Source organism: Granulicella sp. WH15 (assembly GCF_009914315.1).
Taxonomy (GTDB): domain Bacteria; phylum Acidobacteriota; class Terriglobia; order Terriglobales; family Acidobacteriaceae; genus Edaphobacter.
Genome location: NZ_CP042596.1, coordinates 2,643,664 through 2,758,227, shown reverse-complemented (window position 1 = coordinate 2,758,227; position 114,564 = coordinate 2,643,664). Strand labels below are relative to the sequence as shown.

The window sequence follows — 114,564 nt, the reverse complement described above, 5'->3', positions numbered from 1 at the left end:
GTTGCCGTGGGGGGTGATCCGGCGGCCCTTGCGCACGGCCTGCTTCGGAATCGACTCGGTGTTGATATTCACCACCGCCGGTCCGACCCGCTTCACGATCTCCGAGAATCCGTTCGAGAGCACCGTCGGGCTGGGGATAACGATGGGACGCGCGTCCGTCGAATCGACCTTCTGCTCCTTGCCGCTGACGCTCGACGTCAGAACCGATCCAGCCAGTACCCCGACGGTCAAGGTGGCGAGCAGAGTGAAGGTGGTTGTCAGGCGGTTGCTGCGGATGCGGGTGAAAAAGCTCTGCTTCAAAGATTCCTGCTTCAAAGATTCCATGTTGAATCCAACCTCATCGTCAGTTTGTGCGCCAAGCCTTGGCGGCGGTCAGCGCGTCAGTTCGTTTCCGGCTGTTAGAGCCGAGTATAGTCCGGTGTTATCGTCGTCCGCACCGCAGGGGAGAAGGACGGCGATCGCCGTGCGCCGTGCAACTGGGGTCGCCGTGCCGACTGTCGGTTGTTTAGACGCGATCTACCGTTAAAGGTAGTAAGTCTTTTCCTCTGAACTGAAGGTTGCCTCACGCCGGAATCTCCGTCGCCTGCCCCAGCAGCTCGATGGTCGCGATCCCCGCCAGAATCAATCCAGCCCCGAGAGCCGACCGCATCCCCATCCGTTCTCCCAGAACCACCATCGAGGTCACCCATGCGAAGACCGGCTCGAGCGTCAGCAGCAGAGCCGTCTGGGTTGGCGGCAGGTGGGCCTGCGCGTAGCTCTGGACGGTAAACGCCGCCGCCGTCCCCAGCAGGCTGGTCACGCCCAGCGCCACGACCAGCCGAGGCGTCCAAACCAGGTGGTGCGCGCCCTCGAGCGGCAACGTCAGCAGCATCGCCACCGTGGCCGCGCCGATCTGTAATGTGGCCAGCACGCCGCTTTCTGTTTGGGGACCATCGGCAAACCCTCTCGAAACATGCGCCAACATCAGCAGATGTCCGGCAAAGGCCAGAGCGCAGCCCAGCGTCAGCAGGTCGCCTAAGCCTATGCTGGAGAAGATGTTCGCAGCCACGGTTCCCGGCGGAGTCGTCAGCAGCACCAGCCCCACGAACGCCAGCACCACCCCTGCCGCAGTGAACGCTCCGGGCCGCGCCGTACCCGCAGGCCGCAGCGTCGGCACCGTCGTCAGGATGGGTACAAAGATCACCACCAGCCCGGTCAGCAGAGCCGACTTTGCCGCCGTCGTCCGCGCCAGCCCCAACGTCTGCAGTTGGTATCCTGCCGCCAGAAACGAACCTACCGCCGCGCCCTTCAGCACCTGTCCCACGGAGACGCGCCGCAGCGCCCGCCGGTGCATGGCCACCAGCGCGGCAGTCGCCAGCCCCATCCGGATTACGTTGAAGACCAGCGGCGAAGCATCCCGCAACGCGTCCTTCACCACCACGAAGGTGGCTCCCCAGACCGCCACCACGCCCAGTAGCAGAACCTGCGCCAGACGCTCTGAGCTCAACCTACGCATCATGTTTTCCTGGCGGCGTTACCGCGTACTGAACACCGTCTTGCCTTGAACCACAGTCCTCAGCACCTTCGTCGCCAGAATCTCCTCGGGCTTTACCTTGGTCACGTCGCGGTCCAGCACGACCATATCTGCCAGATACCCCGGCTCCAGCCGCCCCTTGCGCTCATCCCGAAACTCCGCGAACGCCGACCCCTGCGTGTAGGCAAAGATCGCCTCCTCGATCGAGATCTTCTGCTCCGGATGAAACGTCATTGTGCCCGCCTCGTTCTTGCGGGTCACCGCCGCATATAGCCCTCGAAAGGGGCTGATCGGCTCCACCGGATAGTCGGTCCCGAAGGCCAGCGTCACATGATGATCGAGCATCGACCGCCACGCATAGGCATACTTCGAGCGCTCCGGCCCCAGCCTTGCCCCGGCCCAGCTCATATCTGTCAACAGGTGCGAGGGCTGCATCGACGCGATCACGCCCAGGCTATGAAACCGCTCGAAGTCCTCGGGCAGCAGCACCTGCGCGTGCTCGATGCGAAACCGCAGGTCGGAGGGCCGTATGCTGGCCATCCGCTCCGTCACAATCTCCGCATCCGGATCGCGTGGCAGCGCCTTCCCATTGGCCGGAGTTGCCACCTGCTCGGCCGCGTCGAAGGCGTTCAGAGCCATCGAGTTGGCCTCGTCGCCGATGGCGTGGAAGCCCAGTTGAAACCCCGCCGCCGCCCGCTCGGTAGCCATCGTGTTCAGCTTCGTCTGCATGTAGCGCGGCAGTCCGTAGTTGTTCGGATCGTCGGCATAGGTGTCGGCCAGCGCCGCCGTCCGCGACCCCAGCGAGCCGTCCATGTATGCCTTCAGCATCCCCAGGTGGAGCAGGGGATCGTCCGCCGGATGGCTCACCCGGCGCGACGCCAGCACCTCCAGCGGTGTATCGAAGGGCATCCACTCCGAGACTCGCAGCTTCAGCCTGTCTGTGTGCTCCATAGACTCGAGCATCAGCCAGTCATCCCAGTCGGAGTTGTCCTGAACGCTGGTGACGCCGTGCACCAGCGCGTCCACAATCGCTACCTCCAGCGCCTTCTGCCGGACCTCGGTCGTCGGCGGTGGAATCCTGCGCATCACCAGTCCCACAGCTGGGGTCTCACGTACGATACCCGTCGGCGTCCCGCTGGCGTCCTTGTCGATCTTGCCGCCGCCCGGATCAATCGTCGCCGACGAGATACCCGCCGCCAGCAGCGCCGCCGAGTTCGCCACGGCAATATGCCCATCCGTCCGCGTGAAGACCGCCGGATGCCCGCCCGTTACTGCGTCCAGATCCTGCCGCGTGGGCAGCGTCTTGGTCGGCCACAGCGTGTGGTCCCAGCCGCCGCCGACCACCCATCCACCGGGCGGCACCGTCGTCGCGTAAGCCTTGATGCGGTCGAGCATCTCGCCCAGCGAGCGCACGCCGTCCAGGTTCACCGTCAGCCGCTGCAACCCGGCCTGCGCCATGTGGGTGTGGGCGTCGTTGAACCCCGGCATCACGAACGCCCCGTTCAGATCGACGACCTCGGTCCGCGGCCCCTTCAGCCGCAACACCTCGGCGTCCGTGCCCACGGCCACGATGGTGCTGTTGGTCACGGCCACTGCCGTCACTCGCTTCGGTGTCGCCGAGGCATCCGGCTCGCGCAGATGCGAGCCAGTCAGCACGTCGCCGTGCACAAAAATAGTCTGGGGCGAGGTGTCCTGCGCCACCGCCACACCCGCACAGAAAGCCAGAGCAAAAAGAAGTCTCTTCACAACCCAGAGTTTACGCTGCGCTCACTCTACCTAGAAGCAACGGCAACAACGCCCTCGCGCCGGGCGGGCGGCACTTCGTGCTGTCTTGGACGCTTCGCGTGAGAAGCTTTAATCCCCGGCCAGATCCAGCACCGTCAGCAGCACCCTCCGCAGAGCCATCTCCCGCCCTGCCGGGTCGTACCACTCGCCCAGCGTATGAATCCCGCCGCCGGTCCCGCCTGCCGCCATCGCCACCGCCGGGACTCCCAGCGACAGGGGCAGATTCGCATCGGTAGACCCAATCCGCAGCTCCGTCCGGAAGCCCAAATGTCGGTCCACGGCCCGGATCGTCCGCAGCATCGCCGAGTCCATCGCCAGCTCACCGGCAGGCCGGTTGCCGATCATCTCGATCTTCAGCCGCGAACCCGTCGCCCGCGCCACCACGTTCTCGAAGGTCCGATGGATTTCTCTCTCGACAGCCAGCATCTGAGCCGGATCGGTTGAGCGCAGGTCCAGTAGCACGCTGGCCTCGGAGGGGATCGAGTTGATCGACGTTCCTCCAAAGATCTGCCCCGGACTGAGCACCGTCCGCGGCTCGTCGGGAAAGATCAGGTCGCCCAACTCCGCCAGTCCCCGGCTTAGCAGCGTGATGGGGTTCGGCGTGCCCGCGTCGGTCCAGGAGTGGCCGCCGGGGCCGCAGATCGTCACCCGATAGCGGCGGCTGCCCAGCGCCCGCGTCACCACGGCGGAGGTGCCCGCTCCTTCGAGGGCAATCGCCGCGCCGATCCTTCCGCGATGCACCCCGCGCTCGAAGAGAAACCGCATCCCGCGCAGGTCGCCCTCGCCCTCTTCGCCGACGTTCGCCGCGAAGAGAACCGGCGCAGCCGTAACGATTCCCGCATGACGCATCGCCGCCGCGATGGCCAGCAGAGCGGTCAGCCCGGCCGCGTTGTCGCAGGCCCCCGGCCCCAGAATCGGTCCGCCGATCTCCTCCTCACGAGGCACGGTGTCGGTTCCGGCAGGGAAGACCGTGTCCAGGTGCGCCGAAAGCAGCACGCTCTTCCTCGCCGAAGAATCCCCCAGGCTTCCGAGCGCGTTGCCCTCCGCATCGACGCCGACGTCGGCCAGCCCCAGTTCGCGGAACTTATCGGCGAACCACGCGGCCCGCTCGCCTTCGCCGAAGGGCGGAGCCGGGATCGCCAGCATCTCCATCTGCCACGCCCGCAGTTGCGGCTGGTGCAGGTGCAGCCACTGGAAGGCGCGATGCACCGCAAGCTGCGTCGCCAGCCGGGTGATGCGGAAGTGAGCCTGTGCGCTCAAGCTGCGTACTCCACGCTGACCAGAAACAGCCCCTTGGCCGGAGCTGTGGCCCCCGCCGCCGACCGCTGCCGCGCCTCCAGAATCTGCCGCACATATTCCGGAGCGATCCTGCCCCGGCCTACATCCACAAACGTCCCCACCAGGTTCCTAACCATGTGGTGCAGAAACCCCGACCCCGTCACCCGGTAGACCATCAGCCCGTCCTCCTCGGCCCATTCTGAGCTGAAGATCGTCCGCACGTTGTCGGGGGCTTCTTCGGTATCCGCGTCGCGCGTCGCCCGGTCCGGGTCCGAGGCCGCGAACGAGGTAAAGTCGTGGCTCCCAAGGACGCACCGCGCCGCCTCCTGCATGGCCCCCAGCACCAGCGGCCAGCGGCACTCCCACACCCACGGGGCCAGCATCGGCGAGCAGATGCGGTCCTGTCCGACCGCCAGCCGGGGAAAGATCCGGTACTCGTACGTCTTGCGGACCGAGCTGTGCCGGGCGTGGAAGCCGTCGTCCATCGCCTCGACCGAGAGCACCCGAATGCTCGCGGGCAGCGCCCGGTTCAGCGCCCGCAGCAGGTTCGCCGCGGGGATCGCCGTCGCCAGCGAGAAGCTGACCACCTGCCCCAGCGCGTGCACGCCGGTGTCGGTGCGGCCCGAGCCCTGCGGCAGCACGGACTCGCCGGTTACATGCTCCAGCGCTTCGGCCAGCGTGCCTTGCACGGTCGCCAGCCCCGGCTGCACCTGCCAGCCGTGATACGGCCCGCCGTCATAGGTCAGGATGGATTTCCACGTCGTCATCGTTCTGGTTCGTCTCTTCAGGGTCTCACGGAAGTCAACGTCTCCATGCCGGGTAGGACAATTCGGGACTCTATCTCCGCCGGATTGGTTGATATAGTAATCAGAACGACCTCAGCACTTTACATCCCAACCGCAGGGGCTTACTGCGTCCTGCGCGAGCCAGATTGATCTCTGAGAGTCTTACGGGATACTCCGCACGTCTATCAAGAACCGAGAGAGCAGACGCGCAAGAACCGGGACAGCGGACGCGGGTTCGCGAACAGGCGTTCGAGGGTGTGTCCTGCGAACTCGTAACCGTCCTCGCACCGTGCGCGGGCCGCTGTAACGCGAAGCAGTAAAGACTGGGAACAAAGCTGGTCGCAGGCATGGACCGGCAGCTGGAGAGAGCGACGTGAGATTGAACGATTTAAAGGCAGCGGCAACCGTTGCCATGCTGCTGATGAGCAACCTTGGCCAGGGACTGACGCCGCAAGTGCTGGCGCAACAGGCTGTAAGCCAGACTGGAGGCCAGACCGACGCCCAGCGCGCCGCCGCAGGTCCCCAGGCCGCCGGCCAGCAGGTTAGTCCCATCGCGCCGGCCGAGCCGCAGGCCATCGCCAACGATACTACCGGCCAGCCCGGCCTTCCTCAGGCCCCCGCGCCCAAACTCACCGAGCCGCTCTTCCTGCGCGACACCCTGAAGGACTACTCCAAGCTGAAGCGGTACACCCTCCGCAACCCGCTGCTGCCCTATACCCCCACCTACGTCCCCTCGCCCACGCTCAACAACTCGCCGCGCCTCGGCGACCTGCTCCGCGACGGCAAGATCTACCTCTCGCTCGCCGACGCCGTCACGCTCGCGCTCGAGAACAACTACGACATCGCCATTGCGCGTATCAACCTGGACATCGCCGACACGGACCTGCTCCGCGCCCAGGCTGGCTCCACGCTGCGCGGCGTCTCGACCGGACTGGTCACCGGCACGCTCGGCGGCACCACGACGACCATCACCTCGGGCGGCGGTCCCGGCGGCACCTCGACCTCGACCGGAGGCTCCGGCACCGGCAGCTCGGGTCTCGTTCTCAGCACCAACGGCGGCGGCCCCACGCCGTACAATCTGGACCCCACGCTTACCGCCAACCTCCAGTACGAGGCGCAGGTCGCGCAGCAGTCCAGCTCCTTCCTCACCGGTTCCAGCCAGATCAACACCAACACCGGCACCTTCGACTTTGGTTACACCCAGGGTTTTCTGACCGGCACGCAGCTCGGCGTCACCTTCAACAACACGCGTCAGACCACGACCAGCGCCCGCTCCGGCTATAGCCCGGAGCTTACGAGCGGATTCCGCATCACCGGTACCCAGCACCTGCTGCAGGGCTTCGGACCCGGCATCAACGGCCGCTTCATCCTGCAGGCCAAAAATGACCGCCGCATTACCGACTCGGCCTTCCGCCAGCAACTGCTCTATACCATCAACCAGGTGGAGAATATCTACTGGGCGCTGGTCAGCGGCTACGAGGACGAGCAGGCCAAGGAGCGTGCGCTGGCGCAGAGCACCCAGCTCGCCGCCGATAACCGCAAGCAGCTTGAGCTGGGCACGCTGGCTCCGCTCGACGTCGTCAACTCCGATAGCTCGGTCGCGACCGATAAGCAGGCCCTTATCGCCTCGCGCTCCAACCTCGAGTACCAGGATCTGCTGATGAAGCAGGCCATCGCCCGCAACCTGAACGACCCGCAGCTTGCCAAGGCTCCCGTCATTCCGACCGACCGCGTCGGTCTCGACCGGCTGCCCGAAGAGGATACGGATGTCGAGGACCTCGTCCGCCAGGCCTATGTGAATAACCCGCAGATCGAGCAGGCCATCCTGACGATGAAGAACAACCAGATCACCATTCGTGGTGAGAGGAACGGTCTGCTGCCGGTCGTCGATGCCTACGCCTTCTACGGGGCCAACACCATCGGCGGAGCCCAGAACCCGTTGCAGAACTGCGGCACCACGCTTTCGACGGCGACCTTCGTGCCTTGCACCCCGACTAACGGCGGCGTCAACCCCACAGGCTACGGCACCACTTTCGGCAACCTCTTCAACAGCACCGCGCCGGATAAGGGCGTCGGCGTCAACGTCAGCATCCCCATCCGCAACCGCGCGGCCCAGGCCGATCAGGCGCGCTCGCAGATGGAGTACCGCCAGACCCAGATGCGGATTCAGCAGCTCTACACGCAGATTCGGATTCAGGTCATCAACGGTCAGTACGCCCTGACCAACGACCGCGCGCAGGTGACGGCGGCTCAGGCTGCTCGCGACTACGCGGCGCAGGCTCTCGACGCCGAGCAGAAGAAGTACCGGCTGGGTGCTTCGACGACGGCGCTGGTCTTGCAGCAGGCGAGGAACCTGGCCACGGCGGAGAACAACCTGATCTCGGCCACGGCTGCTTATGCCAAGGACCGCGCGGCGCTCGAGCAACTGGTCTCCTCGACGCTCGACCGTTACGGCATCTCGCTGGGCGATGCGGCCTCCGGCACGGTGACGCAGAAGCCGCTGATCCCGGGGCTTACGGCTCCCAAGGCTCCGGAGCCGCCGAAGCCGTTGACGGCGACTCCACAGCCTCCTCCGCAGCAGCAGTAAGACACTTCACTCGTCACCCGTGGTCCTCCCGTTGGCTGGAATCAAATCTTCGATTCCGACCAGCGGGAGGACCATTGTTGTTAATTCGCCCGGACAAGGTATAGGCAAGGTATAAAAGTCACGGAGTGGATCATGCGCATAGCCATCGTCTCCGACATCCACGGCAACCTCACCGCTCTTGAGGCGGTCATCGCCGACCTCCGCCAGACCGCACCCGACCTCATCCTGCACGGTGGCGACCTGGTCCAGAACGGCGCGATTCCTGCCGAGGTCATCGACCGCATCCGCGATCTGGGCTGGCCCGGCATCCTCGGCAATACGGACGAGATGCTCTTCCGTCCCGAGGCGCTGACGGAGTTCGCCAGCCACTCGCCGCAACTGGAGCACCTGTTTGCGATGATCGCCGAGATTGCGGAGTTTACGCGGCAGGCGCTGGGGGAGGAGCGTCTGGAGTGGCTTCGTAGCCTGCCGCTCACGCAGATCGTGGCTCCCGTAGCTCTCGTCCATGCCAGCCCCGGAGACCTGTGGCGCGCGCCCATGCCGGATGCTTCCGACGCCGACCTCGAGCGCGTTTACCGGCCGCTCGGCCAGCCCGTCGCCGTCTATGCCCACATCCATCGCCCGTACATCCGGCGGCTTCCGGGCCTCACGGTGGCCAATACCGGCAGCGTCAGCCTCTCGCACGACGGCGATCCCCGCGCCTCCTATCTCCTGATTGATGAAGGTGTTCCGTCGATCCGCCGCGTCGCCTACGACCTTGACCGGGAGGCGGCGCTGCTCGATGCCAGCGGCATCCCGCACGCAGGCTGGCTGATCGAGAACCTGAAAAGCGGCAGCTTCCAGATGCCCCGACCCTGACCCGCGAGACGCCGAGACGGTAGACTCGATCTATGAGTTCTGAAGGACACAACCCTCTCGCGCACTCCCGTTCCGCCTACCTCCGCACCGCCATGCACCAGCCCGTCCAGTGGAATGAGTGGGGCCACGCGGCCTTCGCGAAGGCCGCCGCAGAAGACAAGCCCATCCTGCTCGATATCGGGGCCGTCTGGTGCCACTGGTGCCACGTCATGGATCGCGAGTCCTACGAGAACCCCGAAGTCGCCGAGATCATCAACGAGTACTTCATCCCCATCAAGGTCGACCGCGACGAGCGCCCCGACGTGGACACGCGCTACCAGGCTGCCGTCTCGGCCATCTCCGGCCAGGGCGGCTGGCCGCTCACGGCCTTCCTGACGCCCGACGGCAAGCCCTACTTCGGCGGCACCTACTTTCCGCCAGACGACCGCCACGGACGCCCCGGAATGCGCCGCGTCCTGATGACGATGGCCGAGGCCTTCCGCGATAAGCGCGACGAAGTGGACGACTCCGCCGCTAGCGTCATCGCAGCGATTGAGCACAACGAGTCCTTCGACGGCCACAGCCCCAACCCCGGAGCCGAGCTGGTTTCGAAGCTCATCGCTTCGGCGCTGCAACAGTTCGACAGCCGCTTTGGCGGCTTCGGCTCGCAGCCCAAGTTCCCCCACTCGGAGCCATAGACCTGCTCCTCGACGCAGCCACTCGTGCGGGAGCGGAGGAGGGAATCGCGAAGGCCGCCGCCTTCACGCTGGAGAAGATGAGCAAGGGGGGCATCTACGACCATCTCGCAGGCGGCTTCCACCGCTACTCGGTCGACGAGCGCTGGGTGGTTCCGCACTTCGAGAAGATGTCCTACGACAACTCCGAGCTGTTGAAGAACTACGTCCACGGCCTCCAGACCTTCGGGGAGCCGGAGTGCGCCCGCATCGCCCGCGAGATGATCGTCTGGATCGACGAGTGGCTCTCGGACCGCGTCAACGGCGGCTTTTACGCTTCGCAGGACGCCGACTTCTCGCTCGACGACGACGGCGACTACTTTACCTGGACGCTCACCGAGGCTCGCGCCGCGCTCACCCCGAAGGAGCTGGCCGTTGCCGCGCCGTACTTCGACATCGGCGAGATCGGCGACATGCACCACAACCACGAGAAGAACGTCCTCCACATCGACATCTCGCTGGAGACCGTCGCTAAGCAGGCGGGCGTCTCGCCGGAGGAGGCCCGGTCGCTGCTTGCCACGGCCAAGGCCAAGCTCTACGCCGTGCGCAAGACGCGCCCCACGCCCTATGTCGATAAGACGATCTACGTCGCGTGGAACGCCATGATGATCTCGGCCTATCTTGAAGCGGGCCGTGTGCTGGCGATGCCCGAGGTGACTGCCTTCGCGCTCAAGTCGCTCGACCGGGTGCTGGCCGCAGCGTGGGATGGGGCTTCGATGGCCCACGTCGTCGCTTACGGAGAGGGTGTCAACACGGGCGAGCGCATCGCTGGGGTGCTTGAGGACTATGTCTTCACTGGCCACGCCGCGCTGGATGCCTGGGAGTCCACCGGCGATATCCGTTACTTCAACACCGCTCTCGCCATTGCTGAGATTGCTATCGGCAAGTTCTACGACTCCGCTCAGGGAGCCTTCTTCGACACAGAGACTCCTGCTGAGGGCGAGGTTCGCCTGGGCGCGCTCACCACGCGCCGCAAGCCGTTGCAGGACTCGCCGACACCCGCCGCAAACCCCGTTGCCGCCGCGCTGCTGCTGCGTCTCGAGGCGCTGACGGGCAGGGAAGAGTTCGCCGCCAAGGCCCAGTCCACTCTGGAGTGCTTTGCCGGTGTGGTCGAGCACCTCGGCCTCTACGCCGCGAGCTATGGGCTGGCGCTGCAGCGGCTGATCCTGCCGCCGGTGCAGGTCTGCATCGTCGGTTCGGACGCTCTGGCCACAGAGCTGGAGCGTGCGGCGCTGGTGCGTTATGCGGTCAACAAGTCGGTGATCCGGCTGTCTTCTTTGGAACAGCTTCCGCCCTCGCTGGCCGAGACGCTGTCGCATCTTCCGAAGGTCGAGGAGAGCTTTGCGGTGCTATGCAGCGGCTTCTCCTGCCAGCCGCCGATCACTTCTCCCGATGTGTTGGTGGAGGCATTGGGTAAGGTGCTTTAGAGGAGTGGACCGTCCAACCGCCTGCCAGCGCGACATACTTTTTAGGCTAGGAGTCTGTTGGTGGGCGTCTGTACGCCAAATCGACAAAGCCATTCCTGTAAGCGACTACATTCTTCAGAAGCCACTTCTGCTCCATACCGGAGTTGCCGAATAGGTGTAGCCCGTTACCCAGTGTGACCGGCGCTATCATCAATCTGATTTCATCCACCAGGCCGAGCTTGAGAAAACTCTGGCCTAGCGCGGCCCCTCCCACCAGCCAGATGTTTTTGTATCGGGGGGCGAGCACCTCATCCACCAATCTCTTGAGGTCGCCTGAGTAGAACTCCACGCTCTTCCGCGTGGACGGCAGCTCTCTTTTCGTTATCACGACCGTCGGGGTATCGCCGTAGGGCCAGCCGAGTTGCAGCGCGTGCTCATAAGTGCGAGAACCCAGCACGTAGCAGTCTATCGACTGGATAACCTCCGCGCCGTCGTCGGTGACTCCTTTGGGATAGATGTCGCCAGGACTATCCATCCAGGAAACACTGTTGTCCGTCCTGGCGATGAAGCCATCAAGGCTTGAAACTACGTGCAGCGTAACCGTCGATCTCATTCCACTCGACATATTTCCTCCTGATGAGGCCGACATTGATAGCGTCCAGGCTGTTTCGTAATCGGAATTGGATCGACAATGAATAGTTGGCCGGAGTTAGGGAGTCTCGCTTCCAGTTAGAGTGTGGACCGCAGTACTGTCAGCCGTCGTCTTCATCACCAGCATCGTGGCGTCGGTCCCCAGCGGGATGCCTTTCTTCTCGAAGACCAGCACGATCCGCTTCCTCAGCTCGCGTAGGATCGGATCCTTCTGGTTCGGCCGCACGCGCAGGTTGATCGGATAAACAATCGAGCGCCCGTCGATCTTATCCACCCCCAGGATCACCGGATCGGCGATCAGCACATTCTGGAAGGCCGTATCTCCACGCAGGGTGGCCGCAATCTCGCTCAGCACCTGCATCACCACATCCGGGTTGGTGCTCGCATCCACCGAGACCGGCAGCGTTGCGATCGAGTAATCGCGGGTCAGGTTCGAGACTGTGGCGATCTGAGAGTTGGGAATGATGTGCAGGGTGCCGTCACTGTCGCGCAGCCGCGTCAGCCGCAGGGTCAGGTCTTCGACCGTGCCCGTGAGCGAGGCGGCGCGGATGACGTCGCCCACGTTGTACTGGTCCTCGACCAGGATGAAGACGCCGTTGATGATGTCCTTGAAGAGCGACTGCGCGGCCAGGCCGACGCCCACGCCGATGATGCCCGCCGAGGCCAGCAGCGGCTTGTAGTCGATGTTGAAGAGGTTGAGAACCTGAAGAAATCCCAGAAATCCCAGCACGCTGTAGGCTGTGCCGCGGATGATCGCCGCCATGGTGCGGAGCTGAGAGGCCCGCTGGACGTTGACCACCGTGAGCTTGCTGGCCGCGTCGTTCAGGCGCTTGACGAAGAAGCGCACCACTCGCTCGAGGATAAGCAGCATGATGACGACGAGCAGGATCTTGGGCAGGCGCTCACGCACCATCACCATGATGTCGTTGTGCCAGTCGTGCTCGATGATGCGAAGGGTGCTCTCTTCGGGTGCGGGGGCGAAGAGGGTGGCAAGCAGGGTGTGCATCGCAGGCAGCATAATCCAACCTTCAGAGACTGAAAGAACACCTCCAGCTTATCGGAAGAAGATTCATTGCAAGTGTCCTTGCTTTCGCTCACAATGAGACGCAAATGGGCGAGGGGAGCCGGACCATGAGAGACCGGAAGAACTGGTGGAGGTTTCGTACAGGCCACATCGTCGTCGCGGTGGCTTTGGCATGTGGAGCGGCAGCAAATGCGCAATCCCCGGGACAGCCCTATTCTTATCCGGGGGCTACTCCGGCTCGGCCCGGTCAGGCGGGGACGGGGGGACCTCCTCAACTGGGTGGCGATCTGCCCCGGCCTCCCGGCCCGATTATCGAGAGCCAGGCCGCGGGCCGCAACCTGGATCGGCAGCGCCGTCTGGTAGCCGATACGCAACGGCTGCTGCAACTGGCGATCGAGCTGAAGACCGAGGTGGATAAGACTAATCAGAACATCCTGTCGGTCGATGTAGTCAAGAAGGCCGAAGAGATTGAAAAGCTGGCCAAAAGCGTTAAGGATCGGATGAAGGGATAAAAGAGCGGCGTGGAGTGCCCAACCACGCCGCAAACCTAAACTTGTGGGGCTGTTTCTATGGCAGTGCGACTGCCGCTGCCGCGTTGACGAGCGCCTGCGCCACTCCGGGCAGTGCGGTCGCTGTGGACTGCATCGCGGCGACCACTGCCGCGGCTGTCCAGCCGGGGTGCGCGGCGCGGATGAGGGCTGCGACTCCCGCCGCCAGTGGGGCGGAGGCGCTGGTGCCCATCGCCTGCACGTAGGACAGGTGGCCCAGGCCGAAGCACCCGAAGGAGTGGCTGCTATCGATGGGAGCGCCATCGGCGGTGCCCGGCTTGCCGGAGCTGCACGCTCCTTCGATCCAGCCTCCGGCTTCAGTTGTGGAGGACGATGGGGGATAGCTGCCGCCGGGGGCGGCGAGGGCGTTCAAGGTCGTACCGTGGTTGCTGTAGTAGGGCAGGGTGGCCGGGCCGGTGGAGCAGGTGGCCCCTGTGGTCAGGTCTTCGGCGCACTCCGGGTTGGTGGAGGCGACGACGGCCAGCACCCCTAACGATTGCGCCGGGATCTCAAGGTATCGCCGGTTGCTCAGGTCGAAGCCTTCGTTACCGGCAGCCGCGATGAGGATCGTCCCGGCCTGTGCGGCTGTGGATGCCGCCTGGTCGAAGAGCGCCTTGGCGTCCGCGCCGTCGCTGCTTTCGAGGTCGATCAGGGTTCCCAGAGACAGAGAGACGATGTCGGCGTGCTGGGCTACAGCGTCGTCCAGCCCCGCGATGACCCACGAGAGCAGCCCGCTGGCCTGTCCCGACGCGCAGGTGGAGGCGTCGCCAGCGGTGGCGGGCATTCGTTGCAGCACCTTAATGTTGAGCAGCGTTGCCGACGGGGCCACGCCGACGACCAGCCCGGTGGCCGAGCCCATCGCTCCTGCCGCCAGTGACGCGGCCCAGGTGCCGTGGCCCTGCTGGTCTTGCGGGGAGCCGTCGTCGCAAGGGCTGGGGACAGCGCTCTGGTCGATCTCGCTGAGGTTCAGCGTGAGGTTAGGCGCGATGTCCGGGTGGGCGGCGTCGACGCCGCTGTCAAGGATGGCGATGCTTACGCCCTTGCCTTGGGTGGTGTCCCATGGCCCGGTGACCTGCCCGGTGGCCGGGCCTCCGGGTATCTGGAGCCCGTAGCCGCCCACTTGGCGCACTGCCCAGCCTTTTGGGGAGGTGTAATCGGCGTCGGCGGTGGTGAGCGGCTTGAAGCCCGTGGGGGCGCTGGTGCCGATGGGGAGCATCGTGACGGCCTGGGCCGAAACAACCCGGTCGGCGGTGACGGCGGCTACGCCGGGCAGAGCACGCAGGGTCGAGAGGACGTCAGGCAGGGCGCTGGTGACGACGACTATTCCGAAGCGATCATTGCGATGGAAGAGCGTGGCTCCAACCGCTTGAACGTCAGTTTCGGCGTCGGCGGGGATGGCGGCGTTACGATATGCGACCAGATACCGGCCGGGAACGGAGGTTCCGAATGGGGACGGCTGGCTGAACGACGTCCGAGGATGAAGTAGCAGTACAGGTGTAAGTATTAGTTGTAAAGTTATGATCCGTAATGGTTTCAATTTGTAGTCCTCTTTCGGGATCTGGGCGTCCCGACATGGGATTGATCGGCGGCGGGGACTCCGGCAGGCGCGACAAGGAGGACACCGTGGGGTACGGCGGTCAGATTACCTTCGGGAGAAAGAACGGAGGAATGGGTCTCTTGTCCGGATGGAAGGTTGCGGGGAGGACAACAGGAGGTTGCAGGTGATAGAAATTGGCTGAGGGGAATCGGAATGGCGCGTCACTCGGGCAGTGCAGTTGCGAACGCCGGTACGGCAGCAGGCAGCCGTGCAGTCGCAACAAAAAAGACAGTGGGATCGACCGATGAGACGGCGGCGTGGGGTGGACTCTCGCGGGAGAAGCTGGTTGAGTTCTACCGGTTGATGTACCTTTCGCGCCGCACGGACGATCGCGAGATCGTGCTGAAGCGGCAGCAGAAGATCTTCTTCCAGATCTCGTGTGCGGGGCACGAAGCCCTGCTGGTAGCGGCGGGCATGGCGCTCAAGCCGGGGTACGACTGGTTCTTCCCGTACTACCGCGACCGCGCCCTGTGCCTGGCGCTGGGCAATACGGTCGAGGAGCAGTTGCTGCAATCGGTGGGCGCGGCGGCGGACATCGCCAGCGGCGGGCGGCAGATGCCCTCGCACTGGTCCAGCAGCAAGCTGAACATCGTTACGCCCAGCTCGTCGACGGCGACGCAGTGCCTGCACGCGGTGGGCTGCGCGGAGGCGGGACGCTACTTCAACCGCCATCCCGAGGCCGCGCTGAAGACCGCGGCGGGCGCGGCGGACTACCGCTCGTATAAAAATGTGAAGTTTAATGGCGACGAGGTCGTCTATGTCTCGATCGGCGAAGGCTCGACCAGCCAGGGTGAGTTCTGGGAGTCGCTGAACACGGCCTCGAACGGCAAGCTGCCGGTGGTGTACGTGGTCGAGGACAACGGATACGCCATCTCGACGCCGGTGGAGGCCAATACGCCGGGCGGTAATATCTCGAAGCTGGTGGCGAACTTCCCCAACTTCCACTTCGCCGAGGTGGACGGCACCGACCCCATCGCGAGCTACAAGGCGATGGTGGAGGCGGTGGCATACTGCCGGGCAGGGCATGGTCCGGCGCTGGTGCACGGCCATGTGATTCGGCCCTACTCGCACTCGCTGAGCGAGGATGAGCGCGACTACCGCTCGGCCGAGGAACTGGAGGCCGATGCGCTGCGCGACCCCATCGCCCGGATGCAGATGTGGCTGCTGCGCGAGGGGATTCTCGACGAGGACGGGATCGACCAGCTTGAGAAGAAGGCCGATCTCGAGGTGCAAAAGGCTGCGGATCAGGCGGTAAGCGCCGCGTTTCCTGAGCCTGCGTCGATCCTGAAGCACGTCTACTCGGAGAACCTGAGCTGCGCGGACCCGCGCTTTGCGACCGAGCCTGTGGTGACGAATCCCGCTGAGCGGACGATGGCCGACCTCATCAACACCTGCCTGAAGGACGAGATGCGGCGTGACCCGCGGATCGTCGTCTTCGGCGAGGACGTGGCCGATGCGACCCGCGCGGAGATCCTGAAGGACGGCAAGGTCAAGGGCAAGGGCGGCGTCTTCAAGCTGACCTCGGGGCTACAGATGGAGTTCGGCTCGGACCGCGTGTGGAACAGCCCGCTGGCCGAGGCCAACATCACCGGACGCGCCATCGGCATGGCCGTGCGCGGGCTGAAGCCGGTGGTGGAGATCCAGTTCTTCGACTACATCTGGCCCGCGATGCACCAGATGCGCAACGAACTGGCGTTGATCCGCTGGCGCTCGAACGGCGATTTCTCCTGCCCGCTGGTGATGCGCGTACCCATTGGCGGCTACCTGACGGGCGGCTCGATCTACCACTCGCAGTCGGGCGAGAGCATCTTTACCCATACGCCGGGCGTGCGGATCGTGATGCCGTCGAACGCGCTCGACGCGCTGGGGCTGCTGCGGACGGCGATCCGCTGCGACGACCCGGTACTCTTTCTGGAGCACAAGCGGCTGTATCGGGAGCCTATCGGCAAGGCCGCCTACCCGGGGCCGGAGTATTCCATTCCGTTCGGCAAGGCGAAGATCGTGCGGCCGGGCAAGGACTTGACCGTGGTGACGTATGGGGCCGTGGTGCCGCGTGCGTTGCAGGCGGCGGAGAAGCTCTTTCGCGAGAAGAAGATCGACGTTGAGTTGATCGACCTGCGCTCGCTCTCGCCGTACGACTGGGAGGCGATTGCCGAGTCGGTGCGGAAGACGAACAAGGTGATCGTCGCGCACGAGGATATGAAGAGCTGGGGCTATGGGGCGGAGATCGCCGCAAGGATTGGCGAGGAGCTGTTCCACGATCTCGACGCGCCGGTGCGGCGTGTGGCGGCGATGGACACGTTCGTGGCCTATCAGCCGCTGCTCGAAGACGTAATCCTGCCGCAGCCGGACGACCTCTACAAAGCAATGATCGACCTGGCCGCCTTCTAGTATTTCGTACCGTTCTTGGGGCGTATAGGTGGGATGATCCGTTGAAGTCCTCCCGTTGGTCGGAAGCGAGCATCGCTCGTTTGGGCCGGCGGGAGGACTTTTTGCTTTTTTCCTGGCCCGGATCGCTGGGCTAAGGGGGAATCTCGCCTCGGTGAACCTGCATCACAACCCGGATTCTGTAGCTTCGGAAGGAGACCCTCCGTTTTCTGGAAGGAGGCAGTGATTAAGTTGCCAATAGCTTCTATATCATCTCCTCCGGTTTCGGGCTTTCGGCGAGAAAAAATTATTGCGGGGTAGGGAACTTCTCTAAAGGTGGCCCAATACCCTCTCTGAGAGGCCGGGGAGACGGGTGGCATAGAGCTTTGAGAGAGGTTGAAATGAGCCGCGAACTGCGAAAGACGCCTTGGATTTCAAGGGGTTGATGAATTTTTTGTAACGTTCGGACGAGAAAATAGAGAGGATTTTGCTAGGCAGGCGACTTGGAAGAGTGTTTTCCTCCAGCAAGGCTACTGACAGATGAATTTATGAGCGTTCTCTCATTTTGGGGCCGAATTTTCCACCGCATGGGCTTGAGATCTGTGTCCCGATGGGATAGAGTAAATCCCGTTGCTTTTTGTAAGGAATCAGATTTGATTCTTCAAATTGTTTTCCATAGAAATATACAAAAAACGCACAACTAATTTCTGGGCCGTGCGTCATAGTATGTGTAGCCCAGAAAGCAGCCGGACTTTCAGTTCCCTCGGTTCCGGCTTCCCCTATCCGCAAGACAAACTCCCCCCTTATACGAAAGGCGCCCCGAACACCGGGCGCCTTCTCTCCTTTAACCGTGTGGTTGGGTTTTCAGTGCAGTCCGAGGCGACGATCCAGCGACGCTGCTCCCGGCCCGGCCAGAAGCAGCATGACCGCGATGGCGGCCAGCGTCAGCGTGTGTTCGGACGCCTCGTAGCCGTGGCGCAGGTTGACCAGCACCAGCGCTACGAGCAGGTCTCCGGCGGTCAGCAGGGACCAGAAGCGGGTGAAGAGGCCGATCAGGATCGAGAATCCGCCCACGAACTCGGTCGCGGTGGAGACGTAGCCGAGCCAGCGCGGCAGCCCCAGATGGACGACGTAGTCGTTGAAGTGCTCGACCGAGCTGAGGAGGTGGCCGTGGTTGAGGCCGCCCGCCGGGTAGACCTTGCTCCAGGAGTGGGAGACCATCGCCGCGCCCAGAACGACGCGGAGCAGAAAGACTCCCCAGGGTTGGAAGCCGTTGAGCCAGCGGACCATTATCTTGCCCCCTGCGGGAGATATTCGTCGAGAAAGCGGTTCAGGGCCTCGGCGTAGGCTTCGTCTTTGACGGGCGGCGTTAAATGGACGATGAGGTTGGGAGATGCGGCTCCGCGTGCGAGCTTGTCTACTTTATCCGCGTCTGGCGCGGGGTTTACAGGAGAAGGGCCAGCCGTGAGGATCAGCTTGGGAGTCGCCAGCGAGGTGAGCGGCGAGAGGTCGAAGTGCTCATGGAAGAGGAACGAGAGCGGCACCAGCTCCGCTCGAGGGTCGCGTCGCAGGATGCCGAGCACGTCGGGCTGGGGCGACTCGATCAGCAGAGCGGGCAGTTCGTGGTGGCGGGCGGCGAGATGGGCGGCCAGGGCCGCGCCGAGGCCCGCGCCGTAGGGCAGGATCGTGGAGGCAGAGAGGTGGCGCGTGGTGATGAGGTAGTCCAGTGCGGCGTCGGCGTCTTCGGTCATGCGCTGCTCGTCGGGGTGCGAGGGATCGCTGGCTCCGAAGCCGCGGTAGTCGAAGGCGAAGACGTTGAGGCCGGTGGCGTGCAGGGCTTCGAGCGTGCGAGTGTTGGCCGCAAGATTGCCAGACCCGTCGTGCAGGACGAGGAGGGTGAAGCGGTCGCGCGGGCCGGGCGCGGCGGGAATCCACCAGCCGGAGAGGCGGGCCTGTCCGCTCTCTTCGGTGGCTCCGAAGCGCAAGGCAGAGACGCCGAGGGTGGCGGGCGGCGCGGTCGCTCCGGCGACGGGGTGCAGCAGGAGCTGCCATTCACCCTGGTAGACCAGCAGGCAGAGCGTGAGGTAACCGCAGAAGAGCGCGCCGAGCAGGGTGGCCGCGATTGCGCCCAGCAGCCATGCGGGGTTGATGACCTCGAGCGGTTGAGTGGAGGCGCTCGGTGCGTTGTGCAGAGGTTTTGCGGAGGTGGCGGACTTGATCTTTTGAGCCATCGGGGTGCTCTTCGAAGGGTAGCATTTAAGCTGAGATAAGAGATGTGGAGGGAGTAGAGATGGCGCAATGGGTAAGGCTGTGCGGAGTCGCCGAAGCTCCGGCCGAGGGCAACGTAATGGAGGCCGAGGCTGGCGAGCGGGCGATCTGCCTGGCCAACGTGGGCGGGATGCTGGCAGCGGTGGATAACCTATGTCCTCACCAGCAGGGGCCGCTGGGGATGGGCTGGCTGGAGGGCGATCACGTGGTCTGCCCGTGGCACTCATGGAGCTTCAGTCTGAAGACCGGGGAGGCGGCGGCTCCGGAGCGGGCGCGCGTGGACGTCTTCCCGGTGAAGATCGAGGGCGATGAGGTGCTTGTGGATATCGAGCCACATGGCAGCAACTAATTTGGGCTATTGTGTTTATCAACACAGACGTACGGATACAGACGTACGAATGTGTTGTGGAGGGTCAATCTATGAAGATGCGCAATATGCTGCTCGGCCTGCTGGGTGTGGTTCTGCTCGCCGGTTCCGCCATCCCGGCTCACGCTGCGGGGTACCCTCATCACCGTCATCATCACCGCCACCACCATCACCTCTAATCCAGAGGGAAATGGCTATCCCGAGGCCCGGCTGCAATCGGCCGGGCCTTTCCACATGCGCTTAACCGACCTGATCCCATAATCCTGATAGAATCACTTGAATCCACTCCTTTTGGATTTGCACCGGTCTGCTCCACTCGCGGGCGAGACGGTCAGGAGAGGCAATGCAGGCAATATTGGCGCTCGAAGACGGGCGCATCTTTCGCGGTAAGGGATACGGCGCGCGGGCTGAGTGCTCGGGTGAAGTGGTCTTCAATACATCGCTCACCGGCTACCAGGAGATCTTTACCGATCCCTCCTATGCTGGTCAGATCGTCGTCCTAACCAATCCTCATATCGGCAACTATGGCACCACGCCCTCTGATGCCGAGGCGACCAAACCCTATATCGAAGGGCTGGTGACACGGGAGTTCTCGCCCATCAGCTCGAACTGGCGCTCGACCGAGGTCGCCGACGAGTACCTGGAGCGCAACGGCGTTCCGGTGATCGCGGAGGTGGACACGCGGGCGGTGGTGCGGCACCTGCGGGCCTTCGGCGTGATGCGCGGCGTGATCGCGTCGGGCGAGTCGCTCGACGAGGCGGCGCTGGTAGCCAAGGCCAGGGCCATTCGCAAGATGGATGGGACCGATCTGGCTTCGGTCGTGAGCACCAAGAAGATTTACGAGTGGTCGGACGCGGAGCCGCGTAACCAGACCGGCGATAAGCTGCTGCCCGCGGCGGAGAACCTTCCGCTGAAGCATGTGGTGGCGTACGACTTCGGCATCAAGGCCAACATCCTGCGGATGCTGACACGCGAGGGCTGCCGCGTGACGGTAGTTCCGGCACGCACCTCGGCGGAAGAGGTGCTGGCGCTGAATCCCGATGGCGTCTTCTTCTCGAACGGCCCCGGTGACCCCGAGCCGCTGGACTACGTCATCGAGAACGTGCGGAAGCTCAAGGGCAAGACGCCGCTCTTTGGCATCTGCCTGGGCCACCAGGTCTTCGGCCTGGCGCTCGGCGGCAAGACCTACAAGCTGAAGTTCGGCCATCACGGCGGCAATCACCCGATCCTGAACCATGCCACGGGCAAGGTCGAGATTACGGCGCAGAACCACAACTACAACGTCGATCCGGCTAGCCTGCCCGACGATGTAGAGCGTACGCACACCAACCTGAACGACCAGACGCTGGCCGGGTTGAAGCACAAGACCGACCCGATGTTCAGCGTGCAGTACCACCCCGAGGCCAGCCCCGGACCGCACGATTCGCACTACCTCTTCCGGGATTTTCGGAAGATGATGGACGAGTGGAAGAAGTAACTCCTAGATAAATAGGACGAGAGGAGCGGCAATGATCGAAGTCCAGCTTGAACCTGAACTGGAAGCACGGTTGGAGCGTCTCGCGGCTGACACGCATGTCAGCAAGAGCTTCTTCGCTCACGAGGCGATCCAGCGATTTGTAGAAGATCGCGAAGATTACCTTGAGGGCATTGCCGCTCTCTCTCAATCCAAGTACGCGATCTCGCAGGAAGAGATGGAGCGGCGATCGAGTGTGGCGGACTGAGTTCACCGATGTTGCGGAGCGGGCGCTGCTCAAGTTGGACAAGCCCGTACGGGAACGCATTCTGGCCTTCTTCCGCGAGCGTGTGAGTTCGTCGGAAGACCCAAAGGCTCTCGCCGAACCGCTTGCAGGGGAGTTTCGCGGACTTTGGAGATTTCGTGTGGGTGACTATCGCGTCATCTGCGACATACGGCAGGATGTCCTCATCGTCCTGGTACTTCAGGTGGGGCATCGCAGGGAAGTTTATCGTTAGATCGGAATAGAGAATGCCACGCAGGAATGACATCGCGAAGATTCTAGTGATCGGCTCCGGCCCGATCGTCATCGGCCAGTCGGCCGAGTTCGACTACTCGGGCACGCAGGCGTGCAAGGCGCTGAAGGCGGAGGGGTATGAGGTGGTGCTGGTGAACTCGAACCCGGCCTCCATCATGACCGACCCGGAGGTTGCTGACCGTACCTACATCGAGCCGTTGACGGCCACCTACCTCGAAGAGATTCTGCGGGTCGAGATGGAGATGCTGACGGCTTCGGGCGCGAAGGGCGTCTTTGCCGTGCTGCCTACCGTCGGCGGACAGACCGCGCTGAACCTCGCGGTCGATCTGGCCGATGCGGGCGTGCTCGACCGGCTCGGCATCGAGCTGATCGGCGCGAAGCTCGACGCGATCAAGAAGGCCGAAGACCGTCTCCTGTTCAAGGACGCGATGAATAAGATCGGACTCGACATGCCGCAGTCGAAGCTGGTCAACAACGTCTCGGACGGACTGGCGTTTGCTGCCAAGATCGGCTTCCCGGCGGTGATCCGTCCCAGCTTCACGCTCGGCGGCTCGGGCGGCGGCATCGCGTACAACCGCGAGGAGATGACGGATATTCTCTCGCGCGGTATCGACCTCTCGCCCGTCTCCGAGTGCCTCATCGAGGAGTCGGTGCTGGGTTGGAAGGAGTACGAGCTGGAGGTCGTGCGCGACCTGAACGACAACGTCATCATCATCTGCTCGATCGAGAACTTCGATCCGATGGGCGTGCACACGGGCGACTCCATTACCGTGGCCCCGGCGCAGACCCTGACCGACCGCGAGTATCAGGCCATGCGTAACGCCGCCATCGCCGTCATTCGCGAGATCGGCGTCGAGACCGGCGGATCGAATGTGCAGTTCGCCGTGAATCCGCAGAACGGCCGTATGACCGTCATCGAGATGAACCCGCGTGTCTCGCGCTCGTCGGCGCTGGCCAGCAAGGCCACCGGGTTCCCGATTGCGAAGATCGCGGCGCGGCTGGCGGTTGGTTATAGTCTCGATGAGTTGCAGAACGACATCACCAAGGCCACTCCGGCCTGCTTCGAGCCGACCATCGACTATGTGGTGGTCAAGATTCCAAAGTGGCAGTTCGAGAAGTTCCCCGGCGCGGACGAGGGTCTTGGACCGCAGATGAAGTCGGTGGGCGAGGTCATGGCCATCGGCCGGACCTTCAAGGAAGCGATGATGAAGGCCGTGCGCTCGCTCGAGACCGGCAAGAAAGCTACCGCCGACGATATCGAGCCGCGCCGCCTGACGCAGCGTCTGGTAACGCCGCATCCGGATCGCCTGAGCTACATCCGCTACGCCTTCGAGCGCAACATGACGGTGCGCGAGGTCGCGCGCATGACCGGCATGGACCCGTGGTTCCTGCATCAGATCAAGCAGATCACCGACGAGATCAAGGCCATCGCCGGGAAGCCGATGAACGAGGTTACCGCCGAAGAGCTGCGGACGGCCAAGCGTATGGGAATTTCAGACGAGCGGCTGGCCGCGGGCTGGGGGCTTACCGGCGCCGAGGGCACCGCTGCGGTGCGGGCGCTGCGCAAGCAGCTCAACGTGTTGCCGGTCTACAAGCTGGTCGATACTTGCGCGGCGGAGTTTGAGAGCTACACGCCCTACCTCTATAGCTGCTACGACGAAGAGGACGAGGCAGCGCCGACCACGAAGAAGAAGATCCTGATTCTCGGCTCGGGGCCGAACCGTATTGGGCAGGGAATCGAGTTCGATTACTGCTGCTGCCACGCGGCCTTCGCGCTGCGCGAGGACGGCTACGAGACCATCATGGTCAACTGCAACCCGGAGACCGTCTCGACCGACTACGATACCAGCGACCGCCTTTACTTCGAGCCGCTGACGCTCGAAGATGTGCTCGGCGTCTACGAGCACGAGGCCGCGGCTGGCGCGGAGATCGGCATGATCGTGCAGTTCGGCGGGCAGACGCCGCTGAACCTCTCGCTGCCGCTGAAGAAGGCGGGCGTGCCCATCATCGGCACGTCGCCGGAGTCGATTGACCTTGCTGAAGATCGCAAGCGCTTCGGCAAACTGATCGAGCAGCTCGAGATTCCGCAGCCTGCGGGCGCTCTGGCTACGTCGGTCGAAGAGGCTCTGGCGGGTGCGAACCGTGTGGGTTACCCGGTGCTGGTGCGGCCGTCGTACGTGCTGGGCGGGCGCGCGATGGTGATCGCGTACGACGACGAGGCGATCATCAAGTACATGGGCTCGGCCATCGAGTACTCGCAGGAGCGGCCGGTGCTGATCGACCACTTCCTCGAAGACGCGACCGAGTGCGACGTGGATGCGCTCTGCGACGGCGACGATGTCGTGATCGCGGGCATCATGCAGCACATTGAAGAAGCCGGGATTCACTCGGGCGATTCGTCCTGCGTGCTGCCGTCGGTGGACCTGACCGATGAGGTCAAGGAGACCATCCGCGACTACACCCGCAAGCTGGCGCGGTCGCTCGATGTGATGGGTCTGGTCAACATCCAGTTCGCCATCCAGCGCGGCAAGGTCTACGTGATTGAGGTGAACCCACGCGCGTCGCGTACGGTGCCGTATGTCTCGAAGGCAACGGGCGTGCCGCTGGCCAAGATCGCCTCGCGCATCATGGTCGGGCGCAAGCTGAAGGATCTGCTGCCGGAGTATGTGGCCAGCGGGCGTGACCTGGATACGGGCTCGAACTTCTTCGTCAAGTCGCCGGTCTTCCCGTGGGGCAAGTTCCCCGGCGTGGACACGGTGCTGGGACCGGAGATGAAGTCCACCGGCGAGGTGATGGGCGTGGCCGATAACTTCGGCGAGGCCTTCGCCAAGGCGCAAATCGCGGCGGGGCAGGTGCTGCCGATGCGTGGGACGATCTTCCTCTCGGTCAACGACCACGACAAGGAAGGTGTGGTCGAGCTGGCGCGGAGCTTCCAGGATATGGGCTTCCATCTGGTTGCCACTCATGGCACGGCGCTGGTGCTCGAGGCCGCAGGGCTTCAACCGGAGCGCGTCTACAAGGTGAAGGAAGGCCGCCCGAACGTGGTCGATTACATCAAGGGCGAGCGCATCCAGATGATTATCAATACGCCGCGCGGACAGGATACGTTCTTCGATGAGAAGGCGATCCGCCGGGCTGCTGTGCTGGCTCGCATCCCGACGATCACGACGCTGGCTGCCGCTCGGGCTGCCGCTGAGGGGATCGCCGCGTTGCAGAAGGGCGAGCTGAGCGTTGTGGCGCTCCAGACGCTTCATGCGGAGCACGCGCCCGTCACTGCCTAAGCACTTCGTGCCGTTCTCGGGGCGGTATGGGGGAGTTGTCTTCTGCGGTCCTCCCGTTGGTCGGAAGCGAGCATTCTTCGTTTCCGACCAGCGGGAGGACCTTTGCTTTTAAATTACCCAGACAAGTATGAAAGTCACGAAGTGACCGCCCCGCGCGTAGCGGGCCCGTCCGGCAGGACAGGTTTGTGGCAGGGATAGATCGGGCCTTCAGCCCTCTTCTGTTGCTCCATTCGGTTACCTAGGGCTTCGCCCTAGGCTGGTATAGGGCGCGCCTTCAGCGCTTTCCTAGGGTAGGATTGTGGCTGAGTTGAGGAAAGCATACCTCGGGGGCTAAAGCCCGCGTCTGGGGTTGGTCTTGGATGTCCGGGCTAAAGCCCGGACCTACCCCAGAAGCAACGGCAAAGACAACAACAGAAGCAGATTCCTCCGCTTCGCTCCTGAATGACAACCAAGAAAACAAGCAACAGCAAGGCCGCCCTCGCTCCGATATATTTCGTGTTGTATTCGAAAGACCGGTACTTCGTGCGGCTTTGGACGCTTCGCGTGCTGAGCTTAGCCACAAATTCGGAATAGGGGAATGCTATCGTCCTGCCTTAGCGGCTATACGGGCTTCGAGGATCAGGGCGTACTCGGCCTGGACGAGGGCCGGGGTGTACTTGCGCTCGAGGGCACGGACGGCGAAGTGGCCTTCGGCGAGCTGCTGGTAGTGCTGCATGAACATGATGTTCAGGGCCAGCCCGCCGACGGCTCCGGCGACCGGGACCATCTGGGCGGCGGCCTTCTCGCTGACCTCGAGGCCGAAGCGCGCGGCGATCTTGGTGAGGAAGGAGACCAGTGCTGGTGCTCCCTCTTTTGCTACGCCCTTCTGGGCGACGTAGGAGGCCGCGTCGCGGGTGACCTGCGCGAGAGCGGCGCGGGTGGCGTAGTAGGCGCTGTCGACGACGTCGCCCTTCTGACCGTCGGCTCCGAGGGCCAGTACCTCAAGGCACGAGAGCGAGGCCTCGGGGTTGCTGAGGTCTTCGCCGTGGGAGCGGGCGATCTCGGCGATGGAGTGGAGCATGACTGTGGTGGTGACGGGCAGCTCGACGGCCAGCCCGGCGAGGCCGAAGAAGCCTCCGGCGGCTCCGGTGACGGCGGTGGCCAGGGTGTGGGCACGCTTCCACGGCGTGGCCGAGCTGCTGACCAGGGCTACCCGCAGACAGTGGCGGAGAGCCTTGTCCACGGCCAGCGAGACCTGGTCGCGGGCCGTGGCGGGCAGCATACGGAGCAGAGCCTCGACCGGCATCCCGACCTTGGCGGCGACGGCCATGGCAAAGCTCTGACCCTCGAGTTCTTCGACGGCGATGCGAAGGCGGGCCTTGTCCTGTGCGGTTAGGGCTGGGGGAGTGAGAACTTCCATACGTTCAGATTACGCCGGTTATGGGTAAAGCGATTCCTTGGCCCAGCCATTGCCCTCTCGCAGGAAGACGCAGCGGCTGTGCAAGCGGAAGTCGCCCTCCTGCCAGAACTCGATGCGCTCGGGCCAGACGACGAAGCCGGTCCAGTGCGGCGGGCGCGGCACCACGTCGGGGAAGCGCGCTTCAAACTCGGCGGTGCGTCGGTCCAGCTCGGCGCGGCTGGAGAGTGGCTGGCTCTGCTTCGAGGCCCATGCGCCGATCTGGCTCATGCGCTGGCGTTGGCGGAAGTAGGCATCGACGTCGGTTCCGGGCAGCTCGGTGACCGTGCCCTCGATGCGGACCTGGCGGCGGCGCGACTTCCAGTGGAAGCAGAGCGCGACGTGGCTATTGTGGCGCAGCTCCTGGCCCTTGCGGCTCTCGCCGTTGGTGTAGAAGGAGAAGCCGCGCTCGTCGAGACGCTTCATCAGGACGATGCGCACCGAGGGCCTGCCGTCAGGCGTGGCCGTGGCCAGCGACATGGCGTTCGGGTCGTTCAACTCCGAGTGCTTGGCGTCGTCCATCCAGCGGCGGAACAGGGCAAAGGGATCGAGCGCCTGGTCCAGCGGAACGCCGCAACGTCCTTCGATAACTTCCATCGTCATACTCCAACTGTAGTCTTCTAGATCAGCAAGTCTACAGCGTAAGCAGGCTTGATGGCAGTGAAAGTGTTTTACAGCCCGTCGAACATGTCTGTGCTGAACTGGGCGGCCCGCAGATCGCACGTGGCCATCAGGGTGTAGACCTCGGTGTCGCCGTGCTTTTCGAAGATGTGCCGGGTCTTCTCCATCAGGGGAGCCTGCGAGACGTGCTGGGCGAAGGCCTCCTGCTTGAGCGCCAGGACGCTGGATATATCGAGCGTGAGCGTCCACGGGGCGGGCATGGGGGCGGCGCGCTCTTCCATAAAGAAGTTCGTGGTGACGTGGAAGAGGCGGCTGGCGTGGTGCGTGGGGCCAGCCTCGTGGAAGCGTTTGGCGCTGGCGGCCCAGTGGTAGGCGGCGGTGGTGATGGCCGAGACCATCGTGTGATCGGGATGCGTGTTCATGCCGCCGTCGGCCCCGAAGGTGACGACGACGTCGGGCCGGAACTCGCGGATGCGCTCGACGATGCGACCGGCGGCGACCGAGAACTCGGCGAACTCGAGCTGGGCGTCCTGATAGTCGAGCAGCTCGTGCCGGGCCACGCCGAGCACCTTGCAGGAGTTGGCAAACTCTTCGCGGCGCATACGGCCCAGCTCCTCGCAGCTAGAGGAGCAGCCGCGATTGGTGGCGGCCTGTCCGTCGGTCAGGCAGACGACATAGGTCTCGACTCCCTGCGAGGCGGCCAGAGCGAGTGCTCCGCCGAAGGCATAGCACTCATCATCCGGGTGGGCTACGACACACATCAGCTTCAATCCCAAACTGCGGCCTCCAGATTATTAAAGTTTTCAAACAGAAGTTCACTGCTGGCTTGAGGCTCAAGCTCGGGGCAGACGGCGCGGACCGGCGCGAAGCTGCGGCGGTGGAGCGGCGTCGCGCCGTGGGCGATAAGGGCGCGGCGGTGCTCCGGCGTGCCGTAACCCTTGTGCGAGCTGAGGCCGTACTCGGGGTGCCGCTCATGCAGCTCGCACATACGAGCGTCGCGGTGAACTTTGGCTACGACGGAGGCGGCGGCGATGGAGAGGCTGAGCGAATCGCCGTAGATGAGCCGGGTCTGGGCGCAGGGGTGGTCGAGCCGCATGGCGTCGATCAGCAGATGGTCCGGCTGCACAGAGAGCCCGGCGACGGCGGCCAGCATGGCCAGCCGGGTGGCCTGGTAGATGTTGACGCGGTCGATGGTCTCGGCGTCGATCTCGGCCACGCTGATGGCGATGGCCATGCCGCGAATCGTCTGGTCGAGCGACTCGCGCTGCTCCTGCGTGAGCTGTTTGGAGTCGGTGAGCCCGGCATCGGCGAGTATGGAGATGCTCTCCGGCAGGATGACGGCGGCGGCGACCACCGGGCCGAAGAGGGCTCCGCGTCCCACCTCGTCCACCCCGGCGATAGAGCGTGCCCCGCGATAGCGCAGCGCCTGCTCAGGGGCGTCGCTGCACACCAGCTGCTTCAGCATCTTCTGCTTGTCGGCGGCCTTGGCGAACGTCTTTTTGCGGGTTTGGCCGGGATTGGCGGTGGATGCCATTCTTAGAGTTTACAGCGCGCCATCTGGCACCCGGCAGAGTCGCGATTAATTCGGCAGTTCCGAGGGGCAACTGCGTTCGAGCCGGGCGGAGACGCGGCTGTCGACGACTACCGCCGTAGCCTCCCACACTGGGCCTCCCGGAGGAGCGGCGAAGCGGAAGGGCGTGGCTCGGGCGAGATTGGATTTGAGGATCTGGCCGGGCTGCAACTGTGTGATAGCTGACGCCAGCACGCGGAAGGGAGGGAGCCGCAGCGTCACCGGCTGGACTACCTCGCTAAGGCGGCGCTCGAGGATCTCGCGGGTGGCGGGTGGCTGGATTCGCTGGCTGTCATGGCGGTCGATCTCGCGGAGCACCACATCCGAGACCGCCGTGGCGAAGGCCATCTGGAAGGTGCCCTGGATGTTGCCGATCTGCACCTCGTAGATAAAGGAGAGAACGTTCTCCGAGTGCGTAAAGAAGCGGGCGGCGTTGGCGCGCGGCACCTCGGACTCGAAGTCGGCGACGAGCTTGCAGGTGATCCACATGTGGTTCATCTCGGCGCAGATCATGGAGAAGAGGATGTTCACGAGGGCAATGTCGATCTGGGTGATATCGCGCTTGGCTCCGGTGCCGGTGATGTCGGTCAGGCCGCCGAGGCCCAGGTTGACGACCGGCTCTACCAGCGCGAGGTCGAGCGCGAAGAGCACGCGGGAGTCGGGTGAGCGGAAGCGGCACTGGCCGAAGTGCGAGGACTCGATGGCGATGGTCTCGAGCAGGTTCTGGTAGAGGCAGCGCTCGGCCGCGGTCATGGAGATTCGGATCGAGGCCCCGAGCCAGGCCGAGAGCTTGAGGCTGAGCGAGCGCGAGAACGCCTGGTTCAGGCCGAAGAGCATGGCCATCTGCTCGGCGTTGATGGACTTGCGATCGGCGAAGTTGACGGGCTCGGCGGCTTCGGCTGCACTGGCCGGGCTGAAGGGAGCGTCGAGGGGCTGACCGGGCTGCTGATCTTGTTGAGCTTGTTGATCCATGCCGGGAGTCAGTGCAAGTTATCGGCCTTGCGCGGCGGGGAGAGATTAGATCCGTCTAACGGCCCGTCGAACGAGAAGGTCTTTGGATTGCTCTCAAGTCTGTAAACAGTGGAGGCAGTGGGGGATGAACGGGATCGCTGGCGCGGTGGATTCAGCAGCAAATGGGGCGGCTCTGGTGGGTGTCGAGCCAAGCAGCGCGCTGGCGTCGTTCAGCGGGGGCACGGAGGGAGCGGAGCAGCCTCAGGAGCAGGTGCCTGCGCGCCCTGTTGAAGAGCAGCGCTGGCAGGTCTGTTCGCGGCTGCCGGTGCAGTTGGTGGTTACGATTCCGCTGCCGCCGCTCTCTCTGAAGGAACTGGTCGAGCTGCGGGAGGGTCAGGTAATGCTCTCTTCGTGGCTGTCGCGGGACGACGTGCCTCTGCTGGCTGAGGAGGTCTTTCTGGCCAACGTCTCGTTCGAGCCGGCGGGGAGTTATCTGGGCGTGCGCATCAGCGGCTTCCAGAGGAAGTCGGCAGGCGCGGCGGAGATGGTGCAACTATACGGGAAGACGCGAGGGGTGCTGGCCGAGGGAGACACCGATGCGGATCACACCTTGAACGACATACGTCTGCCCGCGTCGCTCTGCTTCGGTTCGAAGACCATGCTGCTGCACCAGATCATGGACCTTACCGCGGGGGATGCGATCGTGCTGGAGCGGGCGGTCCACGCGCCGGTCAATATTCTGGTGGGCCGCAGGATTGTGGCCTTCGGGGAGCTGATCTCGGTGCGAGGCTACTACGGGGTGAAGCTGACGAAGCTGGCCGAGCCGGCCCGGAGGCTGAGGGAGTCGCAGGCGCAGTTCTAAATCGGAGTCTTTTTGTCGGAGATATCGCCTAAAGGGCAGCAAATCGCTTAATATGGACGAATGAGCGAAACGTTAGAGACCGCGCCCGCGGGTGCGGGTCATGCGCAGAAATATACCAGGAACAACCCCTTTATCGCCGATGTGCGAGTGAACGAGCTGCTGACGGCGGAGGGCTCCGAGAAGGAGACCCGGCACATTGAACTGTCTCTGGAAGAGGGCATGGAGTACACGCCCGGAGACGCGGTCGGCATCATCCCGACCAACCGCGAAGAGGCCGTGGCCGAGGTGCTGAAGGCGCTGGGCGCGAAGGGCGACGAGCGCGTTCTGGATCATTACAAGGTCGAGATTTCGCTGCTCGAGGCGCTGGAGACGCGGCTGGCGATCGGCAAGCTGACGCGCAGCAGTGTGGGCCAGTTGGCGAAGCTCAACCCGACGGTCGAGGGCCTGAAGGCGATGGCCGGTCCGGACAACAAGGCTCGGGCCGAGGAGTACTGCTACGGGCGCGAGTTCATCGACCTGCTGACGGACTTTCCGGGGACGATCACGGCTCCGCAGCAGCTTTTTCAGGTGCTGGCGCGTTTGACGCCGAGGATGTACTCAATCGCCTCCAGCCAGGCGATGCACCCGGATGGGGTGCAGACCACGGTCCGCGTGGTGCGCTACGACGCGCACGGACGCAACCGCCAGGGGCTGGCGAGCGGGCACCTGGGCGAGCGCGCTCCGGTAGGCGGCAGGATGCCGATCTTCCTGCACGCGAACAACCAGTTCCGTTTGCCGGAGGACACGTCGGCTCCGGTGATTATGATCGGGCCGGGAACGGGCATTGCTCCGTTCCGCTCGTTCCTTGAGGAGCGCAAGGCCACCGGGCAGCCGGGCGACAACTGGCTGTTCTTTGGCGAGCAGCGTGCGGCGCTGGACTTCCTGTACAAGGACGAGCTTGAGGCCATGCACAAGGAAGGCGTGCTGACGCGGCTGGATACGGCGTTCTCGCGCGACCAGGCGAAGAAGGTCTACGTGCAGGACCGTATGCAGGAACAGGCTGCGGAGCTGTACAACTGGCTCGAGCGCGGAGCTTACTTCTACGTCTGCGGCGACGCGACCCGGATGGCCAAGGACGTGGAACTGGCTCTGCTGGACGTGATCGCGAAGGGTTCGAACGGCACGCTGGAACACGCCAACGAATACCTGACGGCGATGAAGAAGGACAAGCGGTATCAGCGGGACGTCTACTAACCGGCGTTCAATTTTGTGAAGCGCGGCTCTGGTCTCCGGAGCCGCGTTTTGCTGTTTGAGGGAATCTCTTCCCCAAAGGACATCACTCTAATGGCGATATCGTCGCTGCTCCGTGGCCGGCACCAGTCGGGGCGAGTTCGCGGGCACGTCGACGTGGTTGTGGGGATCGTAGCCGGTCATCTCGGCGCGGTTGGTGACCAGCGGCCCGGTGTCGCGGACGGTGCCGCGGAGGCCCGTGGTATGCGCGAAGTTGGGTAGGTGGGAGCCGTTGCAGCCCGTGGTGGCGGCCAGAAGCAGGAGAAGAGTGGTAGAAGGCTTGAACAGAGACATGGTAATGCTCCAGTCATTTCATTCGAAAAGACAATAAGCCCGCCGCGGCATCGTGTGAGTGTGCCGCGCATGAGTAAAGACGTGTAATTTATAGCGAAAGTTGCGGACTGCTGACAACTTTCGCGCAGAATACCGGCCAACATCCACCTCATCGGCGGACGTGCCGGGACTTGGCGGCGTGTGCGAGTTTTGAGCAACCGCTGTTGTGGATAGCCGGAACCACCGCGACGCATTTAAGCTGGAGGAATGGCGAATGACAAGCGTAAACGGATCGGTGTGCATCTTGGAACGACGGGCGGGGCCTGGACGGCAGTGAACCGGGCGGTGGAGGCTGGGGCGAACACCTTCCAGATCTTCTCCTCGAGCCCGCGGCAGTGGAAGGCGGCTCCCGTGAAGCCGGAGGACGCGGCCAAGATGAAGGCGCTGCGGGCGCAGCATGACATCGGGCCGGTGGCGATCCACGCCAGCTACCTCATCAACCTGTGCAGCCAGACCGAGAGTGTGCGGGTGAACGCGACGGCCGCCTTCCGGGGCGAGGTGGAGCGTGCGCTGGCGCTGGGGGCCGAGTATCTGGTGCTGCATCCGGGAAGCTGGAAGGGGCTGACGCGGGATGAGGGGCTGCGGCTGGCGGCGGAGTCCATCGAACGGGCCATCGACGGGCTGCCGTGGCAGGATCACGACTTTAGAATCCTGATCGAGAACACGGCTGGCGCGGAGTTTTCGCTCGGCGGCAAGCTGGAGCAGGTGGCCGAGTTGGTGGAGTGTCTGAAGGCCTGCGCGCCGGTGGCGGTCTGCCTCGATACCTGCCATGTTCATGTGGCGGGGTACGATATCGTCTCGGCCGACGGCTATATCGAGACGATGAAGCTGGTGGGCGACACGGTGGGCTTCGACGCGGTGAAGGTGTGGCACTGCAACGATGCCAAGGCTCCGTTTGGGTCGAAACTGGACCGGCACGAGCATATCGGCGAGGGGACTATCGGGGCGGAGGCGTTCCGGAGACTGCTGCACGATAAGCGGTTTGCAGGCGCGGCGTTTATCGCGGAGACGCCGGTGGATGCGCCGGGAGATGAGGCTCGGAATGTGGGCGTGCTGAGGACGCTGGCTGCGGGCTGAGAGAACTCTTCCAACCCTGTAGAGCTGCGTGCTAGGATGAGGCCGCCAGATTCGTTGCAGGAAGGGGGCTAAGTTGTCAGAGCGATCAGAAACCCTCGCTGACGATCCATTCGGTGGCCGGAACCCAACCAGCCACGAGCGGATGACGGGAGTGCCCTGGGATGCGTCGTACCACAACGGCCCTGCCCCCTGGGATATTGGTCAGCCTCAGCCGGAGATCGCTCGGCTGGCATCCGAGGGCGGATTTGCCGGAGCGGTGCTCGATGTAGGCTGCGGGACCGGTGAGCACTCTCTTCTTGCCGCCGCGATGGGACTGCCGGTTCTGGGAGTCGACGTAGCCGAGACGGCGCTGGCGATGGCCCGGAAGAAGGCTGTCGACCGTGGGGTCAAGGCGGAGTTTGCTGTGGCGGACGCGCTCCATCTGGAACGTCTGGACCGCAGCTTCAGGACGGTACTGGACTGCGCGCTGTTCCACACCTTCAACGCGGACGAGCGGCCAGAGTATGTGGCAAGTCTGGCATCGGTAGCCGAGCAGGGCGGAACCCTGTATGTATTGTGCTTCAGCGACGAGGGGCCGGGTGTCGGCCCGCACCCCGTCCGCCGGGAAGAGCTGATAGCGGCGTTCCCACCCGGCAGCGGATGGCAGATCGCCTCCATAAAACCGGGCCGGATGCAGACGAGAATCCACGATAACGGAGCGTCGGCCTGGCTGGCGACCATTAAGCGGATCTAAGCCGAAGCAAAGTGCAAGGGTGTTTCAACGCAGGGTGTCCAGGTGAAAGCTCTGTGTGTACGGCTCGACGGGGAAGCCGTTCTCTTTCCATGCGCCCAGTCCGCCGCGCAGCAGCTTGATGCGGGTAAAGTTCAGGCTGAGGGCGCGTCCGATGATCTTGCGGCTGGTCTTGTCGCCGGGGCAGGTGCAGTAGACGATGGCGTCCTTATCCTGTGGCACCAGCTCCGGGTTGGCGAGGATCTCCTGGGGTGCGATGCGTTGCGCGCCGGGGATGATGGTGGAGTCGGCCAGCAGGTCGAGCGGCAAGCGGACGTCCAGCAGGAGAACGTCGGGGTTCGATTTGAGCATACGGGCGAGTTCCTGCGGGGAGACGGTGTAGCGTTCCAGCTCCTCCCGGTCGCGGACACGTTTGCGCCAGACGAGCAGCGCGGCGACGAGGATGAGGGCAAGGATGATGAGGGCGAGGGTCACGGTCTGTGCTCCTTAATTACTGCCTGCATGTGTGATTGTCGCCGAGGCTCTCAGGATTCTTTGATGTAAGCCATGCGTAGCAGGGAAGTTACAGCCGAGCGGTACAATGAAGATGCGATGAGTGAGCAAATTTTAGATGAAAACGGCGGGAAAACCGCTACGACGATTGAAACATCTGCCGAGCAGGGCGGAGCGCAGCGGTATGCACCGGCCGAGATCGAGCCGAGATGGCAGGCTGTTTGGGACGCGGACGAGACGCTCTACGCCGCCGAGCCGCACGACTCGGGCAAGCCGAAGTACTACTGCCTGGAGATGCTGCCGTACCCGAGCGGGCAATTGCACATCGGGCATGTGCGCAACTATGCCATCGGCGACGCGCTGGCGCGATTCATGTGGATGCGTGGCCACAACGTTCTACATCCGATGGGCTGGGATGCGTTCGGGCTTCCTGCCGAAAACGCCGCGCTCAAGAATCATGTGCCGCCGCGGGAGTGGACGCTCTCGAACATCGCGGCCATGCGCAAGCAGTTCCAGCGCCTGGGTATGAGCTTCGACTGGTCGAGCGAGGTGACGACCTGCCTGCCGGATTACTACCGCTGGAACCAGTGGTTCTTCCTGAAGATGTTCGAGGCGGGCCTTGCCTACCGCAAGAAGAGCAAGGTGAACTGGTGCCCGAAGTGCTGCACCGTGCTGGCCAACGAGCAGGTCATCAACGGCCGTTGCTGGCGGCACGAGGACACGCTGGTCGAGCAGCGCGACCTGACCCAGTGGTTCCTGCGCATCACCAAGTATGCGGACCAGTTGCTGGACGGGCTCGATAAGCTCGAGGGCTGGCCCGAGAAGGTGCGGACGATGCAGCGCAACTGGATCGGGCGCAGCGAGGGCACCTTCGTGGACTTCAACGTCGTGGCCTCGGGCGAGACGGTGAAGGTCTTCACGACGCGCGTGGACACGATCTACGGCGCGACCTCGGTACAGCTTGCCCCGGAGCATCCGGTGGCTAAGGCCTTTGCCGCGACTAATCCCGAGCTGGCCGCGCAGATTGAAGAGATGCTGGCGCAGCAGAAGGCTGCCCGCGAGGCCGGGGATATCGGCGCTATCGAAAAGCACGGCGTGGCCACGGGACGGTTCGCGGTGAACCCCTTCAACGGCGAACAAGTACCTGTTTGGGTTGCAAATTACATCCTTGCGGACTACGGCACGGGCGCGATCATGAGCGTTCCGGCGCACGATGAGCGCGACTTCGAGTTTGCTTCGAAGTATGGCCTGCCCATTCGCCGCAGCATTGCTCCGGCTGGAGCAACAGAAGAGCCCGCGTTGCCTTATACCGGCGAAGCAGAGGCTGTGCTGATCGACTCGGGTGAGTGGACCGGCATGGCGTGCCTTGAGGCTCAGGAGAAGATGGCCGCCTTCGCGAAGGCCAGCGAATTTGGCACTCCGACGGTTACATATCGCCTGAAAGATTGGGGCGTAAGCCGCCAACGCTACTGGGGAACGCCGATCCCGATGGTCTACTGCACCAGCGGCAAGTGCGACCCCGAGCAGCCTCAGCCGGCGCCGGAGAATTCGTTACCGATTTTGTTACCTGAACAGATCGCCATCACGCAGGAGGGCGGCTCGCCGCTGGGCCGTGTGCCCGAGTTCGTGAATACGACCTGCCCGACCTGCGGCGGAACGGCCCGGCGCGAGACCGACACGATGGATACCTTCGTGGACTCGAGCTGGTACTTCTACCGCTACACCGACTCGAAGAACACGACGGCTCCGTTCGACTCCGAGAAGGTGGCCTACTGGTTCCCGATCGACCAGTACATCGGCGGCGTCGAACACGCGATCCTGCACCTCATCTACTCGCGCTTCTGGACGAAGGTGATGCGCGACCTCGGCCTGATCGTGAACGATGAGCCTGCCGAACGTCTGTTCACGCAGGGCATGGTCATCAAGGACGGCGCAAAGATGTCTAAGTCGCGCGGCAACGTGATCTCGCCCGACCTGATGATCGAGCGTTACGGCGCGGACGCGACGAGGATGTACGCGCTCTTCGCGGCCCCGCCGGATCGCGACCTGGAGTGGCAGGAGGAAGGCGTCGCGGGCATCTCGCGCTTCCTGAGCCGCGTGTATACGCTGGTGCGGCGTGCTCCCGCTGCTGGCGAGGGCGGCGAACCCGGTGATGCCGCGCGCAGGCTGCAGCGCAAGACGCACCAGACCATCGCCAAGATCACCTGGGACTTCGACGGGCGCTGGCACTTCAACACGACCATCGCGGCCATCATGCAGTTGGTGAACGAGGCGTATCTGGTTGAGGCGGAGGTCGCCTCCACGAGCCCCGAGATATGGGGCGAGACGATGCGGGTGCTGGTCCAGTTGATCGCACCCTTTGCGCCTTATCTCGCGGCGGAGCTGTGGCAGCAGGTCGGTGACGGCGGCGTGGTCTTCCGCTCGCCGTGGCCGGTTGCGAACGAGGAGATGGCTAAGGAGGACGAGATCGAGGTGCCGGTGCAGGTGAACGGCAAGCTCGTCACCGTGGTGCGGCTGGCCGCGGGCAGCGACGAGGCCGCGATCAAGGAAGCCGCGGTCGCGGACGAGAAGGTGACGGGCCGCGTCGTGGGCAAGACCGTCGTGAAGGTGATCGTGGTGCAGGGCAAGCTCGTCAACCTGGTCGTGAAGTAGTGGCGACCTCGCAGGCAAGCCGAGAGGTTCGGGGGACGCAGTCGTTCGTGCGGACGTTGACGCTATGCTGGCAGCATCCGTCGCTGACGGGGCTCGAGATCGCGTGGCGCTGGATCTTCGGCGCGCCTGCGCTGGCTCTGGTGCTTGTGAAGGTCCAGCGGGTGCTGGTGCGGTACACCGGCGACGGCTTCGACCTGACTCGTCTGGGGCTGGACCGCAAACTGATGGGCGATCCGGTCGGTGCGCTGACCGCCGACCCCATGGGCGTGGTCAGCCGGTTTACGGCGGCTGCGGGAGTTGTGCTACCGGATTTGTTACATATTGCCGCGTGGCTCGCGCCGCTGCTGGTGGCGGTGTGGATCGTCGTTTCGTCGCTGGGCCGGACGCTGGTTCTGCGGCGTGCCGATCCGGCTCTCAAAGGGCGTCCCGCGACCCTGATGGTGTTGCAGACGATCCGCATGGTGGCCCTCGTAGCCAGCTTTGGCCTGTGGTTCTGGTGCCTGCGGACGGCGGCGCGGGTGTGCGTGGAAGGTCCCATCGCGGCGGCACAGGAGCCGAATCTGGTGGGTTACTGTGCGCTGGTAATCATCTCGAGCCTGGTGCTGTTCGTCCTGTGGGGCGCGGTGAGCTGGGCTTTCTCCATGGCTCCGCTGCTGGCAATGAAGCGTGGGCTGGGCGTCGCCGGGGCGCTGAAGGCCGCGACCGAGCTGGGGCCGGTGAAGGGCAAGCTGGTCGAGATCAACCTCGTGATGGGGATCGTGAAGATCGCGCTGATCGTGCTGGCGATGGTCTTTTCGGCCTGTCCGCTACCCTTTGAGAGCGTGACGACGCCGGAGTTTCTGTTCTGGTGGTGGGTTGGAGCCGGGGTGTTTTACGTGGTGGCCTCGGACTTCTTCCATGTGGCCCGGCTGGTCGCTTATCTGGAATTATGGCGGGTTTACGAGGTATAAAGGGCACTTCGCACCGGTTACACTAACTAGGTGGATACCTCGACGATTGTCATTCTGGATTTTGGCTCGCAATATACGCAGCTAATTGCGCGGAGGATACGTGAGTTCAACGTCTTCTCCGTGGTTTTGCCGTGCACGGCCTCGCTGGAGCAGATCAAGGCGCTGAACCCGAAGGGAGTCGTGCTCTCGGGTGGCCCCTGCTCGGTGTACGACGCGGACGCCCCGGCGGCGGACCCGAAGGTGCTGGAGCTGGGTGCGCCGGTGCTGGGCATCTGCTATGGATTGCAGTTCATCACGCACCACCTGGGCGGACGGGTGGAGAGTGCGGATCAGCGCGAGTACGGCCATGCGACAGTGTCCGTCGTGGCCGAGACACCGCTCTTCCACGGGCTTCCGGCCGAGCTGGATGTGTGGATGTCGCACGGCGATCACGCGGTGGAGCTGCCTGCGGGCTTTGCCCTGACGGCTAAGACCGCGAGTGCAGTGGCGGGTATCGCCAATGAGGCGAGGAAGATCTACGCCGTGCAGTTTCATCCCGAGGTCGCGCACACACGGCAGGGAATGGAGTTGCTGAAGAACTTCGCCATCGACATCTGCGGCTGCTCGGCTGACTGGACGCCGGAGCACTTTATCCAGAGCACGGTGGCGCGGGTGCAGGAGCAGGTCGGCAATGGGCACGCCATCTGTGGGCTCAGCGGCGGAGTCGATTCGTCGGTGGCAGCGGTGCTGGTGGCCAGGGCTATCGGCGACCGGCTGACGTGCATCTTCGTCAACAACGGCGTGCTGCGCAAGGACGAGTTTGCCAAGGTGCAGTCGACCATGCGAGAGCAGCTCGGGCTGAACGTGGTCGCGGTCGATGCGTCGGAGCGGTTCCTGTCGAAGCTGGCGGGCGTGACCGATCCCGAGCAGAAGCGCAAGGTGATCGGCAACGAGTTTATTGCCGTCTTCGACGACGAGGCCAAGAAGATCTTCGAGGCCGAGAAGAGTTCGGGCGAGGAGATCGCGTGGCTGGTGCAGGGAACCCTGTACCCCGACGTGATCGAAAGCTCGAGCGTGAAGGGGCCGTCGCAGACGATCAAGAGCCACCATAACGTCGGCGGTCTGCCGGCGGATATGAAGCTGAAGCTGATCGAGCCGCTGCGCGACCTCTTCAAGGACGAGGTGCGCCGGATTGGGCGTGACCTGGGGATGCCGGACGAGATCATCGATCGCCAGCCGTTCCCCGGACCGGGGCTTGCGGTGCGGATTCTTGGCGAGGTGACGGCGGAGCGGGTCGCGATTCTTCAGGAAGCCGACCAGATCGTCGTGGACGAGATCAAGAAGGCCGGGCTGTACAAGCAGGTGTGGCAGAGCTTTGCGGTACTGCTTCCGGTCAAGTCGGTGGGCGTGATGGGCGACCAGCGGACGTACGCGAACACCTGCGCAATCCGCGCGGTCGAGAGCGAGGACGGCATGACGGCGGACTGGGCTCCGCTGCCGTATGAGCTGCTGCGGACGATCTCGAGCCGGATCATCAGCGAAGTGCGGGGCATCAACCGCGTGGTCTATGACATTACATCGAAGCCGCCCGGAACGATTGAGTGGGAGTAAGGGAATTCCCCTTACTCTCCACCTCCGGCAGCGGTCGGGCGAGCGGTTCTGATGAAGTTGATGACCAGATCCACGGTGTGGGTGTCGGGGTCCGCGTAGGCCTTGAAGCTGGCGGAGTAGCCCTCGAACGAGCGTAGCGCGGTGTTGTTCTTGATGAAGCCTGCTACGTACTCGGGGTTATAAATCTCACCGGGCTTCAAGAGGAAGTTGCGATCGAAGTCACCGCGAGCGACAGGGTCGAGATTGTTTGGGGTGACCTCGTGGATCCGGTAGGGTTCGCCCGGCTGGACGCTGACGGTGTAGGCGACCTGATGTGCGGTCGTGTCGAAGGTGGGCGTTGCTTCGATGACCACATCCATGTAGCCTTTGCGGCGGTACGCGGCGTCTATGGGCGCGAGAGACGCGATCAGGGCGGTGCGCGAGGCCAGATCACCCGGGTGTATCTTCGTCGCGGCATTAAAGTCAGCGGTGGAGAATAAGGGCATTCCCGCGTAGGTGATGCCGGAGACGTGGAAGACCTCGCCCGCGTCCAGCTTCGCCGATAGGACAATGCCGATCGAGCCGTCGGCCGCCGTCGTGGGAGCCGGGACAACGTCCGTGAGTGTTGCCTGAGCGTAACCCGCATCCAGCAGTGGAGCCAGAATACGATTGGCCGTGGTTACGTCCGCCGGGCCTTCGGTGTAGCGGGTGCGTGCGGTCGAATTGACGGATTTCTGGACGAGAGGCACGAGGTCGGGCGTTACACCGGCGAGTTTGATATTGGCGACCCGGATCGTTGGCCTGTCGATGCTGAAGGTCACGGCGCGCTCGGGGTGGCGGAGAGTCGGCTCGAAGGTGTCGTAGTGGACCTCGGCGTTGATCGACTTGGCAGCGAGAGCCTCTGTGAGAGCGGCTTTGATCTCCTCGTTATGGGGGCTGTTCTCGGGCAAGCGGTCGATGAAGAGCGGTACCTTGGCCTTGACGGCGGCTTCGATTTCGTCGTGGCTGAGCCAGATGAAGTTTTCGAAGCCGACGTGCAGCATATGGTCGAGCGGGGTGGGCTTGACGCTGAACTGGACCGTGATGGCTGAGGTCTTGCCGTCGAGTGTGGCGCCAACATCGTTGAAGTAGCCGGTGTTGGCGAGGCGCTGGGCGGCGGAGTTAAGATCCGCTGCAGTAAAGCTGGTTCCGGCGTGGATGCCGGACGCATCCTCCAACTGCTTCTGGGTAAAGCTACCCATCTCGCTGAACTGGACACGCTGGGCTGTATAAGTCTGGGCGAAAGAAGTGGCGGAGAGGCACAGAAGAGCGAGCGGGACAAGGCGAAAACTTAGCATGAATACAGTTCCTGAATACGGCTCTGAGGGGTTCAGGTTGGAAGGATATTGCTGATTGGAGTGAGCGTGGTGTCAGCTTACCGGAGACGCGGGTAGGCGGCAAGCCCATTGCAGGTTAAATGCCAATGCCGAGGCGATGGCCTCGGCATTGGAGAAGAGCGGATTGGGGTTACAGCTCGGCGAGCGAGGATGCACCGAACTTGGTGTACCAGGGGGTAGCGGCTTCGAGGGCCTTGTTGACGTTGCCGATATTCTCGACGCCGGTCGATTCGAGCCACTCCTTGAAGGCCGCCGCGCCCTGCTTGGCGTAGATCGGGATGCCGTCCTTCCAGGTGGCACGGCCGCAGAGGACGCCGTTGAACTTGGTGCCGGACTCGCCCGCCAGTTCGAGGGTCTCGATGAAGGTGGGGTTCGAGACGCCCGCCGAGAGGTAGATGAAGGGCTTGTGCGTCATGGTCTCGGCATCGCGGAAGTGCTGCAGAGCCTGGGCGCGGGTGTAGGCCTCTTCGCCCTTGAAGCTCTTGGTGCCGGAGACGTAGGCCATCTCGACCGGGACCTCGACCTTGAGCACGTCCACGTTGTAGCGGGCCTTGCCGAACTCGGCCATGGAGCCGGAGACGATCTCGGGCTTCTTCTTGGCGTAGGCCAGGGACTTCTCATCGCCGCCCTCGGCGTCGTAGCCGACGAACTCGAGGAAGAAGGGGATGTCGTGCGCGATGCACTCGTCGCCGATGCGCTCGATCCAGGCGTGCTTCAGGTCGTTGACGGCGGTCTTCTCGAAGGGGGTGTAGTAGAGCAGGATCTTGACGCAGTCCGCGCCCGCTTCCTTCAGGCGGCGGACGGACCAGACGTCGAGCAGGTCGGGCAGGCGGCCGGGAGTGGCGGCGTCGTAGCCGGTCTTCTCATAGGCGAGCAGTAGGCCGGCGGAGTTGCGGTTCTTCGCGGCCTCGAGGCCGAACTCGGGGTCGAGCAGGATGGCCGAGGCGTGGCGGGTGAGGACGTCGGTGACGAGGGTCTTGAACTCGGCCAGGTCGTCGGCGCTGACGGCGCTGCCGCGCTCCTTGGAGAGGGATTTCTGCAGCGAGCCGCGCTGATCCATGGCGGCGGCTGCGATGACGCCGCGGGCGTCCGAGACGGCCTTGAGGCCTGCGATTTTTCCGGGGGTCGGCTTCATAAGCGGAACTTCTCCTGTGTTGAAACAATTCGGTCTTCGGGGAGATTGTATACGGCGGCGGGAGAGTCTTGGAACTTTCGGGCGGTACTCGGACAGGGGGAAAGCCGGGGAGATGAGCGATTTTGACGGTTAATTGACGATCTGAGGGAGCAGCCCCCGAAGGGGCTTACTCTTCCTGCGACAGGGAAAACTTGTGGCGGACGTCGGAGCCGCGAATCCAGAAGATGACGTCCTCGGCGATGTTGGTGGCGTGGTCGGCCGCCCGCTCGAGGTTGCGGCTGATGATGATGGCGTTCAGGCTCTGCTCGGCGACCTGGGGATGCTGCTGCATCACCTCCATCAGCTCGGTCTGGACGCTGCGGTTCATCTCGTCGATCTCGTCGTCCATGGCGATGACGTTTTCGGCTAGCTTGGCGTCGGCCTCGAGCAGCGCCTGGATGGCTCTGCGGATCATGACGCCGACCTTCGAGCCCATCTCCTCGATATCGACGGGCAGGGAGATGGCGGGCTTGTCGTCGAGCGCCATGGCGCGCTGGGCGATGTTTGAGGACTGGTCGCCGATGCGCTCGAGGTCGCCGTTGATCTTGATGACCGAGAGGATGAAGCGCAGGTCGATCGCCATCGGCTGCTCCTTGGCGAGCAGATCGTAGGCCATCTCGTCGACCGAGGTCTCGGCGGCGTTGATGGCGGCCTCGATCTCCTTGACGTGGGCGCAGAGGCCGAGGTCGCGGTTCAGGTAGGCCTCGACGGAGAACTCGAGCGCCTGCTGGGAGAGCGCGGCCATGGCGAGGAGCTTGTCCTTGAGGGCTGCCAGTTGCTGGTGAAAATTAATCCGCGGCATTGTTCTATTGTGATGCAAGAGCCGTTGGGAAGTAATGAATATTTGAGACTTAGGGAGCGGGGAACCTGATTTGGGACTCTATGGCCTCTGTAAATAAGGCAAAGGCAAGAGCAAGGCGAAACGGGGAAAAAGGGATAAAAAGGATAAGAGAGATAAAACAATCCATTTACTCTCGTCCGATTCTCATTCACTTATCCCTATTTGTCTTAATCCGTCTTGATTTGTTTTGCCTTATCCGCCTTTATCTTTTTTATCCCTTTTTCCCCGTTTCGCCTTGCTCTTGTCTCTCGCTTAGGGGTACATCCGGTACGGGCGGGTCTGGGTACGGAAGTTCTGAAGCGCGGGTTGGAAGGTGGCGTTGATGGCGCGGGGATCGTCGCCGCGAGTGAGGGCGGCGAGGGTGGCGGCGTTGGCGATGAGGTTTTTGGCCTGGCCGATGCGGAACTGGGCTGGGTAGAGCTTATGCAGCGCGGCGATGATCTCGAGGCCCAGCTCGCAGGAGTCGAGACGGTTGCGGTCGGTGACGCGGAAGGCGATGCCGGGGATCGTCTGGCCGTGGCTGGGGTAGTGGTTCTGGTCCTCGGCGACGGTGAGGGTGGTGGGGGTGATGGCGATGCCGGGGATCTGGCGGGCGGTCAGGTAGTCGGCGAGCTGGCGGGCGTCGATCCACGGCGCACCCAGGTGCTCGAAGGGGGTGGCGGTGCCGCGGCCTATGGAGATGTTGGTCTGCTCGGCCATGCCGATGCCGGGGTAGAGGACGTTGGCAGCAGGGGATTTGAGGTTGGGGCTGGGGTTGGTCCAGGGGAGGCCGGTCTCGTCCCAGAACATGGCGTGGGTCCAGTGGCGCATGGGGACAACGGTGAGCTGTGCGTGGAGGCCGGGGGCGGGTTTAGTGGCGGGGATCTCGCCGGTGATGGGGAGTTCAGAGGCGTTGGCGTTGAAGTAGCGGGCCAGCTCGCCCAGCGTCAGGCCGTGGCGGACGGGGATGGGCATGAAGTCGGTGTAGATGGACTCGAAGCCATAGTCGGAGATGGGGCCTTCGACCGCGCCCGCGATGGGGTTGGGGCGGTCGAGGAGGATGATCTCGAGGTGGGCGTGGGAGGCGGCTTCGAGGAAGTAGCCGACGAGGGTCTCGTAGGTCCAGAAGCGGACTCCGGCGTCCTGGAGGTCGATGACCACGGCGTCTAATCCGTCTAAGTCATTGGGTTTGGGGTGTTTGTCCGAGGGCTTGGGGCCGTAGAGGCTGATGACGGGCAGGTGGGTGAGGGGGTCCTGCTCGGCGGCGAGGTGCTCGGTGTCCTGGCGGCCGTAGAGGCCGTGCTCGGGCGAGAAGAGGGTTGTGAGCTGGATCTCGGGGAGCGCGTGGGCGAGCACGTCGACGGTGCGGCGCCCCTGGGCATCGAGGCCGGACTGGTTGGTGAGCAGGCCGATGCGGAGTTGGCCGCCGTGGCGGAGGGCGGCTTCGTGGAGGGCGGCGAAGTGGGTCTGCTCGAGCACGTCAATGCCGGTGAGGGTGGTAGGGGCGGGGACCAGGTCGATGAGGTGGTTGAAGCTGCGTTCATCCGGTGGTGCGTTGTTGGGGCCGAGGCCCAGAGCGCGGGCGGCTGCGGTGGCTACCTGGCCGCGCAGGGGGGAGATGCTCGCGCCGACCTTGGGGTGGATGGAGTTGGCCAGTAGGATGACGTAGGTGTTCGAGGCTGGGTCGAGCCAGAGGCTGGTGCCGGTAAAGCCAGTGTGTCCGAAGGAGCCGGGGCTGGCGGTGGTGGAGATGGGGAAGATTTCGCCGCGTGGGCGCGAGAAGGCTGTGTTGATGTCCCAGCCGAGGCCGTGGGAGGCGACGCCCTTGGTGGGCTGGCCGTCGGGGGTGAAGATGGTCGCGCCGGTCTGGGCGGTGGGCGGCTCGTTAGGGATGGTCATCAGTTGCAGGCTGCGCTGGCTGAGGGGGAACGGGCCGGTGTTGTGGAGGAGCCTGTCGAGCAGCGCCTGGGCGAAGAGGCTGGCGTCGTGCGCCGTGGAGAAGACCCCGGCGTGCCCGGCGACTCCGCCCATGCGGCGGGTGGTGGGATCGTGGACCGTGCCGCGGAGCAGGCGACCGAAGTCGGAGTTGGTGGCGGCTGTGCCTTCGTCATCGTGGGCCGTGGGGGCTACGTCGGCGATGGAGATGGCGGGGCGTGCTCTATCGGCGGGGACGGTGCTGGAAGCGATGGCAACGGTGTTCGGGGCAGCTTGCGACGGCGAAACTACGATGGACCCGAAGGGAGGTGAGAGGGGGTGATAGGTGGTGTGAATCATGCCCAGCGGCAGGAAGATCTTCTGCTGCGCGTAGACGTCGAGGTCGAGGCCGGAGGTGACTTCGACCAGTGCGCCGAGGGTGATGAAGTTGATGTCGGAGTACTTGAAGGTGAGGCCGGGAGGGCCGTAGGGGATGGCGGCCATGGCGCGGCGGATGCCCTCGGCCTTGTCGGGCGCGGCGAGGCCCCAGGCGTCCTTCAGGTCCACGTCCTCGGGCAGGCCGGAGTAGTGGGTGAGGAGCTGGCGGATGGTGATGCGGTCCTTGCCGTTCTGGGCGAAGGCGGGCAGGTAACGGGCGACGGGGGTGTCGAGGTCGAGCTTGTGCTGCTCGACCAACTGCATCACCGCTGTTGTTGTGACGAGCACCTTGCTGAGCGAGGCCATGTCGAAGACGGTGTCTTCGGTCATAGGCTCGGCGGGGGAGGGATTGCCGTCGGGGCCGGGTTCGCCCGCTAGTTTACGGACGCCGTAGGCTTGCTCGAAGACGACCTTGCCGTTGTGGCCGATGACGGCGATCGCGCCGGGGAGCTTCTTCTGGGCGATGGCCGTGTTGATGAGGTCGGAGACGGGAGCGAAGTTGTAAGCCTGGGCGCGGGCCAGCGGCGACGCCATCAGCAGCAGGACGACGGCGAGCGCGGTCACGGCTTGGCGGCGGGGTTTGGGCAGGATCAAGCTGGCCGCCGAGCCGATGGCGAAGGTGACGATGGCTCCAAGGAAGACGTACCAGGTGAAGGCAATGTGTGGGATGGCAATAATGGTTGGATGTCCCCAGCCTTCTTGAGCGGTTGGAGTGTAGAAATAGCCTGAGAACAGAATACGGCCGGGATAAAGCCAGAGCACTAAGTTGAAGGCGAAGCCGCAGACCATGCCCACGATGGCTCCCCACTGGGTGGCGTAGCGGGTGAGCGTGCCGAGAAGGAATACTCCCAGCAGCGCGCCGTAGGCCACCGAGGCGATGGAGAGGCCGGTCTCGACGACGTGGCCCTTGCCGCCCGCGTGGACCGAGTAGACGGCGATGGCGAAGAGCACCACGGCCCAGAGGACGGTGGAGACGCGGCTGACGACGGTGCGCTCGCGGTCGGCGGCGTGGGGGCGAAGGTGCATGTAGAAGTCGACGACGGTTGTAGAACTGAGGGAGTTGAGCGCGGCCGATAGGTTGGACATGGCCGCCGCGAGGATGGCGGCGACGAGCAGGCCAGCGATGCCGTGTGGCATCTGGCGGACGATGAAGGTGGGGAAGATGTAGTCGTTGGTGCGGAAGGTGGCCGGGTGCTGGCCGTAGAAGACCCAGAGGCCCGCGCCGATGAGCAGGAAGAGCGTGAACTGGACGAAGATGACTGCTCCCGAGGAGAGCAGGGCGAGGCGCGACTCGCGCAGGCTACGGGCGGCGAGCATCCGCTGCACCATCAATTGATCTGTCCCGTGGCTGGCCATCGTGAGGAAAGTCCCGCCGAGGACGCCCGCCCAGAAGGTGTACGAGCTGGTGAGGTTGAAGGCGAAGTTGAGCATGGTGAACTTGTGGGCGGGCGCGGCCAGGGCGTGGATGGCGCTCCAGCCGCCGGGGACCTGATGGCCCAGCGTGATGAGCGCGACGACGGTGCCGCCGATGTAGAGCGCCATCTGAACGACGTCGGTCCAGATGACTGCGGCCATGCCGCCCTCGAAGGTATAGAGAAGTGTCAGAGCAGAAATTATGGCAATAGACAAAGTATCGCCGGTGCCGATGGCGATGCCGACCACGATGGAGATGGCGAAGACGCGAACGCCCTCGGCTGCGGCGCGGGTGAGCAGAAACAGCCCGGCGGTTACCTTGTGGAGCACGGGGCCGAAGCGCTGGTCAATGAGCTGGTAGGCCGTGAGCATCGCGCCCTGGAAGTAGCGCGGCAGGAAGAGTGCCGCGACAACGATGCGGCCGAGCATGTAGCCGAGTACGACTTGCAGGAAGCCGAAGTTGCCCGCGAAGGCGACGCCGGGGATGGAGACGATGGTAAGGGTGCTGGTCTCGGCAGAGACGATGGAGAGCGCGATGGCCCACCAGGGGATGACGTTGTCGGCGAGGAAGTAGCTCTTCAGGGATTGGCCGGTGGTGGCGCGTTTGCTGAAGCGCAGGCCGAAGATGGTGATGGCCACGAGGTAGAGGGCGACCAGGGTGAGGTCGAATGGGGAGAGATGGGTGGCGGCGAGCGGCACGGGCATGTGGGGGTTAGTTTATAGCGGGGAGGGAGTTGTGGGGCGTTCGGAGTTTGGGAATTGCAAAAACAAAGACAACAGCAGATTCCTGCGCTTCGCTCCTGAATGACAACCCAAAAAACAGACAACGGCAAAGGCTTGTCGGATGGGGGACGCAACAACATTGGTCCTCCCGCTGGTTAGAAACAAAGATGCTTGCTTCCGACCAGCGGGAGGACCTCAGAAGATCATTCACCCATACCGCCCCGAGGACGGCACGAAGTGCTATTGCTTGGGTGTTTCGGTGGGCTGCGCGGGGGGAGCGGGCGGCTGGTCGGAGATGGCGATCAGCTCCACGTCGAAGATCAGCTCGGCCTTCTCGGGGATGGCGGGCGGGTGTCCGGCCTCGCCGTAGGCGAGTTGGTAGGGAACGAAGAGGCGACGCTTGCCGCCGACGTGCATCCCTTCGAAGCCGGTGTCCCAGCCTGCGATGACCTGGTGTGCGCCGTAGGGGAAGGTGAAGGGCTGGCCGCGGTCGACCGAGGAGTCGAACTTGGTGCCGTCGAGCAGGTAGCCGGTGTAGTGGACGGTGTACCACTTGCGCGGTACGGCGGGCTCGCCGGTGCCGATGACGGTGTCGATGTAGCTGAGGGCGTAGAGGGGCTTGGCGCAGCCGGTGACGGCGGGAATCTTATCGGACATGGTTGTGGTGGTGGCGCAGGTGGGGGCCGCTGCGGCTGCGGCGTGGTGGACGGCTGTCGTGGTGTGGTGGACTGGCGGCTTGGTTACGGTTTTGGGAGCGGCCGGGGTCGTGGTCTGGGCGAAGGCTGAGACGGATAGGGTGAGGATGGTAAGGGTGGTTGTCAGCTTCATGGTTTGGACCGATGTTACAGGGTTTTGGGTGACGAGTGGGAGAGGATTGCCGCGCCGGTTTATGCTGCTGGTGTGATCGCGTCTCCTCAACGAAGTGCGATGTGTGCCGCTCGAGGCTGGCTGAATGAAAACTGGCTGTATGCGGGCCTGACGGGAGGCTGCTTTTATCTCGCCATGCTGCCGCTGCTTCGGCCAGCCCATTCGGGAGCCTGGAGTACGCCCGATCTGCTGCTCTACCTTCAGCTTCCTTTGTATATGAGCCATCAGCTTGAGGAGCACTATCATGACCGCTTTCGCCTCTACGTCAATACTCACCTGGGGCATGGTTGTGAGCTTCTGACGAAGGACGCGGTCACGTTCATCAACGTCATCAGCGTCTGGTGCGTCGATCTCCTGGCTCTGTACGGTGCCCGGTTCGGCTGCGTCTCGTGGGCTCTTGCGGCCTTCTATCTGGCGATCGTCAACGGCATCGTTCATCTTCTGGCCGCACTGCGCACGCGCAACTACAATCCGGGCCTGGTTACGGCGCTTGTGTTGCTGCTTCCGGCGGCCTCGAGGGGAGCGGCGGTCTACTCTCGCGCAAATCATCTGGGAGCGGGGGAGAATCTGGGGTACGCCGGGCTGGCCGTCGCTCTGCACGCGGCGATCATTGCTTATGTCGCTCGGCGCAGGGCCATCCTGATTGCGTCGCGCGTCTAGGTGGGAGTGCGGAGGAGGAAGTAGGCTCCGGCGAAGGTGAAGAGTAGGTCCGGGGTCCACGCGGCCAGCGGCGGGGGCAGCGTGTTGACGTTGCCCATCGCCTCAAACAGGCTGCTGACGCCGAGGTAAAGAACCGCCAGCAGGATCGCCACGGCAAACCCAGCCACGCCGCCGCGCTTGCCCGTGCTCAGCGCAAAGGGCACCGCCAGCACCGCCATGACCAGCGTGATGGCCGGGTAGGCGATCTTGCGGTTGAGCTGGACGCTGAGGCGCTTGACGTCGAAGCCCGACTGGCGCAGGTCGTTGATGTACGCGGTCAGCTCGTTGAAGGACATCTCCTGCGACTGGCGATCTTCCTTCTTGAAGTACTGGGGCTGCTCGCGGATCTCGGGGAAGCTGGTGAGCACGAAGGGATCGTAGGAGGCGATGGTCTCGCCTGCAAAGGAGCGCTGCCAGCCGTTCTCAAAGACCCAGCGGTTCACCCGTGCGTCCCAGCGGGCGGAGGAGGCGAAGATGCGCTTCTTCAGGGTGAAGGAGGCCGGGTCGAACTCGAAGACGGTGATGTTGGCGAAGACGTTCCGGTCGGAGTCGAAGAACTGGTAGTAGAAGATGCGGGTGGGCAGGTCGTTGGTCAGCTTGGTGGGCAACGGATCGCCGGGGGCGATAGGAGAATTCGTACGGTCTTCGGCGACGGTCTGGCCCGAGATCCACTGGCGGTCGGGGCGCAGGAAGGTCTGCGCGGGCTTGCCCTTGATGACGTAGCGGAGCGCCTCCTGGCGGCGGTTGGCGGCGGGCAGGTAGAACTCGTCGAAGGCGAAGAGAGAGACGCCCACGACCGCTGTGAGCACCAGCACCGGCGCGACGATGCGGTAGAGCGAGAGGCCGCTGGCCTTCATGGCCGTCAGCTCGGACGAGCGCGAGAGCGAGCCGAAGGTGATGAGCACGGCGACCAGGACGCAGAGCGGGGTGACGTTGTAGAGGATGAAGGGGATGAGATTGAGGAGATAGTCGCCTACGGTGACCAGCGGCGTGCGGTTCTTGATGATGTCGCCGATCAGCTCGAAGAAGGTGAAGATGAGGAAGAGCGTGGAGAGCGAGCCGAGGACCAGGGCGAAGTTGGCCCCGAACTCGCGCATGATGTAGTCGTCGAGGATGAGCGGGAACTGGATGCCGAGGGCGGAGCGGACGCGCTGGGGTATGGTGTCGGTTAGGTCGCGCTCGTGGGGAATCTTCCCGGCCTGGCTGGGGCGCAGGCGGCCGAGCAGGCGAGAGAGGGCCACGCCGATGGAGGAGAAGAGGCTGAGTGCGACGCCGCCGCGGGACATCTGTTGCAGCAATAGGATTCCGGCTGCGGCGAAGAGGATGTTGGCTCCCCAGACGCCGAGGAGGGGCGGCAGGCGGCCGGTCTTGGCGAGAGCTTCTCCGACAGAGGAGAGGAAGTAGTAGACGAAGACCAGCAGGATGGTGAGGACGAAGCCGGTGGACTTGCCTCCGCGCTTGGACGAGAGGCCCAGCGGTACGCCGACCAGCATCAGGACGAGGCAGGCGAAGGGGTAGGAGAAGCGCTTGTTCAGCTCGATCCGGTAGATGCGGGCGTTGGTAGGGGTGGGGTTGAAGAGCGCTCGCAGGGGCAGCGCGTGGATGGGCGTGTCGACGCGGGAGAGGTGCGTGTCCTCCTGCGCGCCGGTCTGGATGGGGAGCTGCGTGGTGACGAAGGTGGAGATGTCGTACTGGTTGGGGTCGGTGGGCGAGATGCTGTGCTGGCCGCCGTCGTGGAGGTGCAGCTCGATGGTGCCGGGCGCGCCGGGGGTGACGAGGGCCTGGGCGGCGGTGGTGATGTGCGGGGTGGCTGGCTCGGTCAGGTCGGCCAGGAAGACGTGGTGCCAGAGCGCCGCGCCCGAGGCCGGGGTGACGTCCTGAACGTAGAGGACGTAGTTCTTGAAGTCTTCGTAGAAGACGCGGGGCTGGACCTCGAAAGATGCTTGAGAGGACTTGAGGGAGTCTTCGAGCGCGAGCAACGCGGCGGCGGCGCGGGGAGCGAGGTAGAGCGAGTTGCCGAGGCCGATCAGCAGCGCGGCGAAGGAGATGATGGAGACGATGCGGACGAAGTCGAGCGCGCCCATGCCCGCGGCGCGCATGGCGGTGATCTCGGAGTCGGCCGCGAGGCGCGAGAGGCCGAGCAGGATGCCGACCAGCACCGCCATCGGGATGGTGACGGTGAGGGCGTTGGGCAGCGTGTAGGCGAAGAGCTTGCCGACGTCGGTGATGGAGGCCGAGTTGCGCACGACGATCTCGAGGATCTTGCCGAGGTCGCGCATGAAGAGCACGAAGGTGAAGACCACGCCGCCCAGCAGGGCGTGAGAGAGAACTTCGCGGAGAAGGTAGCGGGTGAGAAGGCGCATGGGGCGGTGGGACTTCGAGCGATCTTCGCGCGGGCTTCGATCGGTCGGGGTCCGTGATCCATGATAACGCTAGTGGAAGCGGCGCAGGCGCAGGGAGTTGAGCAGGACCGAGGTGCTCGAGAGCGCCATTGCGGCTGAGGCCAGCACCGGGCTGAGCAGGATGTGGAAGTGCGGGTAGAGGAGACCGGCGGCGATGGGTAGGCCGCAGGCGTTGTAGGCCACCGCCCAGCCGAGGTTCTGGCGCATGGTGCGGGTGGTGCGGCGGGCCAGGCGGATGGCTGTGGGGATGGCGCGGAGGTCGATCTCGCCGTGGGCTGCGCCGCTCATCAGGATCAGGTCGGCGGCCTCGCGGGTCAGGTCGGTGCCGGTGGAGACGGCGATGCCGGTGTCGGCCTGGGCGAGTGCGGCGGCGTCGTTGAGGCCGTCTCCGGCCATGGCTACGGTGCGGCCCTGCTGTTGCAGGCTGCGGATGACGGTGAGCTTGTCCGCCGGGAGCAGTGAGGCGTGGGTGTCGGCGGGGGAGATGCCGCACTGCGCGGCGATGGAGGCGGCTGTTTGTGGGTTGTCGCCGGTGAGCATATGCGCGGAGACGTGCAGGGATGCCAGTTGGCCGATGGCTTCGGGGGCGCTGGGGCGGAGAGTGTCTTTTGCCTGAAGGGTGAGAACGTGGGTGCCGTTTACCGCTAGATGGAGCTGGGTGGTGGCCTCGGGAGTGGTCTGCTGCATGAGGGGGATGTGCAGCGACTCGAGGAGCGTTGCGTTGCCGATGGCTACGGGCTGGCCGTTGTGTGTGGCGACGATGCCCTGACCGGGGATGGTTTTTACGTCCGCTAGCTTGGGTGTGGCCGTGGCCGTGGCCGTGGCGGCGGCGTAGGCGATTACGGCGCTGGCCAGTGGGTGTTCGGAGTACTGTTCGAGCGCGGCTGCGAGGGGCAGGAGCTGGCTGGGGTCGGCGTCGGGCGCGAAGTCGGCGGAGGTGATGGAGGGATGGCCCTCGGTGAGGGTGCCGGTCTTGTCGAAGGCGAGGGTGTCGGTGCTTGCGAGACGCTCGAGGGCTTCGCCGTTGCGGACGAGGATGCCGAGCTGCGCGGCGCGGCCTATCCCGACCGTGAGGGCTGCGGGAACGGCGAGGCCCATCGCGCAGGGGCAGGCGATGACCAGCACCGCGATGGCGATGGAGAAGGCGCGGGGTAGCGAGTGGTCGAACGCCAGCCAGAGGGCGAAGGTGACCGCCGCCAGCACCAGGATGGAGGGCACGAAGATGGCCGAGGCTCGGTCGGCGAGCTTCTGCATGGGGGCGCGGCTGGACTGGGCCTCGGCCAGCAGACGATGGAGCTGCGCGAGGACGCTGGACGCGCCGAGGGTGGTGGCGCGCAGGGTGAGCGGGCCGTCGAGGTTGATGGTGCCGCCGATGACCGCGCTGTCGGGGGTCTTGAGGACGGGCTGGGACTCGCCGGTGAGGAGTGACTCGTCTACCGTGGAGCGGCCGGTGAGGACGACACCATCGACCGGGACGCGTTCGCCGGGGCGGAGCTGGATGGTGTCCTCGGGCTGGACCTCTTCGAGGGGGATCTCGGTTTCGGTGCCGTTGCGGAGGACGCGGGCGGTTGTGGGTTGGAGCTTGGCGAAGGCGGCTAGGGCGGACTGGGTGCGGTTCTTGGCGCGGGCGTCGAGGAGCGAGCCTAAGAGCAGGAAGGCGAGGATGAAGTCGACGGCCTCGAAGTAGACATCGGGGGCGAGGCCGTGGCTGGTGAAGGCTGTGGGGGCGATGGTCGCCACTGCCGAGTAGAAGAACGCGGCCAGTGTGCCGATGGCGACCAGCGTGTTCATGTTGGTCGCCCTGTGGCGGGCTGCGGCGAAGGCGCGACGGTAGGTCTCGGGGCTGGTGAAAAGCATCACTGCTGCGGTGATCGCCAGCAGCAGCCAGCGGACAGGCTCAGCGGGCAGGCTCATCAGCGCGGCGGGCATGAGCGGCATCAGGAGATTGTCGACGGCGCGCAGAAGTGGGTCGGGAGTCTCGGTGGCCATCATCAGCGGCATGGAGAGGAGCATAGCCGCCACGGCTGCGGCCAGTGCCAGCGCGGCTCTCAGGGGGAGATGGGACTCGTCCTGCTCTTCCGCGACGGTGGCTGTGGTGGGGGCAAGGGCCTCGTAGCCGGACTCATGAACGGCTTCGATGAGGGTCTCGATGGGGGCCGTGCCTTCGACCGTGGCCTGGTTAGCCAGCAGGGAGACGGTGGCCGAGGTGACGCCGGGAGTGGCGAGCAGGGCCTTCTCCACGTGGATCTGGCAGGCGCTGCACGACATGCCGACGATGGGGAGAACGACCTTGCTGGCAGTACTCATGTGGCGCTCATTTCATTGCTTTATTGCTCGATGTGGGTGGGGAAGCCGGTCTTTTGCATGGCGGCCAGGATCTGCTCCGGCGTGGCTGTGGTCTCAATGCGGGCCGTGCCGATATAGACCTCTTCGACTTTGGTGTCGGGCAGGCTGTTGAGGGCCTGGGTGACGCGGCGGATGCAGGCGTCGCAGTGCATGTTGTCGATCTTTAGAGTGGTCATATTGGTTGGATGCTCCCTTGTGGTTGGCGGGTTCAGGGTTGGGGTTCGGGCAGGAAACGGTAGCCGATGCCGCGGACGGTGACGAGGTGCTGCGGGCTGGCCGGGTCGTCTTCGATGTAGCGGCGCAGGCGCACGATGAAGTTGTCGACGGCGCGGGTGTCGGTGTCCTCGTGGACGCGCCAGACCTGCTCGAGGATATCTTTGCGGGGGACAATCTCGCCGGCGTGGTCGACGAAGTGGCGGAGCAGGTCGGCCTCCATCAGGGTGAGGCGGGTGACGCGGTCGCCGGGGGCTTCGAGCTCCAGCGTGTCGAAGTGGATGGTGCGACCGTTGAAGGTGTAGGAGTCGGTGGAGGGCTTGGGGTCGGGTTCCGGTGCGGAGGGGCGATGCCAGGAGGCTCGGCGCAGCAGGGTTTTGAGGCGGACGAAGAGCATCTCCAGGTCGAAGGGCTTGCCGAGGTAGTCGTCGGCTCCGGCGTTCAGGCCCTCAAGGACGTCCTGCGGGTGGGAGCGGGCGGTGAGCATCAGGACAGGGAAGTAGAGGGCGTGGTCGCGCAGCTCGCGGACGATCTCGAAGCCGCTCTTGCCGGGGAGCATCACGTCGAGGAGGATGGCTCCGATGTCGTCGGTGGTGGTGAGGAGGTAGTCGAGGGCTTCGGCGCCGTCGGCGTGGTGGAGGACACGGTAGCCCTCGGCCTCCAGGTTGAAGAGGAGGCCCTGGGCGAGGTGCTCTTCGTCTTCGACGACGATGATGAGGGGTTTGGTGGCCATCGTGGTTATTATCACGGATTGGTGGCGAGTTGGCTGTGATGGAAAACGCGAAGCGTCGAGTACCGCACGAAGTGCCGCCCGCCCGGCGTTAGGGCGTTTTTGCTTCTATAGGATCGGCTGGCCGTAAATGTAGGTTGTTTGGAGCTGGCCGGTGGGGGTGTAGAGGTTGAAGTTGGCGGGCTGGCCGGGCTGCATGGTGGTCAGGCTCTCGGTGAGGCCGAGCATCGCGGCGGGGTTGGCGCTGGCGCAGCGGACGGCGGTGGCGAGGTCGGTTCCCGTGAAGGCCTGCAGGTTGGCTACGGCGCGGTCGAGCGTGAGGACCGATCCGGCAAGCGTCTCGGGCGCGGCGGTGAGGGTGCAGCGGTGGTCGTGGACCGTGACCGAGAGCGGGCCGAGGACGTAGGTGCCGTCGGGCATTCCGGTGGCGGAGATGCCGTCGGTGATGAGGATGGCTTTGTCTTGCTTTTGCGCGAGCCAGAGGCGGACCAGCGCGGGGTGGACGTGGATGCCGTCGCAGATGAGGTCGGCGTAGATATCGGGCCGGTCGAGGATGGTGCCGACGACGCCGGGCTCGCGGTGGTCGAGCGGGCGCATGGCGTTGAAGAGGTGAGTGGAGGAGGTGGCTCCGGCGGCGATGGCGGCCAGGGTCTCGGCGGCGGTGGCGTTGGTGTGGCCGAGGGTTACTTTGACGCCGGAGTGAGTGGCGTGGGCGATCAGGTCGAGTGCGCCGGGTGTCTCCGGGGCGATGGTGAGCAGACGGATGTGGCCTCGGGCGGCCTGCTGGAAGCGGTCGAATAGCTCGATGGAGGGCGGCTGTAGCAGATCCGTCGGGTGGACACCGCGCTTGGCGTGGGAGAGGAATGGGCCTTCGAGGTGGATGCCCAGCGGGGTGGCCTCGTTGGCGGGTATGGGCGACTCGATGAGGTTGGCGAGGGCGTCGAGGGCGTGGAGGGTGGCGTCGATGGAGGCGGTGACGGTGGTGGGGAGGTAGTGGGAGGTTCCGCGTGAGGCGAGGAAGCGCTGGATGCGGGAGAGGCCCTTGGGCGTGGCGACCATGAGGTCTTCCCCGGCGGCTCCGTGGATGTGGATGTCGAGGAAGGTGGAGGTGAGGATGGCCTCGCTACGGATGGCGGGGTCGGTAGAGATGTCTTCGATGCGGCCAGCGGCGTCGATGGTGATGGAGGGGTACTCGATGGTGCCGAGGGACGTGATGAGGGTGCGGGCGGTGAGGGGGGGCATGGTTTACCAGGACTCGGAGAGGTCTTGCCAGGTTGGATTAAGGTGTTCGATCAAGGCTAGCCTCTTTTCGCGGGATTCGTCTTTGAGTTCTTTTTCGCGGGCGATGGCGTTGAGGACGTACTGGAAGTGTTCGTAGTGTACGAGACGGGTGATGTTGTAGTGGGCTGTGTGGGTGTCGGGGCGGAGTTGTTTGTGCTCGGAGATGCGGCGGAAGAGGTCGTTGGTGATGCCGATGTAGAGGTTTCGGGAGGGGCTCGCGAGGATGTAGACGTAGAAGTGGTACTTCCTCGGGGGCATGGAGGCTCCGTGGTGGGAAAGGCAAATGCAACGGCAAAAGCAGAAGCAGATTCCTCCGCTTCGCTCCTGAATGACAACCAAAAAAACTGACAACGGCAAGTGCAAGAACTGGCAACGGCAAGTGCAAGAACAAGGGCAACGGCTATGATGCCGTTGCCCTTGCGGTTAGCGGAGGGGCAGGCCCAGGTCGTTGGGGCTGGGTAGGGTTTGGGTGCTGCTCCACTGGCGCTGGGCGGCGCGGAACTTGTCGCTGCGGGCGAACCAGAGGTTGATGGTGTAGTCGTAGTGCTCGAGGACCGGGCGCAGGGCGTAGGAGCGGTTGGTGCGGAGCCAGCCCGAGGCGTACATGTCGCGGAGCAGGGAGTAGGTGTCGATGACGTCGTGCAGGCGGCCGTTGATGCCGTTGATCTCGCTCAGATCGCGGCCAACCGAGTCCTTCGTCTTCTTGTCGCGGCTGGTTTGGTTGGCGAGTGCGCGGTTGTAGCCGTCGACGATCTCGTCGGCTAGCTGGAACTTGAGGCCGATGAAGTCGAAGCGGCGAGCTCCCAGCTCCAGCGCGTCGATGGCGTCAGGCTCGCGGAGGTTGAACTGCGCGGCTCCCGAGGCTGCGGCGTCGTAGAGGCCGGGGGAGCGGGTCTCAGGGGCGGGGTGTGTGGCCGGGCCTGCGGCCTGCTTGGCCTGGGCGATGAGGGTGAGGGCACGCTCGGCGTGCAGGCGCAGGTCGTGCAGGTAGGGGCGGATCTTCTCGGCGTTCTTCTGGCCGTCCTTTGAGAAGGGGTCGATCCAGAAGAGGCCGTCGGAGCCGTCGCCGACCTTGGCCTGGTTGCGGAGCAGGTCGTGCGCGGCCATCAGCTCGATCTGGGCCTGGTTGAGCGCGCCGGTGGCGTCGCCGTGGAAGACCTGTGCGTAGGACTGCTCGAAGGCGGGGATGGAGGACTCGCCCTGCTGCCAGCCGGCGGCGGCTCCGAAGAGCAGGCCGTACCAGTTGTTGCTGGCGAGCGATTCGCCGTCGTCGTACCAGATGGTGTTCAGCTCGCCGGTGGCGCCGAGGCGCTGGCCGTCACGCACGAAGCCCTGAATGTTGGCCAGGGCGTCGTTCTGGTTGGGGTAGACGCGGGACCAGTTGCCGACGCCGGGCGCAACCCAGGTCTCGAAGCCCGCGCTGGTGAAGGGGGTGATGTACTTGTCGTAGCCCTTGGGCGAGGGGGCGTACCACCAGGGGATGGCGATGGTAGCGCGCTTGAAGGACTCGGGAAGGTTCTTGAGCAGCATGGGCGAGGTCTGGGTGACCTCCTGCGCGATGTCGCCCCAGAAGAGGATGCGGCGATTGAGCGGCTGGAGGGCCGTGGTGACCTTTTGCAGGAAGTCGAGGTAGACGGGGCCGAGGCCGCGCGTGTCCACGTCAGCCTTGGTCTGGCCGATGCCGAGGTCGGCCGTTTCATCCGCGCCGATGTGGAGGAACGGGCCGGGGTAGAGGGCGGCCAGCTCGGTGAACATCTGCTGGATGTAGGCGACAGAGCCGGGCTGCGCGGGGGCGAGGACGTTGCCGTGAGGGGTCTCGGCGACGGCGCTGTACTGCTCCCAGGTGAGGTTGTGATGGAGGTGGCCGAATGCCTCCTGCTCGGGCACGACGAGGACGTGGTAGGGCTTGGCGTAGGCGACCAGGGCACGGGCGTCGGCGGCGGTCATGGCTCCGCCCGGAGGCGCGGGCAGCGGGTTCGAGGCGTACTCCTGAATGTGCTCGAAGTAGGGGCTGTAGAGGTTGACCTTGTAGGCGGCGAGCGTGCGGACGAGCTTCTTCTGGAACTCGAGCGTGTCGACCGGGCCGCGGGAGAGGTCGTCCTGGACGCCGCGGTACTTCATGGCGGGCCAGTCGCGGACGGTGACCGCGTGGAGCACGGCTGCGGAGCCGTCGTGCTCGATGAGCTGCTTGAGGGTCTGGATGCCGTAGAAGAGACCCTCGGCGGTGGCGGCGGTGATAGTGAGGCCCTGCGCGGTGGTGGCGATGGTGTAGCCCTCGGGCTTCATCTCGGCGGGCAGGGACTGGGAGCGGACGAGCTGGACGGGGTATGCCCCGGAGGTGGAGACGGCGCGGATGGCGAGGGTCTGGGTCAGTTCCTGGACGGCGAAGGCATCGTCGCTGTCGGTGGAGCAACTGGCGCAGAGGATGCGGATGCCGCGGGAGAGCGGGATGTCGGCGGCAGTGACGTGCAGCTCGCGCGGCATCGGGATGAGCTTGAGTGAGGCGGTTTGGGCGGCGGAGGGCAGGGCGGCGGCCAGCAGGATCGCGGCGAAGGCGGGGCTGGGGAGAGCGGGTCTGCGAAGCGACATAACACTAGGGTAAACCAGAGGTTTAAGTCGTAGGCAGAGAGGTCTCCGGGACGGGCTGTGAGCCACTGGCGGAGGCTTCGAAGGTAGGTTCCGGGTAACCGGGAGTAGTGGCTTAAGTGTTAATAGCGTGTGAATTGTGGGATGGATTAGCGATCTATTCATACGCTTTGGGGAGCATGGACCAAAGAGCCAGGGAGACAAGCCGAAGTAGGCGAGATGATCGCAAACGGATGCACGCCCTGAGCCTTGTTTGAATTTCGAGAGGCTCCATGACGAAGCAGATGAAGGCCGCTATGGCGGCAATGTTGATGGTGGGCACACTGCCGATGCAGGCACAGACAGCGACCACCACCAAGCATGTGACCGCCAAAAAGAAGCGGCCGGTAGTAACTAAAAAGGCACCGGTGGAGAGCGCGATAACCCGCGAGCTTCGTGAGCTGCGCGAGAAGCAGGCTGCGCAGCAGGCACAGATCGATGCACTAACAAATGCGAATGCGGCCAAGGATGCCCAGTTGGCGGCGGCGCAGCAGTCGGCCCAGAGCGCACAGACCCAGGCCCAGGCAGCCACCGCGGCGGCCCAGAGCGTGAACGCAACCGTCCAGGCCAACACCGACGCGGTGCAGGCCCTGAAGACCAACGTAACCGATCTGCAGACGACCAACACTGGCCTCGCCACGACGATCAGCGCGAACAAGACCGAGATCCTTCAGCAGATCGAAAGCCCGACCACGATCCGCTACAAGGGCATCACGATTACCCCGGTTGCCTTCTTCGCCCTTGAAGGTGTTTACCGGCAGCGTTCGATCAACTCCGACATCAATACCCCCTTCAACACCACGCCGTTTTCGGGTGCGACCGATGCTCACACCAGCGAGCTGAACTTCTCGGCGCGGCAGAGCCGCATCGGTGGTCTGTTTGAGGGCACGGCGGCGAATATTCGTCTGTCTGGCTACTTCGAGACGGACTTTCTCAGCTCGGGTGCGACCTCGAACAACAACCAGTCGAACAGCTACACGTTGCGCGTACGCCAGATCTGGGGCAAAGCGGAGACGCAGAGCGGCTTCGCGGTCACCGGCGGACAGACCTGGTCGCTGTTGACCGAGACCGGCCGCTCGACCGATGTGCGGACCGAGAAGCTGCCGAACACGATCGACCCTCAGTACATGGTCGGTTATACGTGGGCGCGTCAGCCTGGCATCCGTCTGCAGCAGCGGATCAACGGACCCATGCCCGGATCGGCTCTGACCTTCGCGCTCGCGCTGGAGCAGGCCCAGATCATCTACAGCGGCACGACCAACGCTCCCACGAACTTTGAGTTCGGCGCGCCGGGTCAGAGCGGCGGTCTGTACAACGCCTTCAACGGCAACTACACCAACAACGTGGCTCCCGATGTAATCGCGAAGATCGCTGCCGATACGAAGCAGGTTCACTTCGAGGTTGCCGGTGTCGCCCGCTTCTTCCGCGCTCGTGTCTATCCTGGCGTTGCTTCGGCGGCGACGGGCGTACCGGCTACGGCGGGTGCGGCTCCTTACAACGACACCAAGACGGGTGGCGGTGTGGAAGCTGGTCTGCGGTATAACAGCAAGTTCGTGGATGTCGCCGGTACGTTTATGTACGGTCAGGGCATCTCGCGTTACGGCTCGGCCACTCTGAGCGACGTGACGGTTCACCCGAACGGAACGCTGGAGCCGATCCGCAGCTCGCACGGCATGTTCTCGCTGGAGACGCATCCGACCAAGAAGTTCGACGTGTATGCCTACTACGGCGGCGAGTATGCGCAGCGCACGGTGTATGCGACCGGCGTGGCGGCTACTCCGTTCACCGGCTACGGCTCGATCAACACCAACGACACGGGTTGCAGCACCGAGGTCGCACCGACCTCGAGCGGCTTCACCGGATCGGTTACCCCGGCTGGATCGTGCGCAGGCGCGACGCGTTACATCCAGGAGGGCATGATCGGCTTCACGTACAAGGCGGTCAACAGCCCGCGCTTCGGCCGTCTGCAGTATCAGGCGACCTATAGCTACCTGGCTCGTACGCTGTGGGAGGGTTTGACCTCCGGCACGTATGGCTCGTCGAGCGCCCAGTTCGGCTCGCCGAAGGCGACCAACGGCATGGTGCACGTGGGTATGCGTTACTACATCCCGTAAACAGCAGGCAAGAATGGAAAGAGGCACCCGAGGTTTGGGTGCCTCTTTCTTTTTGTCTGCTCCATTCGGGGAATACTTCTTCGCAAGCTTTCTTGTGGTCCGTCCAATTTGATAGGCTTGCTTGGTTAGTTGGAATTATCTTCACAGGGGTGGTCACACGATGCTGCATGAGCAGAGGTTGTTTCCGGTAGAGGGCGCGGCGCGGGCCGTGGCGGCAAAGCTGTATGAGACGGTGAAGGATCTTCCAATCATCTCGCCGCACGGGCACACCGATCCGCGCTGGTTTGCCGAGAACAAGCCGTTTCCCGATCCCACGGCGCTGCTGATCCAGCCCGATCACTACATCTTCCGGATGCTGTATTCGCAGGGTGTCTCGCTGGAGTCGCTGGGCATCCCCCAGGTGGACGGCAAGGAGGCCGCCGACCCGCGTGAGGTGTGGCGGATCTTTGCGAAGCACTACTACCTCTTCCGCGGAACGCCCACGCGGCTTTGGCTGGATTATGTTTTTCAGACGCTCTTTGGGTTGAACGAGCGGCTGCGCGCTGAGAATGCGGACGTGTACTACGAGACGATTGCGAAGAAGCTGAACGAGCCGGAGTTCCTGCCGCGTGCGCTCTTCGAGCGGTTCAAGATCGAGGTGCTGGCTACGACCGATGCCGCCTTCGACACGCTCGAGTGGCACAAGGCGATCAAGGATTCGGGTTGGGGAGGCAGGGTGTTGCCGACGTTCCGGCCGGACGCGGTGATCGATGCCGAGTTCCTCGGATTCAAGGAGAACATCGACAAGCTGGGCGAGATTACGGGCGAGGACGTCAGCGGCTACAAGGGCTATCTGAATGCGCTGCGGTCGCGGAGGGCGTTCTTCAAGTCGATGGGAGCGACGGCGACCGACCACGGCCATCTGACAGCGATGACGGCGGACCTCTCGCCGGGGGCTGCGGCGGAGCTGTATGGGCGCGTGTACACGGGCAAGTTGCAGCCGGGCGATGTGGAGCTGTTCCAGGCGCAGATGCTGACCGAGATGGCTGGGATGAGCGTCGAGGATGGGCTGACGATGCAGCTCCATCCCGGCTCGGTGCGCAACCACAATAAGCTGGTGTACGAGAAGTTCGGGCGCGACAAGGGCGCGGATATTCCGGCTCCGACGGAGTATGTGCGCAGCCTGCGGCCGCTGCTGAACAAGTACGGCAACGCTCCGGGGTTCACGTTCATCCTGTTCACGCTGGATGAGTCGACCTACGCGCGCGAGCTGGCTCCGCTGGCCGGGCACTATCCCTGCCTGCGCCTGGGGCCGAGCTGGTGGTTCCACGACTCGCCCGAGGGGATGATGCGCTTCCGCGAGCAGGTGACCGAGACCGCCGGGTTCTACAACACGGTGGGCTTCAATGACGACACGCGGGCGCTTCTTTCGATTCCGGCGCGGCATGACGTCGCGCGGCGGGTCGACAGCGCGTTCCTGGGGAGGCTGGTGGCCGAGCATCGGTTGGATGAGGATGAGGCGCTGGACCTGGTGTATGAGTTGACGGTCGGGCTGGTGAAGAAGGCGTATCGTCTGTAGTCGTTCGGCAAGTAAGGATGGGGTATGAGTTTATTTTTTGCAGTGGGTTCTCCGGAGACCGAGCTGTCTCCGGAGCAGATTCGCGCGGGGTTGTTCAGCGCGCTGGATAAGCTGGGTGCGCGCAAGACCGTGCTGGCGGTGCCGCCGGACTTTACCCGGATGCACTCGAAGTCGGGCGAGCTGACGGAGCTGATCTGGGAGTACTACGGCAATGCGCTGGTGGATGTGCTGCCCGCGCTGGGTACGCACAAGCCGATGTCCGATAAGGAGATCGTCACGATGTTCGGGGCTACTCCGCGTGATCTTTTTCGTGTGCACGACTGGCGCAACGATATCGTGACGCTGGGAGAGGTGCCGGGCGAGTTCATGCACGAGATCAGCGAGGGCAAGCTGGACTACTCCTGGCCCGCGCAGGTGAACAAGCTGCTGCGCGACGGCGGGCACGACCTGATCCTGTCGATCGGGCAGGTGGTGCCGCACGAGGTCGTCGGCATGGCGAACGGGAGCAAGAACATCTTCGTCGGAACCGGTGGCGTGATGGGGATTCACCGGTCGCACTTCCTCGGCGCGGTGTACGGCATGGAGCGGATGATGGGCCGCGCCGATACGCCCGTGCGCAAGGTGCTGAACTACGCCAGCGAGCACTTCGGCAAGGAGCTGCCGCAGATCGTCTACGTGCAGACGGTGGTGAACAAGAACGCGGCGGGCAAGCTGGTGATGCGCGGGCTGTACATCGGCGACGACCGGGAGTGTTTTGAGCGGGCGGCGGAGCTGAGCCTGAAGTGCAACTTCCTGATGATGGATCGGGAGATCAAGAAGGCTGTGGTCTTTCTCGATCCGCATGAGTTCCGCTCGACGTGGCTGGGGAACAAAAGCGTCTATCGCACACGGATGGCGCTGGCCGATGGCGCGGAGCTGATCGTGCTGGCTCCGGGGGTGCATGAGTTCGGTGAGGATGCGGCGATTGACGTGCTCATTCGGAAGTACGGCTACTGCGGCACGCCGGAGACGCTGGAGGCGGTGAAGCACGATGCGGCTCTGGCCTCGAACCTGAGCGCGGCGGCTCATCTGATCCACGGCTCGAGTGAGGGACGGTTCACGATACGGTACTGCCCAGGCCACCTGACGCGGGAGGAGATCGAGAGCGTCCACTTCGAGTATGGCGATCTGGCCGAGTACACGGCGAAGTACGATCCGGCGAAGTTGACGGATGGGTGGAATGTCGTGGATGGGGAGGAGATTTTCTACATCTCGAACCCGGGGCTTGGGCTTTGGGCTTATGAGGGGCGGTTCAAGGATTGAGAGTTGTGGCTGGGGTGAGGGAAGCATACCTCGGGGGCTAAAGCCCGCATCTGTGGAGGGTTTTAGTGTCCGGGCTAAAGCCCGGACCTACCCCAGAAGCAACGGCAAGGACAACGGCAATAGCAGAAGCAACGACAAAGGCAAAAGCAGATTCCTCCGCTTCGCTCCTGAATGACAAACAAGAAAACAGGCAACGGCATGGCCACGAAAGTACAGGCAACGGCGGGTTCTTTGGCTTCTCGGGAGTATGGATTTGCCGGTTGTGGTGACTGGTGAGTATGCTGGGTGAGTAGATTGGTTAGACCACTGGGGCCGCAGAAAGCGGACCCAACAGGATGGAGAATCGAATGAGCGAAGTGTTGAGACTGCCGAAGTTTTCGGTCGGCGTTGGCGATCGGTTTGCGCACCAGGCGAAGGCCCAGTTGGCGGCGTGTGTGCTCGCGGCAGAGGCTGGCATTGAGGTGGTTCCGGTGTGGAACAAGTCCAACCGGGAGCACATGATTATCGGCTCCGAGCCTTCGGCGACGCGTCTGGCTGCCGATGCTGCGGTGAAGGATCTGGGTTGGACCAAACCCTACTTCCTCGACGCCGACCACATCAACCTGAAGACGGTCGGCCGCTTCCTCGCTCCCTGCGATTTCTTTACGCTGGACGTGGCGGACATGATCGGCCAGCCTGCGGCTCCCGAGGATGTGAAGGCGTTTGTTGACCGGCACCCGGAGCTGGTGGGTACGGTGACGATCCCCGCGATTGCCGAGCCGTTCACGACCGACCGGGCCTTCGTCGAGGGCGTGGCCAACAAGTTCCTCGCCGCTGTGCAGGACGCGGGTAAGATTTATCGGTTCCTGGTGGAGAATAAGGGCGAAGGCAAGTTTGTGCCCGAGGTCTCGATGGATGAGACCGATGCGCCGCAGACGCCGGTGGAACTGCTGATTATCCTGGCGGCGATTGCCGATGAGAAGATCCCGATCCAGACCATCGCGCCGAAGTTTACGGGCCGCTTCAACAAGGGCGTGGACTACGTTGGCGATGTGCCCCAGTTCACCAAGGAGTTCGAGGAGGACCTGGCGGCGATTGCGTTTGCGATCAAGACCTACGGGCTGCCGGACAACCTGAAGCTCAGCGTGCACTCGGGTTCGGACAAGTTCTCGATCTATAAGGCAATCCACGACGGCGTGAAGAAGTTCAACTCGGGCGTTCACCTGAAGACGGCGGGCACGACCTGGCTCGAAGAGCTGATCGGACTGGCTGAGGCGGGTGGTGAGGGGCTGGCGCTGGCCAAGGACGTCTATGCCGAGGCGTATGCGCATGAGGCCGAGTTGTGCGCTCCGTATGCGACCGTCATCGACATCGACCCGGCCAAGCTGCCCGAGCCTGCGGTGGTGAATGGTTGGACCAGCAAGCAGTTTACCGACGCGTTGCGCCACGACCAGAGCAATCCGGCCTACAACCAGAGCTTCCGCCAGTTGCTGCATGTGGGCTTCAAGGTGGCGGCCAAGATGGGCGACCGCTATCTGAAGGCGCTCGAGGCGAACGAGGCGATTGTGGCCAAGAACGTGACCACCAACCTCTTCGAGCGGCACATCAAGCCGGTGTTTCTGGGGCTGTAGATGATCGTTGTATTGATGGGGGTAACTGGATCGGGGAAGACGACGATTGGGACGCTGCTGGCGCAGCGGACCGGCGTCGTCTTTGCCGATGCCGATGATTATCATCCGGCTGCCAATAAAGAGAAGATGGCGGCGGGGCATCCGCTGAACGATGACGACCGGCAGCCGTGGCTGGAGACGCTGAACGGCCTGCTGCGCGGTTGGTCGGAGAGCGGCAAGGGCGGCGTGTTGGCGTGCTCGGCCCTGAAGGCCAGCTACCGCAAGACGCTGGGCGCGGGGATGCCGGAGGGTACGGTTCATTTTGTTCTGCTGGATGGCTCGCGGGAGATGATCGCGGAGCGGTTGGCGGCGCGGAAGCACGAGTACATGAACCCGAAGCTGCTGGACAGCCAGTTTGCGACGCTGGAGACGCCGGGCGAGGGTGAGGCTTTGCGGGTTGTGAACGACCGGGCTCCGGATGAGGTTGTGGCCGAGGTTCTGGCGAAGATTGGGAAGGTTTAGGGGAGTTTAGGAGACGGCATGGGACACAAGTTGTTTGATCTGACGGGCAAGACGGCAGTGGTGGTGGGCGGAACCTCGGGGATCGGCCTGGCGATGGCGATTGGGCTGGCTGAGGCGGGCGCGAATGTCGTCGCCAGCTCGCGGCGGCAGGAGCAGGTGGACGAGGCGGCGGCGGCGATTGAGGCCAAGGGCGTGAAGACGCTGCGGCTGACGTCGGATGTGAGCGACCGGGCCACGTTGCAGACGCTCTGCGATGAGACCGTTGCGGCGTTCGGGAAGGTCGATATCCTCATCAACAGCGCGGGCAAGATCAAGCGCGAGCCGACGCTCACGGTCAGCGAGGAGACCTGGGACGACATCATGAACACGAACGTGACCGGGACGCTGCGGGCTTGCCAGATCTTCGGCAAGCACATGCTGGCGAATGGGTCGGGCAAGATCATCAATATCGCTTCGCTGAATACTTTTGTCTCGCTGAAGGAAGTGACGGCTTATGCGGCCAGCAAGGCGGCTGTGGGCGCGCTGACCAAGTCGCTGGCGGTGGAGTGGAGTGCGCAGGGCGTGACGGTGAATGCGATTGCTCCGGGCGTCTTTCGGACGGCGTTGAACCAGAAGCTGCTGGACGAGAGCGAGCGCGGCAAGGAGCTGCGGATGCGGACTCCGATGAACCGCTTCGGCAAGGTGGAGGAGCTGGTGGGATCGGCGATCTTCCTGGCCAGCGAGGCTTCGAACTTCGTTACGGGCGAGATTCTGGTGGTCGATGGCGGGTTCCTGGCCAGCGGCGTAAATCAGTAGCATTCAGACGGCAAAGAAAATCCCCGCAAGCAGACGCTCTGCTTGCGGGGATTTTCTTTGCTGGCCGGGGCCGCTTTACGGGCGATGGTGAAGTGCGCCCGAGACTCCGGGGTGGTCGTCCTGCGGTTTACGGTAGATGACGGCTAGGTTGGTAGGGATGATCGCCAGGGCCAGAAGAAGGAAAGCTACGATCTCACCGGTATCCAGAGGTCCAAGCGTATGCAGGTAGAAGGCGGCAGCGGCGATACCAAGAACTGTCGCTGCAATGACGAGACGGGCTACTGTTTTCGCCCAGGGTTTGTGATCAAAAGGAAGCATCTTCGGCTCCTGTGTGTCCGGGGGCTAACACCGGCCATATTTACTTAGATGGCGGAGGTGCTCCGGACGTTGCGGGAGGATTGTAGGCGCGCGGGGATGGAATTGTCGAGGGATGTCATTTGTTGGTCGTGGGCTAGTTGGCATCCACCGTTTCCGAATGACCGGCAAGCTGGAAGTGAAGCCACGGAATGAGCATTTCCCGTTCCTTACGACCAACATGTCAGCTTGATCTGACCGGCTGGGCCTCAGCTAAATCGCAGGGTCGAGATGTACTTCGCGATCAACTCCAGTGGCGGCTTTCCTCAAACCACATCGCGCGCGAAACGAGATGAACGGCCGCTCGACCCCGAAGTATAAGAGCGACGCGCCGCCCAGGCACGTTACAACATAGACGGCGAACGATCTCCATCCTGCCTGGGCTGTAAGTGCAGGCAGCAAAAGATGCGTAGCGTGCGCGACTGATTTATGGGTGAGGTACAGGCTGAATGCCAGGGCTGCAATCGTTGATGCTCCAGGAACTCGTGTCCGCAAGAATCCTTTCTCGCAAACGGCTGCAGAGACGAGCAGACCAAACCCGCATGCGAGGGCTGGAAACGCAAAGAGGATGCTGAGAGGAAGATCAGGGGCAGGATAGTCAAAGCCGCATAGCTGAAGTGCACCCAGCACACAGGCGAGCCCGAGAATTGCCAGGATTTCACTATGCTTCGTGAAGCAAGCCCACCAATGGGTCTTGAAGGTGCGAACGATGGCCAGGCTTACACCCATTACCAGGCCATCAAGGCGTGAGTAGGTTGGGTAATAGATGTACTTCATCATCATGAGAGCTTGCTGATCACCCGCACTCCGGATGACGGAGTGGAGCAACCAGGCCCGCAGGCCGATTCCGCCAACGACAAGGAACAGCAGCACGGAAGCAGTCTTCCGCGACGACGGTTTGCGTCTCAGTAGAACGAGGAGGAGCGGGAAAAACAGGTAGAAGTGCTCTTCAACGCAGAGCGACCAAATATGAGAAAACGCACGATGCTCCGGGTATCCAAGGAGCAAGAGATTCCACGTGAAGCTTGCATACTGCCAACCTGCGTACGGGCCGGGCGCTTCACGCCATAGCGGCATGATTAAGTACAGCAGCAATACGACGAAGAACGCAGGCAGAATGCGATAAGCGCGACGCATGTAGAAATCGCTGAATGATGGCTGTCTCCCTGTCAGATATGGCTTCAGAAGTTGCGAGCCTATGAGAAATCCGCTCAAGACGAAAAATAGATCGACTCCGACCCAGCCGATCTTAGCGATAGGGTGCATGACAGATGGAAGCAACTCCTGCATGTCGAGGTGGTAGAGCATCACGACAACAATGGCCAGAGTGCGTAATGTGTCCAATCCGTGAAAGCGAATGGAAGGTGTGACTTGAGAAGGTGGCATGGATGCAACCTAGCTGTCAGATGTGAAAAGGGTTGTGCTCCGATGATTAGGCGCTCACTCTTCTTGGGGCACTAGTGTCTAGCGTGGTTCTAGAGCATTTTGCATGCGCAACAGCCGTTCAGCGATCACAAAGAGCTGATTCATCGCAAGGCTTTGTCCTTGCTTTCAGGGGAGATAGGTGCATGGCCTATGATGGTAGGGACATTGTGGTTCGTATGGAGCTGAGGTAGATGAAGGAAGATTGTGCGGGGTTGGAGCTGAGGGCGGCAAAGGGTTGCCGGTGGGATCTGGTGAGCTTGGGCGAGGTGATGTTGCGGTTCGATCCGGGCGAGCAGCGGATCTCGCATACGCGGAGCTTCAATGTGTGGGAGGGCGGCGGGGAGTACAACGTCGCGCGCGGGCTGCGGCGGTGCTTCGGCAAGCGCACCTCGATTGTGACGGCGCTGGCCGATAATCCGGTGGGGCGGCTGGTCGAGGACCTGATGCTGCAGGGCGGGGTGGATCTGAGCCATGTGTGCTGGACTCCGTATGACGGGGTGGGGCGCGAGTCGCGGAACGGCATCTACTTTCTGGAGCGGGGCGCGGGCGTGCGCGGCGCGATGGGGATGATGGATCGGGGGCATACGCCGATCTCGCAGATGAAGGCTGGGCAGGTGGATTGGGACGCGATCTTCGGGCAGGAGGGCGTGCGCTGGTTCCATACCGGCGGGGTGATGTGCGCGCTCTCCGGCGACTCGCCCGCGGTGGCGCGGGAGGCGATGCAGGCGGCCAAGCGGCATGGGGTGGTGGTCAGTTATGACTGCAACTACCGGCCCTCGTTGTGGAAGACGGCAGGCGGGCGGCAGGGCTCGATTGACGTGAATCGCAGCCTGATGCCTTATGTGGATGTGCTCTTCGGGCATGAGGGAGATATTGCGGCGGTGATGGGCGATAGCTCGCATGGGCCGCCGTGGCACGATGTGCTCAGTTACGCGGAGATGTCGGCGCGGGTGACGGAGGAGTTCGCAAATATCCGGGTGATTGCCACGACGACGCGGCGGCCGAAGACCGCGAATCGCAATGACTGGGCCGCGTTTGGGTTTGCCAACGGGCAGGTCTTCCAGAGCATGGACTATCTCGATATGGAGATCTTCGACCGCGTGGGCGGAGGGGATTCGTTTGCTTCGGGGCTGATCTATGGGCTGCTGGAGGGGCGCGGGATGCAGTGGGCGCTGGACTGCGGCGTGGCTCATGGCGCGCTGGCGATGACGACGCCGGGGGATAGCTCGATGGCGACGCTGGCCGAGGTGGAGCGGCTGATGGCCGGTGCTTCGGCGGGCGTGCAACGATAGATCTTTTTAGCAGAAACAGGCTATAGAAACAGGACGTCAGGAGACGAAGATGGATAAGGTTACGGTTTTGGAGACGATGCGGCAGATTGGCCTGGTGCCGGTACTGCGGGCGGATTCGGTGGATAAGGCGATGGCTCTGGCAGAGGCGGTGGCCGATGGCGGCGTGACGGTGCTCGAGGTGACGATGACCGTGCCGGGAGCGATTGAGGTGATGCGGCGGCTGGCGCAGCAGCGGCCGGATATTCTGGTCGGCGCGGGGACGGTGCTGGACCCGGAGACGGCTCGGATGTGCATCCTCGAGGGCGCGCAGTTTGTGGTGAGCCCGGCTCTGAATCTGAAGACGATTGAGATGTGCCATCGCTACTCGATTGCGGTGCTGCCGGGGGCGTTGACGCCGACCGAGATTGTGACGGCGTGGCAGGCGGGGGCGGATGTGGTGAAGGTATTTCCGGCGAGTGCTATGGGCGGGGCGAAGTACCTGAAGGCCGTGAAGGCTCCGCTGCCGCAGGTAGAGCTGATTCCGACGGGCGGGGTTTCGGTGGCTACGGCGCATGAGTTTCTGGAGGCTGGGGCCTTTGCGCTGGGGGTTGGCGGCGACCTGGTGGACCATAAGGCGATGAACGAGGGCCGGGCGCATGTGGTGACGGAGACGGCGCGGAAGTATCTGGAGATAGTGAAGGAGTATCGGGCTAAGAAGGCTTAGCCGCTGGCTAGATCGCTGCTTTGGGCTGGGTGGTCCAGAGCAGCGGCTGGCGGATGGGGAAGGTGCGGAGCAGCTCGGGCGCGGCGGGCTGGGCGGGGGTGAGGCTGCGCCATAGCTCGGCGTAAGGAGCGCGAGAGTAGGCGCGGGCGGCGAAGAGCAGGGCCGGGCGGCGGCAGGGCAGATCGTGGAAGTGGGTCTGGTCGGCGGGGTAGGGCCAGGTGGAGCGGCTCTCGATGTAGGGCGCGTGGCGGGCGATGGCGGCTCGAAGGCCGGGGCCGTCCTGTAGCTCGTGCTCCCAGAGGCTGTCGAAGCGGGTGCTGAGGAGGACGGCTGTGCCCGCGAGCAGGTCGAGGTTGAAGAGGGAGTTGCGGTAGGGGTTGGGTGTGGGCAACTCGTGGGGGAAGAGGCCGGTGGCGTCGATCTGGGCGCGGATCGTAATGGTCTTGAAGCGGTGGCGGAGGTCGGCGAGGAGTGGCTCGTTGGCGGTGAGGCGGGCGCAGGCGGCGGATTGCAGCAGCCAGGAGGAGGCGTGGTGGTCCTTGCGGTCGCGGGCCAGCAGGGCGGTGCGGTCGTGCATGAGCCAGTCGAGGTAGGAGGCGAACCACGGGAGGTAGGGGGCCGTGTCTATGCCGAGGAAGGGGATCGCGACGGCGATCTCGGCGAGGCCGATGGCTTCGAGGATGTCCTCGGGGTTGGGGGCGTTCAGGGCTGGGGGCATGCGGGTGGCGGGGGAGACGAACCAGGCGTCGAGGTGGGCGGCGGCGTGTTTGGTCAGGGCGGGATCGTTGGTGAGGGTGACGGCTGCGGCCAGGGCGGGAAGGATGAGGCTCAGGTCGAGCAGGGAGTCGGTGGATGACGGGTTCGGCTGGTGGCTCAGGGCCTCGCGGGCGGCGGTGAGGATACGGTCGTGGTCGATGAGGGCTACGTCGGGGTGGGTGGATTGGGCGTGGAGGAGGGTTGAGGCGAGTGTTGCCGTGGTGAGGGTGACGAAGGCTCTGCGGGTGGTGGGCATGGCGGGAACCCTCGGGCGCAGAGTAGCACGGCAGAGGGATAGGAGGTCTATAGGTTCATGGGGGGATAAGATAGGGCAAGTGAATTCATGAGGAGAAGTTCAAGGATGGCCGGACGCAGCGTTGGTCGATGTCGTGGATCTGAGCGGACTAGGGCTCGTGTATTGGAATGGTGTCCAGACGGCGTGGGGGATGGGCGATGAGCGTCTGGATATTTTCCTCGCTCCTCTTCCTTACCTCGGCGGTGGCTGGGCTGCTGGGATCGCTTACCGGACTGGGGGGCGGCGTGGTGCTGGTGCCGGTGATGGTGCTGCTCTTCAAGGTCGATCTGCGCTATGCGATCGGGGCGTCGCTGGTCTCGGTGATTGCGACCTCGTCGGGAGCGGCGGCGGCCTATGTGCGGGATGGGCTGTCGAATATCCGCATCGGCATGTTGCTGGAAGTGGCGACGACGCTGGGGGCGCTGCTGGGCGCGTACCTGACGGCGAAGGTGTCGAACCGGGCGATTGGGATTACGTTTGGCGTGGTGCTGCTGTACTCGGCGTATGCCTCGATGCGCAAGCGGCGGTATGAGGCGGTGGATGAGCCGCCGGACCCGCTGGCGGTGAAGCTGAAGCTCGAAGGAAGCTTCAACTGCACGGGCGTGGTTGAGAGCTATAGCGCGCGGCATGTGCCGTTGGGGTTTGGAATCATGTTCGGCGCGGGGACGCTGTCGGGGCTGCTCGGCATCGGATCGGGTGCGGTGAAGGTGCTGGCGATGGATCGGGCGATGCGGCTGCCGTTCAAGGTTTCTACGACGACGAGCAACTTTATGATCGGCGTGACGGCGGCGGCGAGCGCGGGGATTTATCTGGCGCGAGGGTACATCGAGCCCGCGATTGCGATGCCGGTGATGCTGGGCGTGTTGCTGGGGTCGGCGGTGGGGTCGGGGATGCTGGTGAAGGCGAAGGTGCCGACGCTGAAGGCTGTCTTCAGTGTGGTGATCGTGGCGCTGGGCGTGGAGATGATCTACAGCGGCTTGACGGGGAGGCTCTAGTGGATACGGGGCTGAAGGTGGAAGATTCGGACCGGAAGATGGAGATCGCTATCGGGCAGATGCTCCGTTATGGCGTGGTTGGGTCTGGGCTGGTGGTGGCTGCGGGTGGGGCGCTGTACCTGGGCAAGTCGTATGGTGTGGCGACGCGGTATGCGACGTTTCATGCCACGGCTCCGTCGCTGCGCACGATTGCGGGTGTGCTGCATGGGGTGGGGAGGCTCGATCCCGAGAGCCTGATCCAGCTTGGGATTCTGCTGCTGATCGCTACGCCGGTGGCGCGGGTAGTCTTCTGCCTGGTGGGCTTTCTGGTGCAGCGGGACCATGTGTATGTGGCGATCAGTTTGCTGGTGCTGGCTATCCTTGTCTACAGCTTTGTACGTGGGACAAGCTGATCTGGATGAGCCCCGTCTTCATTGCGTTGATTGCCGCCGCGGGCATCGCTCTGATGTTGGTGCGTCCGTGGGGAGTTGCAGAGGTCTACTGGGTGGGCGGGAGCGCGGCGCTGCTGGTTGCGTTGCGGTTGGTGCCGCTGCGGCTGGCCGGCCATGCGATCGCTGAGGGAGCGGATGTTTACCTCTTTCTGATTGGGATGATGCTTCTCTCCGAACTGGCGCGGGAGCATGGGGTCTTCGACTGGCTGGCGTCGGTTGCCGTGCGCGGGGCGCGGGGATCGTGCGTGAGGCTGTTCTGTTTGGTGTATGGGATCGGTACGTTGGTGACGATCTTCATGTCGAACGATGCGACCGCCGTGGTTCTGACTCCGGCGATTCTGGCCGCGGTGCGCAAGGCTAAGGTGCAGGCGCTGCCTTACCTGTTTGCGTGTGCCTTGATCGCCAATGCGGCATCCTTTGTGCTGCCCATTTCGAACCCTGCGAATCTGGTGGTGTTCCATGATGGGCTGCCGCCGCTGGGGCGATGGATGATTGACTTTGGGGTGCCGTCGCTGCTCTCGATTGCGGCGACCTTCTTGGTGTTGAGGGTTTGGTTTCGCAGGGAGTTGGTGGCGCGTATTGAAGCCGAGGTGGAGGCTCAGGAGTTGAGTCGAAGCGGCCAGTTGGTGGCCGGTGGGCTGGTGCTGGTGGTGGCGGTAATGCTTGGGGCTTCGGCGATGGGAATCGATCTGGGGCTGCCCGCTTGTGTTGCCGCGCTGGCGATTACTGCGGTTGTGTCGGTTGTGGAGCGGAGAAGTCCGGTGGGGCTGGTGCGGGAGATTAGCTGGAGCACGCTGGCTCTGGTTGCGGGGCTGTTTGTGCTGGTGGATGCGGTGGAGAGCATCGGGGCGCTGAAGGGGACGGTCGCGGCTCTGGCTTGGGCTCAGGGGCTTGGGACGGAGTTGGGGGCGTTGGTGGTGGGGTTTGTGGTTGGGGTGGGGAATAATGTGGTGAATAATTTGCCGCTCGGGTTGATCGCGGCTGGAACGCTGCGGACGGCGCAGGTGCACGGGTTGTTGGCCCATGCTGTGCTCATCGGCGTGGATCTGGGGCCGAACCTTTCCGTTACAGGGTCGCTGGCGACGATTCTCTGGCTGATTGCGCTACGACGGGAGGGCTTGCATGTGAGCTTTATGGACTTCCTGAAGGTGGGGGCGGTGGCGATGCCGGTCGCGCTGCTGGCGGCGCTGGGTGGGGCAGTTGTGATGTCGTGGATGTGATTTGCTGGGGATAGGGCGGGCTTTCAGCCCTCATGTGTGTGGGGGATTTCTACCTGGGCTTCGCCCCGGGTAGGTATAGGGCGCGCCGTTGGCGCTTTTTAAGGCAAGATTTGTGCGACGGGATGAAGAAAGCATACCTCGGGGGCTAAAGCCCGCATCTGTGGCGAGTTTTAATGTCCGGGCTAAAGCCCGGACCTACCCCAGAAGCAACGATAAGGGCTTAGATCACCTCAGGGGCGGCGGCGATGTCGCTGCGGTTCAGGCGGGAGCCTGTGAAGCCGTATAGGGCCACTACTACGTAACTGAGGAGGGGAAGCGTATAGCCGAGGGCCAGGCTGCCCGTGGAGCGCGTGATGAATGCCATGAGCGGGGGGAAGATGGCTCCGCCCATGATGGCCATGACAAGCAGGCTGCCGCCCAGCTTGGTGTTGGGGCCGAGGCCCTTGACGCCGAGCGCGAAGATGGTGGGGAACATGATCGACATGAAGAAGCTGGTGCCCAGGATAGCCCAGGTGCCGACGATTCCGGGGCGCAGGATGCCCACCGCGAGCAGGGCGATGTTGAAGAGAGCGTAGACCGCCATCATGCGGGCGGGCGAGATGAAGCGCATCAGCGGGGTGGAGATGATGCGGCCCAGAGCCAGCGCGATGAGGGTGCCGGTGAGAAAGTATCCGGCCTCTTTCTCCGAGACCGTGGTGTAGGTCTTCATGTAAGGGATGAAGGTGCTCCAGGTGGAGATCTGCGCGCCGACATAGATGAACTGCGTGATGACTGCGAAGATCAGGTGGGGGTACTGGAGCAGGGCTTTGAAGCTGCCCTGGTCACCGCCCTCGGTCTCTTCGGTATTGAGCATGACCGGGAAGTGGACGCGGGAGATGGTGAAGGCGAGGGCCAGCACGACTAGCCCGAGCACAACGTAGGTGGGGACGACGCGCATGATCTCCGAGTGGAGGTAGGCGGCGTAGGTTCCGGCGGTCTTCATCGCGGCCACCTGTGCGGGGCTTTTTTCGACGCCGGAGAAGATGAACCAGGTGCCGACCAGAACGCCGGTGATGGTGCCGGGCGGGTTGAAGGCCTGGGCGAAGTTGAGGCGGCGCTCGCTGGTGGCGGGGTCTCCGAACTGCGCCATGAAGGGGTTGCAGGCGGTCTCGAGGATGGAGGAGCCGCAGCCGACGAGGAAGAGCGCGAGCAGGAACGGCAGGTACTGGCCGATGACTCCGGCGGGCCAGAAGAGCAGGGTGCCGATGCCGAAGGTCGAGAGGCCGATGAGCATTCCGGATTTGTAACCAAATTTGCGCATAATCAGCGCGGCCGGAATCGCCATGGTGCCGTAGGCGAGGAAGACGGCGGTCTGGACGAGCTGAGCCTGAATGAGGCTTAGCTCAAAGGATTTCTTAAACTGCTGGACGAGGATGTCGGTGAGGTTGTTCGACATGCCCCAGAGGAAGAAGATGGCGGTGACGAGAACGAACGGAAGCATCTGGCCCGTGGGAAAGATGGACTTGCCCCGCGACTCTTCAGATTCTTTGCGGGGACCGACCGAGGTTGAGATCTGCAATTTGTTACTCCGTTCGTTACAGGTTACTGGTGCATCTGAATCATAATCTTGGTGAAGGCTGCAGGGTTGGCGGACCATTTTGCCAGCATGGAGGGTGCCTCATCCAATGAGACTACGGCTGTGACTGCCTCGTCTACGGGGAAGCGTCCCGCGTCGAGCATGGCCATTACCTCGAGAAAGTCGACGGGCAGAGCGTTGCGCGAGCCCATGATGTCCAGCTCTTTCTGGACGAAGAGGCGGGTCTCGTAGGCGACCGGCTCCTTGGCGTAGCCGATGTAGACGACGCGGCCCGTGAAGGCCACCTCTTCGACGGCGAGGCGGAAGGTCTCGGGCAGGCCGATGGCCTCGATCATGACGTCGGGGCCGTTGCCGCCGGTGATCTCGCGCAGGCGGGCGCGAACGTCCTCGCGGCTGGAGTGGATGAGGTCGGTGGCTCCGGCGAGGCGGGCGGTCTCGAGCTTGGCGTCGTCGAGGTCGATGGCGATGGTGCGGGCTCCGCGGAAGGCCGCGCCCGCGATGGCTCCGAGGCCGATGCCGCCGCAGCCGAAGATGGCTACCACGTCGGTGCTGGTGACGCGCCCGCGTGCGACGGCGTGGAAGCCGACGGTGAGAGGCTCCACCAGGCAGAGGTGCTTGAGCGGCAGGGTCGCGGATGGGTAAACCTTGGTGGAGGGGACCGAGAGCAGCTCGGTGATGGCTCCGTCGCGCTGCACGCCGAAGGTCTGGTTGTACTGGCAGGCGTTCTCGCGGCCGCGCAGGCAGGAGGGGCAGCGGCCGCAGCTCGTATAGGGAGACACTGTGACCTGGGTGCCTGCGGCGATGTTCGAGTTGCCCTCGATGACCGTCGCGGCGATCTCGTGGCCGAGCACGCGGGGGTAGGTGATGAGCGGATTGCGGCCGCGGAAGGAGTTCAGATCGGTCCCGCAGAGGCCGACCATCTCGACCTTAAGCAGGAGATCGCCGCCGCTGGGCTGGGGTTCTGCGATCTCGGTGATCGCGGCGTTGCCCGTATCTAAAAGGGAGAGTGCTTTCACGCTTAGTCCTCGGGGTTTTGTTGGGTGGGGAGTTGATAGATGCGGGTGGCTACTTCGCCCTCGATATGGGCGCGCTCGGTGGGGCTGAGGGGGGCGATCCACTCGGTGACGATGCGCCACCACTCGGAGTAGTTCGAGGCTACGGTGAGCACGGGCCAGTCGCTGCCGACCATCAGACGTGAGGGGCCGAAGACGTCGAGGACGGTGTCGAAGTAGGGGTAGAGCTGGGCCGGGGTCCAGCGGTTCCAGTCCGCCTCGGTGACCAGGCCGGAGAGCTTGCAGGTGACGTTCTCGCGGCGGCCCAGGTCGCGGATGGCGGTGTTCCAGGAGTCGAACTCGTTGTGGCGGATGTCGGGCTTGGCGATGTGGTCGAGCACGAAGAACTGCGCGGGGTGGCGGTCGACGAAGCGCGTGGCCTCGGGGAGCTGATGGGGGAAGATGAGAATGTCGTAGGTGAGGCCGGTCCCGAGCAGGGCGGAGATGCCGCGGTTGAAGCGGGGGGCGTTGAGAAAGCCCTCGGGCTCGCCCTGCACGACGTGGCGGAGGCCGCGTAGTAGGGGATTTTTTCGAAGCTCGGCCAATATCGCGGGGAAGTTGTCGGCGCTGAGTGGAGCCCAGCCGACGACGCCCTGGATGAGCTTGGAGTGGGCCGCGAGACCAAGCAGCCAGTGCGTCTCTTCGAGCGTCTGCCGGGCCTGTACGGCGACCGAGGCGTCGACCCCAGCCGCGGCTGCCTCGCGCTCGATATCGGCGAGCAGGAAGTCATGCCGGAGCACCTGCTGGGCGTCGTCGATCCAGCTATACTCCTCGGGCGTGTAGTGCCAGAGATGGTGGTGCGCATCAACGCGCATGGGCGCTCCCTTCTGGACATACGAGGGCGGCGCTTGAATCAGTGCAGCCGCGGATGGGGTGGGACACGAGATTACTCCAGGGCGCTACGAGGCGAAGCTGGTTTGAAGATCTTCGTTGAGCGCTGATTGTCCTAGTCTAACCCGGCGAAGCGGATGCCGTCAGGGGGTGTTCGTGACCTGGCGCTCGCCGTCGGCTGTCGCGACTTTGGCAGGCGTAGGCAGGTTGGTGACGTCCCAGCCTCCGCCCAGGGCCTGGATCAGCTCGACGGCGGCGGTCATCTGGTTGACCTGAAGCGTTACCCGCGTCTGCTGATCGCTCAGCAGCGTGGTTTGGGCGGAGATGACGTTCAGGTAGGGATCGAGGCCGGTCTGGTAGCGGCTGTTGGCGATGGTGAGGTAACGCTGCGCGGCGTCGATGGCTACGTCCTGCTTGGTTGTCTGCTGCGAGAGTACTCGGAGGGTGGCGATGTAGTCTTCGACCTGTTGAAACGCGGTCAGGACGGTCTGGCGGTAGCTGGCGACGTCGGCGTTGTAGTTGGCCGTGTACTGGGCGACGGTGGCCTGGCGCAGGCCCGCGTCGAAGATAGTTTCGGAGGCCGAGGCTCCCACGGACCAGAGCAGGGCCGGGACCGAGAAGAGCGAGGTGATGGTGGAGGAGCCGAGGCCGCCCGCGCCGGTGAGCGAGAGGCTGGGATAGTAGGCGGCCTTCTCGATGCCGATGACGGCGTTGGCCTGGGCCATGGTGCGCTCGGCGGCGGCGATGTCGGGGCGGCGCTGGAGGAGCTGCGAGGGCACTCCGACGGGGATTGGCGGCACGGGCGTCGAGAGGGCTTTGACGGGCAGTGAGAAGCTGGACGCGGGCTTGCCGATGAGGGTGGCGATGGCATGCTCGTAGATGGCGCGGTTGGTGGCGATGCCTGCGGCGGTCTCTTCGGCGTTGGCGAGGGTTACCTCGGCCTGGGCGACCGACTCCGGGCTGTCGATGCCGGTCTCGACCAGGGTGCGGGTCAGCTCGAGTGACTTACGGTCGGCCTCGATGGTCTGGTTGAAGACGTCCTGCAGGGCATCCTGCCCGCGCAGCTCGAAGTAGAACTCGGCGAGGCTGGCCTGTTCGCTGAGGCGCTCGTTCTCGAGATCGGCGGCGCTGACCTGTGCGGCGTACTGAAACTCGTGGACCTGGCTGCTGATGCGGCCCCAGAGATCGGGCTCCCAGGAGACGTCGAAGGGAAGTTGAAGGCTGGTGGAGGTGCCGCCGCCGGTGCTGGTGGCGCCGCTGCTGCCGGCGACGCCGACGCCGCGCAGAGTGTCGGGCGAGTGCTGACGGCTGTAGGACGGGGCGACGCTCAGGGTGGGGAAGTAGCCTGCGCGGGCCTGACGGACCTGTGCGCGGGCGGCCATGAAGTTCTGGAAGAACTGCGCGAGATTCTGGTTGTTGATGTCGAGCTGCTCTTCGAGCGCGTTCAGTTCGGGCTCGTTGAAGACCTCCCACCACTTGCCCTTCAAGGCTGCGTCCTGCGGGTGCGCGGGCTGCCAGGTGCCGCTACCCGCGGTGGTGTAGGCGGCGGGGGCGGACTCTTTGAACTCGGGTGGCGCGACGACGGCGGGCTTGGTGTACTTGGGGCCGACGTGGCAGCCGGAGAGAACGAGGCACAGCGCCGCGAGGGCGGATAGGGTGCCGGTGGTTCGCCGGGTGGAGGTCGAGATGATTCGGTCGTGGTTCATATGGGTGTCTCCGGATTCCTTACCTGTTCTTATCTGGCAGCGTGGCTCGGAGTCAGTGCAGCAGCGTGTTTCTTCCGTCCGAACTTCAGGCGGAGGTTGTCCATGAACAGATAGATGACAGGGGTTGTATACAGCGTAAGCACCTGGCTGACGATAAGCCCGCCGATGATGGAGATGCCGAGCGGACGGCGCAGTTCCGAGCCGATGCCGTGTCCGGCGGCCAGGGGGACGGCCCCGAAGAGAGCAGCCATCGTGGTCATCAGAATGGGGCGGAAGCGCAGCATCGATGCCTCGAAGATGGAGTCGCGCGTGTTCTTGCCCTCGTTGCGCTCGGCATTCAACGCGAAGTCGATCATCATAATCGCGTTCTTCTTTACGATGCCGATGAGCAGAATGACGCCGATGATCGACATGACATCCAACTCGCTCTTGGTGAGCAGCAGCGCGAGGATGGCTCCTACGCTTGCGGAGGGGAGAGTCGAGAGGATGGTCAGGGGATGGACGAGGCTCTCATAGAGGATGCCGAGCACGATGTAAACGGCCAGGATCGCGGTGATGACGAGGTAAGGCTCGCTGCCGAGCGAATCCTGGAAGGCCTGGAGCGTGCCGGAGAACTGGCCGTGGACCGACGCAGGCATCCCGAGCTTCTGCTGGATCTGCTGGATCTCCTCCGTGGCCTGGCCCAGCGATACGCCGGGTCCGAGATTGAACGAGACCGTGACTGAAGGGAAGAGGCCGGTGTGGTTGACCGAGAGTGGCGAGGTGGAGGGCTCGTACTTGAGCACGGAGGCGAGCGGGATGGGGCCGCCCCCGGTGGTGGGGATGAGGTAGGTGTTCTTGAGGCCGTCGGGCGTCTGCCAGTACTTGGGCGCGACCTCCATGACGACGTAGTACTGATTCAGCGGCGTGTAGATGGTGGAGACCTCGGCCTGGCCGAAGGCGTCGTAGAGCGTGTTGTCGATGAGCTGCGGTGTGACTCCGAGACGAGCGGCAGTGGGGCGGTCGTAGGTGAGCAATGCTTGCAGGCCGCGGTTCTGCTGGTCGGTGTTGACGTCCTGGAAGCCGGGGGCTTTGCGTAACTCGCTCAGCAGCAGGGGACCGTACTTTTGCAGGTCCTGCGTGGTCTCGGCTTGCAGGGTGTACTGGTACTCGGCGCTGGACTGACGGCCGCCGATGCGGATGTCCTGTGTGGGTTGCAGGAAGGTCGCGGTGCCGGTGACGCGGGCCAGCTTGGGGCGCAGGCGCGCGATGATCTGGTCGGCGCTGGCACCCCGCTCTCCAAGCGGCTTGAGTGCGATGAAGGTGAAGCCGGTGTTGGTCGCGCCCTGTCCGCCCGTGAAGGCCATGACGTTGGCGATGCCGGGGTCGGCCTTGATGATGTCGATGGACTGCTCGACCGCAGTGCGCATGGCGTAGAACGAGATGTCCTGCGGCCCTTGCATTCCGCCGGTCATGACGCCGGTGTCTTGCTGGGGGAAGAAGCCCTTGGGGATCTTGATGATGAGGAAGACGTTGAGCCCGAGGGTGATGAGGAAGATGATGAGGATGAAGACGCTGTGATTGAGCACCCAGTCGAGGCTGCGGCTGTAGCCCTTGAGCACGAGATTGAAGCCGCGCTCGCTCCAGTTGTAGAGGCGGCCGTGCTTGATCTCTTTTTCGGCGACCAGGACGCGCGAACACATCATCGGCGTCGTGGTGAGAGAGATCACCATCGAGACGAGGATGGCTGTTGAGAGCGTGATGGCGAACTCGCGGAAGAGGCGGCCGATGATGCCGCCCATCATCAGCAGCGGGATGAAGACGGCTATAAGCGAGATGCTGATGGAGAAGACGGTGAAGCCGATCTCCTCCGCGCCCTTGAGTGCGGCCTCCATTGGCGTGAGGCCCTCTTCGAGGTGGCGCGCGATGTTTTCCATGACGACGATGGCGTCGTCGACCACGAAGCCGCTGGCGATGGCGAGGGCCATCAGGGAGAGGTTGTCCAGCGTGTAGCCCAACAGGTACATGACGGCGCAGGTGCCGATGAGCGATACGGGCACCGCGACGGCAGGGATCAGCGTGGCGCGGCCGTTGCGGAGGAAGAGGAAGACGACCAGGATGACCAGTATCACCGAGATGACCAGTGTGCGCTCGATGTCCGAGACCGAGGCGCGGATGGTGGTGGTGCGGTCGAGGATGGTGATGAGGTGCTGGCCCGTGGGGATGGTGGCTTGTAGCGATGGCAGCGCGGCTTTCACGGCATCGACCGTGGTGATGATGTTCGCGCCGGGCTGGCGGAAGATGATCATGTTGACCGATGGCTTGCCGTTGAGAAACCCGGCCTGGCGTATGGTCTGCTGCGAGTCGACGACGTCGGCCACATCTTCGAGCCGCACTGCGCCGCCGTTGTGATAGCCGATGACCAACGGCCTATAAGCAGCGGCTTTCGAGATCTGGTCGTTGGCTACGATGTCGGAGGTGATCTCGCCGTTGGCTATCTGGCCTTTGGCTACGTTGGAGTTCTGTCCTGCGATGACTTGCTGCACTGCGGGCAGGCTGATGCCGTAGCTGGCGAGTTGGTTCGGGTTGATCTCGACTCGCACCGCGGGCAGGGAAGCGCCGACGACGGAGACCTGGCCGACGCCGGGGATCTGCGAGATGCGCTGCTCCATAACCGTGGAGGCTTCGTCGTAGAGCGCCGGTACATCGTAAACGTCGGACTGCAGGCCGAGGATGAGGATGGGGGAGTCGGCTGGGTTGACCTTGCGGTAGGTCGGGTTGGCCGGGAGGTTTGCGGGCAGGTAGGTGCGGGCTGCGTTGATGCCTGCTTCGACGTCGCGTGCGGCTCCGTCGATGTCGCGGCTGAGATCGAACTGGAGGGTAATGCTGGTGGTGCTGAGCGAACTCGACGAGGTCATCTCGGTGACTCCGGCGATATGGCCGAACTCACGCTCAAGCGGGGTGGCGATGGAGGACGCCATGATGTCGGGGCTTGCGCCCGGCAGCGTGGCGGCGACCGTGATGGTGGGGAAGTCGACCTGCGGGAGCGGCGAGACCGGCAGCACGGCAAACGCGATGGCGCCGGCGATGGCGACTGCGATGGTCAGCAGCGTCGTGGCGACAGGGCGTTCGATGAAGAGCCGTGATGGGTTCATGCGCAGGGCCTCATGCGTGCTCGGCTTCGGGCTGGACGGCGTTTCTCTTGCGCGAGAAACGCTCGCCGAGGTTGTCGAAGAAGATGTAGATGACCGGGGTTGTATACAGTGTAAGCACCTGGCTGAAGATGAGGCCGCCGACCATGGCCACGCCCAGCGGCTTGCGCAGCTCGGAGCCGATGCCGGAGCCGAAGGCCAGGGGAAGGCCGCTGAGGAGGGCGGCCATCGTCGTCATCATGATGGGGCGGAAGCGCAGCAGAGAGGCTTGATAGATGGCCTCGGTCGCGGTCTTGCCCTCTTTGCGTTCAGCCTCGAGAGCGAAGTCGACCATCATGATGCCGTTCTTCTTCACGATGCCGATGAGCAGGATGATGCCGATGATGGCGACGATGTCGAGGTCGAGGTGAAAGAGCCGCAGGGCGAGCAGGGCTCCGACGCCCGCCGAGGGCAACGTGGAGAGAATCGTGACCGGATGAATGAAGCTCTCGTACAGCACGCCGAGGACGATGTAGACGGTGACCAGCGCGGCGAGGATGAGGATGCCTTCGTTCGAGAGCGAGCCCTGGAAGGCGGAGGCGGTGCCTTGATAGTTGGCGACCACGCTGGGGGGCAGATGAGAGTCGGCGATGACCTTGTCCATGGCGTCGAGCGCCTGGCCGAGCGAGTAGCCGCCACCGAGGTTGAAGGAGATGGTGACGGACGGGAACTGTCCCTGATGGTTGATGGACAGCGCCTGGCCGCGGCTCTCGAAGTGGGCGATGGCGCTGAGCGGCACGGGGGTGGATGCGGCTGTGGTCCCGGTGGTGCCGCCTCCGCCGCTGCCGCCGGTTCCAGCCGTGGAGTCGCCGGTGCTGGAACCTGCACGGGTGGTGCCGCTGGTCGAGGTCGAGGTGCTCGAAGAGATGCTGGTGGAGGTGCTCTGGCTGGAGAGGACGTTGGCGCTGGAGGAGGCTGTGGAGGTGGACGAGAGCGAGGAGGTTGCGTTGACGCCGGAGGTCGCCGAGATACTGGGATTGCTGTTCGAGAAGGCGGAGGTGCCGGTGGCCGCTGCCGAGATGCCGGAGGTTGCGGAGGGCGTCAGCAGCGCGTTGCCTGAGGATGCGGTGACGCCCGAACCTGCGCCTGACGATGATCCGGCGGTTGCGGTGGCCGTGGAGGCCGAGGTGGCGCTGGTGAGCGACGACTGAATGTAGATGTCGTTAAGCTTCTGGGGATTGATCTGAAACTTGGGATCGGTCTCCAGAATGACATGATACTGATTCAGTTGCGTATACATGGTGTTGATCTGGCGCTGGCCGAAGGCGTCGTAGAGCGTGTTGTCGATGGCCGAGGGCGTGATGCCGAAGCGCGATGCGGTGGCGCGGTCGATGACAAGCGCTTCAGCTTTGCCGCCGAGCTGCTGGTCGGTGACCACATCCGACAGCTCGGGGAGCTGCTTCAGCCTGGCAACCAGATCGTGCGTGACGGAGTTCAGTTCGGCCTGGTTGGGGTCTTCGAGTGTGTACTGGTACTCGGTGCGGCTTACGCGATCATCGACCGTTAGGTCCTGCACCGGCTGCATGTAGAGCCTGATGCCTTCGATCTTTTCGAGCTTCGGTCCCAGGCGGTCAATGACCTGTGTGGCGGAGAGTCCGCGCTCTTCGAGCGGCTTCAGGTTGATCTGAATGCGTCCGCTGTTCAGTGTGGTGTTGGTTCCGTCGGGGCCGATGAAGGAGGAGATGCTCTCGACCGCTGGGTCGGCCAGCAGCACCTTGGCAAGGTTCTGCTGACGTTCTGTCATGGCCTGGAAGGAGATAGACGCAGAGGCCTGCGAGATGCCCTGGATGATGCCCGTGTCCTGAGTGGGGAAGAAGCCCTTGGGGACCGTCATGTAGAGGACGACGGTGAGCACCAGAGTGGCCAGCGCCACCAGTAGGGTGATGGTTTGGAAGCGGAGCACGAAGCTGAGGGTGCGTCCGTAGAAGGCGATGATGTCTTCGAAGATGCGTTCGGAGACCTTGTAGAAGCGGCTTTGCTTTTCGGGCGGTGTATAGCTGAGCAGGCGCGCGGACATCATCGGTGTCAGCGTGAGCGAGACAAAGGCGGAGATGACGATGGTGATGGCAAGCGTTACTGCAAATTGGCGGAAGAGACGTCCGGCGATGTCGCCCATGAAGAGCAGCGGGATGAGCACCGCGATGAGCGAGACGGTGAGCGAGAGGATGGTGAAGCCGATCTGCTCCGCCCCGACGAGCGCGGCCTCCATCGGGGACTCGCCCTCTTCGATGTAACGCGAGATGTTCTCGATCATCACGATGGCGTCGTCCACCACGAAGCCGGTGGAGATGGTGAGCGCCATCATGGTGAGGTTGTTGAGGCTGTAGCCCGCCAGGTACATGACGCCGAAGGTGCCCACGAGCGAGAGCGGTACGGCGATGCTAGGGATGATGGTCGCGGGGATCGAGCGGAGGAAGAGGAAGATGACCATCACGACGAGGGCGATGGTGAGGATCAGCTCAAACTCGACGTCTTTGACCGAGGCGCGGATGGCGGTGGTGCGGTCGGTGACGATCTGGACGTGAACTGCTTGCGGCAGTGTGGAGACGAGCTGCGGCAACAGGCGCTGGATGCTATCGACGACCTGGATGGTGTTGGCGCCGGGCTGGCGCTGGATGTTCAGGATCACCGCAGGCGTATAGTTCATCCACGCGGCGAGCTTCGAGTTCTCGACTCCATCGACCACGCGGGCGACCTCAGGCAGCATCACCGGCGCGCCGTTGCGATAGGCGACCACGACCGCCCTGTAATCGTCGCTGGTCTGGAGCTGGTCGTTCGCGTTGATGGTGTAGTCCTGCGCGGGGCCGTCGAAGCTGCCCTTGGCGGAGTTCAGGCTGTTGCCGGTGAGCGAGTTGCGCAGGTCTTCAAGGTTGATCCCGTAGGCCGAGAGCGCAGTGGGATTGGCTTGAATACGAACCGCGGGCTTCTGACCGCCGGAGATGCTGACGAGGCCGACGCCGGAGATCTGCGAGATCTTGGGCGCGAGCCGGGTGTCGGCGAGGTCTTCGACCTGGGGTAGTGCGACTTCGTTGGAGGTGAGTGCGAGCGTCAGTACGGGAGCATCGGCCGGGTTGGATTTGCTATAGACCGGCGGCGCGGGCAGATTCGCGGGCAGGTAGCTCTGGGCGGCATTGATCGCGGCCTGCACCTCTTGCTCGGCCACGTCGATGCTGAGCGAGAGTTGAAACTGCATGACGATGACCGACACGCCGCCGGCGCTGGTGGAGGTCATCTGGCTGAGACCGGCGACCTCGCCGAACTGGCGCTCGAGCGGAGCGGTGACGGCCGAGGCGACGACGTCAGGGCTCGCCCCCGGATAGAAGGTGAGGACCTGCATGGTCGGGTAATCGACCTCGGGCAGGGCGGAGATGGGCAGTTGGAAGTACGCCACGCCGCCCGCGAGAAAGATGGCGACCATCAGCAGTGCAGTCGCTACCGGGCGGAGAATAAATGGCTTGGACGGATTCATGGAGCCGGGTTCCCACTCAATGGTTTACTGCTGGTCGGAGTGCCCTGGTGCGGGCTGCTGACCGCGACCGACACGTTGTTCTCAAGGCGGTCGAAGCCGCTGGTCGCAACGGTGACGCCGGGGTCGAGGCCTTGAACCGCTGTCGAGGTGTCGTCGTTGGTGACGACGGTGACGGGGTGGACCGCGACGGTGTGGCCGTTGTTGGCGCCGGAGTTTACGGTGTACACAAAGGCGGCGGTGCCGTTATGCTGTACGGCTGCCGACGGCACCAGCGTTGCATTCGGCAGCGAGCTGACGAGCAGGCGCGCGTTCACGAACTGGTTGGGGAAGAGCTGCAGATCGTTGTTGTTGAAGCTGGCGCGGAACTTGACCGTGCCCGTCGTTGTGTCGATCTGGTTGTTGAGCGAGGTGAGCTTGCCGGTCTCGAGCTGCTTGTCGTTGGAGCGATCGAAGATATCGACCTGAAGCTGCTTGCGCCCGCGTAGCTGCTCCTGCACCTGCGGCAGATTGTCCTCGGATACGTTGAAGACCACGGTAATCGGTTGCAGTTGAGTGATGACCAGCAGCGTGGAGCCGCTGCCCGCAAAGACAGTATTGCCGGGGTCGACCAGACGCAGGCCTACGCGGCCGCTGATGGGGGCAGTGATGTGGCAGTAGGCCAACTGTACCTGGTCGTAGGCGACGGTGCCCTGATCGGCCTTGACCGTGCCCTCTTCCTGCACGACGATCTGCTCTTGATCTTCGAGCTGCTGTCTTGCAATGGCATTCTTGGCGAAGGCCGCCTGATAGCGGGCGAGATCGATCTTGGCTTCGGCCAGCACGCCCTCATCGTGTTGCAGGGTGCCTTCTGCCTGGGTCAGGTTTGCCTGGTAGGGGCGCGGGTCGATCTCGATGAGAGGATCGCCTCTGTGTACGATCTCGCCCTCGTGATAGCGAACCTCCATCACGCGGCCGGTGATCTGGCTATAGATCGTGACCGTGTTGGTGGGAGTTACGGTACCCAGGGTATCGACGTAGATATTCATGTTGCCCGCAGTCGATTGGCCGACGGTGATCGCGGCTGGTCCCTGTTGCCCGCGGCCGTTGCCTGCCTTCTTGCCGCCCGCAGGTATGCCGGGCCCCGCGGCAGGGGAGGTCTCCGAGCTGAAGTGACGGATCGCCAGAAGCACCAGCACGATGACCACGCCAATGACTACCCAGCGCAGCGTGTGCGACTGCTTGTGGGCGTGGAAAGGCTCGGCTAGGGTAGGCGAAGCGGTGGCCTGGGTCGCGGAGGGTGTACCCGGGTTGGTGGAGGTATGTGCTTCAGAGGTGGCTCCCAGATCCTGATCGTCAGATGGGCTGCCCGTACTATTTTGCTGATTCATCTCTTGCCCTTTTCAGCCACGAAGCAGATGGTGAGGCGGTGCGACTAAGGTGTAGGACGTTGGTCCTGGTCAGCTTCTTCTTATGGAAGGTTCTGGAGGCAAAAAAGTTTCGTCGGCGCAGAGATTCCATGTCCTGGCCGATCATGCTGGATCGGAAGAATCAATGCAATAAAGCCTGTTGAACAGGTGAAGAAAATTAACTTACCTCACGTTTGCTTTGATGCAGATAAGAGGCAAACGGTGAGCGTGGAAGGTGCGAATAATCCGAGAATAATTCGGAAAATATTTTATGGAATCCCCTATGCTGGATCTGCATGGTCTCAACGATTTGGAGAATGCAATCTTATGCGGTCGTTTTTGCTCCTGTTTTTGCTGATTCCTCCTGTGGCTCTTGCCGCTGCTCCGCCGGTTGATACCACGCTGATTACGCACGTTCGCGTCATTGATGGCACGGGGCGGCCGCCGATAGAGGACGCAACCGTTACGATCGTCGGCGATAAAATTGCCAGCATCAGCCGGGCTCATGCGGCTGTGGGAGCGGCTCCAAATGCGCACATTGTCGATGGATCGGGTAAGACCGTCATTCCTGGATTAATCAATGCGCATGGACATCTGGCGTTGGTCGATGATACGAAAAATTCATCGGATTCTTATACGCGTGAGCGTGTGATCGCAGAGCTGCGTCAGTACGAACGTTACGGCGTGACGACGATGCTCTCGCTGGGGCTCAATCGCGATCTTGTCTATGGTGTTCGCGGAGAACAGCGCCGTGGCGCGTTGGATGGAGCCACGATTCTCGTTGCCGACCGCGGCATCGGGGTGCCGGATGGGATGCCTCCGATTCCGCACCAGCCCGATCAGTTGTATCAACCCGCGACGGTGGAGGAGGCTCGCAAGGACGTCGATGAGGCGGCTGCGCGGGGTACGGACTTAGTCAAGATATGGGTCGATGATCTTTACCGGACCAAGCCGAAGATGGACCCGGCGGTCTATCGCGCGGCCATCGAGGAGGCGCATCGTCATCACATCCGTGTGGCCGCGCATGTGTATCGGTTGAGCGATGCAAAGCAGCTTGTGCGCGATGGTGTCGATGTGCTGGCGCACTCGGTTCGCGACACCACGATTGATGCCGAGTTCATCCAACTGATGAAGGAGCATGGAACGTTTTACATCCCCACGCTTACTGTCGATGAATCCTTCTTTGCGTATGCCGGTCATCCGGCGTGGATGGATCGCGCCTTCTTTCGCGATGCCATCTCGCCGAACCTGTATGCGATGCTGACGAGCAAAAGCTATCAGGATCAGGTGAAGAATGATCCTCTGACTCCGGTGCATCGGCAGGACTATGAGAACGCCCGCAGAAACTTGAAGCTGGCTCTCGATGCGGGGCTGAAGGTGGGCTTCGGGACGGATTCGGGCGCGAGCCCTTATCGCATCCCGGGCTTCGCGGAGCACCATGAACTGGCCATGATGGTGGAGGCCGGGCTTACGCCGATTGAGGCGATCCACGCGGCCACGGGAGAGAATGCGGAGCTGCTGAAGATTGCCGAAAGGACGGGTACGATCCAGCCCGGACGACAGGCCGACCTGATTTTGCTTGGTTCTAATCCGGTCGATGACATCCATAACACTGAACGCATCGTCGCGATATGGCATGGGGGCCGAGAGGCAAAACCGGAGGCTGGCGGCTTGCACTAGGTCAGCAAGGCAGGCGGAATGGGATGAACGTCGGTCGAGCTTACTCCACTCCCTTTTCTCGTCGATCTTTGGTGTGAATCGAGTCGATATCAGCGACGGAGAAGTTTGCCGGGAGAGTAGTTTGCGTGATGTCCGGTGACTGGATCTTCATTCTGCCGACTAGATCGAGGAACCACAGATCCGTTGCCGTACGCTGGGGCTTGATCTGAAGGTGGGTGGACCGGTTGATGCTGAAGGCAAGGAAGTCAGCGATCTGGAGGAGAGGCTCAGACACGGAAGCAGCGAAGCGGCCATCATAACGCTCGCCCCACTCGTGAAAGATCTCCCGCGCAAAGGGTGCATCGGCCTTGCCTGTGCCCTCGTCGATGCGCAGGATCAATCGCTCCCGCGGAGAGGGGATGGATCGCCTCAGCTTCAGCAGCAGGAACAGCAGAGCCTGACCGTCACGTTTGGTCAGGTCGATGCCGTCGAGCGAGCCTGCAAGTGCGATCCCGTGGTCCGTGAGAGTCCTGTTGTCGACGGTCTGAATGTGGACTCGCCAGCGATAGTGGCGATAGATCTCTGCGAAAAACTCGAAGATCCGCAGGTTCTTTCCCGCTAGCACCTGTTTCCAGACACCATTGCGGTTGTATATGTCGACAAAGTGGAACTCGGCTGGAGCGATGCCGAGTTGATCGGGCAGCTCCTCCAGGCAGTCGCGGATGGCATTCCGAACTTCCTGAACCTGAGAGTCGGGGAACTCCACCGCAACATAGGTTCGGCGGGCCCCGGTTACGTATTTCGAGGGTGCCGCGTCGATCGGTCCGTACGTATCATCTATCGCTAGATGCATCGTGAAGGTTAGAAGTTTTTGAGGGGTGATGGCGGAGAGGGAGGGATTCGAACCCCCGGTACCCGCGAAGGTACGTCTGATTTCGAGTCAGGTGCATTAAACCGGGCTCTGCCACCTCTCCACTCCTTTTAGTTTACCTCGAAACGCGTTGGTGGAAAAGGCCTTGCCACGATATTTGCTCGGGGCAATCGCGTAGCATCTGAAGGTGGCTTCTCCTGCGACATTCTGGACACCCGAGCTGATCGAATTCACCCGGGGTGAGGCTGTCTCCGCCGGGTTCGATCTTGCCGGGGTGGCGGAGGCGTTCGCCTCGGAGCAGGATGCGGGGCGTCTGACCGCCGAGCGATTTACCGCCTGGATTGACGAGGGCCGAGCCGGGGAGATGGAGTACCTGAAGCGGCGCGATGAGCATGGCGAGCTGCTGCGACGGTCGGTGCGGGTGGCGTTGCCTTGGGCTAGGTCGGTGGTCGTGTGTGCCTTCAACTACAACGCCGCTGGACCACGTTCGCTTGATCCCGCTGCTGCCGGGGATGGCTGGATCGCGCGCTATGCGTGGAATGGCACCGAGTCTGGCGAGCCTACGGATTATCACGATGACCTGCTTGCCAGGCTGCGTGCGGTCGAGACTGCTCTGCATGATGTGGCCGAGTGCGAGACTCGCTGTTATGTCGATACGGGGCCGCTGCTCGAGAGGGACCTCGCCGCGAAGGCCGGGGTCGGTTGGGTGGGGAAGAATACCTGCGTGCTGAACCAGAAGATCGGCTCGTGGATGCTGCTGGGGGTGATCGTGACCTCGTTGCCGCTGGGGCCGGGGCTTTCGGTGGAGGAGGCAGCGGACCGCTGCGGAAGCTGCACGCGCTGCATCGACGCCTGCCCGACCGACGCGCTGGTGGCTCCGCGCCAGATGGATGCCTCGCTCTGCATCGCCTACCTGACCATCGAGAAGAAGGGAAGCATCGCGGAGGAGCTGCGAGAGCCGATGGGGAGGCAGGTCTTCGGCTGCGATATCTGCCAGGAGGTGTGCCCGTGGAACCGGCGCGCTCCGGTGAGCGTGAGGACGGGGCTGGCGACGCGGGATGAACTCATCAACCCCGCTCTGGAGTGGCTGGGGGCGATGGAGCAGGATGAGTTTCGGCGGCGTTTTCGCGGCTCTCCGCTGGAGCGGACCAAGCTGAAGCGGCTGCGGCGAAATGTGGCCATCGCGATGGGCAATAGCGGGGAGCAGGGATTTCGTCCGCGTCTGGCTGAGTGGGCAGCGGCCGAAGACGAGGTGCTGGCGGAGGCGGCTTCCTGGGCGTTGGGCAGGCTGGCCGTGAAAGAGACAGAGGACTAGCTGCTGCTAGCATCTCTTCAAGGGCCTGCCCTGATCTGCCCCGAGCGGGCGCGCACGGAGATTTGCCACGATGGGTTTGCCTTCCTTACTTCCGGACCCTCAACCTCAGCCCGTAGCGACGGCGGACCTCCAGCCTGTGCCGATTGAGCCGGTGCCTCTTGAGGAGGTACGGCCCATCGTGCGCGAGCAGGGGCTGGGGCCGCAGATCGTCGCGCTGGCGAAGTATATGACCGGCACCGAGGTCCACACCTACGCCTTTAGCGTCGCGGCCAACGTCATCCTGTCGCTCTTCCCCTTCATCGTGCTGCTGCTCACGATCAGCCATCGCGTCTTTCACTCGAGCGCCATGGAGGCCGTGGTCGGCGACCTGATGCGCAGCCTGCTGCCCACCGGGCAGGACTTCGTGATGCGCAATGCACACCCGAAGAAGGGTACGCAGATCTTCTCGCTGGTGATGCTGCTGATCTCCTCGACCGGCGTCTTTCTGCCGCTGGAGGTGGCGTTGAACCAGGTCTGGGGAGTCAAGGAGAACCGCAGCTATCTGCACAATCAGGTGGTCTCGATTGGTCTGGCCGTGGCTGTCGGCGCGCTGGCTATGGCCTCAATCGCCATGACCGCCGGGCAGCGCAGCGTCATGGGTTGGATCTTTCTGGGGCACACGGACAACGTGGTTTATAACTTCATCGGACACGGCGTGCTCAAGATCTGCGCGGTCATTGCGAGCATCCTGCTGTTCTTTCTTATCTACTGGATTCTGCCTAACCGCAAGGTTCCCGCGCGGGCGGTGCTGCCGACCGCGATTGTGATCGGGCTGCTGTGGGAGGTGGCCAAGTACCTGTACGTGCTGGCGCTACCGTGGTTGGATTTTCGGGCAGTCTACGGGCCGTTTTATATCTCGGTTGGGCTGATGATGTGGGCTTTTCTCTCGGGGCTGCTGCTGTTGGCCGGTGCGCACTTTTCCGCGACGCGTTATACGTTGAGGCTGGCTCGTGAGGCGGAGAGTGAAGGCTAGGGGAGAAGAAGATAGGTCGGGCCTTCAGCCCTCATTCGCGCATGATGGAACTTACCTGGGGCTTTGCCCCAGGCTGGTATAGAGCGCGCCGTTGGCGCTTGTAAGCACCGATCCTGGCGATTGAACCGTACTTCAAAGTACTTCTATTGTTATTTGTTAGGTTGGAGTGCTTTGACCACGATGGCGCTTGGCGATGCTCCTGCGGGCAGCATCGTGAAGAGCGCGGGGCCTTGCTTACCCTGCGTCCGAATCACCGCTACGTCGCCCGAGTGCGCGTCCGCTGCTAGTAGCAGGTGCTCGTCGGCCGAGAAGGCCAGTGCGTCGGGAGCCGCGCCCGTGTGCAGGCTTCCAACCACCTTGCCGTCGTCGACGCTGTAGAGCGAGATGGTGTCCGCGCCGAAGTTCGAGACCCACAGCGTGCTGTTGTCGCGGCTGACGACGCCCTGCGATGGCTTGCTGCCGATGGCGTAGGTGCCGCCTACCTCGTTGGTCCAGGTGGAGATCTCGGAGATCGAATCCGAGGTGAAGTTGCTGACGAAGATCTCGCCGCCGTCGGGCTTCAGAGCTAGGTGTGTCGGCGCGACCCCGACGTCGAGCAGGGTGAGGAAGTGGTCGGCGGTGGCGGCGGAGTCCTGCTTGGCCTGCCACGAATCGGGCGCGGCGGCCAGGCTGATCGCCATCACCTGGTGACCGCTCGAGCAGGCGATAAAGGCCTTCAGCGAGTCGGGCAGGATGGCCGCGTCGGTGGCTCCGGGGCAGCGGTCGAAGGTGCTGCGTAGCCGCAGCGCGGGCTCGGAGGTTGGGCTGTCGGTCGGCGCCACGCTGTAGACCGAGACGCTGTTGCTGCCGCGATTGGTGACGACGAGGGTGCGCCCGTCCGGCGAGATGCGGGCGACGCCGGGCTGCTCGCCCGTGGCCGCGGTATGGATCAGGCGGCGCTTGTCGAGGTCGAGTACGGAGACGGTGTTCGAGCCGGAGTTGGCGACGAAGGCGCGGTGGCCTGTGGGGTCGACCGCGATGGAGTAAGGCAGGCGATGCACGAGGATGGTGGCTACGACGCGGTTCGATACGACGTCGATGACCGAGACCGAGCCGTTGGGCTGCGAGGGCTGGGTGTTGACGACGTAGACCTCGTTGCGGACGGGGTTGACGGCCATGCCGCTAGGGCCGGCTCCTACCAGGAGCGTGCGCTCCGGGCGCAGGTAGACGAGGTCGAGCACAGAGACTGTGTTGGCCGCGGTATTGGAGACGTAGGCATATTCGCGGTAGCCGTCGGGCACTCTGGGAAAGCCCTTGCGGCTACAGGCGGCTAGCGGGAGCAGGAGGCAGAGGAGGGTGCCGCGAAGGGCGCGGCGGTTGCGATGAGAAAGATGAGGCACACCTGCGAGTCTAGCGGTCGGGATGAGAGGCTGCAAGAGAGCACATCTAACGAGCAACGGAAGACCTCAGAAGATCATCCCGACCATACCGCCCCGAAGAACCGCACGAAGTGCCGCCCATCCGGCGTGAGGGCACTTCTAAAAGATTTTCTTGTTGTTGAGCTTGCGCCAGCTCAGGGCCATCCACAGAAAGTATCCGCCCTGCAAGATGAAGACCGTGGCGTAGGCGGCGACCAGATGGCGGATCTCCATGGTGGCGAAGTTGAAGTCGCTAGCGTGCATAGGGAGGCTCCTGATTGGGCGATTGGCCCGCGTCCTGCGTGTTCAGCGTGGACTCGATGGCTGCCAGCGCGGCGTCCTGCTCGGCGGTCTGGCGGCGACGTTCGAGCGCGTAGCGGAAGGTCATGATGACCGCTCCCCACATGGCCCAGCCGATGATGTTCCAGACGAAGGCGGGGTACATGGAGTGGTCGATGCCCGAGTCCTGGCCGCCGCCGAAGACCGGCGCGGGGTGCTGGGTGCGCCACCAGCGGATGGACATGTAGGTGATCGGAATATCGACAGCCGCGAAGACCGCCAGTACGGCTGAGAGCGTCGAGGTCTGGCCGGTGGCCGAGAGGCGGCGCGTCATCAGGTAGCTGACGTAGAGCAGCCACAGGAGCAGGTAGGTGGTCAGGCGCGCGTCCCACGTCCACCAGATGCCCCAGGAGGCGCGTCCCCACAACATTCCTGTAGCCAGCGAGATGCTGGTGTAGACGATGGTGACCTCGGCCGAGGCCAGCGCCAAGGCGTCTGCGGCCAGCGCCGAGAGCGGGTTGCGGTTGCGCAGCACGAGGAAGGCTATGGAGGCCGCGAGGTTGATATACGGGAAGACGAGGGAAAGCATCGCCGTGGGAACGTGGTAGTAGAAGATGCGCTGCACGTTGCCCATCGTGGCCTCGGTGGGGGCGACGAAGATGGCCAGGCGGAAGCCGGTGGCGAGGACCGCCAGGGTCGCGAGAAGGCCCGCGAACCAGAGGATGCGGCCGGGGCCGTTGGTGCGCTGGGAGGTGAGTTCGGTGCGCTGCGCCATGGCTATTATTCTAGACCCATCGGCTTGCCGGACGCCGGTTGTGTGCGCTATTCGGCGTTCAAAATGACGTCGAACATGAGCAGGCAGATGATGGTGAAGATGAGGTCGTAGCCGACCAGCAGCTTGACCCACAGGCCGGGGTCGGAGTCACCGGTCAGAATGGCCGTGGTGGCCTGCACCATAGCCAGCAGCGCGGGCAGCGAGATGGGGAAGAGCACCAGAGGCAGCAGCAACTCGCGGTTGCGCGTGCGCAGCCCCAGCGCGGCGAAGAAGGTGCCGTTGACGACCAGCGCCCACGTGCCCAGAGGGAGTACGGCCAGCAGCAGCCAGGATTCTCCCAGAACGTGCAGGTTATAGAAGACGGTGAAGAGCGGGGCCATCACCAGCTCAACCACCGTGACGAAGATCATGTTGGAGAGGGACTTGCCTAGAAAGAGTGCCGACGGGGCCGACGGCGACATGCGCTGCGCGTCGAGGACGCTGTTGCGCTGCTCGCGGTTCCAGGCCTGATTGAGCGCCGTGACCGAGGCGAAGAGCAGCGCCACCCACAGGATGCCGCCCGCGATCTGGCGCGACATGGACGCGGTGGGGTCGAAGGCGAGCGAGAAGACGACCACGACCAGCAGCGCGAAGAATAACATTCCGCCGAGCGCATCGCGGGAGCGCCACTCCAGTTGCAGGTCTTTGCGCAGGTGAGCCAGCACCAGTTGCAGATAGTTCACGCCGCGCCTCGGGTCAGGTCGTGCAGTGTGGCGGCGGTGGCTTTCAGGTAGTCGGCGGGCGCGACCAGCAGTTGCAGACCGCGTTGCCCGGCGGAGATGGAGATGACGTCGTGTAGCTCGATGGTCTCGTCGGCGAAGGCGGCAAAGGGTTTCTTTGCCGCGAGCACGGTCACGGCTCCGCGCAGATAGCCGGTTAGCGGCTCCACTTCCTTGAGTGGGGCGAGGTCGATCTTCTTCGCACCAGCGGCGGCGGCCAGCTTCTTCAGGTCCAGCTCGGAGTCGCCGGGGATGACTGCAAAGACGTGCTCTCCGGCGTTGGTCTCGGTCAGCAGCGTCTTGAAGACCTGCTCGGCGGGCAGGCCGATCTTGCTGGCGACGTTGGTGGCGCTGAGGTCTTCGAGGTCCACCTCGTAGGGGCGCAGTTCGTAGGGAAGTCCGAGCGAATCGAGCAGCCGCGCGGCATTCGTTTTATCTATTTTGGGGGCTTTCATGCGGGAATCCTTTTCGGAACCACGGCCTCCTGCGAAAGCACCGCGCCCTGCCGCATCGTCAGTATGCTGTCCGCGATGGGGTCGGCGAGCTGCGCGAGGTGCGTGGTCAGCACGATGGTGCGGCCGCCGCCACCACGCACCGGCCAGGTGCGGAAGTCGGCCAGCAGCTCGACCATCTGGTGAGCCGAGCCGACGTCGAGGTTCGAGAAAGGCTCGTCAAGCAGCAGCAGCTCGGGGTCGGTCTGGAGCACGCGGGCCAGCGAGGTCCGTTGCCGCATCCCCTGCGAGTACTGGCCGACGGGGCGGGGAAGATGGGGATCGAGTCCGACTGCGCGCAGCGCCATCTCCGACGAGACCGTGCAGGCGCAGGAGCTGGAGGCTGCGGTGTGCAGCGCAGCGAAATACTTCAGGTTCTCCATGGCCGAAAGCTCGTCGTAGAGCATCGGCGCGTGGCTCATGTAGCCGATGCTCCCGCGTACCTGCTGGATGCCGGTGCCGAAGACCTTCACCGTGCCACGACTGGGGCCGATCAGCCCTGCGATCAGCCGCAGCATCGTGGACTTGCCCGCGCCGTTCTCGCCCAGGACCATCGTGCAGCTGCCCTGCGCCAGCGTCAGCGTAGCGTTGCGGATCGCGGCAAAGCTGCCGTAGATCTTCGAGACGGCTTCGAGTTCGACGGCGGGTGCAGTGGATAGAGTCGGCATCGTGTCCTATGCGAGTATAGGACACGATGCCCGGCTCCTGAGTGGATGGGGTGTTTGACGGCGCTGAGTTTTCTGGAGATTGAAGATGAAGGTAGGTAAGTTGGTTCTGGGCGCGGTTGCCGCGCTGTTGCTGCCGGGTTTTGTTAAAGCAGAGGCTCAGGAGGCGCTTGATGCGCCCACGCGTCAGCTCTCACGAGAGATTTTCAAGCAGTTGATCGAGATCAACACGACAGACTCAGTGGGCAACGTAACTACCGCCGCCGAGGCCATGCGGCAGCGCCTGCTCGACGCGGGGTTTGCGGCTTCGGACCTCGTTCTCGACGGGCCGAACGCTCGCAAGAAGAACCTCGTTGTGCGTTTTCATGGGCGCAAGGGCAGCACGCTCAAGCCCGCGCTCATCATCGTGCATCTCGACGTCGTCGAGGCCAAACGCGGGGACTGGACGCTCGATCCCTTCACCCTGACCGAGAAGGACGGCTACTTTTACGGACGCGGCACGCAGGATATCAAGTGCGGCGACGCGGCGGCGGTGACGGCCTTTATCCGCATGAAGCGCGAGGGATTTGTGCCTGATCGTGATCTTATTCTCGCGTTGACGGCTGACGAGGAGGGCGGCCAGTCGAACGGCGTGGACTGGCTGCTGACCCACAGACGCGAGCTGATGGACGCTGGTTTTGTGTTGAATCTCGATGCTGGTGGACTTACGACGGTCGCGGCCAAGCCGGTGGTGTTGATGGTCGAGGCGACCGAGAAGACCTACGCCGACTTTCATGTGACGGCTTCCAATCGCGGTGGGCACAGCTCGCTGCCGCGTGCGGACAACGCGATTTATCAGCTTGCCGAGGCGCTGCTGAAGCTGAAGAACTCGCCCTTTCCACTGGAGCTGAACCCCGTCACTCGGGCCGAGCTGGAGAGCTACGCCAGCGTCGTGAACGCGCAGGATGCGGCCGATATGAGGGCCGTGCTCCAGCCCACACCGGATGTCGCCGCGCTCGCACGGCTCTCGGCCAACCCCGAGTACAACGCGCTGCTCCGCACGACCTGCGTGGCCACGATGCTCTCGGGCGGACACGCTCCCAACGCGCTGCCGGGGAGCGCGCAGGCTAACGTCAACTGCCGCATCCTGCCCGGTCACTCGGGGGAGGAGACGCGGCAGGATCTCATCCGCATCTTCGCCGATCCAGGCCTGAAGGTGGAGTACGTTACCGACTCCGGCATGGTCATGGGGACGGGGCCGGATCGCAAGTCGGCCGCGCCGCCTCCGCTCGATTCGCAGGTCTTTGCGCCGCTCAAAGCGACCGTCGCGCGGATGTGGCCGGGGTTGCAGATCATGCCCACGATGGAGGCGGGCGCGTCGGACTCCATCTACACCATGGCGCTGGGGCTGCCGAGCTACGGATTCAACGGCATGGGCGTCGATCGCGGCGATGTGCGGGCACATGGACGGGATGAACGCATCGGGGTCGAGTCGTTCTATGCCGGGGTGGAGTTCGAGTATTTGTACTTGAAGGCTCTTACGAGCAAGTAGCAAAAAAACGGGCTGCCCATGTCTAGCTTCTTAGACATGGGCAGCCCGTTTTTTATGAACTAACGCTTGGAGGGAAGAACTGTCGCAGCCGAGGTCGGGGGCTTCGCTCCCGCTGCTGGAGCGTACTTCGACGCGCACTTGGCCTGAAGCTGCGTGGCATGGAAGACGCCGTCGCGGCCATACGTTCCGATGGCGAGCGCCTGCGCATCGTCCTTGAAGGTGTCCGGCGGCGGCTCTGCACCAACGTAGCTCACCTGTAGCTTCTTGCCCTGCTCGAGCAACTCGAAGGTGGCATTGGTGCCGCTCTGGCGGATAGTTCCCGGAGCGACATTGCCGGCCACGCGCAGGTGGCGGACGTAAGCCTTGTTGCCCATGCCTTGCAACTCCGAGATCGTCACGTAGTAGCTCTTGTTATCGCGTACGCCGGTCCATGCGAGCCAGCCCACGACTGCGGCGATGAGGATGGAGGCGACGATGAACTTGGCGGAGCGGTTATCTGGAGTCGGCATCTTGCATCCAGTCTACAACTCTTGGCTATTCCCTTCATAATTCTGGAATGGAGATTCTTTGTTCCCAGTGCGGAGCGGCGCTGGTCTGCGAGCCGGAAGGAAATTGCTGGTGCATGAAGCTGCCCGCGGCGCTGCCGGTTCCGGAGGAGGGAACCAGCGGTTGCCTCTGCCCCGAATGTCTGGGAGAGAAGCTGCCGCGTCCGCAAGGTGCCGTTTGGGATACTCCCCGGGCGTAGTCGTCGTTGTATATCTTGGATTTACCCTACTTATCAGGAGACTCCCCATCAAACTTCGCGGACTCGTATTTCTTCTTGGCCTCTCACTCTCCACGGCTGCGGCGCACGCGCAGATCGGCATCTACGGCAAGCTGGATACGCTCCGCTTCGACGACAACGCCAACAAGAATACGACGTGGCTCTATGGCCCAGGCGTCGGCGTCTACGACGACTTTCTGCACTTCGGTCCGCTGCGTGCCGGGGTCGATCTGCGCGGAGATTTCCTGTACGGCAGCGATCAGAAGCGGTTCCGGAGTATCCTGGGCGGAGTTCGCGTGGCGGTCAAGCCTCCTCTATTGCCCTTCAAGCCCTATGTTCAAGGTTCGATTGGCGCGGGCGGGGTGAAGAACACCTCGTACCTGACGGCCAATCGCTACAGCACCAAGTTCGAGTACCAGGTGGCGGGCGGCGTCGATACGACGATCCTGCCCCGGATCGACTGGCGGGCGATTGAGGTCGGCTACGGTCGGATGCCCGGAGTGGGCAGCGGCCCCGGTACGCCGAACTCTTCGATGCTTACGATCAGCACCGGCATTGTCTTCCGTCTGCCCTGGCTTCCGCTCCTCTAGAAGCCAGCGATGCCGGGCACCCATTGGCGGCGTATACTCATCGGATAACTGTCCCGTTTCCGCTCATGGAGACGCTTTGAGCGATGGGCGGACGTAACTTGAATCAGATGAGGGGTAGAAGCATGGGTATGGACGGCAACGGTCATCATGCAAACGGCAACGGGGCAAGTGTAAGCAACGACTACCCGGTGCCAGTGGGGCGGCGGGAGTGGATCATCAAGCGCAAGGCCGAGGCCGAGCGCACCGGCGACACCAACATGAGCCAGATGCACTTTGCGCGCAAGGGCCTCATTACCGAGGAGATGGCGTACGTCGCGCAGCGCGAGAAGATCTCGGCGGAGTTGGTGCGTAGCGAAGTGGCCAAGGGGACGATGATTATCCCGGCCAACATCAACCACCCCGAGCTGGAGCCGATGGCCATTGGCGTCGAGTCGCTCTGTAAGATCAATGCCAACATCGGCAACTCGGCCCTGACCTCGAACGTGGACGAGGAGTTGCGCAAGCTGCACACGGCCGTTCACTACGGCGCCGACACGGTGATGGACCTCTCGACCGGCGGCGATATCCCCATGATTCGCGAGCAGATTCTGCGCCACAGCCCGGTGCCCATCGGCACGGTGCCGCTCTACGAGGCGCTCAACCGCGTCAAGCGGCTTGAAGACCTGAACATCGACATCTACCTCGAGGTCATCGAGGAGCAGGCCAAGCAGGGCGTCGATTACTTCACCATCCACGCCGGTGTGCTCATCGAGTACATTCCGCTGGTGGCCAAGCGCATCACCGGCATCGTCAGCCGCGGCGGAGCCATTATGGCCCAGTGGATGACGCACCACCACAAGCAGAACTTCCTCTACACCAACTTCGACCGCATCACCGAGATCATGGCCAAGTACGACGTCAGCTACTCGCTGGGCGATGGCCTGCGTCCGGGCTGCCTGGCCGATGCTTCGGACGAGGCCCAGTTTGCCGAGCTGAAGACGCTGGGTGAGCTGACGCGTCAGGCCTGGAAGTCCGACGTACAGGTAATGATCGAAGGCCCCGGCCACATTCCGATGGACCAGATCAAGTTGCAGGTGGATAAGGAAGTCGAGCTGTGCGACGGCGCTCCGTTCTACGTGCTGGGGCCGCTGGTCACCGACATCGCTCCGGGGTACGACCACATCACCAGCGCCATCGGCGCGGCGATGATCGGCTGGCACGGCGCGGCGATGCTCTGCTACGTGACCCCCAAGGAGCACCTGGGGCTGCCCAACGAGAAGGACGTCAAGGACGGCATCATCGCCTACAAGATCGCGGCCCATGCGGCTGACGTGGCGCGGCATCGGCCCGGAGCACGCGACCGCGACGACGCCATCTCGCACGCGCGCTACACCTTCGACTGGGACAAGCAGTTTGCGCTCTCGCTCGACCCGGAGACGGCTCGTAGCATGCATGACGAGACTCTGCCGGACGACTACTACAAGGAAGCGGCTTTCTGCTCCATGTGCGGCCCGAAGTTCTGCTCCATGAACTGGTCGAGCAAGGTCGATAAGTTCAACGAGACGGAGTTCGGCCTGAAGAAGCAGGACCTGACCCAGATCGTCACAGAACAGATGGCGTTGCGCGGATAACCTCAAGCAGCACGTTAACTAACGATGCCGCCTCTAATCGGGGCGGCATCGTTGTTTATGCCTAGCCGCGTTCGTAGTGGAAGAGCAACTCCTGTTCGCTGGGCACGGGAACGCCGTTGCGGGTTGCGGGCTGGAAGGTCCATTGCTGGATCGTCGCAAGTACCGTCTCATCCACGCCGTGACCCAGCCCGCTGGCCATGGTCGTCTTGACGATCCGACCACTGGCGTCGATCACGACGTCAACGATCACATCGCCGCGTGTGCCCGACGGTAAACGGCTGAGATCAGGCTGTGGCGGGGGATGCAGGATGACCAGAGCGACTGTGACATTGCCGTTTCCTAGCGCGTCTGATGAGGTGCCGGATTCGGTACTGGCGGCCGTGGTCGATGACGAGGCCGCAGGGGCTGGTGGTGGCGGTTTGGGTGTGGAGAGCGCGGCGTGTGCCGGTGGGGGAGGAGGCTGCTTGTGGGGTATGGGTGCCTTCTCCGCCGCAGGTGCGTGACCCGCGGAGTAGGTGAGCAGGATGTGATGGCCGAAGCGATCGCCGGGGTGGTCGGTGGCAGCAACGCGGGGTCCGTGACTGTGGACGAGGACTACGATCAGCAGAAGATGAAGCGTTCCAGACAAGACCAGCCAGCGAGGATCGCCCCAAGAGGGAGTCCGGCGCTGGCTGGCTGGTGTTTCGAGTCTCATCTCCATACCTGGTAGGACTCGCGGTTGCAATGCTGGTGAGCCGCTACCGTCAGGCGGAGCGGGGAATTATGCAGGCTGGGTGCAGAACTTGCAGCGCGTCGCCGCCAGAGGGATATCAGACAGGCACTGGGCGCAGGCCTTGGTGGTTACAGCCTCGGGAGCCTTGAAGCGGGACAGAAGCTTCTGCATCGGCAGCACGATGACAAAGTAGACGACCGCCGCATTGAGCAGGAAGCTGATGACGTTGTTGAGGAACTTGCCTACCTGGATGGCCCCGGCAGTTGCGTCCGGCTTGGCTCCTGGCGCCAGGTCTTGGGCGGCGTGGAAGAGATGAACATGCCAGACGATCGCGGAGAAATCGGGCTTGCCGATGACGGCTGCGATGAGCGGGTTGATGATGTCGCTGACGAGCGAGTTGGTGATGGCCGCGAACGCCGCACCGATGATGACCGCGACGGCCAGATCGACGACGTTGCCGCGCAGAATGAAGTCCCGAAAGCCTTTCAACATAACGAACCCCTACAGTCTGGAATGAAAGCTTCCGCGAGTATATCGCAGCCTCTGTAATAAGTTACTGTTTTTTGTATCACTTCAGTGCGTCTGGGAGAGCCAGAGCGCATAGGGGTAGAGCAGTAGGAACAGGATGAGGCATATCACCATCAAGTCCATGTAGATCAATAAGATAACGCCAGCGTGGTAGAAGTTCCAGCGCCGCTGCATGCAACGCACCGTATCGAAGGTGCCCATGACGGAGAAGAGCACGGGCAGGATCAGGAACAGGTTGGGACGGTTACGAGGAAAGTCCGAGAGCACAAAGGAGACTGCGAGGCTGACCAGCACCAGCACTGTTCCGCGCAGCAGCGATCGTTCACGGAGATGGAATACAGTCCGAAACACTCCCACAAGTATCGCGTACTTCGGTACTTCGTGCGATTCCCGGCGGAGCAAGGGGAAGGATGATCTTCCGAGGGCGCCCCGTTGGTCGGCAGTACCGACCAACGGGAATGCTAGGCGAAGCCTTAAAAAGGCGTGTGAACGCCCCTCTATACAGTCGCCAGAGTTTTCTGTTCGGCCATCTGCTTGATGGACTCCTCGTACGGAGCGCGGAGCACGCCCAGCTCGGTGATGATCGCCGTGACGTACTTCGCCGGGGTCACATCGAAGGCGGGGTTCTCGATTCCAACGCCGTCCGGAGTCATCTGCTTGCCGTTCGAGTGTGTGACCTCGCGGGCGCTGCGCTGCTCGATGGGGATGAGATCACCGTTCGCGGTGGCCATGTCCACGGTCGACCACGGGGCGGCCACGTAGAAGGGAATTCCATGCTCCTTGGCCAGGATCGCGACGCCGTAGGTGCCGATCTTATTGGCGACGTCGCCGTTCGCCGCGATGCGGTCGGAGCCGACGATGACCGCCTGAATCCGGCCCTGACGCATCAGAGACGCGGCCATGTTGTCGCACAGAACCGTTGTGGGAATGTTGTCCTTCATTAGCTCCCACGCGGTCAGGCGAGCGCCTTGGAGGAAGGGCCGGGTCTCGTCCGCGAAGACGTCGATGGTATGTCCGTCCTCGACCGCCGCGCGGATTACGCCCAGTGCCGTACCGTAGCCGCAGGTCGCGAGTGCCCCGGCGTTGCAATGGGTTAGTACGGTTCCGGTCTGGGGCAGCAGGGCCGCGCCGTTGCGTCCCATCTGCTTGCAGGCGTCGATATCCTCGTCGTACATCTTGCGGGACTTGGCCACGACAGCCGCTTTAATCTCTGGAATAGCCGCGCCAGCCGCAACCATCTCGTTGTAGAGGTTGCGGATCTCGTCAATGCCCCAGAAGAGGTTGACCGCAGTGGGCCGGGTCTCGGCCAGCGTCTTGCAGATGACGTCGACCTCGGCAGTCAGCTCCACGAGCGTGGCCGCTGTGCTGCGGTCGATCCCGATGGCCACGCCCATCGCGGCGGAGACGCCGATGGCCGGTGCGCCGCGCACGATCATGTCGCGGATCACAGTGGCGACCTGTTTGTAATCGGTCGCGAGAACGTAGGTTTCTTCCAGAGGAAGCTTGGTTTGATCGAGGAAATTAACGCCAGCAGGGAGCCATTCGAGGGTCGGAATCATGTCTGATTCAGTTTAGACGATTCGCCTCATGTCCTGCTCACCGCCGAAAGCGCGGAGCGGCGGACGTGGGAACGTCGCCCGCAGTTGCCACAGCGGACCGGAATGAATCCGATCAGCAGAAATGGCAAGTCGTAATAGCGCCAGTGCGAACGATGGAGCGCATCGCAGCTGCATAGCTGGCATACGGTTGAGAAGGTATTCACGGTGCACACCCCAGAAGCTACGTCGGCATGGATGTCGTTTTAAGTGTGGGCGGCTTTTAGGCAAAGAAGTACGGCAAAAATGAAACAAGTAATGGAGCGAGGTTACCATAGTGTGCCGAGCGCTTGATTAAAGATTGACAGAAGCCTTCCCGTTTTGAATATGGGCCGTGCGAACATCGGACGCCGTGAAGACCGCATAGAACGGTGCTCCCGCAGAGGCGGCCTCGATGTTCTCCCGTCCGCCCTGCTCGCGGTCGACCAGGCAGAGCACTCCCACCACGTTCATGCCCGCGGCCTGCGTCGCTTCGATGGCCTGGATCGTCGATCCGCCGGTCGTGCAAACGTCATCGACGATAACCACATCGGCTCCGGGGGAGAGAAAGCCCTCGACGCGTCGCCCGGTGCCGTGCGCCTTCTCGGTCTTGCGTACCAGGAAGCCATGGATCAGGGACGGGGCTTCGGCTGCTTCGCCCTCGGACTCAAGCTCCATCTCCTCGGCCAGCGCGAGGATCTCGGCGTGATCCGCAGCGGCCCAGGCGCTCGCGGAGGCGGTGTTCGAGACTAGCGGGTCGGCTCCCATGGTCAGGCCGCCGACGGCCTGCGCAGAGGGGAAGTGCTCGCGGATCAGCTCGTACAGGACCAGCCCGGCCAGGCGTCCGCCCTCGGCGTGCAGCGTGGTGGTGCGGCAGTCGATGTAGTAGTCCGACTTCTTGCCGCTGGCCAGGGTGAAGTCGCCGAGCTTGAAGGAGTGCGTGGCAATCAGGTTGAGGAGCGATTCGCGGATGTCCATGCCCCTAGATTACCGGACATTGGGAGGCAGCACGATGTGCCTACTGCGCCATGCGCTCCAGATGCCTGTAGCCGCCGGTGCTTATCATCAGCGTGATGAAGACCGAGAGGTTGTAGCAGGAGTGTACGAGGGCCGATGCCGCCACCGAGCGGAGCCGCACGCGCACCCACGTCAGAGCCAGTGAGACGACCATGAGCACAGCCACGGCGGCCCAGGTGTAGCCGAGTTGTGCGGCGTGGATCAGCGCGAAGATTGCGCTCGAAACCAAGCCGCTGATGAGTACGGCTTCGGTGCTGAGCGTGTCGGTCGATCTCCACTGCGCGTAGGACTCGGGCGTACGCTTTAGTCGCGTCCAGTCCCATGCGATCGCCAGGGCGGGGAAGAGAAAGCCGCGGAAGGCGATCTCTTCGAACATCGGCGCGAGTAGTGTACCGAACACGGTGAGCGCCCACACGACTGATGCGTTCTTGAAGAACTCATCCATCGGGATCGAGCTGGGCAGGGTGATAAGGCTTTCGACCGCCTGCACCGACCAGCCCAGCACGAAGCCGATCGGGATCAACTTTGGTGCATGACGCAGCGCGGTTGCGCCGTTCCATTGGATGCCTTCGAGGAACGGACGCTCCCACATGCGAGTGAAGAGAAACCAGCACGCGAGGAGCGTCAGCAGGTAGCCAATCGTCATGGTCGCCAGTTGCAGACGCTGGTTCTGAACGAGGGCCATGAGGTCATGGCTGCTGGTGCCGACTGCGGCTACGACCAGTGCCTGGGCCACGAACAGCATCGTCGCTGCCAGCACCAGGAACAGAAGTACGTGGCCGAAGTGCGGCACACGGGGATGGACCGGCGGCGCTGCTACCGGCTCTTCCGAAGATTGCGTAGATGCAAGCTCGGAGGTCATCCCTTGGCCTTTGCGGTTTTCTTCGCCGCCGCTTTCTTCGCCACTGTCTTTTTAACCGCGGTCTTTTTGGGTGTTGGCTCGACTGACTTAGCCTTTGCTGTCGGCACACCGGTTTTCTTCTCTGGAGCCACGAACGCCGGACGCGCCGCCTTGATGCGGTCGGCCTCGGCCTTGATGCTCGTGGGCTGCGCTCCGGCGAAGTTTTCACTGAGAGGAATCTTCATCCCGATGGAGTTGAAGTGCCGCCGCAGGAAGGCTCCGGTGTGCGATCCGGCTACGGTCGCGAGCTGCTCCGGCGTGCCGTGACCCACCATCTGGCCGCCGCCCTCTCCGCCCTCCGGACCCATGTCGATCAGGTAGTCGGCGTTGCGGATGATATCGAGGTTGTGCTCGATGATGACGATGGTGTTGCCCAGGTCGGTGAGCCGGTGCAGTACCTCCAGCAGCTTGCGAACGTCGTCGAAGTGCAACCCCGTGGTCGGTTCGTCAAGCAGGTAGAGTGTGCGTCCTGTCTGGCGCTTCGATAGCTCGCGCGCCAGCTTCATGCGCTGCGCCTCGCCGCCCGAGAGCGTGGTGGCCGACTGGCCCAGATGAATGTAGCCGAGGCCCACATCGACCAGTGTTTGCAGCTTCACGGCCACGGTCGGAATGTCCTTGAGGACCGGCACCGCGTCGGCGATGGCAAGATCGAGGATATCGGCGATGGAGTAGCCGTTGAACCGGACCGCGAGCGTCTCCTGATTGTAACGGCGACCGTTACATACTTCGCAGAGCACGTAGACGTCGGGCAGGAAGTTCATCTCGATGCGCCGCTGTCCCTCGCCTTGGCAGGCCTCGCAGCGTCCGCCCTGTACGTTGAACGAGAAGCGACCCGGCTTGTAGCCGCGTTCGCGCGACTCCGGCAGCATGGCGAAGAGGTCGCGGATGGCGGTGAAGACGCCGGTGTACGTCGCGGGGTTCGAGCGCGGCGTGCGGCCAATCGGCGACTGGTCGATCTGGATGACCTTGTCGAGTTGGTCGATGCCGGTGACCTTACCGTGCTGGCCAGGCTCTTCGCGCGAGCCGTACAGCTCCTTGGCCAGCGCGCGGTAGAGGATGTCGTTTACGAGGCTCGATTTGCCAGATCCGCTGACGCCCGTCACCACGGTCATAATGCCGATGGGGAAGTGCGCGGTGACGTTTTGCAGGTTGTGCGAGCGGGCGTCTTCGACGGTGAGCCAGCGCCCGGTCAGAGGCCGCGCGGTCTTGTCCTCACTGCCGTCTTCGAGAAGGCGTGCGGGCCGCGTGACGATCTCGATGTTGCCCGCGAGGTACTGGCCCGTGATCGAGGCCGGGTTGGCCATGATCTCGGCGGGTGTGCCCGAGGCCATAATGTAGCCGCCCGCCTTGCCCGCGCCGGGGCCGATATCGATCAGGTAGTCGGCCTTGCGCATGGTGTCTTCATCGTGCTCGACCACCAGCACCGTGTTGCCGAGGTCGCGCAAGGATTCGAGCGCCGTGATGAGCCGTTGGTTGTCGCGCTGATGCAGGCCGATGGATGGCTCATCGAGCACGTAGAGCACGCCGCGCAGGCGCGAGCCGATCTGCGTCGCCAGCCGGATGCGCTGGCCCTCGCCGCCCGAGAGCGTCGCCGCCGAGCGGTCGAGCGAGAGGTAGCCCAGGCCGACCGCGTTCAGGAACTCGAGCCGCTCGATGACCTCGCGTTGCAGCCGGTCGGCGATGATGCGGTCGCGGCCCATGAAGGCCATCGCCCGCGCACCCTTGAGGGCACGCTCGAGCGAGAGGCCGGTGAAGTCGGCGATGGAGAGCGCCTCGCTCGCAACCGGCACGGTCACCGCGAGCGACTCCGGCCTGAGCCGCCTGCCCTGGCAGCGCGGGCACGTCGTCGCGGACATGTACTGCATCATGTACTCGCGGTAGCCCTCGGATTTGGTCTCCTCGAGGTTCGAGCGCAGGTAGGCGAAGATGCCGTGGAAGCCGGTGCGGCGAGCCTCGTTCTCGGGCGGGCCGTAGAGCAGCAGGTTGCGCTGGTCCACGCTCAGGTCGCTGAAGGGCTGCTTCAGGTTGATCTTGTATTTATCGGCGGCCAGCTTGATGAGCCGCAGCAGGTACTGCGAGCCGGAGCCGGGTCCCATCGCGCCGTCGAGCAGCGGCTTCGACCAGTCGGTGATGGTCTTGCCGGGGTCGAAGTCGTAGATCGAGCCGAGGCCGTGGCACTCGGGGCAGGCCCCGTAGGTGGAGTTGAAAGAGAAGCTGCGCGGCTCGAGCTTGGGCACGTTGATGCCGCAGTCTGGGCAGGCCATCGACGAGGAGTAGAGCGTCTCCTCCTGCACGTCGCGGCTCGAACCTTGAATGCCGATCAGGACCAGCCCGTTGGCCATCTGCAGGGCCTTCTGAACCGACGTTTCTAGGCGGCGGGTGTCGTACTTCGGCGGAGCGCCCGCCAGCGTCTCGTTCACATCGTCGGGGTTCGGCGGCAGCGGCTTCAGGATGATGCGATCGACGATCGCCTCAATCGTATGGTTCTTGCGCTTCTCGAGCCGCATCCCTTCGGTCAGCTCGACCATCTCGCCGTCGATGCGCGCGCGGAAGCCCTGCTGGTCCAGCGCCTCCAGCTCCTCGCGGAACTCACCCTTGCGCCCGCGCACGATGGGCGCGTAGACGGTGATGCGCTCGCCCGGAGCCTGCGCGGCGATCCGCTCCACGATCTGCTCGGCACTCTGGCGCGAGATCGTCCGCCCGCAGTTGGGGCAGTGCGGCTGGCCCACGCTGGCGTAGAGCAGGCGCAGGTAGTCGTAGATCTCGGTGATGGTGCCGACGGTGGAGCGCGGGCTGCGCGAGGTGGTCTTCTGCTCGATGGAGATGGCGGGCGAGAGGCCGTCGATGGAGTCGACGTCGGGCCGCTCCATCTGGTCGAGGAACTGGCGCGCGTAGGCCGAGAGCGTCTCGACGTAGCGGCGCTGGCCCTCGGCGTAGATGGTGTCGAAGGCGAGCGACGACTTGCCCGAGCCCGATAGGCCGGTGACGACCGTCAGGGTGTTGCGCGGGATCGTCACGTCCACGTTCTTCAGGTTGTGCTGGCGTGCTCCGCGCACGGTGATGTGCGTAATCCCCGCGCGCTGGGGGCGGGGTATGGCCGGGAGTGTACGGATTGGTTCGGGCTTCATAAGCGGCGTAGGTCAGCAGACGACCAAATCTAAGGATACGGCATCTATCCGTTTGACCGTAAATATGCCGCTGAGTGACTCAGTGTACCGAGTTCACTAACACCAGGTTTGTTCCCCCGGAAAAGATTCACAGGGGTGTCATGCAAAGGTTTGCGACAATAACTTTATACGTTGGCTCATCTCGGATTGTTTGCTGCCGATAGAACCGATGTAGCTGTATCCATGAGGAGCTGGGTTGTGACTTCAATCGTACTTGTCTGTGCTGTGCTCGCATCGCTCGCCGCCGGGGTTCTGATCGCCTACGGCGTCTGCGTCTCCCTCTTCGAGCTCTTCCGTATCCATGCTAACCAGGTTCGCGCCGCCCGTGTCTCTTCCGTGGCTCCTGCCCGCGTCGTAGAAGGCTAACCCAAACTAGCCCCGTTTAGCTGCCGGTAGCAGTCCTGTTTCAATTCCTTCCTGCCTTTGTTTCCCCTAAATAGCTGATCGGTCCACTTGTCAGGGCATCCTTCCTGAGAGGGGGGCTTCTGCGGCGTCTGTCAGACTTGATCCGCTTCCATACCCGCTGGAGACGGGGCAATCCTGCTCTTAATGCTTATCGACAAAATCTCGCCGGACTTGAGCAAGGAGAGCGTCTTCGCCGCATCTAACCTGTTTATCTGCCTCGTCTTAATCGGAGTTTTCGTTAGTTGTGCCCGCCGAATTACCATAAGCTACACATAACTTAAGTAACTTTTTTGGTAACTTCAGACGTCGCAGCATGTCTCTGCCGCCCGTTCCGGGGGGGCGTATCTCTATGCAACAGAAATACTTGAACCTGAAAGTGAGGCTCTCAATGCCCAGGCCCCTGGACCTGCTCCGCATCGCTCTTGTCGCGTCGTCACTCGCTGTCGCGCCCTCTGCCTTGCACGGGCAGGCATCACCCACCGCAAGCCGCTTGATGAGCGGGCAGATCGGTGTCGGCATCACGCTCGGCCATCCGGACTACACCGGAGCCAGTATCAAGGGCGGCTCTATCTACGGCACGCTCGACTTCGGCAGGCACCTCGGAATCGACGGCGAGATTCACGACATGGATCTCTTTACTCCCAAGGATATCGGCGAAAGCTCGTATCTGCTGGGCCTGCGCTATCACATAGCTGTGCAGCGCTTTCGCCCCTATGTCAAGGTTCTGGGCGGAATCGGCAGGTTTCAGTTTCAGCAGGGGGTCTATAGGGAAACCACTTCTCGATCCTACAAAGCCTTCGCCGTTGGCGTAGGGACGGACTATATGCTCAATCGCCGGGTCAGCCTCCGGGGAGATCTTGAGTTCCAGCACTGGTTCGACTTTTATCCGAACGGATTGACGCCGACCGTGGGAACCATCGGTGCGGCCTACCGCTTTTAGAGGATGCAACCGGCTTGTTTGTGACGCAGACTCAGGCCGGTTGCAGAATCTCATCGAAGGTAAGGTTATCGGCCGGGCTGTTGGTGCGTTGTTTCCACTCCATGAACAGCCTCCCGTAGCTTGAGGTGAGGCACCGGCCGGGATCGACGCCGAGTTGAGCCAGCGTGCGGTCGATCCACTCCGGCGGCCCCTCGGCCTCGGCGTAGAAGCCGATAGGCGTCTCGTCCAGCACCAGGTGAGCACCGGGAAGGGCGGGGTCGGACCACTCCGTCCGGTACTTTTCGTAACGAAAGGTGGGAGCGTAGCCGAGCTGAATCAGAACCTCGGCCAGCACTGCCCCATCGGCCACCTCGGTCTCGGTCTCGATCCGCACCTTGTACTGGCTGCTGGGGTCTTCCTCGTCCGGGTGACGCTTGTGTGTCAGGATGTGCCGTGAGCCGTACTTCCGCAGCCGCAGCAGTTGGCCGCGCTCGCGCAGGCTGCGGTCGGGGGTGTCGTAGAGGGTGTTCTGCTCGAAGGTTCTCGGCGTATCCAGATGGAAGCCGAGGGTTTCAAGGCGGGAGGCGAGGGAAGCTGGTTCGTCGACGGGAAACTTCAGTTCGATCTCGGCGCTCATGCCTGAGTATATCGACCCGGAAGGTTACGATGGGATGTGGATTTCAAGGGAATTACTCTTCGCCTGCGGGCCGACCAGCCCGCCGACCTGGCCCGCGCTGCCGGGATTCTACGCTCCGGCGGCACCGTCGCCCTGCCAACCGAGACCGTCTACGGCCTTGGGGCCAGTGCTTTTGACCCTGCGGCTATCGCCGGGATCTTCGCGGCCAAGCAGCGGCCTTCGTGGGACCCCTTGATTGTGCATGTCGCTGATTCAGCGATGCTTGCCTCGGTTGCAGAAGTGTCCCCGCTGGCCCAGAAGTTGATGGACGCCTTTTGGCCCGGCCCTTTGACACTATTGTTGCCGCGCACGGCTGCGATCCCAGACGCCGTTACCGCCGGGCGTCCGCTAGTTGGGGTTCGTATGCCGAACCATCCTGTTGCGCTGGCTCTTATTGCTTCCGCTGGAGTTCCCATTGCGGCGCCTAGCGCCAACCGCTTCGGCCACACCAGCCCCACGACTGCCCAGCATGTTCTGGACGACCTTGATGGCCGCATCCATGCCGTTCTTGATGGCGGTCCCACGGCTGTGGGTGTGGAGTCCACGGTGGTGGGGCTGGCTGGGGATGAGATCACGATCTATCGCGCAGGGGCTGTCACTTTGGAGATGCTCGAAGCCATCGCGGGGAAGGTGCAGTTTTATAAAGCGGCTCCGGTCCTCGATGAGCCGGTCGAGAGCCTGCCGTCGCCCGGTGTGGGGATTCGGCACTATGCCCCTCGTGCCCGCCTTCGGTTAATTGCCGAGGAGGATTTTGCCAAGGCCGTAGCTTCTGCGGTTGCGGAGGGGAAGAAGATTGGGGTGATGTTGCCTGAGGGGTGGAGCTCGGGTGAGGCTCCTTTTGTCTATGTGTGGGGGCCCTGGGGGGAGGGAGAAGCGCTCGCCAGTCGTCTCTTTGCAGGGTTGCGTGAACTGGATGAGCTTGGAGCGGAGGTTATTCTTTGCCCTTTGCCCAGAATGGCCGGTATTGGGGAGGCCCTTCGGGATCGTCTCGAAAAAGCTGCCCGGCCCGGTTGATGCGGGCGGCCTTAGATGCTGCGTGTGTTGCTGCTAGTTCAGCAGGCGCTGCCACCAGTTCTGTTCCTTGGCCTCTTGATAGAGTCCGATGGGCTCCTCCAACTGCTCCATCAACGTGCCTTCAAAGATAGCTTTTGGGTTGGTCAGAACGAGGCTTTCGGCATAGGCCGCGCCGTAGCGTTTGGCAACGATGTCCGCAGCTGCCTTCATTCGCGGTGGGCGTGAGGTGACGTTGTGGGCGTCGGAAGCCAGCATGTGGACCCAGCGCTTGGCCAGTAGCTGGTGCGCCATCTTCTCGGCAGCCTTGCCCATCTTGCCGGTCACGGAGTCGGCCGTCACCTGGATCAGCGCACCGCCACGCATCCAGTCGGCCATGCGCGAGTAGTCGGCCTGCAGGGTCGGGTTGCGCTCGGGATGGGTGATGATCGGGGTCAGGCCCACCAGTTGCAGCTCGTAGAAGACCTCGGTCATGTTGCGGGAGACGCCGTAGTCCGGCAGCTCGACCAGCAGGTAGCCGAGGCCGTTGATGCTGAAGCGGCCGGGGTCGGCCTTGGCGTTGACGATGTTGTCGTACGAGAGGTGGAAGTCGCAGCCTTGCCCGAGCGTCAGATTTACCTTCTCGGCTGCTAGCGCGGCGCGCAACTCGGCGAGCTTGGCGGCGTTGACCTCCGGCTTGAACTCGTACTGGCCGTTCGAGTGCGGGGTGCAGACGATGTGCGTGATGCCGTCGGCCACGGCGAGCTTGGCCATCGCCACCGAGGTAGCGAGATCTTTGGACCCATCGTCGAGTCCCCACAGCAGATGATGATGTACGTCAAACATAGCTTGGACAGAGTACCATCGGCTGGCTAGACCGAAACGTCTGCGCCGAGTGTTTGTGCCATGGATTGGAAGAGCTGCAACCCGTCCGCCGAGCCCAGCAGGCTTTCGCTCGAGCGGTCAGGATGCGGCATCAGCCCCAATACGTTGCGGCCTTCGTTGAGAATGCCTGCGATGTTTTCGAGCGATCCGTTGGCGTTGTGGATGGCTTCGGTGGAGCCTTCGGCGCTGGCGTAGCGGAAGGCCACGCGGTCCTCGTCGTTCAGCCGCGCCAGGGTCTCGGCGTCGCAGAAGTAGTTACCGTCCATATGGCCGACGGGCATACGCAGGATCTGGCCCTTGTAGATGCCGTGGGTGAAGGGCGAGTCGTTGGTCTCGGTGCGTAGGTAAAGCTGCTTGCACAGGTAGCGCTGGCTGGCGTTGCGCATGAGAGCGCCGGGGAGCAGGCCCGCCTCGCAGAGGATCTGGAAGCCGTTGCAGATGCCCATCACAAGGCCACCATCGGCGGCGAACTTTTTGACCGACTGCATGATGGGTGCGAATTTGGCGATGGCTCCGGTACGAAGGTAATCGCCGTAGGAGAAGCCGCCCGGCACGAGGATGGCGTCGCAGCCTTCGAGGTCGGTGGAGGCGTGCCAGAGGAAAGTGACGGGATAGCCGGCGACCTGCTCAAGCACGTTGTAGGTATCGTGATCGCAGTTCGATCCGGGAAATACGAGTACGCCGAATTTCATGGGTTAAGGGTAGCAGATGTGCTGTGGGAATCTGTTTCGCAACGTTTTTTCACGACCTGAAGGATGCTCTGCTGCAGATCTCTCATAACGGCATCCGACCAGAGGGCGGCATAGGCATTGAAGTCGGTGCTCAGGCGCTCCTGGCTGCTGAGATGCAGGAGGATGTCGCCGTCAGGCAGAGGTTCGAGACGGTACTCGCCGTTGAGGACATCGAAGTAGCGGCCGCCGATCGTGACATGCTCGTCCAGCGTCGTGAGCGGAATGTGCGCTGTGTCCGCGGCGATCTTGAAGCCAATCGTCTGCCCGGGTATCCAGAGGTCGATGGTCTCGATAAACAACAGGCCGCCTTGAAAAGAAGCATGGCGGATACCGCCGATCCCTTCGTGATCGAGCGTCGCTTCGACGGGAAGTGGGAAGCCGATTCTGTGGGTCCAGGTTGGAGGGATCTCAGAGGGGCTGATCGGGGGAACACGCTCGATATTTCCCCAGACCCTGGAGGCTGGTGCGTGGATCAGGATGGAGGTCTGGACGGTGCGAATCTCGAGGGGAGCGTTGAGCTGCATCTCGATGCCTGCCAGCAGGAAGGGAAGCATGGCGAGGCACGCTGTGGTGGAGCGTCCCTTGAGGAGCCTGTTTCGTCCAAGCAGGCCTGCGGTGATGCCGCCGATGCTGCTGATCGCCAGGGTGATCGGGATGGCGAAGATAATGCAGATCCACCCTTCCAGTCCGGCGAAGAGTACACAGAGATCGCTGAGCAGAACCGCGAGCCAGGGAGCGAATATCCAGTGCGCCCAGCGGAACTTCTCATCGGAGGTGGTGCCGGTGATGGCGATCCATCCCATCACAAAGGGAACTACTACGAGAAAGCCCGCAGTCATCACCCAGAGGTCGTCGGGGTAGAAGAAGCTTCGGTAAGGAGGAGAATGCGGTGTACCGATCAGGTGCGGTCCGTGGAAGATCAGGCGGAGTGAGAGGCCGTAGATTAAGCCCGCGGCGACGGCGAAGAGGTAGCGACGTCTTTCGGGTGTCTTTTTCATGGAGCTGTCGGTGAACAGTTTCACGAATACCTCTCCAGGCTAACTCTTTCGCCGCCGCGGCGGGAGCTGGTTTATTTGAGGCGGGAGCCGACGGCGATTTCTTCGCCGAAGGTGGCGAGCACGGGCTTGCCGCCTTCGCCCTCGGAGGCGGCAAGCAACATTCCGTGGCTCTCGAGGCCGCGCATCTTGCGCGGGGCCAGGTTGGTGATGACCACGATCTTGCGGCCGATCATCTCCTCGGGCGTGTACCACTC

The 114,564-nt window shown here is 63.4% G+C and carries 99 protein-coding genes and 1 tRNA gene (2 of these 100 cut by a window edge); 40 read left to right on the top strand and 60 right to left on the bottom strand.

Going from position 1 to position 114,564, the window contains the following annotated elements; translation table 11 throughout:
• From FTO74_RS11465 to truA, 5 genes are all read right to left on the bottom strand, one after another.
• Positions 1-324 carry the beginning of a trypsin-like peptidase domain-containing protein gene (locus tag FTO74_RS11465; RefSeq protein WP_162538272.1) on the bottom strand. It extends 1,341 nt beyond the left edge of the window, so 324 of the gene's 1,665 nt are visible here — the first part of the coding sequence; its start codon is at positions 322-324; the stop codon falls past the left edge of the window.
• A 238-nt stretch (positions 325-562) separates the two neighbouring features.
• Positions 563-1,498 carry a DMT family transporter gene (locus tag FTO74_RS11460; protein WP_255462212.1) on the bottom strand — a complete coding sequence of 312 codons (936 nt, stop codon included), beginning with the start codon at positions 1,496-1,498 and terminating at the stop codon, positions 563-565.
• 15 nt (positions 1,499-1,513) lie between these two features.
• Positions 1,514-3,259, bottom strand: coding sequence for an amidohydrolase (locus FTO74_RS11455; RefSeq protein ID WP_255462211.1), 1,746 nt, complete (start codon positions 3,257-3,259; stop codon positions 1,514-1,516).
• A 108-nt stretch (positions 3,260-3,367) separates the two neighbouring features.
• A complete protein-coding gene (locus tag FTO74_RS11450) occupies positions 3,368-4,558 on the bottom strand; it encodes a M20/M25/M40 family metallo-hydrolase (RefSeq protein WP_162538271.1) in 1,191 nt (396 codons plus the stop codon).
• Positions 4,555-5,343: a tRNA pseudouridine(38-40) synthase TruA gene (gene truA / locus FTO74_RS11445; RefSeq protein WP_162538270.1), complete on the bottom strand. Its 789-nt coding sequence runs from the start codon at positions 5,341-5,343 to the stop codon at positions 4,555-4,557. Before truA ends, FTO74_RS11450 begins: the two co-directional genes overlap by 4 nt.
• 391 nt (positions 5,344-5,734) lie before the next feature.
• Here truA and FTO74_RS11440 point away from each other — a divergent pair, with 391 nt between their 5' ends.
• From FTO74_RS11440 to FTO74_RS11430, 4 genes are all read left to right on the top strand, one after another.
• A complete protein-coding gene (locus tag FTO74_RS11440; RefSeq protein ID WP_255462210.1) occupies positions 5,735-7,948 on the top strand; it encodes a TolC family protein in 2,214 nt (737 codons plus the stop codon).
• A 132-nt stretch (positions 7,949-8,080) separates the two neighbouring features.
• Entirely contained in the window at positions 8,081-8,806 is a 726-nt protein-coding gene (locus FTO74_RS11435) for a metallophosphoesterase family protein (protein ID WP_162538269.1), read from the top strand.
• Positions 8,807-8,838: 32 nt separating this feature from the next.
• The gene (locus FTO74_RS19975; RefSeq protein ID WP_345932949.1) at positions 8,839-9,483 is read left to right on the top strand and encodes a DUF255 domain-containing protein; all 645 of its coding nucleotides are present in this window, start codon (positions 8,839-8,841) and stop codon (positions 9,481-9,483) included.
• A gap of 77 nt (positions 9,484-9,560) precedes the next feature.
• Positions 9,561-10,946 (top strand): hypothetical protein, encoded by a 1,386-nt coding sequence (locus FTO74_RS11430; RefSeq protein WP_345932947.1) that lies wholly within the window; start codon positions 9,561-9,563, stop codon positions 10,944-10,946.
• A 46-nt stretch (positions 10,947-10,992) separates the two neighbouring features.
• Here FTO74_RS11430 and FTO74_RS11425 read toward each other — a convergent pair whose 3' ends face one another.
• Together FTO74_RS11425 and FTO74_RS11420 are read right to left on the bottom strand one after the other, a co-directional pair.
• On the bottom strand, positions 10,993-11,550 hold the full coding sequence (locus FTO74_RS11425) for a dihydrofolate reductase family protein (RefSeq protein WP_162538268.1): 558 nt from the start codon (positions 11,548-11,550) through the stop codon (positions 10,993-10,995).
• A gap of 84 nt (positions 11,551-11,634) precedes the next feature.
• Positions 11,635-12,582 (bottom strand): mechanosensitive ion channel family protein, encoded by a 948-nt coding sequence (locus FTO74_RS11420; RefSeq protein WP_162538267.1) that lies wholly within the window; start codon positions 12,580-12,582, stop codon positions 11,635-11,637.
• Between the two features lie 125 nt (positions 12,583-12,707).
• Between FTO74_RS11420 and FTO74_RS11415 the strand changes: the two genes are divergently transcribed.
• Positions 12,708-13,112: a hypothetical protein gene (locus FTO74_RS11415; RefSeq protein ID WP_162538266.1), complete on the top strand. Its 405-nt coding sequence runs from the start codon at positions 12,708-12,710 to the stop codon at positions 13,110-13,112.
• A 55-nt stretch (positions 13,113-13,167) separates the two neighbouring features.
• Here FTO74_RS11415 and FTO74_RS11410 read toward each other — a convergent pair whose 3' ends face one another.
• Complete coding sequence (locus FTO74_RS11410) at positions 13,168-14,685, bottom strand: S8 family peptidase (protein WP_255462208.1); 1,518 nt, start codon at positions 14,683-14,685, stop codon at positions 13,168-13,170.
• 213 nt (positions 14,686-14,898) lie between these two features.
• On the opposite strand from FTO74_RS11410, the gene FTO74_RS11405 reads away from it, so the two are divergent.
• A complete protein-coding gene (locus FTO74_RS11405) occupies positions 14,899-17,136 on the top strand; it encodes a thiamine pyrophosphate-dependent enzyme (RefSeq protein WP_162538265.1) in 2,238 nt (745 codons plus the stop codon).
• Between the two features lie 840 nt (positions 17,137-17,976).
• Here FTO74_RS11405 and FTO74_RS11400 read toward each other — a convergent pair.
• A complete protein-coding gene (locus tag FTO74_RS11400) occupies positions 17,977-18,402 on the bottom strand; it encodes a DoxX family protein (RefSeq protein ID WP_162538264.1) in 426 nt (141 codons plus the stop codon).
• Entirely contained in the window at positions 18,402-19,343 is a 942-nt protein-coding gene (locus FTO74_RS11395) for an alpha/beta fold hydrolase (RefSeq protein WP_162538263.1), read from the bottom strand. The genes FTO74_RS11400 and FTO74_RS11395 overlap by 1 nt, the downstream gene beginning before the upstream one ends.
• 59 nt (positions 19,344-19,402) lie before the next feature.
• Between FTO74_RS11395 and FTO74_RS11390 the strand changes: the two genes are divergently transcribed.
• From FTO74_RS11390 to carB, 6 genes are all read left to right on the top strand, one after another.
• Positions 19,403-19,729, top strand: coding sequence for a Rieske 2Fe-2S domain-containing protein (locus FTO74_RS11390; RefSeq protein WP_162538262.1), 327 nt, complete (start codon positions 19,403-19,405; stop codon positions 19,727-19,729).
• Positions 19,730-19,800: 71 nt separating this feature from the next.
• Complete coding sequence (locus FTO74_RS19770) at positions 19,801-19,926, top strand: hypothetical protein (protein WP_255462207.1); 126 nt, start codon at positions 19,801-19,803, stop codon at positions 19,924-19,926.
• Positions 19,927-20,090: 164 nt separating this feature from the next.
• Complete coding sequence (gene carA / locus FTO74_RS11385) at positions 20,091-21,224, top strand: glutamine-hydrolyzing carbamoyl-phosphate synthase small subunit (protein WP_162538261.1); 1,134 nt, start codon at positions 20,091-20,093, stop codon at positions 21,222-21,224.
• A 31-nt stretch (positions 21,225-21,255) separates the two neighbouring features.
• Complete coding sequence (locus FTO74_RS11380; protein ID WP_162538260.1) at positions 21,256-21,468, top strand: ribbon-helix-helix protein, CopG family; 213 nt, start codon at positions 21,256-21,258, stop codon at positions 21,466-21,468.
• Positions 21,455-21,718, top strand: a complete 264-nt coding sequence (locus FTO74_RS11375) for a type II toxin-antitoxin system RelE/ParE family toxin (protein WP_162538259.1) — start codon at positions 21,455-21,457, stop codon at positions 21,716-21,718. Before FTO74_RS11380 ends, FTO74_RS11375 begins: the two co-directional genes overlap by 14 nt.
• A gap of 13 nt (positions 21,719-21,731) precedes the next feature.
• Positions 21,732-25,019, top strand: coding sequence for a carbamoyl-phosphate synthase large subunit (carB, locus tag FTO74_RS11370; protein WP_162538258.1), 3,288 nt, complete (start codon positions 21,732-21,734; stop codon positions 25,017-25,019).
• A 580-nt stretch (positions 25,020-25,599) separates the two neighbouring features.
• Here the strand turns inward: carB and FTO74_RS11365 are convergent.
• The 5 genes from FTO74_RS11365 to FTO74_RS11345 all read right to left on the bottom strand — a co-directional run bounded on the left by FTO74_RS11365 (position 25,600) and on the right by FTO74_RS11345 (position 29,617).
• Positions 25,600-26,418 carry an EcsC family protein gene (locus tag FTO74_RS11365; protein ID WP_162538257.1) on the bottom strand — a complete coding sequence of 273 codons (819 nt, stop codon included), beginning with the start codon at positions 26,416-26,418 and terminating at the stop codon, positions 25,600-25,602.
• Positions 26,419-26,436: 18 nt separating this feature from the next.
• Positions 26,437-27,057 (bottom strand): pyridoxamine 5'-phosphate oxidase, encoded by a 621-nt coding sequence (gene pdxH / locus FTO74_RS11360; protein WP_255462206.1) that lies wholly within the window; start codon positions 27,055-27,057, stop codon positions 26,437-26,439.
• Positions 27,058-27,125: 68 nt separating this feature from the next.
• Positions 27,126-27,851 carry a PIG-L family deacetylase gene (locus tag FTO74_RS11355; protein WP_255462205.1) on the bottom strand — a complete coding sequence of 242 codons (726 nt, stop codon included), beginning with the start codon at positions 27,849-27,851 and terminating at the stop codon, positions 27,126-27,128.
• On the bottom strand, positions 27,842-28,609 hold the full coding sequence (locus FTO74_RS11350; protein WP_162538256.1) for a ribonuclease HII: 768 nt from the start codon (positions 28,607-28,609) through the stop codon (positions 27,842-27,844). Before FTO74_RS11350 ends, FTO74_RS11355 begins: the two co-directional genes overlap by 10 nt.
• Positions 28,610-28,654: 45 nt before the next feature.
• Entirely contained in the window at positions 28,655-29,617 is a 963-nt protein-coding gene (locus FTO74_RS11345) for a hypothetical protein (RefSeq protein ID WP_162538255.1), read from the bottom strand.
• Positions 29,618-29,741: 124 nt separating this feature from the next.
• Between FTO74_RS11345 and FTO74_RS11340 the strand changes: the two genes are divergently transcribed.
• Positions 29,742-30,458 carry a FliM/FliN family flagellar motor switch protein gene (locus FTO74_RS11340; RefSeq protein ID WP_162538254.1) on the top strand — a complete coding sequence of 239 codons (717 nt, stop codon included), beginning with the start codon at positions 29,742-29,744 and terminating at the stop codon, positions 30,456-30,458.
• A gap of 60 nt (positions 30,459-30,518) precedes the next feature.
• Positions 30,519-31,691, top strand: a complete 1,173-nt coding sequence (locus tag FTO74_RS11335) for an oxidoreductase (protein ID WP_162538253.1) — start codon at positions 30,519-30,521, stop codon at positions 31,689-31,691.
• Positions 31,692-31,778: 87 nt separating this feature from the next.
• Here the strand turns inward: FTO74_RS11335 and FTO74_RS11330 are convergent, their stop codons facing one another.
• Positions 31,779-32,021: a hypothetical protein gene (locus FTO74_RS11330; RefSeq protein WP_162538252.1), complete on the bottom strand. Its 243-nt coding sequence runs from the start codon at positions 32,019-32,021 to the stop codon at positions 31,779-31,781.
• 246 nt (positions 32,022-32,267) lie between these two features.
• Here FTO74_RS11330 and FTO74_RS11325 point away from each other — a divergent pair, with 246 nt between their 5' ends.
• Positions 32,268-33,137 (top strand): deoxyribonuclease IV, encoded by an 870-nt coding sequence (locus tag FTO74_RS11325; RefSeq protein WP_162538251.1) that lies wholly within the window; start codon positions 32,268-32,270, stop codon positions 33,135-33,137.
• A 73-nt stretch (positions 33,138-33,210) separates the two neighbouring features.
• Positions 33,211-33,870, top strand: coding sequence for a class I SAM-dependent methyltransferase (locus tag FTO74_RS11320; RefSeq protein WP_220399004.1), 660 nt, complete (start codon positions 33,211-33,213; stop codon positions 33,868-33,870).
• Between the two features lie 24 nt (positions 33,871-33,894).
• On the opposite strand, the gene FTO74_RS11315 is transcribed toward FTO74_RS11320, so the two are convergent.
• Entirely contained in the window at positions 33,895-34,341 is a 447-nt protein-coding gene (locus tag FTO74_RS11315) for a rhodanese-like domain-containing protein (protein WP_162538250.1), read from the bottom strand.
• Between the two features lie 117 nt (positions 34,342-34,458).
• Here FTO74_RS11315 and leuS point away from each other — a divergent pair, with 117 nt between their 5' ends.
• Genes leuS through guaA form a run of 3 tightly spaced genes read left to right on the top strand, consistent with a single transcriptional unit; the run spans position 34,459 to position 39,551 of the window.
• Positions 34,459-37,011, top strand: coding sequence for a leucine--tRNA ligase (leuS, locus tag FTO74_RS11310; RefSeq protein ID WP_162538249.1), 2,553 nt, complete (start codon positions 34,459-34,461; stop codon positions 37,009-37,011).
• On the top strand, positions 37,011-37,961 hold the full coding sequence (locus FTO74_RS11305; RefSeq protein WP_162538248.1) for a hypothetical protein: 951 nt from the start codon (positions 37,011-37,013) through the stop codon (positions 37,959-37,961). Before leuS ends, FTO74_RS11305 begins: the two co-directional genes overlap by 1 nt.
• A gap of 30 nt (positions 37,962-37,991) precedes the next feature.
• The gene (guaA, locus tag FTO74_RS11300) at positions 37,992-39,551 is read left to right on the top strand and encodes a glutamine-hydrolyzing GMP synthase (protein ID WP_162538247.1); all 1,560 of its coding nucleotides are present in this window, start codon (positions 37,992-37,994) and stop codon (positions 39,549-39,551) included.
• 11 nt (positions 39,552-39,562) lie between these two features.
• Here the strand turns inward: guaA and FTO74_RS11295 are convergent, their stop codons facing one another.
• From FTO74_RS11295 to FTO74_RS11275, 5 genes are all read right to left on the bottom strand, one after another.
• On the bottom strand, positions 39,563-40,867 hold the full coding sequence (locus FTO74_RS11295) for a POTRA domain-containing protein (RefSeq protein WP_162538246.1): 1,305 nt from the start codon (positions 40,865-40,867) through the stop codon (positions 39,563-39,565).
• 169 nt (positions 40,868-41,036) lie between these two features.
• Positions 41,037-42,041 carry a tagatose 1,6-diphosphate aldolase gene (locus FTO74_RS11290; RefSeq protein WP_162538245.1) on the bottom strand — a complete coding sequence of 335 codons (1,005 nt, stop codon included), beginning with the start codon at positions 42,039-42,041 and terminating at the stop codon, positions 41,037-41,039.
• A gap of 166 nt (positions 42,042-42,207) precedes the next feature.
• Complete coding sequence (gene phoU, locus FTO74_RS11285) at positions 42,208-42,882, bottom strand: phosphate signaling complex protein PhoU (protein ID WP_162538244.1); 675 nt, start codon at positions 42,880-42,882, stop codon at positions 42,208-42,210.
• A gap of 291 nt (positions 42,883-43,173) precedes the next feature.
• A complete protein-coding gene (locus FTO74_RS11280; protein ID WP_162538243.1) occupies positions 43,174-47,370 on the bottom strand; it encodes a sodium/solute symporter in 4,197 nt (1,398 codons plus the stop codon).
• 258 nt (positions 47,371-47,628) lie between these two features.
• Entirely contained in the window at positions 47,629-48,216 is a 588-nt protein-coding gene (locus FTO74_RS11275; RefSeq protein WP_162538242.1) for an FKBP-type peptidyl-prolyl cis-trans isomerase, read from the bottom strand.
• 99 nt (positions 48,217-48,315) lie between these two features.
• Between FTO74_RS11275 and FTO74_RS11270 the strand changes: the two genes are divergently transcribed.
• A complete protein-coding gene (locus FTO74_RS11270; RefSeq protein WP_162538241.1) occupies positions 48,316-48,915 on the top strand; it encodes an HXXEE domain-containing protein in 600 nt (199 codons plus the stop codon).
• Here FTO74_RS11270 and lptF read toward each other — a convergent pair.
• The 7 genes from lptF to FTO74_RS11235 all read right to left on the bottom strand — a co-directional run bounded on the left by lptF (position 48,912) and on the right by FTO74_RS11235 (position 58,515).
• Entirely contained in the window at positions 48,912-51,317 is a 2,406-nt protein-coding gene (gene lptF / locus FTO74_RS11265; protein ID WP_162538240.1) for an LPS export ABC transporter permease LptF, read from the bottom strand. The two genes, FTO74_RS11270 and lptF, sit on opposite strands and share 4 nt — an antisense overlap.
• A 69-nt stretch (positions 51,318-51,386) precedes the next feature.
• Positions 51,387-53,663: a heavy metal translocating P-type ATPase gene (locus FTO74_RS11260; protein ID WP_162538239.1), complete on the bottom strand. Its 2,277-nt coding sequence runs from the start codon at positions 53,661-53,663 to the stop codon at positions 51,387-51,389.
• A 20-nt stretch (positions 53,664-53,683) separates the two neighbouring features.
• Positions 53,684-53,878, bottom strand: a complete 195-nt coding sequence (locus tag FTO74_RS11255) for a heavy-metal-associated domain-containing protein (protein WP_162538238.1) — start codon at positions 53,876-53,878, stop codon at positions 53,684-53,686.
• A gap of 32 nt (positions 53,879-53,910) precedes the next feature.
• Positions 53,911-54,648, bottom strand: a complete 738-nt coding sequence (locus tag FTO74_RS11250) for a response regulator transcription factor (RefSeq protein WP_162538237.1) — start codon at positions 54,646-54,648, stop codon at positions 53,911-53,913.
• A 105-nt stretch (positions 54,649-54,753) separates the two neighbouring features.
• Positions 54,754-55,887 (bottom strand): N-acetylglucosamine-6-phosphate deacetylase, encoded by a 1,134-nt coding sequence (gene nagA, locus FTO74_RS11245; protein WP_162538236.1) that lies wholly within the window; start codon positions 55,885-55,887, stop codon positions 54,754-54,756.
• A 3-nt stretch (positions 55,888-55,890) separates the two neighbouring features.
• Complete coding sequence (locus FTO74_RS11240) at positions 55,891-56,184, bottom strand: GIY-YIG nuclease family protein (RefSeq protein ID WP_162538235.1); 294 nt, start codon at positions 56,182-56,184, stop codon at positions 55,891-55,893.
• A gap of 165 nt (positions 56,185-56,349) precedes the next feature.
• Positions 56,350-58,515, bottom strand: coding sequence for a beta-N-acetylhexosaminidase (locus FTO74_RS11235; protein WP_162538234.1), 2,166 nt, complete (start codon positions 58,513-58,515; stop codon positions 56,350-56,352).
• A gap of 269 nt (positions 58,516-58,784) precedes the next feature.
• Between FTO74_RS11235 and FTO74_RS11230 the strand changes: the two genes are divergently transcribed.
• From FTO74_RS11230 to FTO74_RS11205, 6 genes are all read left to right on the top strand, one after another.
• Complete coding sequence (locus tag FTO74_RS11230; RefSeq protein ID WP_162538233.1) at positions 58,785-60,665, top strand: hypothetical protein; 1,881 nt, start codon at positions 58,785-58,787, stop codon at positions 60,663-60,665.
• A 160-nt stretch (positions 60,666-60,825) separates the two neighbouring features.
• On the top strand, positions 60,826-62,223 hold the full coding sequence (uxaC, locus tag FTO74_RS11225) for a glucuronate isomerase (RefSeq protein WP_162538232.1): 1,398 nt from the start codon (positions 60,826-60,828) through the stop codon (positions 62,221-62,223).
• Between the two features lie 24 nt (positions 62,224-62,247).
• Positions 62,248-63,525 carry a lactate racemase domain-containing protein gene (locus FTO74_RS11220; RefSeq protein WP_162538231.1) on the top strand — a complete coding sequence of 426 codons (1,278 nt, stop codon included), beginning with the start codon at positions 62,248-62,250 and terminating at the stop codon, positions 63,523-63,525.
• Positions 63,526-63,872: 347 nt separating this feature from the next.
• On the top strand, positions 63,873-65,135 hold the full coding sequence (locus FTO74_RS11215; protein WP_162538230.1) for a tagaturonate epimerase family protein: 1,263 nt from the start codon (positions 63,873-63,875) through the stop codon (positions 65,133-65,135).
• A complete protein-coding gene (locus FTO74_RS11210) occupies positions 65,136-65,636 on the top strand; it encodes a gluconokinase (protein WP_162538229.1) in 501 nt (166 codons plus the stop codon).
• 18 nt (positions 65,637-65,654) lie between these two features.
• On the top strand, positions 65,655-66,431 hold the full coding sequence (locus FTO74_RS11205; RefSeq protein WP_162538228.1) for a glucose 1-dehydrogenase: 777 nt from the start codon (positions 65,655-65,657) through the stop codon (positions 66,429-66,431).
• A 75-nt stretch (positions 66,432-66,506) separates the two neighbouring features.
• Here the strand turns inward: FTO74_RS11205 and FTO74_RS11200 are convergent, their stop codons facing one another.
• Positions 66,507-66,749 (bottom strand): hypothetical protein, encoded by a 243-nt coding sequence (locus tag FTO74_RS11200; RefSeq protein WP_162538227.1) that lies wholly within the window; start codon positions 66,747-66,749, stop codon positions 66,507-66,509.
• 249 nt (positions 66,750-66,998) lie between these two features.
• On the bottom strand, positions 66,999-68,171 hold the full coding sequence (locus tag FTO74_RS11195) for an acyltransferase (protein ID WP_162538226.1): 1,173 nt from the start codon (positions 68,169-68,171) through the stop codon (positions 66,999-67,001).
• Positions 68,172-68,401: 230 nt separating this feature from the next.
• Between FTO74_RS11195 and FTO74_RS11190 the strand changes: the two genes are divergently transcribed.
• Both FTO74_RS11190 and FTO74_RS11185 read left to right on the top strand, forming a co-directional pair.
• Positions 68,402-69,502, top strand: a complete 1,101-nt coding sequence (locus FTO74_RS11190; protein ID WP_162538225.1) for a sugar kinase — start codon at positions 68,402-68,404, stop codon at positions 69,500-69,502.
• A 49-nt stretch (positions 69,503-69,551) separates the two neighbouring features.
• Positions 69,552-70,205 carry a bifunctional 2-keto-4-hydroxyglutarate aldolase/2-keto-3-deoxy-6-phosphogluconate aldolase gene (locus FTO74_RS11185; protein ID WP_162538224.1) on the top strand — a complete coding sequence of 218 codons (654 nt, stop codon included), beginning with the start codon at positions 69,552-69,554 and terminating at the stop codon, positions 70,203-70,205.
• Between the two features lie 7 nt (positions 70,206-70,212).
• Here the strand turns inward: FTO74_RS11185 and FTO74_RS11180 are convergent, their stop codons facing one another.
• Positions 70,213-71,217, bottom strand: a complete 1,005-nt coding sequence (locus FTO74_RS11180; RefSeq protein ID WP_162538223.1) for an alginate lyase family protein — start codon at positions 71,215-71,217, stop codon at positions 70,213-70,215.
• 197 nt (positions 71,218-71,414) lie between these two features.
• Here FTO74_RS11180 and FTO74_RS11175 point away from each other — a divergent pair, with 197 nt between their 5' ends.
• From FTO74_RS11175 to FTO74_RS11165, 3 genes are read left to right on the top strand one after another with little or no spacing between them, the layout of a single operon-like run.
• Positions 71,415-72,251: a sulfite exporter TauE/SafE family protein gene (locus tag FTO74_RS11175; RefSeq protein ID WP_162538222.1), complete on the top strand. Its 837-nt coding sequence runs from the start codon at positions 71,415-71,417 to the stop codon at positions 72,249-72,251.
• Positions 72,251-72,643: a DUF1634 domain-containing protein gene (locus FTO74_RS11170; RefSeq protein WP_220399003.1), complete on the top strand. Its 393-nt coding sequence runs from the start codon at positions 72,251-72,253 to the stop codon at positions 72,641-72,643. The genes FTO74_RS11175 and FTO74_RS11170 overlap by 1 nt, the downstream gene beginning before the upstream one ends.
• Positions 72,644-72,648: 5 nt before the next feature.
• Positions 72,649-73,902, top strand: coding sequence for an SLC13 family permease (locus FTO74_RS11165; protein ID WP_162538221.1), 1,254 nt, complete (start codon positions 72,649-72,651; stop codon positions 73,900-73,902).
• 220 nt (positions 73,903-74,122) lie between these two features.
• Here FTO74_RS11165 and fucP read toward each other — a convergent pair whose 3' ends face one another.
• The 7 genes from fucP to FTO74_RS11130 form a co-directional block, all read right to left on the bottom strand.
• Positions 74,123-75,460 carry an L-fucose:H+ symporter permease gene (gene fucP / locus FTO74_RS11160; protein WP_255462204.1) on the bottom strand — a complete coding sequence of 446 codons (1,338 nt, stop codon included), beginning with the start codon at positions 75,458-75,460 and terminating at the stop codon, positions 74,123-74,125.
• Between the two features lie 23 nt (positions 75,461-75,483).
• Positions 75,484-76,494 carry a zinc-binding alcohol dehydrogenase family protein gene (locus FTO74_RS11155; RefSeq protein WP_162538220.1) on the bottom strand — a complete coding sequence of 337 codons (1,011 nt, stop codon included), beginning with the start codon at positions 76,492-76,494 and terminating at the stop codon, positions 75,484-75,486.
• A 2-nt stretch (positions 76,495-76,496) separates the two neighbouring features.
• A complete protein-coding gene (locus tag FTO74_RS11150; RefSeq protein WP_162538219.1) occupies positions 76,497-77,345 on the bottom strand; it encodes an amidohydrolase family protein in 849 nt (282 codons plus the stop codon).
• Between the two features lie 159 nt (positions 77,346-77,504).
• Entirely contained in the window at positions 77,505-79,067 is a 1,563-nt protein-coding gene (locus tag FTO74_RS11145; RefSeq protein WP_162538218.1) for an efflux transporter outer membrane subunit, read from the bottom strand.
• Between the two features lie 29 nt (positions 79,068-79,096).
• On the bottom strand, positions 79,097-82,201 hold the full coding sequence (locus FTO74_RS11140) for an efflux RND transporter permease subunit (RefSeq protein WP_162538217.1): 3,105 nt from the start codon (positions 82,199-82,201) through the stop codon (positions 79,097-79,099).
• A 10-nt stretch (positions 82,202-82,211) separates the two neighbouring features.
• Positions 82,212-85,706 (bottom strand): efflux RND transporter permease subunit, encoded by a 3,495-nt coding sequence (locus FTO74_RS11135; RefSeq protein WP_162538216.1) that lies wholly within the window; start codon positions 85,704-85,706, stop codon positions 82,212-82,214.
• Positions 85,703-87,073, bottom strand: a complete 1,371-nt coding sequence (locus tag FTO74_RS11130; RefSeq protein WP_255462203.1) for an efflux RND transporter periplasmic adaptor subunit — start codon at positions 87,071-87,073, stop codon at positions 85,703-85,705. The genes FTO74_RS11135 and FTO74_RS11130 overlap by 4 nt, the downstream gene beginning before the upstream one ends.
• Positions 87,074-87,418: 345 nt before the next feature.
• Between FTO74_RS11130 and FTO74_RS11125 the strand changes: the two genes are divergently transcribed.
• On the top strand, positions 87,419-88,771 hold the full coding sequence (locus FTO74_RS11125) for an amidohydrolase family protein (protein WP_162538215.1): 1,353 nt from the start codon (positions 87,419-87,421) through the stop codon (positions 88,769-88,771).
• Positions 88,772-88,811: 40 nt separating this feature from the next.
• Here the strand turns inward: FTO74_RS11125 and FTO74_RS11120 are convergent, their stop codons facing one another.
• Both FTO74_RS11120 and FTO74_RS11115 read right to left on the bottom strand, forming a co-directional pair.
• Positions 88,812-89,603 carry a DUF3800 domain-containing protein gene (locus tag FTO74_RS11120; RefSeq protein WP_162538214.1) on the bottom strand — a complete coding sequence of 264 codons (792 nt, stop codon included), beginning with the start codon at positions 89,601-89,603 and terminating at the stop codon, positions 88,812-88,814.
• A gap of 29 nt (positions 89,604-89,632) precedes the next feature.
• Positions 89,633-89,724: transfer RNA gene (locus FTO74_RS11115), tRNA-Ser, on the bottom strand.
• An 84-nt stretch (positions 89,725-89,808) separates the two neighbouring features.
• Here FTO74_RS11115 and queG point away from each other — a divergent pair.
• A complete protein-coding gene (gene queG, locus FTO74_RS11110; protein WP_255462202.1) occupies positions 89,809-90,936 on the top strand; it encodes a tRNA epoxyqueuosine(34) reductase QueG in 1,128 nt (375 codons plus the stop codon).
• Between the two features lie 226 nt (positions 90,937-91,162).
• A complete protein-coding gene (locus tag FTO74_RS11105) occupies positions 91,163-91,948 on the top strand; it encodes a YihY/virulence factor BrkB family protein (RefSeq protein WP_255462637.1) in 786 nt (261 codons plus the stop codon).
• Positions 91,949-92,097: 149 nt separating this feature from the next.
• Here FTO74_RS11105 and FTO74_RS11100 read toward each other — a convergent pair whose 3' ends face one another.
• The 6 genes from FTO74_RS11100 to FTO74_RS11080 form a co-directional block, all read right to left on the bottom strand.
• Positions 92,098-93,327: a YncE family protein gene (locus tag FTO74_RS11100; RefSeq protein WP_162538212.1), complete on the bottom strand. Its 1,230-nt coding sequence runs from the start codon at positions 93,325-93,327 to the stop codon at positions 92,098-92,100.
• A gap of 138 nt (positions 93,328-93,465) precedes the next feature.
• Complete coding sequence (locus FTO74_RS19385; RefSeq protein WP_174242223.1) at positions 93,466-93,609, bottom strand: hypothetical protein; 144 nt, start codon at positions 93,607-93,609, stop codon at positions 93,466-93,468.
• Positions 93,599-94,399, bottom strand: a complete 801-nt coding sequence (gene ccsA / locus FTO74_RS11095; RefSeq protein ID WP_162538211.1) for a cytochrome c biogenesis protein CcsA — start codon at positions 94,397-94,399, stop codon at positions 93,599-93,601. The genes FTO74_RS19385 and ccsA overlap by 11 nt, the downstream gene beginning before the upstream one ends.
• Before the next feature lie 47 nt (positions 94,400-94,446).
• Positions 94,447-95,121 carry a heme exporter protein CcmB gene (locus FTO74_RS11090; protein ID WP_162538210.1) on the bottom strand — a complete coding sequence of 225 codons (675 nt, stop codon included), beginning with the start codon at positions 95,119-95,121 and terminating at the stop codon, positions 94,447-94,449.
• On the bottom strand, positions 95,118-95,612 hold the full coding sequence (gene ybaK, locus FTO74_RS11085) for a Cys-tRNA(Pro) deacylase (RefSeq protein ID WP_162538209.1): 495 nt from the start codon (positions 95,610-95,612) through the stop codon (positions 95,118-95,120). The genes FTO74_RS11090 and ybaK overlap by 4 nt, the downstream gene beginning before the upstream one ends.
• A complete protein-coding gene (locus FTO74_RS11080) occupies positions 95,609-96,316 on the bottom strand; it encodes an ABC transporter ATP-binding protein (RefSeq protein ID WP_162538208.1) in 708 nt (235 codons plus the stop codon). Before FTO74_RS11080 ends, ybaK begins: the two co-directional genes overlap by 4 nt.
• Positions 96,317-96,401: 85 nt before the next feature.
• On the opposite strand from FTO74_RS11080, the gene FTO74_RS11075 reads away from it, so the two are divergent.
• The gene (locus tag FTO74_RS11075; RefSeq protein WP_162538207.1) at positions 96,402-97,844 is read left to right on the top strand and encodes a M20/M25/M40 family metallo-hydrolase; all 1,443 of its coding nucleotides are present in this window, start codon (positions 96,402-96,404) and stop codon (positions 97,842-97,844) included.
• A gap of 59 nt (positions 97,845-97,903) precedes the next feature.
• Here the strand turns inward: FTO74_RS11075 and FTO74_RS11070 are convergent, their stop codons facing one another.
• Positions 97,904-98,353, bottom strand: coding sequence for a cytochrome c maturation protein CcmE (locus FTO74_RS11070; RefSeq protein ID WP_162538206.1), 450 nt, complete (start codon positions 98,351-98,353; stop codon positions 97,904-97,906).
• A gap of 214 nt (positions 98,354-98,567) precedes the next feature.
• Here FTO74_RS11070 and FTO74_RS11065 point away from each other — a divergent pair, with 214 nt between their 5' ends.
• Both FTO74_RS11065 and thiC read left to right on the top strand, forming a co-directional pair.
• On the top strand, positions 98,568-99,197 hold the full coding sequence (locus tag FTO74_RS11065; RefSeq protein ID WP_162538205.1) for a hypothetical protein: 630 nt from the start codon (positions 98,568-98,570) through the stop codon (positions 99,195-99,197).
• Positions 99,198-99,304: 107 nt separating this feature from the next.
• Entirely contained in the window at positions 99,305-100,807 is a 1,503-nt protein-coding gene (gene thiC / locus FTO74_RS11060) for a phosphomethylpyrimidine synthase ThiC (RefSeq protein ID WP_255462201.1), read from the top strand.
• Between the two features lie 61 nt (positions 100,808-100,868).
• Here thiC and FTO74_RS11055 read toward each other — a convergent pair whose 3' ends face one another.
• The 7 genes from FTO74_RS11055 to uvrA form a co-directional block, all read right to left on the bottom strand.
• Positions 100,869-101,501 (bottom strand): energy transducer TonB, encoded by a 633-nt coding sequence (locus FTO74_RS11055; protein ID WP_162538204.1) that lies wholly within the window; start codon positions 101,499-101,501, stop codon positions 100,869-100,871.
• A gap of 66 nt (positions 101,502-101,567) precedes the next feature.
• The gene (mscL, locus tag FTO74_RS11050; protein WP_162538203.1) at positions 101,568-102,011 is read right to left on the bottom strand and encodes a large conductance mechanosensitive channel protein MscL; all 444 of its coding nucleotides are present in this window, start codon (positions 102,009-102,011) and stop codon (positions 101,568-101,570) included.
• 81 nt (positions 102,012-102,092) lie between these two features.
• Positions 102,093-102,398 carry a permease gene (locus FTO74_RS11045; protein WP_162538202.1) on the bottom strand — a complete coding sequence of 102 codons (306 nt, stop codon included), beginning with the start codon at positions 102,396-102,398 and terminating at the stop codon, positions 102,093-102,095.
• Between the two features lie 146 nt (positions 102,399-102,544).
• Complete coding sequence (gene mtnA / locus FTO74_RS11040) at positions 102,545-103,606, bottom strand: S-methyl-5-thioribose-1-phosphate isomerase (RefSeq protein ID WP_162538201.1); 1,062 nt, start codon at positions 103,604-103,606, stop codon at positions 102,545-102,547.
• A 330-nt stretch (positions 103,607-103,936) separates the two neighbouring features.
• Positions 103,937-104,599 carry an orotate phosphoribosyltransferase gene (gene pyrE / locus FTO74_RS11035; protein WP_162538200.1) on the bottom strand — a complete coding sequence of 221 codons (663 nt, stop codon included), beginning with the start codon at positions 104,597-104,599 and terminating at the stop codon, positions 103,937-103,939.
• Positions 104,600-104,639: 40 nt separating this feature from the next.
• The gene (locus tag FTO74_RS11030; RefSeq protein WP_162538199.1) at positions 104,640-105,500 is read right to left on the bottom strand and encodes a CPBP family intramembrane glutamic endopeptidase; all 861 of its coding nucleotides are present in this window, start codon (positions 105,498-105,500) and stop codon (positions 104,640-104,642) included.
• Positions 105,497-108,667: an excinuclease ABC subunit UvrA gene (gene uvrA / locus FTO74_RS11025; protein ID WP_162538198.1), complete on the bottom strand. Its 3,171-nt coding sequence runs from the start codon at positions 108,665-108,667 to the stop codon at positions 105,497-105,499. Before uvrA ends, FTO74_RS11030 begins: the two co-directional genes overlap by 4 nt.
• Positions 108,668-108,904: 237 nt before the next feature.
• Between uvrA and FTO74_RS11020 the strand changes: the two genes are divergently transcribed.
• Both FTO74_RS11020 and FTO74_RS11015 read left to right on the top strand, forming a co-directional pair.
• Positions 108,905-109,072 (top strand): hypothetical protein, encoded by a 168-nt coding sequence (locus FTO74_RS11020; protein ID WP_255462200.1) that lies wholly within the window; start codon positions 108,905-108,907, stop codon positions 109,070-109,072.
• A gap of 427 nt (positions 109,073-109,499) precedes the next feature.
• On the top strand, positions 109,500-110,051 hold the full coding sequence (locus FTO74_RS11015) for an outer membrane beta-barrel protein (RefSeq protein WP_162538196.1): 552 nt from the start codon (positions 109,500-109,502) through the stop codon (positions 110,049-110,051).
• 31 nt (positions 110,052-110,082) lie between these two features.
• On the opposite strand, the gene FTO74_RS11010 is transcribed toward FTO74_RS11015, so the two are convergent.
• Complete coding sequence (locus FTO74_RS11010; protein ID WP_162538195.1) at positions 110,083-110,667, bottom strand: class IV adenylate cyclase; 585 nt, start codon at positions 110,665-110,667, stop codon at positions 110,083-110,085.
• Positions 110,668-110,703: 36 nt separating this feature from the next.
• Here FTO74_RS11010 and FTO74_RS11005 point away from each other — a divergent pair, with 36 nt between their 5' ends.
• Positions 110,704-111,720, top strand: a complete 1,017-nt coding sequence (locus FTO74_RS11005) for an L-threonylcarbamoyladenylate synthase (protein WP_162538194.1) — start codon at positions 110,704-110,706, stop codon at positions 111,718-111,720.
• 33 nt (positions 111,721-111,753) lie between these two features.
• On the opposite strand, the gene FTO74_RS11000 is transcribed toward FTO74_RS11005, so the two are convergent.
• The 4 genes in view from FTO74_RS11000 to metG are tightly spaced (at most 47 nt apart) and all read right to left on the bottom strand, a layout consistent with a single transcriptional unit that may run on beyond the window.
• Positions 111,754-112,542 carry a CpsB/CapC family capsule biosynthesis tyrosine phosphatase gene (locus FTO74_RS11000; RefSeq protein WP_162538193.1) on the bottom strand — a complete coding sequence of 263 codons (789 nt, stop codon included), beginning with the start codon at positions 112,540-112,542 and terminating at the stop codon, positions 111,754-111,756.
• Between the two features lie 26 nt (positions 112,543-112,568).
• Positions 112,569-113,273: a phosphoribosylformylglycinamidine synthase subunit PurQ gene (gene purQ / locus FTO74_RS10995; protein WP_162538192.1), complete on the bottom strand. Its 705-nt coding sequence runs from the start codon at positions 113,271-113,273 to the stop codon at positions 112,569-112,571.
• A complete protein-coding gene (locus FTO74_RS10990) occupies positions 113,270-114,334 on the bottom strand; it encodes a hypothetical protein (RefSeq protein ID WP_255462198.1) in 1,065 nt (354 codons plus the stop codon). Before FTO74_RS10990 ends, purQ begins: the two co-directional genes overlap by 4 nt.
• 47 nt (positions 114,335-114,381) lie before the next feature.
• Positions 114,382-114,564, bottom strand: the final stretch of a protein-coding gene (metG, locus tag FTO74_RS10985; RefSeq protein ID WP_162538191.1) for a methionine--tRNA ligase subunit beta. Its footprint extends 1,995 nt past the window's final position; the window shows 183 of its 2,178 coding nt (coding positions 1,996-2,178); its start codon lies off the right edge, out of view — the gene reads right to left on this strand; it ends in the stop codon at positions 114,382-114,384.

Excerpts from the sequence above, each read along its gene's own strand:
- FTO74_RS11365 (WP_162538257.1), bottom strand. The coding sequence starts at position 26,418 with ATGGAAGTTCTCACTCCCCCAGCCCTAACCGCACAGGACAAGGCCCGC.
- FTO74_RS11145 (WP_162538218.1), bottom strand. The coding sequence starts at position 79,067 with ATGAACCACGACCGAATCATCTCGACCTCCACCCGGCGAACCACCGGC.
- FTO74_RS11125 (WP_162538215.1), top strand. The coding sequence starts at position 87,419 with ATGCGGTCGTTTTTGCTCCTGTTTTTGCTGATTCCTCCTGTGGCTCTT.
- uxaC (WP_162538232.1), top strand. The coding sequence starts at position 60,826 with ATGCTGCATGAGCAGAGGTTGTTTCCGGTAGAGGGCGCGGCGCGGGCC.
- FTO74_RS11000 (WP_162538193.1), bottom strand. The coding sequence starts at position 112,542 with ATGTTTGACGTACATCATCATCTGCTGTGGGGACTCGACGATGGGTCC.
- FTO74_RS11330 (WP_162538252.1), bottom strand. The coding sequence starts at position 32,021 with ATGTCTCTGTTCAAGCCTTCTACCACTCTTCTCCTGCTTCTGGCCGCC.
- carA (WP_162538261.1), top strand. The coding sequence starts at position 20,091 with ATGCAGGCAATATTGGCGCTCGAAGACGGGCGCATCTTTCGCGGTAAG.
- FTO74_RS11190 (WP_162538225.1), top strand. The coding sequence starts at position 68,402 with ATGAAGGAAGATTGTGCGGGGTTGGAGCTGAGGGCGGCAAAGGGTTGC.
- FTO74_RS11340 (WP_162538254.1), top strand. The coding sequence starts at position 29,742 with ATGAACGGGATCGCTGGCGCGGTGGATTCAGCAGCAAATGGGGCGGCT.
- FTO74_RS11460 (WP_255462212.1), bottom strand. The coding sequence starts at position 1,498 with ATGATGCGTAGGTTGAGCTCAGAGCGTCTGGCGCAGGTTCTGCTACTG.
- FTO74_RS11415 (WP_162538266.1), top strand. The coding sequence starts at position 12,708 with ATGAGAGACCGGAAGAACTGGTGGAGGTTTCGTACAGGCCACATCGTC.
- uvrA (WP_162538198.1), bottom strand. The coding sequence starts at position 108,667 with ATGAAGCCCGAACCAATCCGTACACTCCCGGCCATACCCCGCCCCCAG.
- FTO74_RS11165 (WP_162538221.1), top strand. The coding sequence starts at position 72,649 with ATGAGCCCCGTCTTCATTGCGTTGATTGCCGCCGCGGGCATCGCTCTG.
- FTO74_RS11425 (WP_162538268.1), bottom strand. The coding sequence starts at position 11,550 with ATGTCGAGTGGAATGAGATCGACGGTTACGCTGCACGTAGTTTCAAGC.
- mtnA (WP_162538201.1), bottom strand. The coding sequence starts at position 103,606 with ATGATTCCGACCCTCGAATGGCTCCCTGCTGGCGTTAATTTCCTCGAT.
- leuS (WP_162538249.1), top strand. The coding sequence starts at position 34,459 with ATGAGTGAGCAAATTTTAGATGAAAACGGCGGGAAAACCGCTACGACG.
- FTO74_RS11075 (WP_162538207.1), top strand. The coding sequence starts at position 96,402 with ATGAAGGTAGGTAAGTTGGTTCTGGGCGCGGTTGCCGCGCTGTTGCTG.
- FTO74_RS11220 (WP_162538231.1), top strand. The coding sequence starts at position 62,248 with ATGAGTTTATTTTTTGCAGTGGGTTCTCCGGAGACCGAGCTGTCTCCG.
- FTO74_RS11105 (WP_255462637.1), top strand. The coding sequence starts at position 91,163 with ATGACCGGCACCGAGGTCCACACCTACGCCTTTAGCGTCGCGGCCAAC.
- FTO74_RS11295 (WP_162538246.1), bottom strand. The coding sequence starts at position 40,867 with ATGCTAAGTTTTCGCCTTGTCCCGCTCGCTCTTCTGTGCCTCTCCGCC.
- FTO74_RS11080 (WP_162538208.1), bottom strand. The coding sequence starts at position 96,316 with ATGCCGACTCTATCCACTGCACCCGCCGTCGAACTCGAAGCCGTCTCG.
- FTO74_RS11435 (WP_162538269.1), top strand. The coding sequence starts at position 8,081 with ATGCGCATAGCCATCGTCTCCGACATCCACGGCAACCTCACCGCTCTT.
- FTO74_RS11175 (WP_162538222.1), top strand. The coding sequence starts at position 71,415 with ATGAGCGTCTGGATATTTTCCTCGCTCCTCTTCCTTACCTCGGCGGTG.
- FTO74_RS11250 (WP_162538237.1), bottom strand. The coding sequence starts at position 54,648 with ATGGCCACCAAACCCCTCATCATCGTCGTCGAAGACGAAGAGCACCTC.
- purQ (WP_162538192.1), bottom strand. The coding sequence starts at position 113,273 with ATGAAATTCGGCGTACTCGTATTTCCCGGATCGAACTGCGATCACGAT.
- pdxH (WP_255462206.1), bottom strand. The coding sequence starts at position 27,057 with ATGACGATGGAAGTTATCGAAGGACGTTGCGGCGTTCCGCTGGACCAG.
- FTO74_RS11255 (WP_162538238.1), bottom strand. The coding sequence starts at position 53,878 with ATGACCACTCTAAAGATCGACAACATGCACTGCGACGCCTGCATCCGC.
- FTO74_RS11185 (WP_162538224.1), top strand. The coding sequence starts at position 69,552 with ATGGATAAGGTTACGGTTTTGGAGACGATGCGGCAGATTGGCCTGGTG.
- FTO74_RS11215 (WP_162538230.1), top strand. The coding sequence starts at position 63,873 with ATGAGCGAAGTGTTGAGACTGCCGAAGTTTTCGGTCGGCGTTGGCGAT.
- FTO74_RS19385 (WP_174242223.1), bottom strand. The coding sequence starts at position 93,609 with ATGCACGCTAGCGACTTCAACTTCGCCACCATGGAGATCCGCCATCTG.
- FTO74_RS11290 (WP_162538245.1), bottom strand. The coding sequence starts at position 42,041 with ATGAAGCCGACCCCCGGAAAAATCGCAGGCCTCAAGGCCGTCTCGGAC.
- carB (WP_162538258.1), top strand. The coding sequence starts at position 21,732 with ATGCCACGCAGGAATGACATCGCGAAGATTCTAGTGATCGGCTCCGGC.
- thiC (WP_255462201.1), top strand. The coding sequence starts at position 99,305 with ATGAGGGGTAGAAGCATGGGTATGGACGGCAACGGTCATCATGCAAAC.
- lptF (WP_162538240.1), bottom strand. The coding sequence starts at position 51,317 with ATGCGCCTTCTCACCCGCTACCTTCTCCGCGAAGTTCTCTCTCACGCC.
- FTO74_RS11135 (WP_162538216.1), bottom strand. The coding sequence starts at position 85,706 with ATGAATCCGTCCAAGCCATTTATTCTCCGCCCGGTAGCGACTGCACTG.
- FTO74_RS11395 (WP_162538263.1), bottom strand. The coding sequence starts at position 19,343 with ATGGCTCAAAAGATCAAGTCCGCCACCTCCGCAAAACCTCTGCACAAC.
- FTO74_RS11120 (WP_162538214.1), bottom strand. The coding sequence starts at position 89,603 with ATGCATCTAGCGATAGATGATACGTACGGACCGATCGACGCGGCACCC.
- FTO74_RS11070 (WP_162538206.1), bottom strand. The coding sequence starts at position 98,353 with ATGCCGACTCCAGATAACCGCTCCGCCAAGTTCATCGTCGCCTCCATC.
- FTO74_RS11400 (WP_162538264.1), bottom strand. The coding sequence starts at position 18,402 with ATGGTCCGCTGGCTCAACGGCTTCCAACCCTGGGGAGTCTTTCTGCTC.
- FTO74_RS11030 (WP_162538199.1), bottom strand. The coding sequence starts at position 105,500 with ATGACCTCCGAGCTTGCATCTACGCAATCTTCGGAAGAGCCGGTAGCA.
- phoU (WP_162538244.1), bottom strand. The coding sequence starts at position 42,882 with ATGCCGCGGATTAATTTTCACCAGCAACTGGCAGCCCTCAAGGACAAG.
- FTO74_RS11055 (WP_162538204.1), bottom strand. The coding sequence starts at position 101,501 with ATGAGACTCGAAACACCAGCCAGCCAGCGCCGGACTCCCTCTTGGGGC.
- FTO74_RS11260 (WP_162538239.1), bottom strand. The coding sequence starts at position 53,663 with ATGAGTACTGCCAGCAAGGTCGTTCTCCCCATCGTCGGCATGTCGTGC.
- nagA (WP_162538236.1), bottom strand. The coding sequence starts at position 55,887 with ATGCCCCCCCTCACCGCCCGCACCCTCATCACGTCCCTCGGCACCATC.
- FTO74_RS11235 (WP_162538234.1), bottom strand. The coding sequence starts at position 58,515 with ATGTCGCTTCGCAGACCCGCTCTCCCCAGCCCCGCCTTCGCCGCGATC.
- FTO74_RS11405 (WP_162538265.1), top strand. The coding sequence starts at position 14,899 with ATGGCGCGTCACTCGGGCAGTGCAGTTGCGAACGCCGGTACGGCAGCA.
- FTO74_RS11210 (WP_162538229.1), top strand. The coding sequence starts at position 65,136 with ATGATCGTTGTATTGATGGGGGTAACTGGATCGGGGAAGACGACGATT.
- FTO74_RS11205 (WP_162538228.1), top strand. The coding sequence starts at position 65,655 with ATGGGACACAAGTTGTTTGATCTGACGGGCAAGACGGCAGTGGTGGTG.
- FTO74_RS11140 (WP_162538217.1), bottom strand. The coding sequence starts at position 82,201 with ATGAACCCATCACGGCTCTTCATCGAACGCCCTGTCGCCACGACGCTG.
- FTO74_RS19975 (WP_345932949.1), top strand. The coding sequence starts at position 8,839 with ATGAGTTCTGAAGGACACAACCCTCTCGCGCACTCCCGTTCCGCCTAC.
- FTO74_RS11150 (WP_162538219.1), bottom strand. The coding sequence starts at position 77,345 with ATGCGCGTTGATGCGCACCACCATCTCTGGCACTACACGCCCGAGGAG.
- ybaK (WP_162538209.1), bottom strand. The coding sequence starts at position 95,612 with ATGAAAGCCCCCAAAATAGATAAAACGAATGCCGCGCGGCTGCTCGAT.
- FTO74_RS11430 (WP_345932947.1), top strand. The coding sequence starts at position 9,561 with ATGAGCAAGGGGGGCATCTACGACCATCTCGCAGGCGGCTTCCACCGC.
- truA (WP_162538270.1), bottom strand. The coding sequence starts at position 5,343 with ATGACGACGTGGAAATCCATCCTGACCTATGACGGCGGGCCGTATCAC.
- FTO74_RS11010 (WP_162538195.1), bottom strand. The coding sequence starts at position 110,667 with ATGAGCGCCGAGATCGAACTGAAGTTTCCCGTCGACGAACCAGCTTCC.
- FTO74_RS11230 (WP_162538233.1), top strand. The coding sequence starts at position 58,785 with ATGACGAAGCAGATGAAGGCCGCTATGGCGGCAATGTTGATGGTGGGC.
- FTO74_RS11275 (WP_162538242.1), bottom strand. The coding sequence starts at position 48,216 with ATGAAGCTGACAACCACCCTTACCATCCTCACCCTATCCGTCTCAGCC.
- FTO74_RS11130 (WP_255462203.1), bottom strand. The coding sequence starts at position 87,073 with ATGAATCAGCAAAATAGTACGGGCAGCCCATCTGACGATCAGGATCTG.
- FTO74_RS11345 (WP_162538255.1), bottom strand. The coding sequence starts at position 29,617 with ATGGATCAACAAGCTCAACAAGATCAGCAGCCCGGTCAGCCCCTCGAC.
- FTO74_RS11195 (WP_162538226.1), bottom strand. The coding sequence starts at position 68,171 with ATGCCACCTTCTCAAGTCACACCTTCCATTCGCTTTCACGGATTGGAC.
- FTO74_RS11280 (WP_162538243.1), bottom strand. The coding sequence starts at position 47,370 with ATGCCCGTGCCGCTCGCCGCCACCCATCTCTCCCCATTCGACCTCACC.
- FTO74_RS11350 (WP_162538256.1), bottom strand. The coding sequence starts at position 28,609 with ATGGCATCCACCGCCAATCCCGGCCAAACCCGCAAAAAGACGTTCGCC.
- FTO74_RS11270 (WP_162538241.1), top strand. The coding sequence starts at position 48,316 with ATGTGTGCCGCTCGAGGCTGGCTGAATGAAAACTGGCTGTATGCGGGC.
- pyrE (WP_162538200.1), bottom strand. The coding sequence starts at position 104,599 with ATGGACATCCGCGAATCGCTCCTCAACCTGATTGCCACGCACTCCTTC.
- FTO74_RS11180 (WP_162538223.1), bottom strand. The coding sequence starts at position 71,217 with ATGCCCACCACCCGCAGAGCCTTCGTCACCCTCACCACGGCAACACTC.
- FTO74_RS11325 (WP_162538251.1), top strand. The coding sequence starts at position 32,268 with ATGGCGAATGACAAGCGTAAACGGATCGGTGTGCATCTTGGAACGACG.
- FTO74_RS11240 (WP_162538235.1), bottom strand. The coding sequence starts at position 56,184 with ATGCCCCCGAGGAAGTACCACTTCTACGTCTACATCCTCGCGAGCCCC.
- FTO74_RS11200 (WP_162538227.1), bottom strand. The coding sequence starts at position 66,749 with ATGCTTCCTTTTGATCACAAACCCTGGGCGAAAACAGTAGCCCGTCTC.
- FTO74_RS11420 (WP_162538267.1), bottom strand. The coding sequence starts at position 12,582 with ATGCACACCCTGCTTGCCACCCTCTTCGCCCCCGCACCCGAAGAGAGC.
- FTO74_RS11390 (WP_162538262.1), top strand. The coding sequence starts at position 19,403 with ATGGCGCAATGGGTAAGGCTGTGCGGAGTCGCCGAAGCTCCGGCCGAG.
- FTO74_RS11015 (WP_162538196.1), top strand. The coding sequence starts at position 109,500 with ATGCCCAGGCCCCTGGACCTGCTCCGCATCGCTCTTGTCGCGTCGTCA.
- mscL (WP_162538203.1), bottom strand. The coding sequence starts at position 102,011 with ATGTTGAAAGGCTTTCGGGACTTCATTCTGCGCGGCAACGTCGTCGAT.
- FTO74_RS11335 (WP_162538253.1), top strand. The coding sequence starts at position 30,519 with ATGAGCGAAACGTTAGAGACCGCGCCCGCGGGTGCGGGTCATGCGCAG.
- ccsA (WP_162538211.1), bottom strand. The coding sequence starts at position 94,399 with ATGGCGCAGCGCACCGAACTCACCTCCCAGCGCACCAACGGCCCCGGC.
- FTO74_RS11380 (WP_162538260.1), top strand. The coding sequence starts at position 21,256 with ATGATCGAAGTCCAGCTTGAACCTGAACTGGAAGCACGGTTGGAGCGT.
- FTO74_RS19770 (WP_255462207.1), top strand. The coding sequence starts at position 19,801 with ATGAAGATGCGCAATATGCTGCTCGGCCTGCTGGGTGTGGTTCTGCTC.